Genomic DNA, 99999 nt, shown 5'->3' with positions numbered 1-99999 from the left:
GTATACGACGCCGATCGTTTATCTGGCGTTGGAGAGGATGCGGTTGCGGGTGGCGGGGTGGCGCGGGCGGGGGGTGAGGCGGCTGGGGTGAGGGGGCTGGGGCATTTCCTTCTTCCCTATCAGCATGATGAGAGGCCCATCGAGCACCTCACGGATAAACGGACTATCTTGATCCAGCAGCTCGGCATACTGGGCCCGCGTCAGGTCCAGGATGTCCAAAGCACGGCCGGCGTCTTTCATGGCCACTCTCAGTTCGGCCTTGATGCGCCCTGTGATTCGGTCTCCGACCAGCAACAGGTCGATGTCGCTATCGGGACCGGCGTCGCCCCGCGCCATCGACCCAAATACACACGCAATGTCGATGTCGTCAGCGTAGGCCTCGACGGCCTGCTTCAATGCAGGCACCGCGCCCGCCAACTGTTGAATCAACCGCCGTAGTTCGGGAAAGAAATGCGCGTCGCGATTGGCCCGGTAAAGCACCTGGTTGCCACGGCGCGCCCGCGCCAGGACACCGGCCGCCGTCATATCGATCAGTTCGCGGGCCAATGCCCCACGCGACACATCAAGCAAGCGAGCCAATTCGCCCGCATGAAATTCTTCGTCCGGCCTCAGGAAAATCAGCGTAAGTAGCTTTTTACGGTCAGTCCCAGCGCACCGTATAGATGTAGAACCCCGCGCCCGGCTCGGGCGCGGCCGCGTGCTTGCCATAGGGCCAGCCGACGATAAGACCGTCCGCCTCCAGCAAGCCGCCCTGGGACTATCCCTGATATCGATTCACACCCATAAATTTTATATTGGCAACTCTCTATCACATATGAAACTTCAATAATCCATCGAACCGGCCGCTGGCCGAGTTGGAATAGCCCTATGAATCAGCCACTTGTGCGACGAGACGTGTCAGCGGACGGCGTAGTCCGTCTCTATTTCAACCGCCCGGAGAAGCTCAATGCGCTGTCGACACCCATGGTCGAACAGTTGGAAAGCCACCTGGATGACATTGCAGCGAATGCGGACATTCGCCTTGTGGTGCTGAGCGGAACGGGCGGCAGAGCCTTTATTGCCGGCGCCGACATCGCCGAATACCAGGGCAACCGCCATGCGCAGTTCATTGCCTATCAGTTGCAGTCGCGTCGCGTCTTCGACAAGCTTGAAGCCCTTCCTCAACCCACGATCGCCGCCGTCCAGGGCTATGCGCTGGGCGGCGGCTTCGAGCTGGCCCTGTGCTGCGACATTCTGGTGTGCGCCCGCAGTGCCCGCCTGGGGCTGCCCGAGGCCAAGCTTGGCCTCAGTCCAGGCGGCGGCGGCACCCAGCGATTGCTTCGTGCGGTGGGCCGCCATGCAGCCGCTGACGTCATGCTGGCCGGCCGCTACCTGTATGGCGAACGCGCCTACCAGCTGGGTTTGGCCAGCGTGTTCTGCGAGGACGCAGACTTCGATTCAGCGGTGCAAGGCCACGTGCAGGCGCTGCTGTCGATGGCGCCGTTAGCGCAAACGCAGATCAAGCGGCTCATGCGCCTGGGGCAGGACTGCTCCCTGCCCGGCGCACTCAGTCTTGAGCAGGAAGTCCTGTTTCGCCTGTACGGCACCGAAGACGGCCAGGAAGGCATTGACGCCTTTCTGCAGAAACGCGCGCCGCGCTTTCAAGGACGTTGAACAGATGCCGCAGACAACGCTTGCGGCGGCGCGTTATACCGGCCTGACCTGGGATCATCCGCGCGGCTACGAACCGCTTGCCGCCGCGGCCCGAATCCAGCAGACGCGCGACGGCGCCCCCCTCATCACCTGGCACACACAGCCCCTGTCGGGCTTCGAAGAGCATCCCATCGCGGATCTGGCCGCGCGATATGACCTGCTGGTTCTGGACCATCCGCACATTGGCGAAGCCGTCGACGCCAAATGCCTGACGCCGCTGGAAGACCACTTCCATGCCGCCGACATCGCCGCATGGCGCCAGGGAAGCGTCGGCCATGCCATGGCCAGCTATTGCTGGGCCGGCAAGCATTGGGCCCTGCCCATTGATGTTGCGGCGCAAGTAAGCGCCTATCGCCCGGACCGCCTGGCCGCAGCGCCCCGCGACTGGGACGAGGTTGTCGCTGTCAGCGAGCGAAATCCTGTCGCGCTCTCGCTGGCCGGCCCCCATGCGTTCCTCTCGCTGCTGTCCATCTGTGCCGCCCTGGGAGCCGAACCCGCTCAGGATGACGCCTTGCTGCCCACGTCGGTCGCGCTGGAAGCGCTGGGCATCATGAGCCGGATAGATGCCCGCGCACCATCCGCCACGCGCGTGCTGAACCCGATCGGCCTGTTGCAGGCCATGGCCAGCGGTGCTGATCTGGCCCTGGTCCCTCTGGTGTTCGGCTATGTCAATTACGCCGTGCCGCAAGCCGGGCAATGGCCCGTTGCTTTCGCCCAAGCGCCACTCGCTTATGGCGGCAAGCGCCACGGCAGCGTACTGGGCGGCACGGGCATTGCACTGACCGCACGCGCCGAAGCCAACCCTTCGCTGATCGAGCATTTGCGAGGGCTGATGAGCCAACACGCTCAAGTACGTTTTTTTCCTTCCCATCAGGGGCAGCCATCCGCCCGCGCAGCGTGGATAGACCCCGAGGTCAACGCGCGTTGGAACAATTTCTATGCTGCCACGCTCGATACCGTCGAGACCGCCCTGCTGCGTCCGCGCCATGACGGCTACATCGCGTTTCAAGCCGCCGCCGCGGCGCTGATACGCGCCGGCTTGGCCACCCGAGCGGCGCCGGCCTTGACCCTGGAACACATTCGCCAGGCGTGGCGCACCGGTCGCCAGCAAATGTTGACGACCACGCTGACCTGAATTCCCCGGAGACCACTGACATGAACGCCAAAGCCCTTGAGGATGTGACCGTCCTCGACCTCAGCCACCTGCTGCAAGGCCCCTTCGCAACGCAACTGCTCGCCGACCTGGGCGCCACCGTCATCAAGGTGGAACGTCCGGGCCAGGGCGACCTGTTCCGCTCGCTGACCTTCAACAATCGATGGCTGGGCGGTAGCGAAAGCCCCAATTTCCTGGCATGGAATCGAAACAAGCGCTCGCTGGCGCTGGACCTCAAGTCCGAAAGCGCGCGCGAAGTCATCTACAAGCTGGTCGAGCGCGCCGACATCGTCGTGCAGAACTTCCGCCCCGGCGTACTGACACGCCTGGGCTTCGGGTATGAGGCGCTCAAGGAAATCAATCCGCGCATCATTTACTGCTCCGGTTCCGGCTACGGCGACTCGGGCCCCTACCTCACGCGCCCCGGCCAGGACATGCTGATCCAGGGGTTGACGGGCCTGGCCGCCGCGACCGGGCGCGGCGACGGCCCCCCCGTGCCTGTCGGTGCGGGCTTCTCGGATCAGGTCGGCGCGATGAATATCGTCTATGGCGTGCTGGCCGCGCTGTACTGGCGCGAACGTTCGGGCAAGGGGCAACACATCAAGGTCAATCTACTGGCCGGCATGCTCGCCCACCAAGGCCAGGAAATGCTCATGGCCATGAATTTCAACGCCGACTTTCAGCGTCCGCGCTCGGGCATCGGCCACCCCGGCATGGATGCGCCATTCGGCGTGTATCCGACACAGGACGGCTGGGTCACCGTGGCCATGAGTCCCTTCAGCCGCTTGGTCGGTATCTTGGGCGACGACAGTCTGCTGGCCTATGACGACCCCAAACAACTTTTCGACAGACGCGACGAGGTGTGGGAGAAGCTGGCCGCGCTGACACGCACCTGGACGACTGCCGCCCTGATCGACGCCATGCTGGCCCAGGATATCTGGTGTGGCGAGGTCAAGACGCACCTTCAGGCCGAGCAGGATCCCCAGGTGCAGCATCTGGGCGCCATCTCCCACTACGACCATCCTGTCGCGGGCCGCGTAAAGGTTGTGGCCCCGGCCGTGTCGTTCAGCGAAACCCCCGCCGCCATCACGCGCCCCGCCCCGCTTGTGGGTCAGCACAGCCGGGAAATCCTGCGCGAAGCCGGCTATTCGGATGCGCAGGTTGATGCCCTGATCGCCACCGGCGCCGTCGCGCAGACTGACTAGCCCAATCACGCAAGGCCGCTCAGACGGCCTCGTCACACGCCCCCCCAAGGAGACAGCATGTTAAAGACCGTTCGGTGGCAACTTGTCGCCCTGATATTCATTGCAGGCATCATCAACTATGTAGACCGCGCGGCGCTGTCGATTGCCGCACCGCTCGTCGCCGGAGAACTCGGCCTGGATGCCGCCGACATGGGCATGGTATTTGGCAGCTTCTTCCTGGGCTACGCCCTGTTCTGCTTCATAGGCGGCTACGCTGCGGACCGCTACGGTCCGCGCCGCGTCATGATCGTCGCCATGCTGCTATGGTCGTTGTTCTGCGGCGCCACGGCATTTGCCTTCAGCCTGGCCAGCCTGCTGGTTCTGCGGATCTTGTTCGGTATGGCCGAGGGCCCGTTCAACACCACCATCAACAAGACCATCAGCAATTGGTTCCCCCGCAAGGAACAAGGCCGCGCCAGCGCGCTGGCAAACTCCGGCACCGCGCTGGGAGGCGCCATCGCCGGCCCCATTGTCGGTTTCGTGGCGCTGCATTACGGTTGGCGCGCTTCGTTCGCGGCCGTCATGGCGCTGGGGCTGATCTGGGTGATCTTCTGGATGATCATGGCCAAGGATCATCCGCAGGAACACAAGCGCGTGACCGCCCGCGAGCTGGAAGACATCACCGCCGACCAGAATCTGGAGCAACCCGAGAGTGCGCGTACCGGACTCGGCGTCTATCTGCGCCGGCCGACCATCCTTGCGACGGCGTTCGCTTTCTTCGGCTATTCCTATCTGCTGTATTTCTTCCTGACGTGGTTCCCCAGCTACCTCATCAACATCCAGCACCTCAGCGTTTCCGAGATGTCCATCGTCAGCATGATTCCCTGGAGCGTCGGCTTTGTGGGCATGGCGCTGGGCGGCTTTGTGTCCGACGCGATCTTTCGCAAGACGGGCAACCTGGTGTTCTCGCGCAAGATCATATTGGTCGTGTGCCTGTCCATCGCGGCCGTCGCCGTTGCCGTCGCCGGCGCGGTGAAAACCGCCGTGCCCGCCGTCACCGCCATGACGATCGCGGTGTTTTTCATGTACCTGACCGCCTCTGCCTACTGGACTACCATTCTGAGCGTGGTCGAAAAGCGGCATGTCGGCGGAGTCAGCGGCTTTGTGCACCTGGTGGCCAATCTGGCCGGCATTGCCGCCCCCACCATCACGGGCTTGCTGATCAAGCACACGGGCCTGTATCAAAGCGCCTTCTTTCTGGCTGGCGCCATCGCCGTCACGGGCGCACTGTGCGTGTTGTTCTTTGTCCGCGAGGAACCGGCAGGGTCGGATGCCAACGCGCCTCTGGTCGGGCGTACAGTGGGATAATCTGCCGCTCAACGATCCCGTACCGCGCCATGAAAAAAGCCATTTCTTCCGCCAGCCCCGATCCCGAAGCCGCCGCCCCGGGCGTCACCTACAAAGTCCCGGCCGGCGAGAAGACGCTCGACGTCATCGAATACATGGCGTACACGGCCACCCCGCAAACCAAGAGCGAAATCGCCGCCGGGGTCGGCAAGTCCATCCAGGAGATCTATCGCATCATCCAATTGCTGGTCGGACGTGGCTACCTGATCAGTGGCGACAACGAGGATCGCTATTCGCTGTCAATGAAGCTGTTTTCGCTGGTGCACACCATGCCTGCGGTGCGCAGCCTGTCCGCGGCCTCTGTCGGCCCGATGCGCAGGCTGGTGGCCGCGGCCAGCCAGAGCTGCCACCTGGGCGTTCTGTGGGGCAACGAGTTGATGGTGGTATCGCAACTCAATTCGCCGCTGAACATGTCCTACGCCGTAGCGCTGGGAGCCCGCTTCCCTGCCCATGAGACCAGTTCGGGCCTCGTCTTGCTCGCAGGCTTGCCGCCAGATCACCTGGCACGTGCGCTGTCCCGAATGGAGCAAGCATTGCATCCCGACGAGAGCATCGCCGTCGTGCGTCGGCTTGTCGATGAAGTCCGGCATACTGGCCACGACGTGCGGCCGTCGCTGATGGTCCCCGGTATCGTCAACATTTCCTACCCCGTGCGTGGTCTGCATGGCGAAACCATCGCAGCCTTGACGGTGCCTTACCTGGGCATCAAACGTTCGACGCTTTCGGTCGAAGCCACTGCGGCGGCCACCTCTCAAGCTGCGGACGACATTTCCCTGGCAATGGGCTGCCCTGCGTCGGTACTCGGTCTACCTTGATCATCCCCCGCCCCGCTCCCCCTCCGGCGCCCGCGGCGCCGCATTCAAGCGTTCCGCCAGCAACCCCAGGAACTCCCGCGCCAGCGGCGGCAAGGTGCGCCCTTGCAGCGTCACCACCTGGATGCTGCGCTGGCGCATTTCCGGATTGCTGAACGGCACGGCCACCAGCCCGGCGCTGTCCATCTGCCCCATCAATGTCAGATACCCCGACAAGGCCACGATCTGGCTGCCGGGCAGCATCGGCAGGAAGGCCGCCGAATGGTTGGACACGTAGGCCGGTTCGATGTGCAGGCCGGCGTTGGCACAGGCGGCATCGAACAAATGGCGCACGGTCGTGCCCGGGTCGCCCAGCGACAGCGGCACCTGCGTCAGGTCGCGCATGCCGATGCTGCGGCGGGTGGCCAGCGGGTGGCGCCGGCACATGATGGCGTAGACCGGGGCGCGGCACAGCAGTTCGGTCTTCAGGCGGTCGTCCTGCGCGACGGTGTAGCGCAGGGCCAGTTGCGACAGGCCTTCCAGCACGTGGCGGTTGACCTCTTCGGGGTGCTCGACCCGCAGGTGAAAGCGCGCCTCGGGGCGGCTGCGCTTGAAGTCGGCCATGCACATCGGCAGAAAGCCATGGGCGAAGCCTTCGGTGCAGGCCACGCGGATGGTGACATCGCCCAGCGCGTTGCGCTGACGAATGCCGGCGGCGACGCGTTCAGCTTCCAGTTCGGCGGCGTTGGCGTAGGCGGCCAGTTGCAGGCCGGCTTCGCTGAGCGCCATGCCGCGGGCGCGCCGCTCGAACAACGTCACGCCCAATTCATCTTCCAGTTTTGAAATCTGGCGGCTGACGGCCGAGGCGGCCACGTGCAGCGCGGCAGCCGCGGCGGCGATGGAGCCGCCGCGCGCGACTTCCAGGAAATATCTCAAACCCAGTGAAATCATGGCAACCTCGTCACGGCAGCGCCGTTCGTAATCACGGCAGCGCCGTCTTCGTAAATACCGTCATCGCCAACCCGTCATGGAATACCCGCAGTGCGCCGCCTTGCCGAACCCTGCAACGCCGCCTTGCCCTGCGCCGCCCTCTGGGAACAGGCCCAAGTCCATGCCTAAATGGCAATGCTCATATGCGAAATATCTAATTGTGGCACGCGAGCAAGCGTAATAACTTTGTGCCTTTGCCGCCTACCCCGAGACTGCCGTGACCCGAGAACTCGCCATTCAGCATGCCACCCACGCCTATGACGACGGTTCCCTGCTGGCCGAGCTGGCCGGCCGCGTCGCCTACCCGACCGAAAGCGAGGTGCCCGAGCAGGGCCCGCGCCAGCATGCCTACCTGAACGACAACCTGGTGCCGGCGCTGGTCGAGCTGGGCTTTTCCTGTCAGGTGCATCCCAACCCGGCCGGCATGGACCTGCCCATCCTGGTGGCGCGGCGCATCGAAGACCCACTGCTGCCGACCGTGCTGATGTACGGCCATGGCGACGTGGTGCGCGGCAACGCGGCCAGGTGGGAAGCGGGCCGCGACCCCTGGCGCCTGCAGGTCGAGGGCGACCGCTGGTACGGCCGCGGCACGGCTGACAACAAGGGGCAGCACACCATCAACCTGACCGCGCTGCGCCAGACCCTGCGGGCGCGCGGCGGCAAGCTGGGCTTCAACGCCACCTGGCTGATCGAGACCGGCGAAGAAGTCGGCTCGCCCGGGCTGGCGGCGTTCTGCGAAGCGCAGCGCGAGGCGCTGGCGGCCGACGTGTTCATCGCCAGCGACGGGCCGCGGCTGAACGCCGCCCGCCCCACGTTGTTCATGGGTTCGCGCGGCGCGGTGAATTTCGAACTGTCGCTGCGCGCGCGTGAACGCGGCTATCACTCGGGCAACTGGGGCGGCCTGCTGGCCAACCCCGCCATCGTGCTGTCGCACGCCATCGCCTCGCTGGTGGACGCCAACGGCCGCATCCAGGTGGCGGGCCTGCGCCCGCCGCTCATCCCCGCGGCGGTGGCCGCGGCGCTGGCTGACCTGGAAGTGGGCGGCGGCGCAGACGATCCCGAGATCAACGCGTATTGGGGCGAACCGGGCCTGTCGGCGCCGGAGAAAGTATTCGGCTGGAACAGCCTGGACGTACTGACCTTCGGCGCGGGCGACCCAGCCAAGCCGGTCAACGCCATTCCGCCCGAGGCCGTGGCCTGGTGCCAGCTGCGCTTCGTGGTGGGCACCGACTGGAAGGCGCTGGAATCGCACGTGCGCGCCCACCTGGACCAGGCGGGCTACACCGACGTGAAGATCCGCGTGGGCATGCAGGCCGGCGCCACCCGCCTGTCACCCGACAATGCCTGGGTGCGCTGGGCCGCGGCTTCGCTGGAACGCACCACGGGCGTGCGCCCGGCGCTCTTGCCCAACCTGGGCGGCTCGCTGCCCAACGACATCTTCGCCGATCAGCTGGGCCTGCCCACGCTGTGGGTGCCGCATTCCTATCCCGCCTGCGCGCAGCATGCGCCCAACGAACACCTGCTGGGCAGCGTGGCGCGCGAAGGGCTGGCGATCATGGCGGGCCTGTTCTGGGACCTGGGCGCCCAGGGCGCCGCGCTGCGCCAGGCCGCCAAGCCCGCTGCCTGACCGATTACTCCCATCCCGCTCTCACACCGTCCATGACCCTGCCCTTGCGCCCCCGCCACCTGACCCGCCTGTCCGCCGCCGCCCTGCTGGCGGCCACCCTTTGCGCCGCGACCTGGGCGGACGACGCCCGCGCCGCCTATCCTGAACAGGCCATCAAGCTGGTCGTGCCGTTTACCCCGGGCGGCGCCACCGACGCCGTGGCGCGCCTGCTGGCCAACAAGCTGTCGGGCAAGCTGGGCCAGGCCGTCATCGTGGAAAACCGGCCCGGCGCCTCCACCGTCATCGGCGCCGATGCCGTGGCGCGCGCCCAGCCCGACGGCTACACGCTGCTGCTGTCGGGCAGCACCACCTACACGGTGTTGCCCGCGTTGAAGCCGTCGCTGCCCTACGACCCGCGCGCCAGCTTCGAGCACATCGCCATCGTCGCGCTGGCCCCGGTGGTGCTGCTGGTGCAGAACGGCCTGGCGGCCAACACCGCCCAGGAAGCCGCCGAACTGGCCCGCCGCCACAGCGCCAGCGGCGGCCTGATGTACGGCACCTTCGGCCCGGGGTCCGCACCGCATCTGGTGGGTGAAATGTTTGCCGAGGCCGCCGGCGCCAAGATGACGCCGGTGCCCTACAAGGGCAGCGCCCAGTTCATCACGGCGCTCATCGGCGGCGAGATCGCGCTGGGCGTGGATACCGTGTCGTCGGCCGCGCCGCAGGTCAAGGCTGGCAAGGTGCGCGCGCTGGCCGTCACCGGCGAACACCGCGTGCCGCAACTGCCCGACGTACCCACCTTCATCGAAAGCGGCCTGCCCGGCGTGTCGATGGTGGGCTGGTACGGCCTGGTGGCGCCGGCCCGCACCCCGGCCCCGGTACTGGATACGCTGAACCACGCGGTGTCTAGCATCATGCAGGACCCGCAGGTGCGCCGCGCCATCAATGACCTGGCGCTGGAACCCGTGTACCTGCCCGGCCCGGCCTTCAAGGCCCGCATGGAAGACGAGCTGCGCACCTTTGCCGAAGTGGGCCGGCGCGCCGACATCAAGCTGGATTGAGCCGAACGGCGCCGGCCCCTGTCAGGGCAGCGACTGCAAACGCCATCCCCGCGCCTGCTGCTGGCGCTGCCACATCGCGGCATAGATGCCGCCCTGCGCCAGCAATTCGGCATGCGTGCCGGCTTCGCGCAGGCGGCCGGCATCCAGCACCAGGATCTGATCGGCGTGCTGGATCGCGTTCAGGCGATGGGCAATCACCACGACCGTGCGCCCGCGCGCCAGATCGCCAATGGCGCGCTGGATCTCGGCCTGGGCCGACGGGTCCACGCTGGCGGTGGCCTCGTCCAGCAACAGGATCGGCGCATCCTTGAGCAGCGCCCGGGCAATGGCCAGCCGTTGGCGTTCACCGCCCGACAATGATTCGGCGTTTTCCGACAGCACCGTGTCGTAGCCTTGCGGCAGCGCCATGATGAAGTCGTGCGCATGGGCACGCCGCGCCGCGGCTTCGATCTCGGCATGCGTCGCGCCCGGCCTGCCGATCAGCAGGTTGTCGCGCACCGATCCCGAAAACAGCACCACGTCCTGGAACACGATGGCCACGCGTTCATGCAGGGCCTGTGTGCCCAGCTGCCGCAGGTCGGCCCCGCCCAGCCGGATGGACCCTGCCGTCACATCCCACAACCGCGCCAGCAGGTGCACCAACGTGGTCTTGCCGGCGCCGCTGCGGCCGACGATGGCGGTCAGCCCGTTGGCCGGGATGCGGCACGACACGCCGTCCAGCACCGGTTCGCCGCCTTCGTAGGCGAAGCGCACGTCACGCAGTTCAACGTCCAGGCCTTGCGGCGCCGACGGGCGTTCGGGCTCAGGCAGCATGGGTTCGTGCAGCACCGCTTCGATGCGGCCCATGGCGCGCTGCGCAAAGCGCAGCAGCAAGGTCGACAGGCCCACCTCGAACAATTGCCGGTACAGCGGCAGCGCCACCACCAGGAACAGCAACAGCTGCTCTGGCGAATACGACGCGTCGGCCAGTCGCGCGGCACCCGCCAACGCCAACACGACGAACCCCGCCTCCAGCACGAAGCCAAACAACGCCAGCCAGGGCGCCGGCCTGGATTCCACGGCGGTCACCGCGGCCAACTGCTCGTCCAGGATGCCGCGCAGCCGCTGCCAGGCCTGGCCGTGCCGACCGAAGCCGCGCCACACTGGCACCCCGGCCACGTATTCGGCCAGCGCCGCCTGGGCCGCTTCGTTGGCGGCAAACATCCGCTGGCCGGGGCGCCGCGCCACGCGCTGCGTCCACGCCATCGCCAGCGCCGCCAGCGGCACCACGGCCGCCACGCCCAACGCCATCGGCGCATCCAGCCAGGCCAGGAACAGCAGCAGGAAACACGGCATCGCCAGGCCCGAAATGAACACGCCCAGGAAGTGCGACCAGATCGACTCGACCATCTCCAGGTCGGACGTCAGCCGCGCCGCCAGGTCGCCGGTGCGTTGCCGTTCGAACCAGCCCATCGGCAAGCGCCGCAGGTGGTCTGCCAGCCGCAGCCGCGCCTCGCCCATCATGGCGTAGGCGCCGGCGAAGATCAGCGGCATGGCGCGCTGGCCGGCCGCGATGCGCAGCCAGACCAGCAACGCCAGCCCCGCGCCCGCCCCTACGATGAATGTCGGCGACGCCGTGCCCGCAAACCCCCGCCGCAACAGCAGATACAGCGCGCCGTAGAACGCGGCGCTCAGCGCCCCTTCGGCCACCGCCCAGGCCACGCCCCGCGCCAACCGCGCATCACGCCGCCCCGCCAGGCGAAACCCGGCCTGCGCCAATGCTCGGATCATGCTTGTTCTCCCTTGGCGACCAGGCGCCAATTGCGCGCGGCCTCGTGGTCGCGCCATAAATCCTGATAGGCCGCGCAGCCGGCCAGCAGTTGGTCATGCGTGCCCTGCCCCGCGACCCGCCCCCGGTCCATCACGACGATGCGGTCCGCCTGCATCACCGTATGCAGCCGGTGCGCAATCATCAGCACCGTGCGGCCCCGACACAGCCGCGACAGCGCGTCCTGCACCAGGGCTTCGTTTTCGGCATCGATGCTGGACGTGGCTTCATCCAGCAGCAGGATGGGCGCGTCTTTCAGCAGCGCACGGGCGATCGACAGCCGCTGACGTTCGCCGCCCGACAGCCGCGCGCCGCGTTCGCCGACGACGGTCTGGTAGCCATGCGGCAAGGCCATGATGAAGTCATGGGCGCTGGCCGCGCTCGCGGCGCTTTCCAGCTGCGCGGCGGTGGCATCCGCCCGCGCCAGCCGCAGGTTGTCGGCGATGGTGCCGTGGAACAGGAAGACGTCCTGGAACACCACGCTGACCTGCGCCAGCAACGCGTCCAATGGCCAGTCGCGCACGTCGCGCCCCCCCACGCGCACCTGCCCGGCACTCGCGTCGTACAGGCGCGGCAACAGCCGCGCCAGCGTGCTTTTGCCGGATCCGCTGGCGCCCACCAGCGCGGTCAACCGACAGGCCTCGGCCCGAAACGACACCCCGTCCAGCGACAGTCTGTCGCCATAGCGATGGCTGACGCCGTCGTATTCGATGTGCAGCGGGCCGGATGGCACGACGGCGCCGGCCTGCTCGGCCAGCGCGGGCGCGGCCAGCACGGCGTTGATATTGCCCAGCGCCTGCTTGCGCTGCGACTGTTCGCCCAGGGCGAACGTCAGGCGCAACAAGGGCTGCAATACGGCAGGCGACAGCAGCAGGAACAGGAACAACGTGGCCAGGTCCAGCGTGCCTTGCGCGTGCAGCCACACGCCCAGCGGCGCCACCAGCAGCAGGTTGGACGAGAGCAGCCCCGTATAGACCAGCCAGCCCCGGGCGCTGGTGCGCGCATAGTGGGCCACCCAGTCCGCGGACCCGCGAATGGCGGCGGCCAGGCGGCTGAACGACCGTGCATCCCGCCCGAACGACTTCACCACCTGCACGCCGCGCACGTATTCGCCGACCTGGTCGGCGATCTCGCGCTGCAATGCGTTCCATTGGCCCGCCCCCTTGGCGGCCTGCCGCATCAGGACCGCCTGCGCCACCAGCGCCGCCGGCAGGGGCGCGACCGCGGCCAGCGCCATGCGCCAGTCCACCGCGAACAGCACCGCCAGCGCCGCCAGCGGCACCACGGCAGCCGCCACGGCGTCGGGCAGCATGTGCGCCAGGAAACCTTCCAGGCCGTTCACGTCATCCGTCAGCACCCGCCGCAGGCCGCCGCGGCCGCGCGCCGAGAAAAACGACAGCGGCACCCGGCCAAGCTTGCGCGCCACCGCCAGCCGCAACCGATGCTGGATGCTGAAGGCGCCGTGGTGCGCCAGGATATGGCTGACCGCCATGGCCGCCCAGCGCAGCGCCAGCGCCGCCAGCGTCCAGCCCGCCAGGCGCCAGACAAGCGCCATGTCGGGCGCGGGCGCCAGCCATTGCACCGCCATGCGGTAGATGAGCCAGAATGGCGCCACGCTCAGCGCCGCGGACACAATCGCTACCACGACCGACAAGCCCAGCAGCCCCGGCGAATGCCGCACCAGGCTGGCAAAGCCGTGCCCCCCGGCATCCATCGCCGGATCGGACGCGTCACCCGCCGGCACACCGGCGTCTTGCCGCACCGGCTGCGCGCTCATCGGACGGCTCCATCCAGCCGGCGCAGGCTCCAGACGATGCCCAGCAAGGCCACCCCCGCCACCGCCCAGGCCAGCCCGAACGCACGGCCATAGCCTAGCGCCTGGCCCAGCCCGCCGATGGCCGCCGCCGCGATGGCGTTGGACAGGCTCTCGCAGCACTGCATCACCGTGTAGTCCGTGCCCGGCCGGCGCGGCGAGGCCCAGTTCATGAACAACGTCCATACCGATACGTACATGGCGCCTTCCGCCAGCGACTGCACCGCGAACGCAGCGAAGATCACGCGGGTGTCGCTGACCTGCGCCCATTGCAGGCACCAGGCCGTACCCAGCAGCAGCGTCACCCCCGTCAACGACGCGGCCACGGCGCCCCGGTCACCCAGGCGGCGGATCAGGGGAATGCCGATCAAGACCCCGCCCACCGCATTGGCCACCAGGTTGCTGACCTGCAGCCCGCCCGCCTGCGCCACCGACAGGCCGTGGTCGATCAGCCAGGGTTGCAGCAACACGGCCACGGCCGTGCCCGCGCACTTGAACAGCACGGCGATAAACAAGGCCCAGCCCAGGTCGCGGTGTTCGCGCAGGTCGCGCAACCGCACCCGCCCCACCGGGCCGGCCGGCGTGGCGCCGTCAGCCGCTGCCGGCACCCGCCGCCAGCGCTTGCCCAGCAGCAAGGGCAGGTACAGCAGCAGCATCAACCCGGCCATCAACTGCACGGCCACCGTCCAGCCCCAATGCTGGTGCACCACCAGCAAGCCGCCACCACCGGCCAGCATCCCGCCGATGAACGCCGTCACCTGGATCGCGTTGGCGGCGCCCGCCGTGCGTCCCTGCATGCGGGCCACGGCATAGGCATTGGTCACGATGTCCTGCGTGGCGCACACCAGGTTCAGCGCCACCGCGCCCGCGACGCACAGATAGAGTTCGGTGGACGGCGGAAAGTACGACAGCAGCAGGCACAAGACGATGGCCAGCCACTGCGTGGCCCCGATCACATAGGCGTAGCTGCGCCGCGCGCACCAGTTTTCGATCGGCCCGGCCCACAGGAATTTCAGCGCCCACGGCAGGAACGCCAGGCCGGTCAGGCCCACGTCGGACACGCTGTGGCCGCCGTCGCGGATCAGCACGCCCAGCGCATTGAAGGCCAGGCCGCCCGGCAGGCCCTGCGCGAAATACATCAGGCCCAGGGCGATGAACTGGCTGCGCCGGTCAGGCAAGGGTTGCGTCGTCATGCTAGAAGTCCAGGCCCACGCGCACGCCCACCACGCGGCCGGTGCCGGCCACCACCAGGTCATTGAGCGCCCGGGTGTAATAGACGCGGTCCGTCAGGTTCTTGCCGTACACGCCCACCGTCCAGTGGCGATCGACGCGGTAGGACAGTTGCGCGTCCAGCAAGGTGTAGGCGTCGTTCTTGACCGTGGTGGTGGGATACAGGTTGGACGAGCCCTGGTGGCGCACCGCCAGGCCCGCTTCCCAGCCCGGCGCGAAGCGCCACGCCGCCGTCACGCCATAGCTCTGGCGCGGCGTATTCGGAAACTGCTGGCCCGAATAGTCGACCCCGCCGGTGCTGTAGTCGTCGTACACCGCCTTGACCAGTCCCACAAACGCCGTCAGGTCCACGCTGCGCACGGGGCGCCAGGTGCCGGACAGTTCCATGCCCAGGTTATGCGAGCGGCCCGCGTTGGTGGTCAGGCTTTGGCCGCCGCTGCCGATCGTCACGACCTGCTGGTCGCGCAGCTTGGTATAGAAGCCCACCGCGCTCACGTTCCAGGTCTCGTCCACCCCTTGCAGGCGGTAACCGAGTTCGGCGTAGTTGCCGTATTCGGGCTGATACGCCTGCGCGGCGGACGCGCTGTCGGTGGCGTACTGATTGAAGCCCGACGCCTTGTAGCCGCGTGCCAGCGTCGCCCAGGCGAATTGCTGCGCATCAGGACGGTATTCCAGCGTCAGGCGCGGCAGCAGCACGGTGTCGTGGGTCTTGCTGCGCAGCGTTTCCACGGCGCTGTACGACCCGGCGCTTTGCGTGCTGCGCCAATCCATGCGGCGCTCGTCGCGTTCGACGCGCAAGGCGCCCGCCACGCGCCATTGCGGATTGAAGCGCCAGCCCAGCTCGCCGAAGATCGCCGCGGTCGACCCCTTGATGCGGGCCGACGTCACGCTGCTGAACACATCGGCCATGCCGAAGGTATAGGGCGAATCGCGGCGGATCTTCGACGCATAGATGCCGCCCATCCAGTCCAGGCCGGCATCGCCGTCGGGCGTGTGCGACAGGCGGGCCTCGCCGCTGTATTGCTCGGTGGACGCGTTAAAGCCGCTGACCCCGCCAAAGACGGATTCGGGCAGCCAGTAATCCCAGTCGACCCGGCTGCCGCCCAGGTTGACGGCCAGGCGGTTGCCGTTGGCCAATTGGCGGTCGTACGACCCCGTCACCAGGGTGTACGACAAGTCATTCTGCCCCGCGTCGCCGTTGGCGGAATGGTGATCGTCCGCCAGGCTGCGCGTCGTGAAGAAATCGTTGCCGCCCTTGGTGTTCACGCCGTGCACGCCCAGCCGCCATTCGCCGCCTGCATCGTCCACGTGCAGGAACTTGATGCGGCCGAAGCGGCTGCGCCAGCCGCCCGTATTGTCCCGGTCCAGGGCGTCGTTCTTGACGTAGCCGTCGGCGTTGTCGGCGCCGCCCGCGATGCGGATGGCCGTGCGGTCGGACAACGGAATGTCCAGGCCCGCCGTCTCGCGCCGGCGGTTGCCGGTGGCGTATTCCACCTGCGCGTTGCCGCCGAATTCGAAACCCGGGTCGCGGGTGCGCACCGCCACCAGGCCGCCCATGCTGTTCTGTCCGTACAGCGTGCTTTGCGGGCCGCGCAGCACTTCGATCTGCTGCACGTCGAACAGCTGTCCCAACGTCGTCACCGTCATGGGCACGCCGTCGATCAGCGCGCTGGTGCTGGTGCTGTCGGACTCATCGTCCGAGAACCCCAGCCCGCGGATGGTGATGCTGGGCGTGTTCTGCGTGAAGCTGGTGAAGTACACGTTGGGCGAGCGGTAGGCCACGTCGTACAGGCTATCGAGCCCTTCGCGTTCGACGGCCAACCCGTCGATGACGGTGACGCTGGCCGGCGTGACCTGCTCGGCGGCCGATTGCTTGGTGGCGGTCACCACCACCGGGGCCAGCCTGGCCACGTCGGGGGCTGCCTGGGCATTCGCCTCGGGCGGCGCGGCACGCAGGGACAGGGGCGCGGCCAGCGCCAAGGACAGGCTGAGCGCCAAAGAGGTTCGGGTAGGCATGGACATGGAATCGCACAGGAGAGGGGAAGGAATCCGCCATACAATAGCGATTCTCATTAACAATTACTGCCCGGATCGGCAGTATTCCTACCCGGATCGGGAGCATTTGCGATGGACCTGCCGCTGATCGACCTTGCCCGGCATCTGCCCGACGACCCCAACCCGCCGCCCGAACTGTGGCCCGCCGCGCCCCAGCCCAATGCCGTGCACCAGACCGGCAACGGCCTGACGGCGTTTGCCAGCCATAGCCGCTACGAGCAGCCCGCCGATTGCCTGATCTGCGATTCCGACCAGCGCGTGCTGCTGTCGATCTGGCCCAAGGGCGGCATGGACGTCGCCGTGGACGGCCGCCAGCAGCAACTGCAAAGCCGCCAATTGCTGTGCGGCACGCTGGCCGGCGGACCCTGGCACACGCACATGACCGGCGACATGCCGCATGTAGGGTTGCTGGTTGCCCCCGCCCTGCTGCGCCAGATCGCCGGGGAAGACGGCGATGCCCTGGCCCGCGATCTGGAACGCGGCCTGGGCCTGTGGATCACGCCAAGCGACCTGCGGTTGCTGCAGGCCGCGCAAGAACTGGACGACGCCCTGATGGGCAGCGCCAGCTCGCCGCTGCTGCGCGAGGCCAAGAGCCTGGAGTTCCTGATCCAGGTGCTGCGGGTACGCGGCGCCGCCCGCTCCGACGGTGCGTTCACCCAGACCGCCGTCGTGCGCCGGGGCGACCACGAGCGCCTGATCCACGCGCGCAGCCTGCTGCTGGCCGACCTGGCGCAACCGCCCTCCATTGCCGACCTGGCGCGGCAATGCGGCATGAACACCTTCAAGCTCAAGCAGGTGTTCAAGCAGCATTTCGGCCTGCCCGTGCACGCGTTCTACCAGCGTGAACGCATGCGCGCGGCCTGGGACCTGATCGCGACCGGCGGACACAGCGTGTCGCAGGCCGGCCTGAAACTCGGCTACACCAACATGAGCCACTTCTCCAGCGCGTTCAAGCGCGTCCACGATGTCCTGCCGAATCAGGTCAAGCGCGGCGGCTGAACGCCGGCGCGGCGGGCGCCAGGCAAGGCGCACCGCCCCTTCCGACCCCATTTAGATTAGAATCGCAACCATTCTCAATAAAATGCCCGCGCGCCCAGCCCTGCGGCCGCGTCGACAAGAAAGAGGCTCGCCCTGAAATCCGGTTTCCGCTTATCCATGGCCTGGCTGCACACCTGGGTCGGCCTGTGGTTTTCCTGGTTGCTGTTCGCCGTGTTCCTGACCGGCTCGCTGGCGGTGTTTTCCGAGGCCATCACGCACTGGATGACGCCCGAGCACCACGCCGCCGAAGCCCGGGCCGCGCAGCAGACGTCCGCCCCCGTGAACCGCGAACGCCGGCTTGAACTGGCGGTGCAGTACATGACGCGCCACCACCCCGGCGCCGGCATGTGGGAGATCTGGCCCGTCGACCGCTTCCACGACAACGGCCTGGTGGCCTACTGGTTCGACAAGAACGGCCAATACGCCGACGCCGAACTGAACCCCGACACGGGCGAGGAACTTGCCGAAGATGCCCACGGCGCCGCGCGCGCCACGATCGGCGGCACGCACTTCGTCGACTTCCACTACACCCTGCACACCGATCCTGTCGGCCTGTGGATCGTGGCCTTCGCGGCCATGGCAATGCTGGTGGCGATGGTGTCAGGCGTGGTCACGCACAAGCGCATCTTCAAGGACTTCTTCACTTTCCGCGCCAGGAAAGGCCAGCGTTCGTGGCTGGACGCGCACAACGCGACCGCGGTGCTGACCCTGCCGTTCCAGTTCATGATCGTCTACACCGGCATCGTGATTTCCAGCGTGTCGCTGATGCCCGCGCCCATGGTGGCGGCCTACGGGTCCGGCATGCAAGCCTCGCGCCAGTACCTGACCGAACTGCTGGGCGAAGACAAGCCTGCCCCCACCGGCACGCCCCTGGCCGTGCCGGCGCTGGAACCCCTCGTGGCCCGCGCCGAACAGATGATCGGCCAGAGCGCCCGCGCCATCGTCATCAACAACCCCGAAGACGGCGCCATGCGCATCGGCGTGTATGGCTGGAACGAAGACGCCACGACGTACCGGTCGATCAGCAGCACCACCGGCATGGTGGAGTTTTCCGGCGCCACCGGCGACGTGCTGCGCATGCGCACGCCCGGCGGCGTGCACGGCGGCAGCGCATCGCTGACCCGCCAGGTCATGTCCGACCTGCACATGGTCAAGTTCGGCGGGCTGGCCATGAAATGGCTGTATTTCCTGTGCGGCCTGGCCGGCGCCGCCATGATGGGCACCGGCGCCGTGCTGTTCATGGTCAAGCGCCGTACCAAGATGGGCAACGAATTCGGCGCCGCCACCGCGCGCGTCTACCGCCTGATCGAAGGCCTGAACGTGGCCGCGCTGGCGGGGCTGGCCATCGCCTGCATCGCCTACCTGTGGGCCAACCGCCTCTTGCCCGTGTCGCTGCCGCAGCGCGCCGGCTGGGAAGTGCGCGCGTTCTTCATCGTGTGGGCGCTGACCTTGGCGCATGCCTGGCTGTGCACGCCGCGGCGCGCCTGGATCGGGCAACTGGGGCTGTTGGCGACGCTGTGCCTGCTGCTGCCCGTGCTGTCGCTGGTGACGCTGGGCGATCATCCGCTGGCGCAGATCGGCCGCGGCGACTGGGAAAGCGCGGGCGTCGAGCTCACGGCCATGGCCACGGGCCTGGCCGCCGCCTGGGCTGCGATACGATTGCGCAACAAGCCGCTGTCGGCCCCGCCGCAAGGCAAACCCCGCCCTCCCCGCGCCCCACAGGAAGCCGCCGCATGAATCTGAATGACGCCGCCGGCATTGCCATGGCGCTCTTGCTGACCTATTCCGGCATGGCTTGTCTCAGCCTGGCCATGCCGCGCCATTACGACCAGGTCTGGGGCCGCGACCCGTCGGCCAGCCATACCCGCGTGCTGCGTGGCGCAGGCATCCTGTTGCTGCTGCTGGCGCTGCTGCCCTGCGTGGGCCTGTGGGGCAATACCGTGGGCGTGGTGGCCTGGCTGGGCTGGCTGTCGGCCGGCGCCCTGCTGTGGGTCGGCATGCTGTCGTGGGCGCCGCGCCCGGCGATGCGCACGGCAGCCCTGGCGGTGGTGATTTCCATCGCGGGCGTCAGCTTCGGGTTCTAGGACCGCGCCGCCGGATTGCGCCGGCGCGGGTGCGCCCCGCGCCATTTGACCCGCATCAAACCCGACCGACAAACAGCGAGGCTGGGCCGCATTTAACACCATAGGTGGTGGTAGAGTTTTCTCACCCCACAACATATGGTGTCAGCGATGCAACTCGAACACATCCTCAAGCGCGACGGCCGAGTCGTGGAATTCGACCGCGCCAAGATCGCCGCGGCCATCGCCGCCGCAGGCCACAGCACGGGCGAACTGGATGCCGACGTCGCCCAGGCGCTGACCGCTGCCGTGATCGACGCGCTAACCGCCGACGGCAATGTCTGCCCCGGCGTAGAGACCATCCAGAACCAGGTCGAAGAGACGCTGGTGCGCGCCGGCTACTGGCGCACCGCCCGCGCCTACATCGTGTACCGCGAACAGCACGCCCGCCTGCGCTCGCTGCGCCACACGCTGGTGGACGTGGAAAGCGCCATGGAGGAATACCTGGAACAGCGCGACTGGCGCGTCAACGCCAACGCCAACCAGGGCTACAGCCTGGGCGGACTGATCCTGAACGTGGCCGGCAAGGTCACCGCCAATTACTGGCTGTCCAACGTCTTCACGCCCGAGGCCGGCCGCGCCCACCGCGAAGGCGACATCCACATCCACGACCTGGACATGCTCAGCGGCTATTGCGCCGGCTGGTCGCTGCGCCAGCTGCTGACCGAAGGCTTCAACGGCATTCCCGGCAAGGTCGAGGCCACGCCGCCGCGCCATATGTCGGCGGCCATCGGCCAGATCGTGAACTTCCTGGGCACGCTGCAGAACGAGTGGGCCGGCGCGCAGGCGTTCAGTTCGTTCGACACCTACATGGCGCCCTTCATCCGCCGCGACGCGATGACCTACGGCGAGGTCAAGCAGGCCATGCAGGAACTGATCTACAACCTGAACGTGCCCAGCCGCTGGGGCACGCAGACGCCGTTCACCAACCTGACCTTCGACTGGACCTGCCCGGCCGACCTGAAGGAGCAGATTCCCTACGTGGGCGGCGAGGAAATGCCCTTTGCCTACGGCGATCTGCAAGTCGAAATGGACATGATCAACCGCGCCTACATCGAAGTGATGATGGCCGGCGACGCCAAGGGGCGCGTGTTCACCTTCCCCATTCCCACCTACAACATCACGCCCGATTTCGACTGGGACCACCCCAACACCACGCGCCTGTTCGAGATGACCGCGCGCTACGGGCTGCCCTACTTCCAGAACTTCCTGAATTCCGACCTGGAACCGCACATGGTGCGATCCATGTGCTGCCGCCTGCAACTGGACCTGCGCGAGCTGCTCAAGCGCGGCAACGGCCTGTTCGGGTCGGCCGAGCAGACCGGCTCGGTCGGCGTGGTGACGGTGAACTGCGCCCGCCTGGGCCATACCTGCCAGGGCGACGAAGCCGCGCTGATGGCGCGCCTGGACCATCTGCTGGGCCTGGGCCGCGACGTGCTCGAAACCAAGCGCAAGGTGGTGCAGCGCTACATCGACCAAGGCCTGTATCCCTACACCCGGCGTTACCTGGGCACGCTGCGCAATCACTTCAGCACGTTGGGCGTGAACGGCATCAACGAGATGATCCGCAATTTCAGCGGCGATACCGACGACGTCACCACGCCTGCCGGCCACGCGCTGGCCGTGCGCCTGCTGGACCGGGTGCGCGAGCGCATGACGCAGTTCCAGGAAGAAACCGGCCACCTCTACAACCTGGAAGCCACGCCGGCCGAAGGCACCACCTACCGCTTTGCCCGCGAAGACAAAAAGCGCTGGCCGGGCATTCTGCAAGCCGGCACCGCGGCCCAGCCGTACTACACCAATTCCAGCCAATTGCCGGTGGGCCACACCGACGACCCGTTCGAGGCGCTGTCGCTGCAGGAAGCGCTGCAAGGCAAGTACACCGGCGGCACCGTGCTGCACCTGTACATGAACGAAGCCGTGTCGTCGGCCGACGCGTGCAAGGCGCTGGTGCGGCGCGCGCTGTCGAATTTCCGGCTGCCCTACATCACCGTCACGCCCACGTTCTCGATCTGCCCCCACCACGGCTACCTGGCCGGGCACCACGAGTTCTGCCCGAAGTGCGACGCCGAACTGCAAGCCAGGCAGGCGGCGTGCTGCGCCCCGGCCTGAATTTTTTCACCGGGCATTCCCGCCCGGCCCAACCCCAAGGAACCGCCATGCAAACCTTGATCTCTGTTGAACCCACTGCCCCCCAGGCCCTGCGCCTGCCCGATAGCCAGCGCGTGCGCTGCGAAGTCTGGACCCGCGTCATGGGCTATCACCGCCCCGTGTCTTCCTTCAACACCGGCAAACAAGGCGAATTCAATGAACGCCGCTTCTTCGTCGAACGGCGTGCCTGACGCGCCCGCTGGCCGCAAGGCCGCCCCGGCCGTGCGCCGCCAGGCGCTGCGCGTGGCCCACGCCGCGCCGCCGCGTCCGGTGACGCAGCCGCTGCCGCGCCATTCGGCGGCGGTGGGCGGCCTGACGCCGTTTTCCACCGTGGACTGGCCCGGCACGCTGGCCGCCGTGGTCTTCATCGCCGGCTGCCCCTGGCGCTGCCACTACTGCCACAACCCAGAATTGCAGACCCGCGCCGCGCGCTACGACTGGCGCGACGTGCGCGCCTTCCTGGACAACCGCCAGGGCTTGCTGGACGCCGTGGTGTTCTCGGGCGGCGAACCGCTGAGCGAACCGCGCCTGCCCTCGATGATCCGCGAGGCGCGCCGCATGGGCTTTCGCATCGGCCTGCACACCGCCGGCATCTACCCGCTGCGTCTGGCCGACGTGTTGCGCTACCTGGATTGGGTGGGCCTGGACATCAAGGCCGACGCGCAAGGCTATGACGACATCACCGGTCGGCGCGACTCGCAACGCCCCGCCCAGGCCTGCCTGACGCAATTGCTGACGGCCGGCGTGGATTTCGAATGCCGCATCACCTGGCATCCGGACTGGCTGAGCGAAGCCCGGCTGCTGGCCCTGGCCGGCGAACTGGCGCGCCGCGGCGTGAAGCGCTTTGCCGTGCAAAGCGCGCGGGCCAGTCCCGACGCGATGCCGGCCTGGCACCTGACCGCCCCGGCGCAGGCCGCGTTGCAGGCCCTGTTCGAACAGTTCGCCTACCGCTGACCCGGGCGCCGCCCGGCCGGCCCCAGCTGCGCCGCCAGCGCCGTCTGAAAGCGCGGCGACACCACCGCGCCCACGTTGCAGCGCGACCAGGGCGACACCGCCGTCGGGTCCACGCTGAACACGCGACCCGGCGCCATGATGACTTTCTCGGGCATCAGGTCCTGCGCCAGCGTCAGTGAATTTTCCACGCCCGGAAACGCCGCCCACAGATACAGCGAGCTTGTCGGCCGCACGTGCACCTTGGCCCCCAGCGCATCCAGCACCTGCAAGGCGTTGCCCGTGGCGGCCTGCAAACGCTGGCGCAAGCGCACCAGGTGGCGTTCGTAGTGGCCTTCGCGCAGCATCACATCGACCATGCGTTCGCAGTATTCCGAACTGCTGACGTGCACCAGCGCCTTCAGGTCGGCCAGGTCGCTGGCCAGCGCCGCGCCGCAGGCAATGAAGCCCACCCGCAGCGCCGCCGAGAACGATTTGGAGAAGCTGCCGATGTAGACCGTGCGTTCCAGTTGGTCCAGCGCCGACATGCGCACCGACGAGGTCGGCTTGAAGTCGGCCAGGGGGTCGTTCTCGACCACGATCAGGTTGTAGCGTTCGGCCAGTTGGAGCAGCTTGTAGGCCTTGGCCGGCGAAATATCCGACCCCGTGGGGTTGTGCGCCAGCGATTGCGTGAAGAACAGCCGCGGCTTCTCGCGCTGCAGCAAGGCTTCCAGCACGGCCAGGTCCGGGCCGTCCGGCAGGCGCGGCACGCCTAGCATGCGCACCCCCGCCAGCTTCAACTTGCCGAACAGAGGGTAGTAGCCTGGATCGTCCACCAGCGCCGCCGCGCCCGGCGGCAGGAAGTAGCGGATCACCAGGTCCATGGCCTCGTTGGCGCCGTGCGTCAGCACCAGTTGCGACGGCGCGGCGCTGATGCCCACGTCGCCCAGCTTGCGCACCAGGCTTTCGCGCAGCGGCGCGTAGCCAAAGCGGCTGCCGTAGCGGAATAAGGTGCCCAGGCCGGTGCGCACCACCTTCTGGTGGTAGCGGTCCATGCGCATGTCGGCCAGCCATTCCACCGGCGGAAAGCCGTCGCCCGCGGCGATGGCGTCGGGCTGCGTCTTCAGCTGTTCGCGCATCAGCCAGACGATGTCCATGGCGCGGCTGAGCTGGCCCGGTTCTTCGTCGGCCGCGCGTTGCGCCGGGCCCGTGTCCAGCACATAGAAGCCGGACCCGCGGCGCGGCTCGACCAGCCCGCGCGCCACCAGCATTTCAAACGCCACCACCACCGTGTTCTTGGCGTAGCGGTGCAATTGCGCCAGCTCGCGCAGCGACGGCAGCTTGTCGCCGGGTCGGTAGACGCCGTCGGCGATCTGGCGTCCGATCAGGCGGGCCAGGCTTTCGGCGATGGGTGCGGCGCGCGGGGCGCGGCCCAGGGGATTGTCGTCGTCCACGGGGTGGGATTCCAGTCGGGAGAAGGCCGAAATTGGTGCAGTGCAATGGTACTGTTTGTCCAAACTGTACCTCTGAATGCCGGTACAGTTTACCTAGAATCTCGCCACCTGATTCTTATATGGAGACATGCCATGGTGGCCGATTCACGCCTGCCGAACTTCCGCGCCCTCACCCCCGCCCAACGCCTGTCGGCCATCGCCGATGCCGCCGAACTGACGCCCGAAGAACGCCAGTTGCTGGCCGAACCCGGCGCGCTGGGCCTGGACCGCGCCGACGGCATGATCGAAAACGTCATCGGCGCCTTCGAGCTGCCGCTGGGCGTGGCCGGCAACTTCCAGATCAACGGCCGCGACGTGCTGGTGCCCATGGCGGTGGAAGAGCCGTCGGTGGTGGCGGCCGCCTCGTTCATGGCCAAGCTGGCGCGCAGCGGCGGCGGCTTCGAAACGTCCAGCACCCGGCCGCTGATGCGCGCCCAGGTGCAGGTGCTGGGCCTGACCGACCCGCACGGCGCGCGCCTGGCGCTGCTGCGCGAACGCGAACGCATCGTGACGCTGGCCAACAGCCGCGACAAGGTGCTGATCGGCCTGGGCGGCGGCTGCCAGGACATTGAAGTGCACGTGTTCGCCGATACCCCGCGCGGCCCGATGATCGTGCTGCACCTGATCGTGGACGTGCGCGACGCCATGGGCGCCAACACCGTCAACACCATGGCCGAGGCCGTCGCCCCGCTGGTCGAGGAAATCACCGGCGGCTCGGTGCGCCTGCGCATCCTGTCCAACCTGGCCGACCTGCGCCTGTCGCGGGCCCGCGTGCGCCTGACGCCCGACGTGCTGGACACCAAGGACCGCAGCGGCGCCGAGATCATCGAAGGCGTGCTGGACGCCTACACCTTCGCCGCCATCGACCCCTACCGGGCCGCCACGCACAACAAGGGCATCATGAACGGGATCGACCCGGTCATCGTCGCCACCGGCAACGACTGGCGCGCCGTCGAAGCCGGCGCCCACGCCTACGCCTGCCGCGACGGCCGCTACACATCGCTGACGCATTGGGAAAAAGACGCTGCGGGCGCCCTGGTCGGCACGCTGGAAATGCCGATGCCGGTCGGCCTGGTGGGCGGCGCCACCAAGACCCATCCGCTGGCACGCATCGCGCTCAAGATCCTGGCGGTGCGCTCGGCCCAGGAACTGGGCGAGATTGCCGTGGCCGTCGGCCTGGCGCAGAACCTGGGCGCGCTGCGCGCCCTGGCCACCGAAGGCATCCAGCGCGGCCACATGGCGCTGCACGCGCGCAACATCGCGTTGACGGCAGGCGCCGTCGGCGCCGAAATCGACGCCATCGCCAAGCGCATGGCCGCGGAACACGACGTGCGCACCGACCGCGCCGTGGCACTGCTGGAGGAACTGCGTAAACCGGCCTAGGGGCCCGGCACCGGCCGGCGGCAAACCGCCGGCCGCACAAGAACAGAGGCGGCGCGCCAGACCTGGCCGCCGCCCATCCATCAAGGAGACAGACATGGATAGAGACAGCAAGGCGTCCACCGGACGCCTGGCCGAAGTATGGAACGACACGGTCGACCTGCGCCACCTGGCCTGGGCGATCGCCATCGGCATCGGCGTCAGCGTGGCCGGCTTCTACGCTGCCAGCAGCTGGCTGCGCACCCGCGTGGCCTCGCCCGAGCTGGCCCACGCCTATGCCATGCTGGCGGGCCTGGCCGGCTGCGTGCTGGCCGGCGTGATCTGCGCACGCCTGTTCCCGCCCAAGCGCGAAGTGGTCGAGCACAGCGCCTCGCACGATCCCGCCTGGCGCGCCGAGGTGCTGGCCGAACTGGCCGCGCAACCCGGCGGCCTGGGCACCCTGGCCGACCTGCCGCCCGCAGTGGTCGAAGAACTGAAAGCACTGGACCTGTACGAACTGTTCGCCGCGCCGGCCCCCGCGCCCGCCGCCCGCAACCTGCCGCAAGGCGCCGCCAAAGAGGTGCTGGCATGAGCGATCCCGCACTGCTTGAACAAATCATGGTGGCCGCAGCCATGGGCCTGTTAGGCGCCGTGGTATTCGCCGCCATCGGCCTGGTGTCCGGCACCGACGAGACCACCACGCTGGCCCCGCTGACGCTGCTGGTCGTGCTGCTGGGCGTGCCGCCCGCCGGCGTCTTCACCTTCTTCCTGGCCGGCGCCGTCGCCAAGCACATGACCCATGCCGTGCCGACCGCGCTCTTGGGCATACCCGGCGACACCCTGGCCACGCCATTGCTGCAGGACGCCAACATGCTGCGCAAGCTGGGCGTGCCGCACATCGCGCTGCGCAAGATGGTGTCCGGCGCCATCGTCGCGGCCTTCGTGGCCGTGCCGCTGGCGGTGCTGTTTGCCGTGCTGCTGGCGCCGTTCGGCGGCGCCATCACCAAGTCGGCGCCGTGGATCTTCCTGGCCGCGGCCGTGCTGATCGCCTACTTCTCGGCCGGCCGCTGGGCTGCCGTGGCGCTGCTGGTGCCCTTCGTGGTGGTGATCGTGGCGCTGCAAAGCCTGACGGCCAAGTACGGCGTCAAGCTCAGCATCAGCTACTTCCTGGGCATTGCCATCGGCCCGCTGATCGCCGACCTGTTCACCGTGATCGCGCCGCAGGGCCGCGCCAAGATGATGCGCGACAAGGTGCGCACGTTCTCGCTGGCGCCGGATGTGAAGGGCTGGTCGGGTTACTTCCCCAACCCGCTGAAGGTCATGGACCGCATCCAGACCCGCTGGACGCTGGCCACCGCCACGATTTCCAGCGCCACCTTCGTGTTCAGCCCGGTCGCCATGACCGTGGTGCTGGGCGAACTGGTCGGCTCGCGCATCAAGCACGCCTACCATCGCCTGACCACCGTGCTCAGCGCGCGCAATGGCGTTACCGAGGCGACCTACATCGCCGAGGCCCTGATTCCGCTGATCGCCTTCGGCCTGCCGCTCAGCCCGGTGGCTGCCGGCCCCGCCGCGCCGCTGTTCAACGCCCCGCCCCGCTTCACGGTGGATGCGGCCACCGGCGAAACCCACAACCTGCACAACCTGCTGAACCACTGGGAATTCCTGGGCTACGGCATGCTGGCGGTGTTGCTGGCGGCGGTGGTGTCGTACCCGTTCGCCATGAACTTCGCGCGCCGCGCCGCGCTGTTCGTGTCGCGCAAGGTCAGCCACGAGGCCATCATTGCCACCTTCGTCGGCCTGATCATCGTGATCAGCGTCTGGGAAGGCCAGTTCCTGGGCCTGCTGGTGATCCTGACCATGGGCCTGTTTGGCGGCCTCTTGTCGCGCCTGTTCGGCTTTAACACCGGCGTGCAGTTCATGGGCTACTACACCGCCGTGCTGACGGTGCCGGCGCTGGTCAAGCTGGTGGCGTAACCCGCTGCCGCTCCAGGCGGAGCCCGCGCGCTCCGCCTGTATCCCCCTCCCACTTGATCCCGCGCAAAGCGGCGCGTCATGCCTTGCTCTAGCCTCGGAACCACTGTTCCTATGAAAGGCTTCTTCATGACGTGGTTCCAATCACTCACCCTCGCTGGACGCGAATTGCTGCCCATCGTCCAGGGCGGCATGGGCGTGGGCGTGTCCGCCCATCGCCTGGCTGGCGCCGTCGCCAGCCAGAACGCGGTCGGCACCATTGCCAGTGTGGACTTGCGCCATCACCACCCCGACCTGGTCGAACAGACCGAGCACTGCCGCGACCGCGAGCGCATCGATGACGCCAACCGCGTCGCGCTGGACCGTGAAGTGCGCGCCGCGCTGGACATGGCCGAGGGCCGCGGCCTGGTGGCCGTGAACGTCATGAAAGCCGTGCGCGACCATCCCGCGCTGGTGCGCCAGGCCTGCGAGAGCGGCGCCCAGGCCATCGTCATGGGCGCCGGCCTGCCGCTGGACCTGCCCGACATGACCGCCGATTACCCCAAGGTCGCGCTGATCCCGATCCTGTCCGAAGCGCGCGGCGTGGCCGCCGTGCTGAAGAAATGGATGAAAAAGGGCCGCATGGCCGACGCCGTCGTCATCGAACACCCCGGCTACGCGGGCGGCCACCTGGGCGCCGCGCGCCTGGACGACATCCACGACGAACGCTTCGAATTCAAGCGCGTGCTGGGCGAATGCCATCAGCTGTTCCACGACCTGCAACTGGGCAGCGACGCACCGCGCCTGATCGTGGCCGGCGGCGTGGGCAGCCACGAGCAGGTGCGCCACTGGCTGGCCAACGGCGCCGATGCGGTGCAGGTCGGCACCGCCTTCGCCGTCACCCAGGAGGGCGACGCGCACGAAAACTTCAAACGCGTGCTGATGCAGGCCGACCCGACCAAGCTGGCCGAATTCACCAGCGTGGCCGGCCTGCCCGCCCGCGCCGTCGCCACGCCGTGGCTGACCCGCTACCTGCGACAGGAAAAAACGCTGCAGGCCGGCGCCCGCTGCGACCCGCGTCGTTGCAGCCAGCGCATGGACTGCCTGACGCAATGCGGCATACGCGACGGCATCTCGCGCTTCGGCCAGTTCTGCATCGACCTGAAGCTGGCCGCCGCCATGCGCGGCGAAGTCAGCCGCGGCCTGTTCTTTCGCGGCGCGTCCAAGCTGCCGTTCGGCGACGCCATGCGCAGCGTACGGGAATTGATGGATTACCTGCTGAACGGCAGGATGCCGGCCGCGGCATGACGCTTGGCGGGTGCGGGGGGGCACGGCCCCTGAGGTTTCCGTAAATTATTGAACGACGTATAATATTATTCGTCGTCCAACAATTTACAGCCCCATGCCCACGCCCGCTCTCCCCGCCCCCGGCCTGCGCGAACGCAAGCGCCAGCAAACGCTGGACCATCTGGCCCAGACCGCCTATCGCCTGTTCGAAACGCTGGGCTATGACGCGGTCACCATGGAACAGATCGCGGCCCAGGCCGACGTTTCAAAGGGCACGCTGTACAACCACTTTCCGGTCAAGGAAGCGTTGCTGGCGCATCGCTTCCATACTGAACTGGCTGCGAGCGCGGCCGAGCTGTTGCCGGCCCTGCGCGCCCAGCCCGACTTCGCGAAACGGCTCAAGCGCGTGCTGCATGCGTCGGCGCACTGGTCTGAATCGAACCGTGCGTATCTGGGCCCGTACCTGCGGTACCGCCTGTCGACCCTGCGAGCGGATGACGGCACCGAAAAATCGCCACGCAGCGGCATGCAAGCACTGTTCGAAGGGCTGATCGCGCAAGGCCAGGCCGCCGGCCAATTGCGCACGGACCTGTCCGCCGAACGCCTGGCCCACCAGTTGCAGTTCCTGCACCTGGGCGCCCTGCTGCGATGGCTGGACCTGCCCGGCGCCAGCTTGCGCAAGGAATTCGACGCCCTCTTGTCGCTGTTCGTGCAGGGCGCCGCCGCGCCCGGGAACGCACCATGACATCCCAGACACCCGCTGGCCCGCCCCCTGACTCCACCGCGCAATCCATGCCCGCACGCGCCCCGTCGCCCGCCGCCACCACCGGCGCCGACATCCTGGATTGGGCGGCCGCCCGCCACGCCGGCCCCGCCGTCGCAGGCGGCAAGGGTTGGCAATTGGCGCGCATGGCCGAACTGGGCGTGCCGGTGCCGCCCGGGTTTGTGCTGTCGGCCCAGGCCGGCGCCGCCCATCGACACGGTGCGCCCGTACCGCAAGGCGTGGCCCAGGGGCTGCGCGATGCCCTGCACGCAAGAGGCTGGCTCGACACACCCTTGGCCCTGCGTTCGTCCGCCCCGCAGGAAGACGGCGCTGCGGCTTCATTTGCCGGCATCCACCTGTCGTGCCTGAACGTGCGTGGCGCGCAGGCCGCCCTTGATGCGCTGCAACGCATCTGGGATTCGGCCTGGACACCGCAGGCCGATGCCTATCGTCAGCGGCTGGGCCTGAGCAATGATGACCGGCCCATGGCGGTGGTCGTCATGCCGCTGGTGGCCGCCACCGCGTCGGGCATCGCCTTCACCTGCGATCCGCTGACGGGGCGCCATGACCACATGGTGATCCATGCCAACTGGGGCCTGGGCGAATCGCTGGTCGGCGGCCTGGCCGACGGCGACGAATACCGGCTGCGTGCAGACGCATTGACGCTGACCTGGTCGCTGATGGACGCGCGCATCGGCGCCAAGCGCCGAACCACGCAGTCCATCGAAAGCGGCGGCACGCAACTGGTGGACCAAACCGCCGAACAGGCCGCGCGGGCCGTACTGACGGCCGCGCAGATCGACACCTTGGCGGCGCTCGTGCGCGACGCCGCGCGCGCACTCGATTATTCCGCCGCGCCCTACGATCTGGAATGGGCCTGGGACGGCAGCCGCTTCTGGATCGTGCAAGCCCGCCCCGTCACCGCCCTGGCACGCCACACCTATCCCGGCCTGCAATCACAGCCGTCATACTGGTCCCGCGGCAACACCCGCGAGGTGCTGCCGCAACCCATGTCGGCGCTGGAATGGGACGGCGGCCGCCTCATGGCGCAACGCATGTTGACCTGCGGATTCGAGCTCAGCGGCTATCCCACGCTGCCGGGCGTGCGGATGGTGGCGATGTTCCAGGGCCGCGCCTACCTGGATGCCTCCGTCATCCAGTGGATCGGCCACGATGCGCTGGGCATCGCGCCGCACGCCATGAACGCCATGCTGGGCGGCCCGCAACCCAATATCCAGGTGCCGCGCCCCACCCTGTTGCAACGGCTGAACCATGGCCTGCGCATGCTGCGCTATCTGCGCCGGGCCGCGCCGCTGCGCCGCCGCGCCAAAGACGATCTGCCGCGCCAGTTCGCCCGCGCCCAGGCCTGGCTCTACGAAGCGCTGCCCGCTACGCCTGCCGCACTGGGCGCCAATCTGCACGAACAATTCCTGACCGTGGCCGCGGCCGACGACCTGTTCTTCCTGCAAGGGTCAGGCGGCGGCGCGCTGTCCAAGTTGCTCGACATCGTGGAACGGGCCCGTCCCGGCGCGGGACACGCCTTGACTGCCGCGCTGATGGCCGGCGGCGAGCCCAGCGTGACCGCGGCGCAAAGCTATGCCTTGATGGCGCTGGCGCAATTGGCATCGCGTGAACCGCAGGCGCTGGCCTGGCTGCGTGCGCCCGAACGCGACAGCGCTGCCTGGACCGACCAGTTGCCGCCGGACAGCGCGTTTCGCCGCGCGCTGGCGGATTTCCTGGCGCGCTACGGGCACCGCGCCGTATACGAAACCTATATGCGCAACCCGCGCTGGCGCGAGGCGCCCGGCTATGTCCTGGACAGCGTGCTGAACCTGATCGGCACCGATCCCGACACCCTGCGCACTCGCCAGGAACAGGGTGCGCGAGAGGCCTGGCGCCAGGTGCGCGTGGTCTTGCCGTGGTGGCAGCGGCCGCTGGCCGCCAAGCTGCTGGCGGCCGCCCGAATCGAAGGCGCCCAGCGCGAAGCCGCGCGCAGCGTGCTGGTGGCCTACCTGGCGGCGGCGCGGCGCAGTGCGCTGGAACTGGGCGCACGGCTGATGACCATCCCCGATGACATCTTTCACCTGACCGCCGAGGAAGTCTTCGCGCTGGCCGATGGCCGCCTGGCGCCCGTCCACGCCGAGCGACGCGCGGCGGACCGGCGCGTGCAATTGCAACGGTGGGCCGAGACGCCGGACACCGACGTGATCGTCGAATATGAAAACGCGTCGGCAGCGCAGGCAACCCTGGCCGCCGGTACGGTCACGCGCAACGCCGCTGCGCCCGCGGACGCCGACACGTGGCGTGGCACCCCGGTATCTGCGGGTCGGGCCCAAGGCCCGGCCTTCATCGCCCGCGACCCGGCCCAGGCGCTGGCCATGCCCGTGGGCGCCATCCTGATCGCGCCATCCACCGACCCCGCCTGGACCCCGCTGTTCCTGCGCGCCGGCGCCGTGGTGATGGAAGCCGGCGGCTACCTGTCGCACGGCGCCATCGTTGCGCGCGAGTTCGGTGTACCGGCCCTGGTCAACGTGCAGGGCATCCTGCAGCAGGCGGCAACGGGGGATCTATTGGACGTGGATGCCACGCGAGGCGTGGTGCGGCGGCTGCCCGCCGTCCCTAACGCGCCGCCGGCAGATTGAATTCAAACACCGCGCCCGGTTCGGGCCTTTCCACCAGCCGGATATCGCTGTGGTGCAGCTGCAGGATGCGGTGCACGATCACCAGCCCCAGCCCGCCGCTGTCGCGCGGGCCGTTGGCCAGCACCGACGCGCGGGTGAACAAGCCGGCGCGCAGCGCCTCGGGAATGCCGGCGCCGGTGTCGCTGACCCGCACCTGCACGCCCTCTCGCGCCTGCCCCAGGCTCAGTTCGATATTGCCGCCCGGTGCGCTATGGCGGATGGCGTTGTCCAGCAGGTTGGTCAGCACCCGCTCGATCATGCCCAGGTCGGCCCGCACCGGCGGCAACTCATGCGCGATCGCGGTGGTCAGCCGTTGCTGGCGCGCCTCGGCGGCCAGTTCGAATTTCTGGATCACGTCCTGCGCCAGCTCGGGCAGCGAAAAGGTCTCGGGTTCCAGCCGCACCAGACCGGATTCCAGCCGCGCCAGTTCGAACAGCTCCTGCGCCAGCCGGCCCACCTTGCGGCTTTGCGCCAGCGCGATGTCCAGATAGCGGCGGCGTTCGGACGCATCCAGCGTGTCGTCCTTCATGCGCAGCGTTTCCAGGTAGCCGTGCAACGACGTCAGCGGGGTGCGCAGGTCGTGCGAGATATTGGCCACCAGGTCGCGCCGCTGCTGGTCCTGCCGCGTCAGTTCGCGCCATTGTTCTGAAATGCGGCGGCCCATCTGCACGAAACTGCGGCGCAGCAGCGAAATCTCGTCGCCGCTGGTGTCCGTGGCGTCCGCGGGCTTTTCCAGCGCCGCCAGCGCCCGGCCGTCGTCGCCGTCGAAATCCCGCACGGCCCGCGTCAGACCGCGCAAGGGCCGGGTGATCAGCCCGAACGCCGCCAGGCCCGCCACCAGCCCCAGCAGGGCCACCAGCGCAATCGACCACAAGGTCGTGCGCAGCACCGAGCTGCGCGACACCGCCATGGCCAGCGCATCGTGCGCCTGGCCTTGCAGCACCACGTAAACGTAGCCCTTGTCCTGCCCCGCCACCCGCACCGGCGCGGCCGAAAACACCTTGGCCGTGTCCAGGTGGCGCGGGTCGTCGCCTTCGATGGGCAGCGCCTCGCCCGCCAGGAAACGCCGCACCGGCGCCAGGTCGACCCGTTCGCGCTTGATCTGCCCCGGCGGCGCCGCATCGCCCACGATACGGCCGTCGTTGGCCAGCAGATACACCTCGACCGACGGGTTCACCGCCATCAGCATGCCAAAGAGCGAGCGCACTGCATCGGGCTTCCAGCCATTGGCGTCCATCAATTCGTTGGTGCCGGCAATATGCTGCGCCAGCCCGCTGGACAGCCGCTGCACCACTTCCTGCTCGTAGCGCACATTGGCCGAGATCTGGAACCAGGCCGACGCGCCGCAGCACGCCAGCAGCAGCAAGGCGAACACGCCGGACAGGCGCTGGGTAAGGGTCAGGCGCTTCATGAGGCGGATTCCGGTTGCGGCGTGGGGCCGGCCGCGAATTTGTAGCCGCGGCCCCAGACCGTCAGGATGCGCTGCGGATTGGACGGGTCGGTCTCGATCTTGGTGCGCAGCCGGTTGATGTGCGTGTTCACGGTGTGCTCGTAGCCTTCGTGCTGGTAGCCCCACACCTGGTTCAGCAGGTCCAGCCGCGAAAACACCTTGTCCGGATGGCGGGCAAAGAAATGCAGCAGGTCGAATTCACGCGGGGTCAGTTCCAGCCGGCGCTCGTCCACCGACGCCGTGCGAGCGATCGGGTCGATCGCCACGCCGTGCTGGCGCAGGCTGCCCGCGTCGATGCGGGCGTTGCGCTCCAGCGCGTCGGTGCGGCGCAGCAGCGCCCGCACCCGCGCCACCAGTTCCAGCATCGAGAACGGCTTGGCCAGGTAGTCGTCGGCGCCCAGCTCCAGCCCCAGGATGCGATGCACCTCGCTGGAGCGCGCGCTGGTGATGATGATGGGCGTATAGCGCGCCATGGCCCGGGCGCGCTTGCAGATTTCCAGGCCGTCGATACCCGGCAGCATCAGGTCCAGCACCAGGGCGTCCCAGTCGCCTTCTTCCAGCCGGCGCATGCCTTCGTTGCCATCGGCGGCGTGCTCGACGGCGTAACCCTCGTCGCGCAGGTGCAGGCGCAGCAATTCGGCAATGTGGGCATCGTCTTCGACGATCAGGACGCGGCGGGGCGTATCCATAGGCGGGCTCGGGTCGGTGGCGCGGCGGGAGTGCCGCAAAAACGCCAGCCGCAGGCGCGAAGGCTTGCGGGGGGCACCGCTATTGTCGCCAATCCGTGGCGGCCAGTTATCACATTTATTTTAAGTTTGCGTGAGGACTTGGATATCGGCGCCGGGGAAGAATGGCTCCAACGACAACGAACCGCCTCCCCAAGGAGCCCCCCATGGCCGCCAGAAGTGACCGCCCCCACGCCGCCCTGCCCCCCGGGCTGGCCGCCCAGGCCGCGCCTGCCGTCCCCGGCCCCATCCACCCCGGCTGGCTGCGCGTCACCCACTGGCTGAACGCCCTGGCCGTCGTCATCATGGTCACCAGCGGCTGGCGCGTCTACAACGCCGCACCGTTCTTCGACTTCACCTTTCCCAATGGCATCACCCTTGGCGGGTGGCTGGGCGGCGCCCTGCAATGGCATTTTGCCGGCATGTGGCTGCTGCTGGCCAACGGCCTGTTGTACCTGGGCCTGAACCTGACGACCGGCCGCCTGGCCCGCAAATTCTTCCCCGTCGGCCCGCGCGGCGTGCTGGCCGACCTGGGCGCCGCCCTGCGCGGCAAGCTCTCGCATGCCGACCCGCGCCACTACAACCAGGTGCAGCGGCTGGCCTACCTGTTCGTCATCGCCGACATCACGGTCCTGATCCTGTCCGGACTGGTGCTGTGGAAGTCGGTGCAGTTCGACACCCTGCGCGCGCTGCTTGGCGGCTATGAATTCGCGCGCCGCATCCATTTCTTCGCCATGGCGCTGCTGGTGGCTTTCGTGGCGGTTCACCTGGCCATGGTGGCCCTGGTGCCGCGCAGCCTCATCGCCATGATCCGCGGCAAATAAGGAGCCTCGCGTGAGCGCAAAACGACGCCTGTCACTGCTGGGCCTGGACGGCCCCGCCATCCTCAAAGAAGCCGTGAAGATCCTGGACAAGCGGGTCGAGGCGCCGTCGCGCCGCGCCTTCCTGCGCAGCAGCCTGACCCTGGGCGGCCTGGCCATGCTGTCCGGCTGTTCGCTGTCCGATGACGAGAACGTCGAGAAAGCGCTGACCACCGTGTCGCGCTTCAACGACCGCGTGCAGGGCTGGATCTTCGACCCCAACAAGCTTGCCCCCACCTACCCCGAGTCCATGATCACCCGACCGTTTCCGTTCAATGCCTACTACGGCATCGACGAGGTGCGGCACGTGGAAGAAGACAGCTTCCGGCTGGAAGTCACCGGCATGGTCGCCGACAAGCGCCGCTGGCGCCTGGACGAACTGCGCGCCATGGCCCAGATCGACCAGGTCACGCGCCACATCTGCGTCGAAGGCTGGAGCGCCATCGGCAAATGGGGCGGCGTGCCGTTTTCCACCTTTCTCAAGCGTGTCGGGGCCGACCTGACGGCCAAGTACGTCGGCTTCAAGTGCGCCGACGACTACTACACCAGCATCGACATGCCCACCGCGTTGCACCCGCAGACCATCCTGGCGCTGACGTACGACGGCAAGACCCTGCCGCCGGAGTACGGTTTTCCCATGAAGCTGCGGATGCCCACCAAGCTTGGCTACAAGAACCCCAAGCACATCCAGGCGATCTTCGTCACCAACACCTACCCAGGCGGTTACTGGGAGGACCAGGGCTACAACTGGTTCGGCGGCAGCTAGGTGGCTTTTTGCTCTTTTGTTTTTTCATTCAACGACACACCAAAGGAAATCATCATGAAGCAACTCACCACCGCCGCGTTTGCCGTCTGCCTCGCCTTCGGCGCCGTCGCGGCCCATGCGGCCGACAGCATGAGCAAGGATTCGATGTCCAAGGACGGCGCACCCGCCAGCAGCATGTCCAAGGATGGCATGGCGAAAGACGGCATGGCCAAGGACGGCATGTCCAAGGGCAGCATGAGCAAGGACGGCATGTCGCACGACGGCATGAAGAAGGATTCCATGGGCAAGGACGGGATGTCGAAGGATTCCATGTCCAAAGACTCGATGTCCAAGGACGGCATGTCCAAAGGCGGCATGAGCAAGGATTCCATGGGCAAGGATTCCATGAGCAAGTGAGGACGGGGGCCGGCCCATCCGGGCACCCCGGCCGCCGGCCCGCCCAACACCCCACACACACGGAGCCCATCATGAGACTGACACGCAGGCATTTCCTCAGCGCAGGCGGCGCCGTTGCCGCCGCCGCCGGCCTGGCGCCCTTGCTGGGCGCCAACCGCGCACGCGCGGCGCAAGCCCAGGCCTACCCCTACACGCTGACCGACGCCGAATGGCGCGCCAAGCTGACCGCCGCGCAATACGACGTGCTGCGCCGCGAGGGCACCGAACGCCCCTACACCAGCCCGCTGAACGACGAGCACCGCGCCGGCACCTTTGCCTGCGCCGGCTGCGCCCAGAAGCTGTTTTCGTCCACCACCAAATTCGACAGCGGCACCGGCTGGCCCAGCTTCTGGCAGCCACTGGATCACGCCGTGTCCACACTGGAAGACCGCAGCTTCGGCATGACCCGCACGGCCGTCAACTGCATCAACTGCGGCGGCCACCTGGGCCACGTCTTCGATGACGGCCCCCGCCCCACCGGCCTGCGCTACTGCATGAACGGCGTGGCCATGAGCTTCACCCCGCAGGCCTGACCCCGGCCCGCGTCTTTTCTGTACAGGAATCCGCATCATGCCTATCCGCCCCCTGCCCCGCGCCCTTTCTGCGGCCCTGCTCGCCACCGCCGGCCTGTTCGCCGCCAACGCAGCCGGCGCCGCCGAACGCGCCTTCATCATCCCGCCGCCCGCCGTCGACGAGCCGGCCACCGCCGCCCAGGAAAAAGCCGTCATCGCGGGCGGGTGCTTCTGGGGCGTGCAGGCCGTGTTCCAGCACGTAAAAGGCGTGACGTCCGCGGTGTCCGGCTATGCCGGCGGCCAGGCTTCCACTGCCGACTACGACACGGTCAGCGGCGGGCGCAGCGGTCATGCCGAATCCGTCGAAATCACCTATGACCCCAAGCAGGTCAGCTACGGCCAGCTGCTGCAGATCTATTTCTCGGTGGCGCACGACCCCACCCAGCTGAACCGCCAGGGCCCGGACAGCGGCACGCAGTACCGGTCCACCGTCTTCCCCACCAACGACAGCCAGCGCAAGGTGGCCGAAGCCTACATCGCGCAGCTGGACAAGGCGGGCGTGTATCCCAAGACGCTGGCGACCACGGTGGAACCGCTGAAGGGCTTCTATCCGGCCGAGGGCTATCACCAGGATTACCTGGTGCGCCACCCCTACAGCATGTACATCATGGTCAATGACGTACCCAAGGTGGAAAACCTGGCCAAGACCTTTCCGGGGATGTATCGGGACAAGCCGGTGCTGGTGAATTGAAAGGCGGCCGTACGGACCGCAAATTCCTGCAAATCTTGCCGTTTATCCGGCAAGATTTGCAACATTAAGCTATTGTTTTTAAATAACAAAACCCCATGTAGTACACTGGCAAGCTAGATTTGGAGACAGGCCAGATGCTGCTAGTTGATCGTGTGAAGAGTTCAGTGGCCAAACGTCACGGAACCATTGTCTTGCGGGCAGATTTGGAGCATCTGGGCAGCCCAAGCCAGATCAGCTTGGCGCTCACGCACCTCATTGCAGACGGCGTGCTGATTCGACTAGGCGAAGGCATTTACGCCAAGACTCGCCGTGACGAGCAAGGGAAGATCAAGCCGGCAGGTGCAGCGGAACCACTCGTTCACGAGATTCTTCTCAAATTGGGCATCGATCCAAACAACTCATGCACCGAAGAACAAGGTGGGCAAACTCGGGTGATCGTTGACGAGCCGGCCCGCAGAGTCTCGCGCCATCTTGTCCTGGATACCGGCCCTGTCGAGATCGTTTCTCCGTCTGCCCTGAAAAAGAATCACACTGTGCCGAGTGATCCCAAAGGGCTGCCGCGCCGCAATGTCGGAAAGTACATCGCAGTCATCGCTCGAATGCACCATGTTTCCCCAGAGCGTACAGGCCTGGACCAATGGGCCGAAGCCGTCAGCCGCGCCGCGGGAGACACGGTTCAACTTGACGATGTGGGCCGCCTGCTTGCCAAGCTAAAGCAACAGCAGGTGATTACCGGCAAGCAGATGGCCCATCTGATGAACAATTACGTCACCGAACGCCATGAAGCGAACGCGCATGTTTGATCCATTTGGTGATTTTGAAACTGCCGGCTATCTGCGCAATGAACTTGGATTGAAAGATCCGGAAAATATAAAGATTCAAGAACACCTGTTCTTTACCGCCAATCTTCAAGAAGCTGCCGAATACCTGGCAGGCAGGTCCGAGATTACCTACGAAGATTTCTGCAAGGTTCACAACATCCTATTTTTCGGTTTTTACCCGTGGGCCGGCCAAGATCGCCAAACGCTCGGCGTGGCCAGGCTCGTCAGCAAGGCCGGCCGAGTCGATTTTTCAGAATCAGGTGAATCTGAACGTGCAGTGCAATACGGGCTGCGGCTAGGAAATGACTCAGAATATATCGCCCGGCGCCCAGGTGAAGTGATGGGCCTGTTTGCATGGGGACACCCATTTCTGGATGGCAATGGTCGCACCATGGTTGTCGTTCATACCGAGCTCATGGCGCGCGCTGGCTTGCTGGTCAATTGGGCCGCTTCGACAAAAAACGATTATCTCGAGGCGTTGACACAGGAATTGGAGTCCCCACGCGACGGCGCCCTGGATGCCTATATGCTCCCGCTCGTGCAGCCGCTACGCCGCAGCCATCGCTGGATTGATCAAATCCGAGAACTTCCCGGCCTGGCTGGCACGAACGAAGACATTGGATCGGATGTAACGTATGCCGAGGATGACGTCGAGGCTCAACGGCGGTATCTGGAAAAAGCTAAAAGGCGGCAATACTCGATTCCGGATTGAAGAATATCGTGCGCAACCGCTAAAACCGAGCCAACCTGCCTTATTGCGCATTATGAATAATATTGTGGCCGCCTTGAGCGGCCACACTCCTTTCCGGTCTCGTGGCGCCTCCCCCAATACGATGAAATGTATCAATTCACACCATTTTGATAATGCGGACGGTATCTAAAACCCCGTTTAAAATCAACCGGTTGGTATCCATAACCCGACCCTTAATAATACGGATGGTATCCACACACCCCTACTTTGTATTGCAAAAAAATTAGTATAAATTCCGTCCTTTTTTCGATTCCTCACAGCGCCAGAGCATTTTGTTTCGTTATGCAGCACCTTCGTTACATCGACGAAAAATGCCCGGGCGAGATTATCAATCGAAATACAAAGGACTCCAGTTTTGACCTCTGGCAAAAACAAATGGCTGACCGCGACGCTCGCGCTCAGCACGACCTACTGCGGCGGCGCCCTGGCCGCCGACCTGACGGTGGCGCCCGGCAATACCCAGGTATTCGACGGCTCGGCCAACTTCCCTGGCGGTGTTGACGTCAATGGCGGCACGCTGGTCGTCGGCGGCAATGGCGGCGGCGCTGGCGTGACGCTCAACGGCAACGTCAATGCCGTGTCGAACGCCACCGTGTCCGGCTTTGGCACGGTCAACGGCAACCTGAATGTCTCGGGCAATTCGCGCGTGGCCCCCGGTTATCCCGTCGGCACGCCCACCGGCGTGTCCAACGGCAACCTGGTCGTCAAGGGCGACCTGTCGATGAACAATGCCGTATTCGACTTCGAAACCGGTTATGCCGGCCTGCCCATCACCCAGCCCGGCACCGGCGACAACATCACCGTCGGCGGCAATGTCGCGCTGAACAACACGACGCTGAACGTCTCGGTCAATACCCTGGGGGTCAACGCCGGCTATTACCGCATTCTGTCGTACGGCGGCACCTTGAGCGGCAACGGCCTGACGCTGGGCACCGTCACCGGCGATTCCGTGCCGGCCGCCAACATCCAATCGCTGACCGGCGACAAGCAGATCAACCTGATCCTCGGCCCCAGCACCACCAACCTGTGGAACGGCAATGGCCTGGCATCCGCCACCCGCGCGGGCGGCGGCAACGGCACCTGGAGCGCCACCGGCGGCAACTGGAACAGCCCCACCAATGCCACCGGCGCCCTGCCCGATGGCGGCTATGCCATCTTCACCGGCGCGGCCGGTACGGTCACGGTCGACGGCGGCGCGGGCCCCGTGCGCGTGTCGGGCATCCAATTCGCCACCGACCGCTACACCGTGCAAGGCGCGCCCATCACCCTGGGCGGCAACGGCGGCAACCCGCCCGCCCTCGTCGTGGGCGACGGCACCTATGCGTCGGGCCAGTTCGTCGACACCATCCACAACCCGCTGCAGGGCACGCAGGGCTTCGTCAAGACCGGCCCCGGCTCGCTGATCCTGACCGCCGACAGCAGCGGCCTGTCCGGCCCCATCCTGATCGCCGACGGCGCCCTGGAAATCGATGGCAAGCTGAACGGCCCCATGGACATCGGCCGCGAAGTCGTGCTGGCCGGCGTCGGCCAGGTCGGCACCACCACGCTGTACCCCACCGCCGTCATCTCGCCGGGCAACGATGGCTCGCCCATCGGCACGCTCACCGTCAACGGCAACCTGACCTTCGGCCAAGACACCATCTACCGCGTGCACGCCGACCCCGCCAGCAGCGCCAGCGACCGCATCCACGTCACCGGCATCGCCTACCTGGACGGCACCGTGGCCCACGTGGGCCCCGACGGCAACTACGCGCCGCGCACCACCTACAACATCCTGACCGCGGACGGCGGCATCCAGGGGCGCTTCACCGGCGCCTCCAGCAATTACGCCTTCCTGACCCCCACGCTGAGCTACGACGCGAAAAACGCCTTCATGACGCTCACGCGCAATGACGTGCCGATCGGCGACATCGGCAATTCCGGCAACGAAAACGCCGTGGGCGATGCGCTGGACAAGGAAGACCCGCCCGCCAAGGGCAACGGGAACGGCAACGGCTCGTCGGCCTCCGGCAGTGGCTCGTCGGGCACCGGCAACGGCACGTCGGCGAACGGCAACAACGCCGCCTCGGCCGGCAACGGCTCGCCCGTCATCGGCAGCGGCATCACCTCGCCCAAGAACACCGGCGCCAGCCAGGTCACGACCGCCGTGCTGACCATGACGCCCACCGAAGCGCGATCGGCCCTGAAGCAGCTGGCGGGCGAAGCCTACGCCAGCACCGCCAGCGTCCTGCAAGGCCAGAGCGACACCGTGCGCACCTTGCCGCTGGATCACCTGCGCGGCAACCTGGACGCCCCGGCGTTGGCCGGCCAGCCCACCGCCCAATTGGGTTCGCCTTCGTCCGACGCCCTGCCGCAAAGCGGCGCGCACCCGGTCTGGGCGCAAGTCTTCGGCAACTGGGGCAGCCTGGGCGGCGACGGCAACGCCTCGCGCGTCAGCCAATCGGCCGGCGGCCTGTTCGTGGGCACCGATGCCGCCGTGGGCGGCGGTTGGCGCCTGGGCGGCGCGGTCGGCTACACCGGCAGCCACAGCTCCGTGTCCGACATCTCGGCGCGCACCGACGTCGACAGCTACACGGCCACGGTATTCGGCGGCCGCAATTTCCCCGCCGGCCCCGGCCACATCCGCTTCATGGCCGGCGCCGCCTACACCTGGCACGACATCGACACCAAGCGCAACGTCGTGGCCGGCAGCCTGAACCAGCAGTTGAAGTCCTCGTACAACGCCTCGTCCACGCAGGTGTTCACCGAACTGGGCTACCACCTGCCGCTGGGCGATGCCTACAGCATCGAACCCTACGCCGGCCTGGCCTGGAACCAGTTGCGCACCCGCGACTTCCAGGAATCGGGCGGATCGGCCGCCCTGCGCGGATCGGGCACCACCGACGATGTCACCAGCACCACGCTGGGCCTGCGCGGCGCATGGCAGTTTGAATCGAACCGCGCCCCCGGCCGCATCACCGCGTCGCTGGGCTGGCGCCATGCCATGGGCGACGTCAAGCCCCGCCAGGACCTGGCCTTCGACGGCGGCAGCACGTTCTCGGTCAGCGGCGCACCGATAGCGCAGAACGCGGCCGTGCTGGGCCTGGGCGCCGAAATCGCCATCGCCCGCAACACCACCGCGGGCGTTGCGTATGACGCGCAGTTTGGCGGCGGCAACCGGCAGCAGTCGGGCATGTTCAAGCTGGCGGTGCGTTTCTAAGCTGAGGATGGAAATACTGCAGGCGTCGAATCGGGTCGCCTGCAGTTCTCATCACGCAAGGAAAGATGCTGGAACACACAACCTTGAGGTCGGCTTAGCGCAGTCGAATCTTTCTTTGTACTGGGCGGACAAGGACCTCAGATTGCAATGCCTTGCCTATTGGGAACGGATCGCCACGTGGAAACCTAGCTGATTGGTGTGACGCTCCAAGATGCGTACTGCCCAAAGTTCGCTCTGCAGTATTTGCAGGTCTCGCTGTGCAACGGAATGACTTTGTCGCAACTTGGGCAAAGCCCTTTCGGGCCCTCATTGGAAGCCTTCTCATCCAGAAGCCGTTGAGCTTCGGCCTCCGCCTTCGGATTGGGCCACACTGGCGGACGGAACAAGCGCGCCTTCAAAACGTCCGCTTCCTCCGCAGTGATGGACTGGTTTGCGAGATGAGCCGCAATCACCTGTTCCCGCTCCTGGATCCAACGAGGGTCCAGTCGTCTTAATTCCACAAATACGGGGGCAAGATAAATCCGCAGCGGAGCTGGATCCATCGCACCGTAATGCAGGTGCAACTCTCCAAAATTTGTCGTCAGCGTCACGAAGGTATGAATCTTCTTTTTAGTCGTGAGCACGTTCAAAACGCTGGCAAGAGCCACACCCTCCAGTGCTCCCTCCACGCCAAAACCACCGCCTATGAAGCCGCCGCCTGTGGTGACAGTGCCAGGTCCGTTCACAGTGATGTCGATTAACTCCACCAGTGAAAACCTGGCTATCGATTCTGGACCGCTACAAGTCACAGCCCCGCCGCAGAAGCTGACGGTACTGGAGTTGCCGGGAAAGAACGGAAAACCACTAGCTCCGAGCACTATGCAATCTTTCAGGATCAATACGGGACTCTCACCTGACTCTGTCATTTTTTCCTCTAATTTCCAAAGACAATTAAAGCGTTGACCATTCTTCGAAGTGAAATATCGACTAGATCCGTGCAAATTGGCAATGGCAGAATCAATTTCAGCTTGATGAGCCTATCCTCACCCTGACCTGCCCCCACGAAATTCACTGCTGGCCGTACGCTACCGCACGACACTATCGCAGGCATGCTCACGAACCTTGCCAATCAGTTGTATTCTTTCGCCCGTTGTCATCATTCGCGAGGGAATGCCCGTGCATTGCCAAACTTGCGGGGCTGCGTTCCGCGGCCGCGGTCCTCTTTGCGACGAATGCAAAAAGACCTTGTCCGGCTTGTCCAGCCCCAAGCCGTCCCCGGCGCCGGACGGCGGTTTCAAGGCCGACCAGGATATTCTTGAATCCGGGTATCGCCGACCGCCCTCCAAGGAAGGCGGCTGGAGCCTGCCGCAGCTCGTGCGCACCAACATCATTCCCATCGCGTTTCGCGGCCACTCGCTCAAGCGCCTGTGGCTGACGGCCATCGGCGCGGCCGGGGTCATCGCCAGCTTGGGCGAGATGTTCTATCGCTGGGGCGTCTGGTGGATCTGGCCGATCCTGCCGTTCAGCCTGACGCTGGTGATCGGCTATAACCTGCTGCGCAAACGGTTCTTCACCGTGGTGGGTTGGTTCAACTTCGAATCCGACAGGCACGGCAGCGTCTATATCACCACGCTCGGCGGCGATTGCCCCGTATGCAATGGGGAAATCGGGCTGAAAGATGTTGGCCCCAAGCGTGAAACCAAGATCGTCATCCAATGCAAGGCCGACTCGACCCACCGCTGGGGCTTCAATTCCGCCGACCTGGAGGAATTGGAACCGCGTGCGTCCTGATCGGCCGCCCCCTTCTTTGAACCTCAACCCGTCAAGGACGCGCCCCTCATGCACACCAAGCCTTCATTCTTTGCCCGCTGGGCGCCCCGCTGCGCCGTGATCCTGCCCGCCGTGCTGCTGGCCGCCTGCGCCGCCCCGACCACCTACCGGCAAGACGTGCGCAGCATTCCCGTCAAGGGCACGCCGCTCACCCCCGATCCGCCATACGCGCTGGAAAAGCTGGTGCCGCTGCTGTCCATCACCAGCGGCTGCAAGGAAACGCCCAAATCCGTCACGGTGGCCCTGGTCAGCAAGTCCGACGACATCCGCACCAACGCCGCCAAGACCGCACTCATCTCGGGATCGGCCCGGGAAGCCTGGAATTTCGAAGCCTGCGGCCGCACCATTCCGATGTTCATCACGTATACGTTCATGCCCGATGGGCAGACGGCTTATCAATTTGCGGCCAAGTAGCGGGTGGCCATCGCCAGGCGGCAACGTCAGCCTGGTGCCCCAAGGAGCATCGCAGCAATGGGCATCGAATACCAGATCAAGTTCGCCGTCCCCGCTGGTTATGATCCGTCCGCGCTGATCAAGAAGCTGCCGGATGCGATCGAGCGGCCGTCCATGGCGGACATCTACCGCTATGCGGTGGAGCCGGCGGGTTTCTACTTCGTGGACCATCTTGTGAACCCCGCGATTGCCTCACTGGCCCTTCGCCGGCTCATCGATGAAGCATTGCGCCATGGCGAGCGAGTAGAGATCATCGAGCCATGACGGGCCGAGGGCCAGGACACCGTCGCGTCCTGGATTCCCTCGACCCTTATTCAATTCATATAAAAAGACAAAATGACAGTACGTGCTTTAAGCATCGCCTCGCTGGGCGTTGCATTGCTGGCTCAAGCCGCCCCCGCGTTCGCGCAGAACCTCAACGGCAAGAACCTGTTCACGCAGCGATGTGCCATGTGCCACGGGGCAGACATCAAAGGCACCGGCCCGTTGGCCAAGAAGAGCAACCCGCCTACCCCCGATCTGACCACCGCCGCTTTCAAGAAGCGGCTGCATGATTATCCGGGCGTCATCGTGTCATCGGTGATCCTGCGCCCGAACGGCGATTTGATCCCCAAGACGTTGAAAGAGAACGGCGTGAAGGTGCCGCCGCACGCCTGGACGGTTCAGGATTTTCGCGATCTGAACAAATACATGACGGATGTGATCGCAAAAAGCCGATGAATTCGAGCGGCGTGGCGCCGGAAGTTCGGCGATCACGGCCGCTACTTCGGCCAATTCCCTCCCACTGTGTCAAAACCGCCCTGTTCCTCCTGCCCGTGCCGGGAAATCGGCGCGGCGTTCAGTTAAAGTGCTGGTGATCCCGCGAACCTTCGGGTTCCCCCATCCCCTCCAGGAGCAGTACCGCAGTGAATGACACCCGCACGCCCGAGTCCGATATCGCCGAAGACCGCAAGGAACAAGAAGCCAGGTTGTGGCGCGATGACGGCTGGACCGCTCGGATCATCAAGAACGAAGACGACGACGGCTGGGCCGTGGAGATGACGCTGGACGGCCAGGCCGAGCCGGCGCTGGTAGGCCCCTGGACGATGGGCCGCGACAAGAAGAACCCCAAGCCGATGGACGGCCCCGCCTTCTCCACCCTGGTCAAGACCGCCAACGAAGTGCTGCGCCGCCACGAACAGCAATTGCACGCGACGCTGCACAAGAGCGTGAAGATCGACGCCGACGCCGGCCGCCTGACGATCAAGCTGGACATCGTTCCCGACGAAGACGAACCCTATGCCGTGCTGAGCGCCTACGACGAATTCGGCGAACAGCTGGCCCAGACCCACGTGGCGCCGACCTACAAGCTGAACGTGCAGCGCGCCTCGGAATGGGTCAGCGGCGGTTTCCCCAAGCACGGCTGATACCGCGGGCTGCCCGGCCCACACCGCAGCCCGCCTCCCCTGTCTTTCCAGTTTCCATCGACGACGAGATCAAGCCCATGACCTTTCGACCGATATTCCTGGTACTTGCCACACTGACCCTGTCGCCCGCGTTCGCCGCCCCGCCGCCCGCTCAGGTCACGGCCTGGACCCCGCCGGGGGCCACCACCTGCAGCTTCTCTGGCTGGACGAACGACGAAAAGCCCGTGGTGCAGGTGCGCGCGGCGCCGTCCTCCCAGGCCAAGGTGCTGGGCACCCTGCCGACGACCCGCGGTGAAGGCCCGGACCCCACCATCGACTACTACAGCGTCACGTTCGATGTGGCCGAGGCGCGCGACGGCTGGCTCAGGATCAAGAACGCCAGCGACGCCAAGACCGGCAACGATCAAAGCCGGCCGCGGCCCGTGTACCAGGGCGAAGGCTGGATCGAAGCCGGCGATGCGAATATCGCCATCCAGTCGGCGCGCGGATACGCCCGCCCGGACCCCGCCAGCCAACGGCTGCTGGACCTGCAGGACAACTGGCTGACCGAACGGGCCAAGGTGCAAGGCATCGTCGCCTGCGATGGCCAATGGTTGCTGCTGGACTACGAAATACGCAACAGCGACAAGTTCGAAGCACTGCCCCCCAAGGACCGCACGCGCGGACGGGCGTGGTTTCGGGGCATCTGCGAGATATCGGAAACCACCTGCGATATGCCGTCGGTGGACAAATAGCGGCGTCAGCCGAACCACGCGGCGCCCTTGCCGCCCGGCGATGGCGCCCCAGGAGACCCCATGACCCAGCTTCCTCCCGAAGCCATTGCTGCGCTGGAGCGCGGCAAGCTGATCGAAGCCATCAAGATCACGCGTGACCAGACCGGCATGGACCTGAAGTCGTCCAAGGAAGCGGTCGAACGGTACGCCAATAGCAGCGAGCAAGAGCGCGGCGCAGGCGCCGTCGGCAGCGCAACCCGCAGCACGACCGAAGCCGGGGCCATCCAAGGTAACCGGCCCACGGTGCCGGCCGCCGCGCTTGACGCCCTGGCGCGCGGCCATAAGGTCGAAGCCGTGCGGCTCACGCGCGATGCCACTGGCCTGGGGTTGGCCGACGCCCTCAAGCTGGTCGACGCCCAACTGAACCCTGCCGCCGAAAACGACGTCCCCCTGTCATCGAACAGGCTGGGCGACCCGATGGCCGAACCCGGCCGGGTGCCGCGCGGCGGCTTCAAATGGCTGCCCATCGCCATCGTCTTGCTGCTGTTCGCGCTGGCATGGATCACACTCGGCAAAGGCTTCTGACACATGATCGTTCCTGAGTACTGGGCCGAAGGCCGCATCCAGCAGCAGGTGGCCGCCAAGCAATACACCGTGCGCCGCTACGGCTGGTCCGACGACAGCGCGATGGCCGCGCAGGCGCATGCCGACCAGCGCACGCGCGAGGCCTTCGACCGCATCGTCAATGGCGAACCGCTGCAGCGCCGCGAGCGCAAGCTGGCGTACAACGGCGCCGACGGCATGCCGATCCGCGAGGAAGTCCTGGAACGCCAGGGCGACAGCATCATCACCCGCAACGGCTACGGGGCGCGCTGCCTGAACACGCCCAACGTGATGTTCGTCGACGTCGACTTCGAAGACCGGCGCGGCAGCGCGCGCGGGCTGACGGTAATCGGCGCGGCGTTTCTGATGGCCTTCGCGGTGGGCTACGCCACGCACTCGGCGATGGCGGGCCTGGCCACGCTCATCCTGGTGACGGCGTTCGGTTTCTGGCGCGCACGCGCCGAGGGACTGCGCCTGACCGAGGACAAAAGTGATCAACTGACGGGCCTGCGGGAACGCGTGGATCAGTTCATCCAGCAACGGCCCGACTGGCACCTGCGGCTGTACCGCACGCCGTCGGGCGCACGCATTCTGGCGATGCACGACGTGTTCGCGCCCGCAGATGCCGGCGCGACCGAGGCTTTCGAGGCGCTGGGCGCCGACCCGGTCTATGCGCGCATGTGCCGCAACCAGAACTGTTTTCGGGCGCGCCTGAGCGCCAAGCCGTGGCGGGTGGACATCGACGAACACCTGCCGCGTCCAAGCGTCTGGCCTGTGCCCTTCGAGAAGCAGGCCGCCCGCAACGCCTGGGTGGCGCGCTACGAAAAGGCCGCGCAAGGTTTTGCCGCTTGCCAGTACCTGGGCAGCGTGGGCAACACGCTGAACGTGCATCCGGATGCGCTGGCCGTGCAGGAACTGCACGACGACCGCACCCGCGCCCACAGCGGGCTTGCGCTGGCCTGACCGCTAGATCGGCGTCACCGCCCCGCTGCCGGAAAAATGCCCATCGATGTTCTGGACAAAGGTGGTGAACTGCGCCTGGATGGACTCGGGTGACCAGCCGGCCAGGTGCGGCGTCAGGGTCAGGTTGTCCAGGCCGATGAGTTCGGCAGGCGGCTGGGGTTCGCTTTCGTACACGTCGATGCCCGCGCCAGCGATGGTGCCCGCGGCCAGCGCGACCGCCAGGGCCTGGGTGTCGACAATGCTGCCGCGGCCCACGTTGACCAGATAACCGTCGGCGCCCAGGGCCTGCAGTACGTCGGCGTTGATCATGTGGTGCGTGGACGCGCCGCCCGGCGCGGCGCAGACCAGGACATCGCACCACGCCGCCAGCCCCAGCACGCTGTCGAAGTACTGATGCGGCGAACCCGGCTTGGCGTTGCGGTTGTGGTAGGCCACCGGCATGCTGAAACCCTGGGCGCGCGTGGCGATCTTTTCGCCGATGGCGCCCATGCCCAGAATGCCCAGCCGCTTGCCCGAGACGTTGCGCGGCGGGGTGATGGCGGTGCGCCATACGCCGTCTCGGCACAGTTGGTCGAGCTTGCGAAAATCGCGGATGCAGGCGATGACCAGCCCCATGGCATGATCGGCCACGCATTCGTCGTTGGCGCCGCGGCCATTGGTGACGACGATGCCACGCGCCTTGGCCGCATCGACATCCACGCGCTCGTGGCCCACGCCCATGCAGGAAACCAGCGCCAAGGCGGGCATGGCTGCGATTTCCTCGGCGGTCAGGCCGATGGTGCCGATGGTCAGCACCGCCTGGAAGCGCGCGCCGTGCGTGGCGATGGCCGCTTTGCGCTCATCGGCCGAGGGGGCATACGTGACGTCGTAGCGCTGCTTCAGCGCATCCAGGTTGGCGGACACGACGGGGCAGAGAATCAGAAGTGGGATTTTCATGGGGTGAGCGGCAAGGGGCGTGGCCCGCGTCGCGTTCATAGAAGCCGAGACGGGGTAAAACTATATGCCTTTGCCAACGTCATGCCAACAAGGAACAACAATGAAGGTCTTTCTCGACGACGTGCGCGTTACCCCGGATGGCTGGGTGCGCACATTCTGGCCCGAAGAAGTGATTGCCCTCTTGAAGACGGGCGAGGTCACCGAACTCTCGCTCGACCACGATCTGGGCGATGACGAACACGGCACGGGCTACACAGTGCTGTTGTGGCTGGAAGAACAAGTGGCCGTGCATGGCATGACGCCCCCGGCCATTCGCGTCCATTCCGCCAATTCGGCGGCCCGACTGAAAATGCAAGCCGCCATCGCGGCCATCAACCGGCACGCGGATCAGCGCGGTGTTGCGTGATTATCGGTATGGCACGCCTGGGCTCATAGAGCCCAGGCCTGGCACGCACGCGGCTCAATGCCCCGTGGAGTCGCCCTGACGGCTGGCTTCGAACAGGAACCAGGTGCGCCGTTCGGTCTCGTCGATCCAGTTCTCGATCAGGCTGGAACTGGCGATGTCGCGATGTTCGTCGGTGACGTTGTGCGCTTCGCGCAGGGACGCGGCCAGGGTCTTGTTGTCTTCGCGCAGCTCGGCCAGCATGTCCAGCGGCTGGACGTAATCGGCGTCGTTGTCGGAAATGCGCTGCGACCGCGAAATGTGGCCGATGGACCGCAGCGTGGTGCCGCCGATCTTGCGGATGCGTTCGGCGATGGGGTCGGTCATGGCAAAGAGCTGGTCGCCCTGCTCGTCCAGCAGCAGATGGTAATCGCGAAAGTGCGGCCCGCTGACGTGCCAATGGAAGTTCTTGGTCTTCAGGTACAGCGCGAACACGTCGGCCAGCACCTGGTTCAGCACCGCGGAGATGTCGCGGGTAGCGGCGGCAGCCAGATCGGTGGGGGTCGCCAGCGGGCGCTTGCGCAGCGTTTTCGCCGCCTTGGTGGTCTTCTCATTCAGTTTCTTGGCCATGAATCGCAGCTCCTGGAAATGATTCGGAAAACTCGCGCGCGGCGCCGATCCATGGCACCGCGACACCCCAGGGTAATTCCGTATGCGCGCTTTGCCAAATGGGCGCGCCAGGCTGGCGTCAAGCTGAATGCAAGGCCTGCTTCGCTATGACGGCCGCACTAGTTTTTTCGGACCGTCGCAGATCCGCTCGCGATGAACAACGCCACCGGCAAGCCTAGCCCTTTCTCACCCCGAACACCCCTCCCTGCCCCGAGAACAACGCCACGCCGGCCTCGATACGCGCCTGGACCGACCCCTGCGGCAACGGCGGCGTCAGGCCCAGCGCCATCTGGCGCAGCGGCTCGGCAATGACCATGGCCAGCAGCAGGCCGGCGGTCTCGATCGGTTGCTTGATGCGGATCAAGCCGCGCGCGGCCAGTTTCTCGAACCAGGCGGCAAGCATCGTGGTGCCGCGCTCGATGCCATTGCGCTGATAGACCCCCAGCAACGCTTCGCGCGCCGGAAAGTCGCTGGTGAGCAGGCGGAACATACCGACGGCATCCGACGACAGCGCGCGGTCGGCAATCGCCTGCAGCACGCGGCTCAAGGCGGGCAGCACATCGGCGGCAGAAGCGACTTCCTGCGCCATGACGGGTTCGAAGGTATCGGTCCAGCCGCGCACCACTTGCGCCACCAGGTCTTCGCGATTGGCGGCAAAGCGGTAAACGGTTTTCTTGGCCATGCCGGCGCGCTTGGCCACGGCTTCCAGCGTGGCCGCGGCATAGCCTTCGTTCAGCAGCAGCCAGGTGGCGGCCTGCAAGGCGGCGGCATGCAGCTCGGCGTCGGGCCGGGCGGGACGGCCGCGCGGACGGGGCGCGGGGGGGCAAGCAAGGGTCGCCATGAGCGGTCGCAAATCCTGGTGATCGGCAAAAACGGTTGTCGCAAGGGCGAACGGCGTGGCCGCCTGCCCGATTGATGAACCGCGATCTTACACGGTCCGAATATTTAGGAAACGTTTAACGTTTCTTTATTATAGAATCGGGTTTCCCAACTCTGAAGAGACCAATCATGACCACCGCTCACCCCGACGCGGCGCACATCGCCGCCGACCTGGACACGCTGCTCGACCCTGCCCCGCTGCGCCTGGAAACCGGTATCACCCGGCTGCCGGGCGGCGGACTGATCGTGGCGGCGCGCACCGATCTGCACGGCTGCAAGGGCCGCATGCTGGACTGGTGGTTCAAGTTCTTCCAGACGACGCAGCACATCAAGTGGTGGCATCCGCAGGATCACGTCGAACATCGGGGTTGGGACGAACACTGGCGCCGTGGCGAAAGCTACGTGGGCGCGTCGATTCATGCAGTGGAATCGCTGGCGGACCTGCCGCCGGTGGCGGCCAAGCTGAAGTTCCATGCGCCGCAAGATTGCCTGGATGCGGCCAGGCTGCACGCGGCCACGGCCAATGGCGACGTGTCGGCGGCGGTCTATGCGCGCATCGGCTTTGGCGATGCCATCGAACTCGATGCCGAGGGCGACCCGATGGACGGCCAGATGATCCACCTGGCCCGCGACACGCCGTTTGGCTGCGTGCTGCGCAGCCGCTTTTACCTGGGCCTGTCCAGCGCGCGGCCCGAACAGGACGTGCCCGATGTGCTGGGGCTGAACCTGCTGCGGCACTGCTATACGGAATTCACGTTCCTGTCGCGCTTTCTGCCGTCGATCTATTACGGCGAGCACGCCAACGACGAGGCCGTGCCCCTGCCCTGGTAGGCCTTGCGCCGGAAGGAGTATGCTAGCGCGCTTCATTCCAGCCTCACCCCGACAACGCTATGCGCGGCAACCCCGACGCCCGGCAAGGCGCTATCGCCCTGCATGGGTTCTACTTCCTGTACTACGGCTTGCAGGGCGTCAGCATTCCGTTCTTGCCCTTGTGGTTCGCTAGCCGCGGATTGGACCCGGCGCTGATCGGCCTGATCGTGGCCACGTCGTTCCTGCCCAAGATCCTGTCGACGCCAGTGGTGGCGCACGTGGCCGACCAGAGCGGGCGCGCCCATGGCCTGATCGCCGCGGCGCTGGGCGCGTCGCTGCTGCTGTTCATCTGCTATCCCTTCAGCCAGGCGCCGGCCTGGCTGTTCGCCATCACGCTGCTGCTGAACGCGGTGTTTCCGGCGGTGCTGCCGCTGCTGGACCGCATGGCGATCGCCAGCGGCCGCGGCCAGGGCAATTCGTACACCATCATCCGCGCCTGCGGGTCGCTGGGCTTTGCCATCGTGACCGTGGCGGGCGGCTACCTGATCAAGACGTTCAATGCGGATTGGGTGATGTGGCTGTCGATCCTGCTGATCGTGGCCTGCATCGCCTGCGTGCGGCTGCTGCCGCAGGCCGCCCGGCCCAGCGCGGACGACGCGCCCACCGAACGGGTGCGGCTGCCGATGCGCGAAATTCTGCGTGACCGTCCGCTGCTGCTGTGCATCGGCGCAGCGTCGCTGGTGCAGGCCAGCAACGGCTTCCTGTATTCGTATTCGACGCTGTACTGGACCGACCGGGGCCTGTCGACGGCGCTGATTTCAATGCTGTGGGCCGTGGGCGTGACCAGCGAGGTACTGTTCTTCTTCCTGGCGCCCAAGGTGCTGGCGCGGGTGGGCGCGCAGTGGCTGATCCTGGCGTCGGCGGCGATGACGGCGATTCGCTGGGCCGGGCTGTCGGCCACCACGGACCCGGTGTGGATCGGCGCGCTGCAGCTGCTGCAGTGCTTCACGCTGGCGGGCAACAATGCCGCCATCATGTGGTACATCGCGCGGCGCGTGCCGGCCGCCTGCAAGACCTCGGCGATTGCGCTGTACGCGCTGCTGTCGGGCGGGGTGTTCATGTTCGGCAGCATCCAGCTGGGCGGGGCGCTGTATCGCAGCTTTGCGCCGGGCGGCTTTCTGGTGATGGCGCTGTGCGCGGCCTGCGCGATTCCGCTGGTGCTGCTGTCCGAAAAACGGGCGCGGGCGGCTTGAAGAGAGACGCGCCGGCCTTTGCCAGGCGCGGCGCATGCCAACGCGGCTGAACGCCCGCCCTACCCCCGACTCGCGTCCAGCGCCCGCGCCAGGCTGCCGAACACGTGGTCGTCGTTGGACTGCGCCACGTTAAAGCGCAGGAAACCGCCCGCCTCGGGCGAACGGCTGAAGGAATTGCCCGGCGCCAGCACCACGCCGTCGCGCAGGCAGGCGCGTGCGACCGTGGGCGCGTCGATGCCGGCGGGCAACCGGCTCCAGAGAAACATGCCGGCCTTGGGGTAGCTCCAGGGCTCGATGCCCAGCGCGTGCAGGCGCCGCGCGACCCCTTCCATTTCCTCGGCCAGGCGCTGGCGCACCCACTCCATGTGCTTGCGGTAGCCGCTGTCGGTCAGGGTGCGGTGCACGACGTCCGCGGCCAGGCGGCCGCCGCCGAAGGTGGTGGCGATTTTCAGGTCGGCCAGGCTTTCGATCCAGTCGGGCTTGGTGGCGATGTAGCCGCAGCGCAGCGAGGCGGACACGGTCTTGGAAAAGCTGCCGATCTGGATCACGCGCGACAGGCCGTCGAAGGCGGCCAGGCGCGGCGCGGGGCTGTTCTCGAAGTCGGCAAAGATGTCGTCTTCGACGATGACCAGGCCGGCGCCGTCGGCCACCTTGAGCAGGCGGTGGGCCACCAGCGGCGACAACGAGGCGCCGGTGGGGTTGTGCAGGCCGGAATTGGTGATGTACAGGCGCGGCGCATGCTCGCGCACGGCCGCTTCGAACAGCCCCACGTCGGGCCCGTGCGGGGTGTAGGGCACGCTGACGACACGGGCCCGGTGGGCCTTGAGCAAGGCGTGGAAATTGAAATAGCAGGGGTCGTCGACCAGCACGGTATCGCCCGGTTCCAGCAAGAACCGACAGATCAGGTCGATGGACTGGGTGCCGGACTCGGTCAGCATGACCTGATCCGGCGCGGCCTCGATGCCGGCGGCGGCCATGCGCCGCGACAGCACCTGGCGCAAGCCCGGATGGCCCAGCGGCGTGGCGTACTCGGTCAGCGCCACGCTGTCGGCCTTGGCTAGGGCGCGCAAGGCGCGGCGGATGCCCGATTCATACATCCACGAGCTGGGCAGCCAGCCGCAGCCGGGCTTGAGCGCGGCGGGCGCGGTGTCCAGCGACTGGCGCGAGACCCACAGCGGATCGACCTCGCGGTCGAACTTGGGGCCGATCTCGGCCAACGCCAGGGGCGCCACCGGGCCGGCGACGTAAAAGCCCGATCCCGGCCGCGAGGTGATGGCGCCTTCGGCGGCCAGGCGCTCGTAGGCTTCCACCACGGTCGACACCGACAGCCCCATGGCCGTGGCCTGCGCCCGCACCGACGGCAGCCGGGCGCCGGGCAGCCAGGCCCGCGAGGCGATCTTTGCCTGAACCTGGGCCATCACCGTTTCGATCCGCGTGCCGCCGCGTGCCATAGGGCCTCCGTTTTGTACTGGACTGTATTGCATAACAGTTATTTTGAATTGTACTGGACTGTCTCTGGGGAAAACCCGGCCGCGGTGCTGAAGTAGCGGATTCACCGGAGCGGTTCATGGACAAGGCAACAAGTGGCTGGATCAATGGTTTCATCGGCGTGGCGATCTTCGCCGGATCGCTGCCCGCGACGCGGGTGGCGGTGGCGGAGCTGGACCCGACCTTCCTGACCTGCGCCCGCGCCACCATCGCGGCCGTGCTGGGCTGGGCCCTGCTGCTGTTGCTGCGCCAGCCGCGGCCCAGGCGCGCAGACCTGCCGGCGCTGGCGCTGACGGCGGTGGGCGTGGTGCTGGGCTTTCCGCTGCTGACGGCGCTGGCGTTGCAGCACGTCACGTCGGCGCATTCGATCGTGTTCCTGGGTCTGTTGCCGCTATCCACCGCGGTGTTCGCGGTGCTGCGCGGCGGCGAGCGCCCTCGCCCCGCCTTCTGGATGTTCTCGGTGGCGGGCGCGGCCTTCGTGGTGGGCTACGCGGTGATGGGCGGGCTGGACGTGTCGCTCAAGGGCGACCTGCTGATGCTGGCCGCCATCGTGGTCTGCGGCATGGGCTATGCGGAAGGCGCCAAGCTGTCGCGCACGCTGGGCGGCTGGCAGGTGATCAGCTGGGCGCTGGTGCTGTCGCTGCCGGTGATGCTGCCGCTGGCGCTGTTCACCCTGCCGCCGTCGTTCGCGCACGTCACCGTGGCCGGCTGGATCGGGCTGGCCTATGTGTCGCTGTTCAGCATGTTGATCGGGTTTGTGTTCTGGTACCGCGGCCTGGCGCAGGGCGGCATTGCGGCGGTGGGCCAGTTGCAGCTGTTCCAGCCCTTCATGGGGCTGGGCCTGGCGGCGCTGCTGCTGCACGAAAACGTCAGCTGGGCAATGCTGCTGGTGACGCTGGCGGCGGTGGTGTGCGTGGCTGGGGCAAAGAAGTACGCCCGCTGAGCCACGCCGCGTGCCGCGCAGTCCGCGGCACCGTCAGTGCCGTCAGCAGCACCCGATCCGTTTCTTGCCGCCGTAACGGGCGTCCTGCCGCTCGCGGAAGAACGCTTCGTACGTCATGGGCTCCTGATCCGGATGGGTGCGCCGCATGTGTTCGACGTAGGTCTCGTAGTCGGGCACGCCGACCATCAGCCTGAGCGTCTGGCCCAGGTAGCGGCCGGCGGCGCCGGCCGCCGAGGTCATGTTGGTAAACAGCATGCGGCGGCTCCCGGGGTCAGTCCGCGCCGGCTGCGACGGCCGGCAGGGTTTCGTACGGCGTTTCGCGGGCGGTCGGCTTGTTTTCCTCGCGGGCGCGCAGCACCGAACGCACGCCGAACACCACGATGCTGACCACCACGAAGATGAAGATGCCGCACAGGCCGGCGTTGATGTAGTCATTGAAGACCACGCGCGACATTTCCGACAGCGACTTGGCCGGAGCCAGCACCTTGCCTTCGGCGATGGCGGCGTTGTACTTGGCCGCGTGCGCCAGGAAGCTGACCTTGGGGTCGGCATGGAACAGCTTCTGCCAGCCGGCGGTCAGGGTGCACGCCAGCAGCCACAGCGTGGGCAGCACGGTGACCCAGGCGTAGCGGTCGCGCTTCATCTTGAACAGCACCACGGTGCCCAGCGTCAGCGCAATGGCGGCCAGCATCTGGTTGGCAATGCCGAACAGCGGCCACAGCGTGTTGATGCCGCCCAGCGGATCGACCACGCCCTGGTACAGGAAGTAGCCCCATGCCGCCACGCACAGGCCGGTGGCGATCAGGTTGGCGGGCAAGGACTCGGTGCGCTTGAGCGACGGGGCGAAGGTGCCCAGCAGGTCTTGCAGCATGAAGCGGCCCGCGCGGGTGCCGGCGTCCACGGCGGTCAGGATGAACAGCGCTTCGAACAGAATGGCGAAGTGATACCAGAACGCCATCATGCCCGGGCCGCCGATCACCTGGTGCAGGATGTGGGCCATGCCCACGGCCAGCGTCGGTGCGCCGCCGGCACGCGAGATGATGGTGCTTTCGCCGACGTCCTTGGCGGTCTGGATCAGGTCGGCCGGGGTCACCACGAAGCCCCAGCTGGAGACCACCTGGGCCACCTGGTCGGGCGTGGTGCCAATGACGGCGGCCGGGCTGTTCATGGCGTAGTAGATACCCGGCTCGATCACGCAAGCGGCCACCAGGGCCATGATGGCCACGAACGATTCCATCAGCATGCCGCCGTAACCGATGTAGCGGGCCTGGGTTTCGTTTTCGATCAGCTTGGGCGTGGTGCCCGACGAGATCAGGGCATGGAAGCCCGACACCGCGCCGCAGGCGATGGTGATGAACAGGAACGGGAACAGGTTGCCCGACCACACCGGGCCGGAACCGTCCACGAACTGCGTCAGCGCCGGCATTTTCAGCTCGGGCGCCACCACCACGATGCCAATGGCCAGGCCGACGATGGTGCCGATCTTCAGGAAGGTCGACAGGTAGTCGCGCGGGGCCAGCAGCAGCCACACCGGCAGCACCGACGCGATGAAGCCGTAGATGATCAGGATCCAGGTCAGGCCCTTGCCGTCGAAGTCGAACATCGGGCCGATGACCGGATGCGCCGCCACGTCCTGGCCGAACGTGATGGCCGCCATCAGGCCGACAAAGCCGATGATGGAGACCTCGCCGATCTTGCCCGGACGGATGTAGCGCAGGTACACGCCCATGAAGAGCGCGATGGGGATGGTGGCGGCCACCGTGAAGGTGCCCCACGGCGAATGCGTCAGCGCCTTGACCACGATCAGCGCCAGCACGGCCAGGATGATCACCATGATCATGAAGGCGCCAAACAGCGCGATCACGCCCGGGATCTTGCCCAGCTCGGACTTGACCAGGTCGCCCAGCGAACGGCCGTCGCGGCGGGTGGAGATGAAGAGAATGGTGAAGTCCTGCACGGCGCCGGCAAACACCACGCCGGCCAGGATCCACAGCATGCCGGGCAGGTAGCCCATCTGCGCGGCCAGCACGGGGCCGACCAGGGGGCCGGCGCCGGCGATGGCGGCGAAGTGGTGGCCGAACAGCACGTGCTTGTTGGTGGGCACGTAGTCCAGGCCGTCGTTGTGCTTCCAGGCCGGCGTCATGCGGGTGGGGTCCAGCTTGAAGACCTTGTTCGCGATGAAGCGGCTGTAATAGCGGTATGCGATCAGATACACGCACACGGCGGCGATCACCACCCATAGCGCATTGATGGTCTCACCTCTGGCCAGCGCCACGGTGCCAAGCGCAAACGCGCCCAACACCGCAACCGCCAGCCAGACCAGGTGCTGACCCAGTCCCTTACTGCTGGTATGCATAAGTTCTCCTCGTGCCTGCCGCCATGCTCTTGGCGTGAAACGCTTTTTTCGTCTCGCGGAAGGCAGACTCATTGTTGTGGGGTGGCGGACACGGCGGTCCGCTCGGCGTCGGGTCGACGCGGGCGTTAGTATTTCGATTTGCCCCACCCGCAACAAGCGCGAAACTACGCAAGCGCCCTACGTGGTACTACCGAATGCGGCGCAGCATATTTGCGCCACAATCGTAAAATCGGCGGCTGACCATCCCCTTATTGCCGGGCCCTCTCTCATTGACGCAACGCAACACGTCCGCTCGTCGCTGATACAAATCTCCTCATGAAGCTGCGTCTGAAAATCCTGCTGCTGGCCGCCGTGCCCCTGCTCGTGGCGCTGGCGGCCATCGCCGTGGCCGTCTACGTGCAGGGCCTGCAACTGGCCCAGCGCGAAAAGGAAGTGGTGGAAAGCGCCTGGCTGGGCAGCAAGGAAAGCGAGCTGCGCCACTACGTCAGCCTGGCCTACAGCGCCATCGCCCCCTTGCAGGAAGCCAGCGACAGCGAGGCCGCCCGCGAGCGCGCCCTGGCGCTGCTGGCGCAGATGGAATTCGGCCACGACGGCTATTTCTTCGTCTATGACCTGCACGGCAAGAACCTGATGCACCCGCGCCAGCCCGAACTGGTCGGGCAAGACCTCTGGAACCTGCGTGACACGCGCGGCCAGGCGGTGATCCAGAACCTGCTGACGGCGGCCCGGCGCGGCGGCGCGCAGGGCCAGGCCGTGCATTACCTGTGGGAAAAGCCGTCGACCCACCAGACCGTCGAAAAGCTCGGTTACGTGGTGGTGCTGGAACGCTGGGGCTGGATGCTGGGCACCGGCATCTACCTGGACGACGTGGAACAGACCCTGGCCCACATCGACGCCGCCGCGCAGGCCAATATCCGCAACATGTTCGCCTGGGTGGCGGGCATCGCGGCCGTGTCCATCCTGCTGGTGGCGGCCTGCGGCCTGGCGCTCAATATCAGCGACCACCGCCAGTCCGACGCCAAGCTGCGCCTGATGGCCCAGCAACTGGTGCGCTCGCAGGAAGACGAGCGCGCCCGCCTGTCGCGCGAGCTGCACGACGGCATCAGCCAGGTGCTGGTGAGCATCAAGCTGTCGCTGGAAGCCGCCCGCGAGCGGCTGCGCCAGGCCCTGGGCGCCGAGCCGCGGGCGCTCGCCCATATCGACACGCCGCTGGGCGGCGCGCTGGACCGCCTGAACATGGCGGTGGGCGAGGTGCGGCGCATTTCGCACAACCTGCGCCCCACGCTGCTGGACGACCTGGGCCTGCCGGCCGCGCTGGAACACCTGGGCCGTGAATTCGCCGGCGCCAGCCAGCCGGGCGCCACGCCTCTGGCGGTGCGGCTGGCCACCCAGGGGCGGCCGGTGAAGCTGCCCGACGCCTACGCCACCGCCCTGTTCCGCGTGACCCAGGAAGCGCTGACCAACGTCATCCGCCACGCCGGCGCGTCGCGCGCCGACCTGACGCTGGCCTATTCCGCCCGCGACCTGCGCCTGACGATCAGCGACGACGGCCGCGGCTTCGACTACGCCGATGTGCAGCGCGACCCGCGCCGCGGCATCGGCCTGCGCAATATGCGCGAACGCATGACGGCGCTTTCCGGCAGCCTCAGTTTCCATACCTCGGACCACGGCACCACCTTGCAGGCCTGGCTGCCGCTGCCCGCCCCCTCTTCCGAACCGGCCCCTTCTGCATGACCGACCATCCCGACGCCATCCGACTCCTGCTGATCGACGACCACCCGCTGGTGCGAGACGGCCTGCGCCTGCGCCTGGAAACCGTGCCGCACCTGCGGGTGGTGGGCGAAGCCGGCAACGCCGCCGCCGTGCTGGCCTTCCTGCAGGCCTGCCTGGCCGAAGACCCGCAAGGCGGCACCCTGCCCCAACTGGCCCTGATGGACCTGAACATGCCCGGCGTGGGCGGGCTGGAACTGACCGCGCAGCTGCACGAGCGCTATCCGCAGATTGCGGTGCTGGTGCTGTCCATGCACGACAACGCCGAATACATGGTGCAGGCAGTGCGGGCCGGCGCCCGGGGCTACCTGCTCAAGGACGAGCCGGCGCAGGAAATCATCGCCGCCATCGACACGGTGATGACCGGCCGCAACTATTTCAGCGCGGCCGTCTCGCTGCGGCTGTCGCAGGCCAGCGCCCCGGCCACCTTGCTGACCCAGCGCGAACGCGACGTGCTGCGCCACATCGCCAGCGGCCATGCCAACAAGCAGATCGCCCAGGCGCTGGGCCTGTCGGTGCGCACCGTGGAAACCCATCGGCTGAACATCAAGCGCAAGCTGGGCATCGACGGCCAGGCCGAACTGGTCAAGTACGCCGTGGAGAACCGCGGCGTGTAGTTTCAGGCGTCTTTCAGGCGCACGGCCCCGGCCCGCGCTGGGGTAGACTTGCGTGTTAATCGCCATCAGTGGCGCGCAGCCCCAGGAGTCCTCCCCATGTCATTGGAAACACACTACACCGCCATTCTCGAAGCGCTGGGGGAAGATCCGTCCCGCGAAGGGCTGGCCGACACGCCCGCCCGCGCGGCCAAGGCCATGCGCCACCTGTGCCGCGGCTACGGCCAGAACCTGGACGAAATCGTCAACGGCGCGCTGTTCACGTCCGACACCCGCGAGATCGTACTGGTCAAGAACATCGAGCTGTATTCGCTCTGTGAACACCACATGCTGCCCTTCATCGGCAAGGCCCACGTGGCCTACCTGCCCAACGGCCGCGTGCTGGGCCTGTCCAAGGTGGCGCGCATCGTCGAAATGTACGCCCGCCGCCTGCAGATCCAGGAAAACCTCAGCCGCCAGGTGGCCGAGGCCGTGCAGTCGGTCACCGGCGCCGCCGGCGTGGCCGTGGTGATCGAAGCCCAGCACATGTGCATGATGATGCGCGGCGTCGAAAAACAGAATTCGTCCATGGTCACGTCGGTGATGCTGGGCGAATTCCACGAAAACCCCTCGACCCGGGCGGAATTCCTCAGCCTGATTCGCTAAATCAGACGGATTCCCCCAAACGGGCGGCCGGACCCTCTTGGTCCCGCCGCCCGTTTGGTTTTTCGGCGTCCGCCAGAGGGGGGATTCCCTCTCGTTGGCACCTATCGAACAGAGCATCTGGCCCTAGCGTTCCGATCCCATCCGGGCAAACTGGCGTCACAGGCCGCACCGGCACAAGCCGGTCGCGTCGGGGCGCGGCCCATCCTCAATCGGAGATCATCATGAACGCGATGTACCGCCTCATCCGCCGCTGTCTCCTTGCCGGCCTGGCCGCCGCGCTGCTGGGCGCACCCGCCTATGCCCAGACCCGCCTGACCGTCGGTTACCAACTGATCGTCGGCCCGTTCCTGACCGCCATCGCCGACGGCAGTTTCGACAAGGCCCTGAAAGATGCGGGCTACCAGGTCGACTGGCGCCAGTTCACCTCGGGCGGCGACATTTCCACCGCGCTGGCCTCCGGCAACGTGCCGGTGGGCGTATTGGGGTCCACCGGCATCACGTCCGCCGCCACCCGCGGCGTGGACCTGGAACTGTTCTGGATCCTGGACAACATCGGCAAATCGGAAGCCCTGGTGGCGCGCAACGGCTCGGGCATCAACAGTACCGCCGACCTGAAGGGCAAACGCGTCGCCACGCCGTTCGTGTCGACCTCCCACTTTCACCTGCTGGTGGGCCTGGAGCAGGTCTGGAAGATCAGCCCGCGCGACGTACGCATCCTGAACATGCAGCCGCCGCAGATCGTGGCCGCCTGGCAGCGCGGCGACATCGACGCCGCCTACGTCTGGCCGCCCGCCCTGACCGAAATCGAAAAGACCGGCAAGGTCATCGCCGATTCCGAGGCCATCGGCCGCGCCAGCGTGCCGACCTTCGACGGCCTGGTGGTGGACCGCGCCTGGGCCGCCAAGAACCCGAAGTTCATGGCCGCCTTCACCGGTGTGCTGGCCAAGTCGTACGCCGACTACCGCGCCAACAGCGCCGCCTGGACGGCCGACTCGGCGCCGGTGAAAAGCATCGTCAAGCTCATCGGCGGCAAGCCGGACGACGTGGCCACGGCCTTGAAGCTGCTGACCTTCCCCACCGCCCAGGAACAGGCGTCCAAGGAATGGCTGGGCGGCGGCAAGGACGCCGGCGCGGCGCGGGCCTTCACGGCCAGCGCCAAGTTCCTGAAGGACCAGAAGCAGATCGACCGTGCCCTGGACGACTACAGCAGCCACGTCACGGACCAGTACGCCAAGGCGGCCGTCAAATAGCCGCCAAGGCCCACCGGGCGCGCCGGCAGGCGCGCCCCGGTGCCCGCCTCGCCGCGGGCGCCGCAATAACCGGGGAGCCTGTATGTCCCACGCCACCACCCCCGCCGCGCAAGCCCTGCGCGCGGACCATGTCAGCGTCACCTACCCCGGGCTGCACGACAGCGGCCCGGTGATTGCGTTGCAAGACGTCAACCTGACCATCGAGCCCGGCGAATTCGTCGTGGCGCTGGGCGCGTCCGGTTGCGGCAAGACCACCCTGCTCAGCCTGTTGGCCGGATTCCTGTCGCCCACCGACGGCGAGATCACGCTGGGCGGGCGGCCCATCACCGGCCCCGGCGCCGACCGCGGCGTGGTGTTCCAGAAGCACGCCCTGCTGCCCTGGCTGAACGTGCTGGAAAACACCGAGTTCGGCCTGAAGCTGCAGGGCGTGGACCGCGAGACGCGCCGCGCCCGCGCCCGCCGCAACCTGGAACTGGTGGGCCTGAAGGATTTTCACCGGCACATGATCTACCAGCTTTCCGGCGGTATGCAGCAGCGCGTGGGCATCGCCCGGGCGCTGACCTGCGACCCCGCCATGCTGCTGATGGACGAGCCCATGGCGGCGCTGGACGCGCTGACCCGCGAGACCATCCAGGAGCTGCTGCTCGATATCTGGCGCCAGACCGGCAAGATGTTCTTCTTCATTACCCATAGCGTGGAAGAGGCGCTGTTCCTGGGGTCGCGGCTGATCGTCATGTCGCCCCGCCCGGGACGCATCACCCACACCTTCAAGCCGGACTTCAACCGGCGCTACCTGGAGACGCGCGATGGACGCGGCATCAAATCAAGTCCCGACTTCATCGCCATGCGCGAACAAGTCCTTGGCATCATCTACGGCGACGAACTTGCCGCCTCCGCCCCGCAGGCCGTCCATGCCTAGCCGCTTTTCGGGGCATCAGCCGGCCACGCCGGGCAAGGTCTATGGCGCGCCGGGGGCCGGCTACAGCGGCCACATCAGCCTGTTGACCAGCATCGCGCTGCTGGCGCTGTGGTTCCTGGCCACCAACGCCGGCTGGGTCAAGCCGCTGTTCCTGCCGTCGCCGCAGGCGGTGTACGGCAAGTTCGTGTCCGCCATGACCGACGGCGTGGCCAACTCGACCCTGGCCGAGCACGCGCTGGCCAGCCTGACGCGGGTGTTCTCGGCGTTTTTCCTGGCCTGCGCCACCGCCATACCGGTCGGCATCCTGATGGGCGTGAACCGCTACGCCCGCGGCATCTTCGACCCGCCCATCGAGTTCTACCGCCCGCTGCCGCCCCTGGCCTACCTGCCGCTCATCATCATCTGGTTCGGCATCGGCGAATTCCCCAAGATCCTCTTGATCTACCTGGCCATCTTCGCGCCCATGGCGATTGCGGCACGGGCCGGGGTGCGGTCCGTGTCCATCGAGCAGATCCACGCCGCCTACGCCATGGGCGGCTCGCGGATGCAGATCGTCTGGCACGTGATCCTGAAAGCGGCGATGCCCGAGATCTTCACCGGCATGCGCATCGGCATCGGGGTGGGCTGGACCACGCTGGTGGCCGCCGAAATGGTGGCCGCCGACCGCGGGCTGGGCTTCATGGTGCTGAACGCCGCGCAGTTCCTGGCCAGCGACACCGTCATCATGGGCATCATCGTGATCGGCGTGTTCGCCTTCGCCTTCGACCTGCTGGTGCGCTACCTGGAGAAATTCGCGATTCCCTGGAAGGGACGCATCTGAAGCGGCCCACCCTACCGTTTCAGAACAATCTCGTTCCATTTTCTGGCCGGCGCGTCATCCAGCCGTCATCTGTGACGCGCCGGCAGGGCATTCCCGCATTCCGTCCCCCCATCCGCTCCTCTATTCTGGGACTCAGCTCCCCCGCCCCGCCGCGCGCCTCGCGCCGGCACGGCCGGGGCGCGTCGCCACTACAAGGAGCCGCCATGTCCAGCCAGGCCTCGATGCTCAAGCCTGTGTTGTGGGAACGCCTGTTCGAACGCGAAAGCGCGCCCAATCTCAGCCTGCAGGGCCGGGTCCGGCAGATGCTGGTGTCGGCCATTCTCAGCGGCCATCTGCCGCCGGGCGCGCCGGTGCCGTCCAGCCGCTATCTGGCCGACCAGCTGCGCATCGCCCGCAACACCGTCGTGTTCGCCTACCAGCAGCTGGTCAGCGAGGGCTACCTGGAATCGCGCGAGCGCAGCGGCCACTTCGTCAGCACCGACGTGCTGCAAGGGCGCGCCGCGCAGCACGCGGACCCCTGCGCCTCGAACGTGGCGGCCGACGCCGTCTGCTGGGACGACCGGCTGCGGTTTCGCCCGACCCGCCAGCGCAACATCGTCAAGCCGCAAGACTGGCAGAAGCAGCCCTACCCCTTTGTCTATGGCCAATTCGACCAGGACCTGTTTCCCACCGCCGAATGGCGCGAATGCTGTATCAAGGCCCTGTCGGTGCTGGACATCCGCAGCTGGGCGCCCGACCTGATCACCCACGACGACCCGGCGCTGATCGAACAGATCCGCACCCAGGTGCTGCCGCGCCGCGGCGTGTGGGCCGACGCCGAGGAAATCGTCATCACCGTGGGTGCGCAGCACGCGCTGTATCTGCTGGCCGACCTGTTGGTCAACGAAGACACGGTAGTCGGCATGGAAGACCCGGGCTACCCCGATGCGCGCAACATCTTCGCCAGCCACACCCGCCACCTGCTGCCGCTGCCGGTGGACGGCCAGGGCCTGTGCACGGGCACGCACCTATTGGGCTGCGACTACATTTTCGTGACGCCGGGCCACCAATGCCCCACCACCGTCACGCTGTCGGCCGCGCGCCGCGACACCCTGCTGACGCTGGCCCGCCAGGCCGACAGCCTGATCATCGAAGACGACTTCGAAAGCGAAAGCCGCTGGGGCGAAGGTGCGATCCCGGCGCTGAAAAGCCAGGACCGCGACGGCCGCGTGATCTACGTTGGCAGCCTGGCCAAGTCGTTCGCGCCGGGCCTGCGCATCGGCTACATCGTCGCCCCGCGCGAACTGGCCGCCGAGCTGCGCGCCCTGCGCCGCCTGATGCTGCGCCATCCGTCGGCCTACATCCAGCGCGCGTTCTCGCTGTTCATCTCACTGGGGCATCACCATTCGCTGCTGCGCCGGCAATCGCAGGCCTATCAGCAGCGCGGCGCCGAATTGACGGCGGCGCTGGCGCGCTGGCTGCCCGACTTCACGGCGGTGCCCATCACCGGTTCATCATCGTGCTGGCTGCAGGGGCCTGCCTGGCTGGACGCCACCGAACTGTCGCAGGCGGCGCTGGCCGAGGGCGTCGTGGTCGAGCCAGGCAATGTGTTCTTCATGGACGGCGCCAACGCCCCGCGCAATTTCCTGCGGGTGGGGTTCACGTCGATCCGCGCCGAGCACATCGGGCCCGGGATTGAAAAGCTGGCGCAGGTGGTGCGCCGCTACCGCCTGCGGGCGGCGGCCTGACGGCACCATTGGCGCGGACGCCCGGCGCCGTCCGCGAAGAACGGCGCCATCCCGCCTGGCATCAGAGGATTTCGTCGCGCAGGTAGTACCAGCGGTACAGCAGCGCCTGCCCCAACCGGCGGAACGGCGCGAACAGGTGGCCGGGCAGCGGCGAGTCGTAGATGGGCAAGTCCCAGGCCACGCCGTCCTGCCCCATCATGCGCTGCGCCAGGCGGCGCCCGGCGTGGGCCGAGAACGCCACGCCGTTGCCGCCGTAGCCAAAGGCGTAGTACACCCGCTGCGCCGGATCGGGCTGAGTGATGCGCGGCATCATGTCGTGGCTGACGTCCACCCACCCCCACCAGGAATAGTCCACCTCGACCCCGCGCAGCGTCGGGAACTTGCGCGCCAGGCCGTTGCGCAGCAACGCCAGGTGGCGCGGGTGCTGCGCATCGGCGCCGCGCAGCGCGCTGCGGCTGCCGATCTGCATGCGGCCATCCGGCAGCAGGCGGTAGTAAAAGCGCAGCGTGCGCGTGTCGGTGATGAACACCGTGCTTTTCAGGCCGGCGCGCTCGCGTTCGGCGGGCGTCAGCACCCTTGTGACCATGGAATTGGACAGCACCGGCATGATGCGGTTGTCCAGCAGGCCGTTGACCCCCTGCGCGGTGTAGCCGCCGGTGGCGAAGGCCACCCGCTTGGCGCGCACCGTGCCGCCTGGCGTCTGCAGGCGGTAGCCGCCGGCCTCTTCGGTCCAGCCCAGCACGGGGCTGCCCGGATGGATGCGCACGCCCAGCGCGCGGGCCTGGCGCATGTAGCCGTACGCCAGCTTCAGCGGATGCACGCCCACGCCGTCCGGCTCGTGCATGGCGCCCACGGCCTCGTGGTCGTCGACATAGTGTTCGCGCAATGCGGCCTTGTCCAGCATGCGCGTGTCGTAACCGAACTGCTCGCGCATGACGCGGGCCTCGTTGCGCAGGAACGCCATCTTCTTTTCGCGGTGGGCGGTGTACAGATGGCCGCCGGGCTGGGCGTCGCAATCGACCTGGTCCACCAGGCTTTTCCAGTACTCGAAGCCCTCGCGGATCTCGGCGTCCAGCCGGCGCGCGGTGGGCAGGCCCCAGCGTTCGATCCACTGCGACCGGTACAGCCGCCCCGATGCGTTCTGGCCCTGCCCGCCATTGCGGCTGGTGCAGCCCCAGACGGCGCGGTTGGCCTCCAGCACCACGGCTTTCACACCGTAGTCGCGCGCCAGCGCCAGCGCGGCGGACAGGCCGGTGAAGCCCGACCCGACGATCACCACGTCGGCATCGATGTCGCCCTGCACCGGCCCGTCGTCGGCGGGCGGCGGCCCGGCCGTGGCGACCCAGTAGGTCGGCGCGTAATCCTGCCCGCGGCCCGGCGGCGAGACCAGCGGATCGTAGGTGGGGTTGTAGGCGCTGGCGGCGGGGCTGGCGGCGTCCGGGGGATCGAAAGGCATAGCGGTATCCATGCGGCGGGGTCCGGTAGCGGTGAGCGGGGTCGGGGCGCGATGGCGGCCGTGGGAATCGACAGGTCAGCCGCGCGCCGGCAAGGCCGGGCGCTGCTTGCGGAACGCGTTCTTGACGCGGATCTTGCCGCCCTGGAAGGTGAAGACGTCGACCATGTCGGCCTCGATGCGCGAGCCGTCGGCGGCGGTGCCGGTGAAGGTAGATTCCGATACGCCCCGGTCTCCGGCGACCCAATGGCGGCCGTTGTTCCATTGGGCGTCCGGGAAATTCTTCCAGGCCGCTTCGAACGCCGTGCGCACCGCCTCGCGGCCGGCGTGGCGGGCGCCCCAGCGCTCGGGGCCGCCCACGGTTTCAAAGACGCAGTCGTCGCTCATGAAAGACATCAAGGCATCGATATCGTGGCGATTCCACGCGGCTGCGAACTCGGCCAGCATGTCCACGGTGACGGTCTGGTGCATTGCCTACCCTCCTGAATCCGCGGGCGCGACATGCGCCCGCGTGCCAAGCCCAAGGTACGCGCGGGGTCCGGCAGGGTCTAGAACCAGACGCGGCCAATCGCTTGCACCAGACGGCGGTGATGGCGCGGCGGCACGCGGCCAGCTCGGGCAACTTCGGGTGAAAACGTCACGCCGCAGCCGCCGAAAGATGCGCGGCCACCTCGCCGCCGCCGGCCCCATCGCGCAGCCCGATGAACACCAGCGCCGGCCGCTCGATCTCGGCCGGGCGCTGCGCCTGCGTGTCAAAGCGCACCCGGCGCCCCGCCAGTTGCACCAGCACCCAGCCATGGCGCTCGGTGCGCACCCAGCCCTTGGCGCGCAGCCAATGCCGGGGCAATTGCCGCAGGCTGCTGGCCAGCCGGTCGGCATGCAACAGGTCCGGCGCCGGCCATAGCCAGCTTTGAAAGGGATGCGCGGGGTCGTCATCGTGGTGATGCGACGCGTCGTGGCTGTGCGGGCCACAGTCGGCATGGGCGCAGACGTCATGGCTGCCGTCATGGGTACAACCCATGGCCCCCAGCGCGCTCAGATCGACCCGCCCTTCCCGCGCGGCCACGATCGGCGCGCCGCCCGATTGTTCGCCCAGCCAGGCCCGCAGCGCCGCTGTCTCGCCCGGCGCCACCAGGTCGGTCTTGTTCAGCACCAGCAGGTCTGCCGCGCGCAACTGCCGCAACACGGTGTCGGCCAGCAGCGGATCGGCGGCGGTCTCGCGGATGGCGCCTGCATCCACCAGCACCACCACGCCTTCCAACTGCAAGAGCGGGTCCGCCATCCCCACCTGCGCGATACGGCCCGGGTCGGACACGCCGCTGGCTTCGATGACGATCCACTGCGGCGCCGGCTGCAAGGCCAGCACCCGCGCCAACGCCTCGTCCAGCCCGCCGGCCATCGAACAGCAGACGCAGCCGTTGGCCAGCCGGATCACGTTGTCGGCGCGCTGGGCGACCAGGCCCGCATCGATATCGATCGGCCCGAAGTCGTTGACCAGCACCGCCACCCGGCGCGGGCTGCCGGTCAACACATGGTTCAACAACGTCGTCTTGCCCGCGCCCAGGAAGCCGCCCACCACCGTCAGCGCAATGCGCCCCATGTCAGGCTCCCTGACGCGCCAGGGGCCGGCCGCCGACCATCGTGCCCAGCACGGCAATGTCCTTCAGGCTTTCGGGCGGCACGGCCAGGGGATCGTCCTGCAACGCGCAGAAGTCGGCCTGTTTGCCCACTTCGATGGACCCGACCAGGTGATCCAGGTGCAGCGTGTAGGCGGCGCCCAGCGTAATGGCGTGCAATGCCGCATCGACGCTGATGCGTTCGGATTCGCCCAGCACGCGGCCCGACGCGGTCTGGCGATTGACGGCGCACCAGGCGGTGAACAGCGGCCCGAGCGGCGTGATGGGCGCGTCGGAATGGATGCCGAACGGCACCCCGGCGCGCATCGCCGACGCGCAGGCATCCATGCGATTGGCGCGGTCCGGGCCCATGGTCAGCGCGTGGTGGGCGTCGCCCCAGTAGAAGATGTGATTGGCGAACAGGTTGACGCACAGCCCCAGGCTGGCCATGCGCCGGAACTGCGCGGCATCCGCCATCTGGCAGTGCTGCAAGGTGTGGCGGTGATCCGGCCGCGGGCTGCGGCGCAGCGCGCGGTCGATGGCGTCGATGGCGCGTTCGGTGGCCTCGTCGCCGTTGGTGTGGATGTGCAGCTGCACGCCGGCATCGTGATAGGCCTGCACCAGCGTATCCAGCTCGGCCGGCGCGATCACCCAGATGCCGTTGGCCGCGCCGTTGTAGTAGCCCGGCCAGCGCAGCCGCGCCGTGAAGCCCTGGATGGACCCGTCCACCACCAGCTTGACCATGCCCAGGTGCAGCTTGCCGTGGTTCAGGCGGCGCGCGGTTTCCAGCCGCGCCAGGCAGGCCGCCGGGTCGCCCGCGAAGGCCAGCGCCGATGCCGCCGGCACGATCCGCACCGGATAGTCCGGCTCGGCCGTGACCCGCGCCAGGGTGGCCAGGCCGTCGTCGCCCAGTTCGTTGACCAGGTCGGTGGCGGTGGTCACGCCGGCCCATTGCGCCACCTGGCCGAACAGCCGCAGGCCATCTTCCGACAAGCCCACCGTGCGGAACGGGCTGCCGATCAGGCGCATCACCGGGAACATGGCGGCGAACTCGCACAGTTCGCCGTTGGGGGTGCCGTCGTCGAACCGGCTGATGCCTTCGATATCGGTATCGCGGTCGATGCCGGCCCGTGCCAGCATCGGCGTGTTCACGTTCATCAGGTGCATGCTGGCGTGCATCACCACCACCGGCCGTTCGGCCGACACGGCGTCCAGGTCGCGCACGCTCATGCGCTGGCCGCCGAAGAAGATCGGGTCAAAGCCCCAGCCGATCAGGGTTTCGCCCTTGGCCAGGCCCTGGCCGAATTCGCGCAGGCGGGCCGCCACGGCGTCTAAGCGCTTCAGGCCCGGCCACAGGCGGCCGTCCGGCCCGCGGCGGTCGTAGAAGCCCACATAGGCGAACTTCCACATGCCGCCTTCAGGCAGATGGCAATGCCCTTCCACCAGCCCCGGCATCAGCACCTGGCCGGCGTAGCGCTCGTCCAGGTCGGCCGGCCCCCAGCCTGTCAGGTCATCCAGGCTGCCCACGCCCAGAATGCGGCCCTCGCGCACCGCCACGTGCGTGGCGCGCGGCTGGGCCGGATTCATGGTCAGGATGCTGCGGGCGGAATAGATCGTGGTGCGGGGGGCAACGGACATCGGGACTCCTTCGGTTGGGGCGGCGTCACGCCTGCAGCGGCGAGACGGCGGCGCCGTGACGGGATTCGACGAAATGACAGGCCACGTGGTGGCCGGGCGCGGCCTCGCGCAGCGGCGGCTCCTGGGCGGCGCACAAAGGCTGCGCCACCGGGCAGCGCCCCGCGAAACGGCAGCCGGGCGGCGGGTTCACCGGGCTGGGCGGATCGCCCGTCAGACGCACCCGGCGCGCGGCCGCATCGCGCCCGCCCTTCACCGTGGGCACGGCCGACATCAAGGCCACGCTGTACGGGTGCAGCGGCCGCGAAAAGAACGCCTGCCGCGTGGCCCGCTCGATGATCTTGCCCAGGTACATCACGGCGATGTCGTCGCAGACGTGTTCCACCACCGCCATGTCGTGCGAGATGAACAGGAACGACTGCGACTGCTCGCGCTGGATGCGCCGCAGCAGGTTCAGGATCTGCGCGCGGATGGCGATGTCCAGCGCCGACACCGGTTCGTCGCACACGATCAGGTCCGGCGCGCTGGCCAGCGCCCGCGCGATGTTCAGCCGCTGGCGCTGGCCGCCCGAGAACTGGTGCGGATACAGCTGGCGCTGCTCGGGCCGCAGGCCGACCAGTTCGAACATCAGCGCCACGCGCGCCTCGCGGCCGCCGGGCGGGTCGATGTGCATCAGGTCCAGCGGCGCACGCACGATGTCGCCGGCGCGCTGGCGCGGATTCAACGACGAATACGGGTCCTGGAACACCAGTTGCAAACGCCGCCGCATGCGCCGCAGCGCCGTGCCGCGCAGCGCCGTCAGGTCGGTGCCGTCGAATTCGATGCGTCCACCGGTGGGGTCTGCCAGCCGCAGCACCGACAGCGCCGTGGTGGTCTTGCCCGACCCCGATTCGCCCACGATCGCCAGCGTGCGGCCGCGCGCGAGATCGAACGACACGCCGTCCACCGCGCGCACCACGGCCTGGCCGCCGATGGGAAAGTGCACGGCCAGGTCGCGCACCGACAGCAAGGGGGAAGATTGCGGCTGCGCGGTCATGCGGCCTCCGGATAAAGCCAACAGGCCACCGCATGGCCGTCGCCCACGGCGGTCATGGGCGGAAATTCATTGCGGCAACGCGCCAACGCGCGATTGCAGCGGTCCTGGAAGGGGCAGCCTTCCCCGCGTTCCCACACCGACGGCACCACGCCGGGAATCTCCGGCAGGTCGGGCCGGTGCGCGCTGGGCGTGCGGTCCAGTTCGGGCAGGCAGGCGATCAGCCCCTGCGTATACGGGTGGCGCGGCTGCGCCAGGATCTGGCCCACGTCGCCCTGCTCCACCACCCGCCCGCCATACATCACCGCCACCCGGTCGGCCATCTCGGACACCGCGCCCATGTCGTGCGTGATCATCAGCACCGCGGTGCCCCGGCGCGCCTGCTGTTCGCGCAGCAGGTCGAAGATCTGCGCCTGCACGGTGACGTCCAGCGCGGTGGTGGGCTCGTCGGCAATCAGCACTTCAGGGTCGCACGCCAGGGCAATGGCGATCATCACCCGTTGCCGCATGCCGCCGGACAGCTGGTGCGGGTAGTCGTCCACCCGCCGCTCCGGCAACGGAATGCCCACCGACCGCAGCATGCCGATGGCGCGTTCGCGCGCCTCGGTCTTGCCCAGCCCCTGGTGCTGGCGCAGCGGCTCGGCGATCTGGTCGCCCACCGTGTAGACGGGGTTCAGCGCCGTCATCGGTTCCTGGAAGATCATCGAGATATCGTTGCCCCGCACCCGCCGCATGGCCTCGTCGCCATACGAGGCCAGGTCGGCGCCGCGCAGCCGCACGTGGCCGGCGCCGATGCGCGCCAGTGGCGGAATCAGCCGCATGATAGCCAGCGCCGTCATGCTCTTGCCGCAACCGGATTCGCCCACCAGGCACAGGGTTTCGCCGGGCCGCAGGTCGAAGCTGACGCCACTGAGCGCTTCGGCGGTGCGGCCGCGGGTGCGAAATTCCAGGCTCAGGCCGTCCACTTGCAGCACGGGCAGTTGATCGGCGGCGTTCATGCCCGCCCCCGCGAATTCGGATTGAGCGCGTCGTTCAGGCCGTCGCCGATCAGGCTGACCGCCAGCACCGTCACGAAGATGGCCGCGCCCGGCAGCGTCACCGCCCACCAGGCCGCCAGGATGTACGGCCGGTTGCTGCCGATCATCAGGCCCCAGCTCATGACGTTGGGATCGCCCAGCCCCAGGAACGACAGGCCGGCTTCGAACAGGATCGCGGTGCCGATGGCCAGCGTGGCCGATACGATCAACGGCGCCAGCGCATTGGGCAGAATCACGCGCCAGATGATGCGTGCGTTGCTGGCGCCGATCACCCTTTCGGCCAGCACGTATTCGCGCCGCTTGAGCCGCAGGAATTCGCCGCGCGCCAAGCGCGCGGTGCCGGTCCAGCTGACCACGCCGATGGCCACCGCGATGGTGGCCAGCGACGGGCTGAACAGGGTCACCAGCACCATGGCGAACAGCAGCGCCGGCAGCACCTGGAAGAATTCCGTGATGCGCATCAGCGTTTCATCGACCCAGCCGCCGTAGTAGCCGGCCAGCGCGCCGACGGTCACGCCGATGGCCATGGACAGCACCGCCGCCACCACGCCGACCAGCAAGGTGGCGCGGCCGCCGTAGACCATGCCGGTCAGCACGTCGCGGCCCAGGTAGTCGGACCCCAGCCACAGCTCGCCGCCGGGCGGGTCCATGGGCGCGCTGACGATCTCGAACGGGTCCGCCTGCATCAACGCCGGGCCGAACAGCGTCACCGCCAGAATGACGGCCAACAGCAGCACGCCGAGCATGGCGCCCGGATTGCGCGCGAATACCCGCAGCGCTTCGTACGAAGGCCGCGCCGGCGCCTTGCGCGGCGCGGTGGCCAAGGTGGCGCTGGCGGGGACGGCAACAGGGGCTTGGCTCATGAAGTTTTGATCCTGGGGTCGATCAGCCGGTAGGCCAGGTCGGTCAGCTGGTTCATCACCACCACCAGCAACGAGGCAAAAAGCAGGATGCCGAGCAAGGTCGGATAGTCGCGCCGCAGCACGGAATCGAAGGCCAGGCGGCCCAGTCCGGGCCAGTTGAATACCGTTTCCACGAGAATGGCGCCGGCCAGCACGTTGCCGAATTGCAGCCCCAGCATGGTCACCACGGGCAGCACGCCGTTGCGCAGCGCGTGCTTGTACAGCACCGTGCGCTCGGGCAGCCCCTTGGCGCGGGCCGTGCGGATGTAGTCGGCCGACAGCGCATCCATCACGCTGGCGCGCGCCAGCCGGCTGTATTGCGCCAGGTACACGAAGGCCAGCGTGAAGGCCGGCAGCACCAGGTGGTGCAGCACATCCAGCGCGCCGGCCCAGCCGCCGTCGGGCCCACCCGCCGAGCGCATGTCGGACACCGGAAACCACGGCAGCGCCGACGCGAACAGAATGATGAGGATGATCCCCGTCCAGAACACCGGCGCCGAATAGCCCACGATGGACAGCAGCGTGATGCCCTGCGACAGCGGCCCGTTGGGCTTGCGCGCGGCCAGCGTCCCCAGCAGCGTGCCCGCCACGAACGCGCTGGCCACCGACGTCACCACCAGCAGCAGCGTGGCCGGCACGCGTTCCCAGATCAGCTGGGCCACCGGCAGGTTGAAGAAATAGGAATAGCCCAGGTCGCCCCGCACGACATGCGACAGGTACAGGCCCAGTTGCGCCAGGAAGGGCCGGTCCAGCCCGTACTGGGTGCGCAGCTGGGCGCGCAGTTCTTCGCTGATGCCGCCCATGGACCCGGCGATGGTTTCCACCGGATCGCCCGGCGAGATGTGAATCAACAGGAAGTTCAGCGTCACCACCGCCAGCAACAGCAGCAAGGCATAGGCGAGGCGACGCGAGAGATATCGCAGCATGACGGCGCCCCCCCACTATTGCAGATAGGTGTCGTCCAGCGGCGACAGCACGCCCCAGATACCTTCGGGCAGGCCATGCACTTTCCTGGACGACAGCGTGTGATACGGAATGACGGTGAGGAAGTCGATCGGCAGGTCTTCGGTGACCTGTTGCTGGAACTCGGCGTACAGCGCGCGGCGCCTGGCCTCGTCGGTTTCGGTGCCGGCCTGCGCCAGCACGGCGTCGACCTTGGCATTCCTGTACGACTGCGTGTTGGTCCAGATGATGTCGCGGATATTGCTGGACAGGTAGGTGCGATGCACGCCGATCACCGGGTCGCCCCAGTTGAAGACGATGTCGGTGGTCATGTCGAAGTCATGGCTGGCGATGCGCTTGGCCCAGGTCGGAAAATCCGGCGACGCGCGCACCTGTACGGTCACGCCCACCTTCTTCAACTGGCTGCGCAGGTATTCGGCCACGTTCTTGCCCTGCACATCGCTGCCCGGCATGTAGTCCACCGTCAGCGACAGGCGTTCGCCCTTGCCGTCTTTCTTGAAGCCGGCCTCGTCCAGCAGCTGCTCCGCCTTTTTCAGGTCCAGCGGGTATTTCTTCAGGTCTTGCGTGGCGAACGGGCTGGAGGCCACGATCGGGCCGTCCGCCGGCTTGGCGAAGCCGGCGTTCAGGGCTTTGGTGATGAAGTTCTTGTCGATGGCGTAGGCAATGGCCTGCCGCACCCGCCCGTCATCCAGCGGCTTGCGCGCGGTGTTGAACGCCAGCCAGCTGAGCGCGCCGATGCCTTCGTAGCCGCGGCTGCTCATCGTGATGCCGGGGTTGTCCTTGGCGCGCCGCAAAATGGTGGGTTCGGACATGAACGGCAACGCGCCGACCTCGCCGCGTTCCAGCCCGATCAGCAGGTTGGTGGCGTCAGGGTTGATCTTGACCACCACGCGATCCAGATAGGGCTTGCCCGGCAGGAAGAACTTGTCGAAGCGCTCCAGCACGATCTCCTGCCCGGGCTTGAATTCCTTCAGCTTGAACGGGCCCGACCCGACCACGTCGGCGGAATTGCGCGGATGGTTCTTCAGGTCCTGCCCATCGCCATAGATGTGCTTGGGCAGCACCGGCATCAGGGCCGGCGACAGCGCCAGCAGAATCGCCGGGTGCGGCTGGCTCATGCGCAGCACGGCCGTGTAGGGGTCCGGCGTGTCCACGCTTTCGACGGGCGCGAACATGCTCTGGAACGGATGGTTCTGCTTGACCGCCATGACCGAAAACGCCACGTCCGCGGACGTCACCGGCTGGCCGTCATGAAACACCGCGTCGTGGCGCAGGTGCAGCGTCAGCGACTTGGCATCGGGCGCCAGTTCCCACGACTGCGCCAGGTAGGGCTGCGGCTTCCAGTCGGCGTCGTAGCGCAAGGGGCTGGCGAACAGCTGGGCGCTGGGCAGCGCGGTGGCGATGCCCGATTGCACCGCGCCATTCAGGTGCCGCGGCACCTGCGTCGAGCCGATGACCAACGTGCCGCCCGGCTTGGGCGCATCGGCGGCCTGTGCGCCGGACAGCAACGCCAGTGCCGTCATGACCGTGGCCAAACCCCATCGTGCGCTGCGCATCTTTCACCCCCTGGTTTTGAGCTGGCCGTTGAGAAGCGGCCTTGGCGTTAGCCTAGTCAACCCCAGGGCCTGCCCTTAGTACCAAACCGGTGGACTCGTTGGTGCCAGGCGCAGGCCGGCGCCGCCCTCACCCCCCCAGCGCGCGGGCATGCAGCACGGCCACCGCGCAACTGTTGACGCGGGCCTCGACCGAATCCGAGCGGCTGGTCAGCAGCACCGGCACGCGCGTGCCCAGCACCAGCCCGGCCGTGCCGGCGCCGGCCAGCCAGGTGAGTTCCTTGTAGAGCATGTTGCCGGCCTCGATGTCGGGCACCAGCAGGATGTCGGCATCGCCCGCCACCGGCGACACGATGCCCTTCTGCTCGGCCGCCAGCCGCGATATGGCATTGTCGAACGCCAAGGGGCCGTCGATCTCGCCGCCGCGAATCTGCTGGCGGTCGGCCATCTTGGACAGCGCCGCCGCATCCAGCGTGGCGGGCATGGCGGGGTTGACGGATTCGGTGGCGCACAGCACCGCCACCTTGGGCCGCGCCACGCCCAGGGCGCGCGCCAGGTCGATGGCGTTCTGGGCGATGTCGGCCTTTTCCGCCAGCGTGGGCGCGATGTTGACGGCGGCGTCCGTCAGGATGAAAAGCTTGGCGTACGCCGCCACCGACATGACAAAGGCATGGCTGATGCGCCGGCCGGTGCGCAGGCCGGACTCGCGTGCCACCACCGCCGACATGAAGTGGTCGGTGTGCAGGCTGCCCTTCATCAACATGCCCGCCTTGCCGTCGCGCGCCAGGGCGGCCGCCACTGCGGCAGCCTGGCGTTCGTCATCGGGCGTATCGATGATTTCCAGCGAGCCGGCGCGCAGGCCCATCTCGGCCATCAGCGCGGCCAGCCGGGCCGCCGGCCCGACCAGCAACGGCTCGATATAGCCGGCTTCTTGCGCCTGCACCGCCGCGCCCAGGCTGGCCGCGCACAGCGGATAGGCCACCGCCGTGCGCACCCGCCCGGCCGACAGCGCCGCGGCCCGCAGCGGCTCGAACAAGCGGTCGGCGGCCATGGTCTAGCCGCGCACCGGATCGATCGACAGCGGCACCTCGCCCGGCTGGAATGGCTGGTTGACGTAGCGCTTGTACTTGTCCAGCAAGCGCAGCGGCTGCTTGAGCGCGTCGCGCCGGAACGGGTCGCCCAGTTCCTGGCTGACCATCATTTCCAGCACCGTGGTCTTGCCCTCGGACTGCGCCTTGCAGGCCGCCTGCAAGGCCGCCCCCACCTGGTCCGAGTGTTCGACGCGGATGCCCTCGGCGCCCATGGCGCGGGCCAGTTCGGCGAAGTTGGGGTTCAAGAGGTTGCTGCCGACGAAGCGGCGGCCGTAGAAGTCCACCTGGTTCTTCTTTTCGGCGCCCCACTGGCCGTTGTGGAACACCACCGCGGTGACCGGAATGCGCTCGCGCACGCAGGTCAAGAGTTCCTGGAAGCTCATGCACCAGGCGCCGTCGCCCACGTACGCCACCGCCGGACGGTCGGGCCGGCCCAGCTTGGCGCCGATCAGCGCCGGCAAGGCATAACCGCAATTGCCGAAGCTCATGGCGGCCAGCATGGAATTGGGCTCGTCAAAGCGCAGGTAGCTGTTGGACACCGAGCAGATGTTGCCAATGTCGGTGGACACCATGGCGTGCTTGGGCATGGCGCGTTCCAGCTCGCGCAGCATGCGGCGCGGATGCATGCGGCCGCCGCCATGCTCGATGATGTCCAGGCTCCAGTCGTCGCGTTCGTGCGACCACTCGTCCAGTTCCTTTTCCCAGGCGTTCTTCTGGCTGTTTATCTGGTCGCGACGCGCCTCGCGGGTGGCCTTGCAGGCCACGTCGCGCGCCTGCAGCTTGGCCGTCAGCGCGGCCGCGGCCGGCTTGGCGTCGCCGCAGATGCCCACCGATACCGGCCGCACCAGGCCCAGCATGCGGTGGTCGGCATCGACCTGAATGATACGCGCGCCCTGCGGCCAGTAGTCCAGCCCGTGCTGCGGCAAGGTGCCGAAGGGCCCCAGGCGCGTGCCTAGCGCCAGCACCACGTCGGCCTGCGACAGGAGCTTCATGCCGGCCTTGGACCCCTGGTAGCCCAGCGGACCGCACCACAGCGGATGGCTGGCCGGGAAGGCGTCGTTGTGCAGGTAGCTGGTGACCACCGGTGCGCCCAGCAGTTCGGCCAGCGCCACGCATTCGGCCTGGCCGTCCGAGAACAGCACGCCCCCGCCGGCCACGATGACCGGGAACTTGGCCCCGGCCAACAGGCGCGCCGCGGCTTCCAGGTCTTCTTCCGAGCCGGGGCCGCGGCGGATGCGGCGCGGCTCGGGAATGGCCACGTCGATCTCGCCATAGAAGTAGTCGCGCGGAATGTTCAGCTGCGTGGGGCCGCGTTCGGCCAGCGCGTTGTCAAAGGCCTTGGCGGTGAACTCGGCCATGCGGTCGGGGCGGTTCACGTGGGCCTGGTACTTGGTGATGCGCGAAAAGATCGGCAGCTGCTCGGTTTCCTGGAAGCCGCCCAGGCCCATGCCTGAGGTGCCGGTCTCGGGCGTGATTGCCACCACCGGGCTGTGGGCCCAGTAGGCCGCGGCCACGCCAGTGACGAAATTGGTGATGCCGGGGCCGTTCTGTGCGATGCAGACGCCGTGGCGGCCGGTCACGCGGGAATAGCCGTCGGCCATGTGCGCGGCGCCCTGCTCGTGCACCGTGGGCACGAAGCGGATGCCGGCCGCGGGAAACAGGTCCAGCGCGTCCATGAAGGCCGAGCCGACGATGCCGAAAACGTCCTTGACGCCCTGCGCCACCAGCGTTTCGACGAACGCCTCGCTGGGGGTCATGTGTTGCTTGCTGCTCATGGTCTCTCTCCTGGCGGGCCGGCGCGGCTTGGATTGCATATTGGCCGGTGTGAACCGATACTGCAGCACAAGCATGCGTTTTCCCACCCCGCTGCGTTCCGTTTTCTGCAGAATCTGCACACAACGGGCGCCCTTTCGCCAAATCTTCAAATATTGAAAGATGAAAGACGAATCCTCCGCGGCGCTGCGCGCGCTGACTTTGCTGGAACAGGTGGCCCGCTCGGAAACCCCCGTGTCGCTGGCGGCGCTGACCGAGGCCACCGGGCTGCCCAAGCCGTCGGTGCTGCGCATCCTGTCGCGCCTGGTCGATGCCGGCATGCTGCTGCGCGAACCGGCCGGCAAAAGCTATATCAGCGGTCCGCGCCTGTCGGCGTTGGCGCGCGACACCCTGCTCAATTCACCGCTGCGTGCCGAACGCCACCGCATCCTGGACAGCCTGGTCGACGAGATCGGCGAGACCTGCAACTGCACCATGCTGGACGGCGACGAGGTGATCTACCTGGATCGTGTCGAAACCGCCTGGCCGCTGCGGGTCAACCTGCAACCCGGTTCGCGCGTGCCGCTGCATTGCAGCGCCAGCGGCAAGCTGTTCCTGGCGCACATGCGGCGCGAGGCCCGCGCGCGCCTCCTGGCCGCGGCGCCGCTGCCGCGCTATACGCCCAACACGCAGTGCGAGGCCGCCGCGCTGGAACACGAGCTGCAGGCGATCCGCAAGGAAGGCGCCAGTTTCGACCGCGAGGAATTCCTGTTGGGCATCGTCTGCATGGCGGTGCCCATCATGCAGGGCCGGCGCGCCATTGCGGCGGTGGCGCTGCACGCGCCGGTGGCCCGGCTGTCGATCGACGGCGCCCGCGCCTGGCTGCCGCGCATGCAGGAGGCCGCCCGGGCCCTGGCGGGCACCTATGAGGCCCCCGCGCAGGAAGCCGAGCCAGCGATGGACCCGGCAATGGCCCCTGAGACAGACCCGGCGACGGACTAGGCGCCAGGCACGGCCGCCGGACGGGCCTGGCGGGCGCTTTCCAGGCGGCCAGGGCTTACACTGTCGGCCGAATCCGCTTTTTTCGCAGTTTCTGCGACCCTACTGTGACCCACACGCCTTTTACCTCCCTGCCCCTGCTCCCCGCCCTGCTCGAGAACCTGCAAAGCCTGGGGTTCGAGAACATGACGCCGATCCAGGCGCAAAGCCTGCCGCTCATCCTGGAAGGCCGCGACATCATCGCGCAGGCCAAGACCGGCAGCGGCAAGACCGCGGCGTTCGGCCTGGGCGTGCTGCAAAAGCTGGACACCAACCGGCTGACGCCCCAGGCGCTGCTGGTCTGTCCTACCCGTGAACTGGCCGACCAGGTCGCGCAGGAACTGCGCCGGCTGGCCCGCCAGATCGCCAACGTCAAGATCCTGACCCTGTGCGGCGGCGCCGCGGCGCGCCCGCAGGCCGAATCGCTGGCGCGCGGCGCCCACCTGGTGGTCGGCACGCCCGGCCGCATCCAGGACCACCTGGAACGCGGCAGCCTGGATCTCTCGGGCCTGACGACGCTGGTGCTGGACGAAGCCGACCGCATGGTCGACATGGGCTTCTACGACGATATCGTCGCCATCGCCTCGCATTGCCCCACCAAGCGCCAGACGCTGCTGTTCTCGGCCACCTACCCCGACAACATCAAGAAGCTCAGCGCGCGCTTCCTGCGCAATCCGGCCGAAGTGAAGGTCGAGGCGCAGCACGATGCCAGCCGCATCGAACAGATCTTTTACGAAATCGATCCGGCCGACCGCCTGGACGCCGTGGCCACGCTGCTGGCGCATTTCCGTCCGGTGTCCACCCTGGCCTTCTGCAATACCAAGGTGCGCAGCCACGACCTGGTCGAACGCCTGCAGGCCGAAGGCATCAGCGCCCAGGCCCTGAACGGCGACCTGGAACAGCGCGAACGCGATGAAATCCTGATCCAGTTCGCCAACCAGAGCTGCGCCGTGCTGGTGGCCACCGACGTGGCCGCGCGCGGGCTGGACATCCAGAACCTGGGCGCCGTCATCAACGTCGACGTCACCAAGGACACCGAAGTCCACGTGCACCGCATCGGCCGCAGCGGCCGCGGCGAACAGAAGGGCCTGGCGCTGAGCCTGTGTTCGCCCGACGAAATGCGCTGGGCCAACCTGATCGAGCAATACCAGGGTTCGCCCCTGACCTGGGGCGACATCAAGTCGCTGCGCGCCAAGGCCGACCGCCCCCTGCGCGCGCCCATGGTCACGCTATGCATCCAGGGCGGCAAGAAAGACAAGCTGCGCCCCGGCGACCTGCTGGGCGCCCTGACCGGCGACGGCGGCCTGACGTTCGAACAGGTCGGCAAGATCAACATCACCGAATTCAATTCCTACGTGGCGCTGGACCGCAAGATCGCCAAGCAGGTGTTTTCGCGTATCTCCAACAGCAACATCAAGGGCCGGCGCTTTCGCATGCGCTACCTCGAGGAATTCTGAGCGCCCCGTCAGCCAGTCCCCGTTATCGGGGTCAAAAGCTTGATGGTTTTGCTCGGGATTTGCCATAATGGCCCCGCCCGGCGCTCCAAGCGGCGCCGGACGCGGAACCAAAGGCTCGCCGTGCGCTCCAATCCGCGCATTGCCCCCCTTAACCATCACAAGAGAAACTCACCATGATCAAATCCGACGACACCGGCAAGCTGATCCTGCGCCTGACCCTCGGCATTCTGATTCTGCTCCATGGCTTGTTCAAGATCACCGGCGGCGGCGTCAGCGGCATCGCCGGCATGCTGTCCTCGCACGGGCTGCCGGGCTTTCTGGCCTATGGCGCCTACATCGGCGAAATCCTCGCGCCGGTGCTGATCATCGTCGGCATCTACACCCGCCTGGGCGGCCTGATCATCGCCATCAACATGGTCGTGGCCATTCTGCTGGCGCACACCGGCCAACTGTCCAGCCTGACCAACAACGGCGGCTGGGCGCTGGAACTGCAAGGCATGTTCCTGTTCACGGCCCTGGCCATCGCCTTCATGGGCGCGGGCCGTTTCAGCCTGGCCGGCAACGGCGGCCGCTGGAACTGACCCGGCAGCACCACTTGCGCCAACCTGAAAGGCCGCTGTCACAAGCGGCCTTTTTTCATGCGCCAACGGCACAAATGCTACGAACGACATCAACGGTCACGCCCGCGCAAACATCCGTCACCTGAAAGCTGTTTCGGATCCATTACAGAGCCGAACTCGCCGCGCCAGGCGTGGCCTAATCCCTACGAGCCCATTGAAGGCGTGGTGCACGCCCGGCGCTCGGCAGGAGATTCCAAATGAAGAAGACCGTGTTGTTGATGCTGGCCATGGCCAGTGCGTTGTCGGGCTGCGTGGTGGTGCCGGCGCGTCCGGCTTATTACCGTCCCGCACCCGCTTATTACTACTACCCCGCCCCGCATTACTACTATCACGGCTATTGATCCACGCGCCCGCCGCGTAAAGGAAACGCCATGAACGCCCACGCCAGGATTCTTCCGCTACGCCCGCTGGCCGCCGCCGTCCTGCTGGCGGTCAGTGCCGGCGCTATGGCCCAGACCTATGCGCCGCCGCCCCCGCCGGCCGCGCCCGCCTACGACAACGGCGATCCCGCCAACGCCAACCTGGCGCCCGTGGACCGCAGCCCGCAGCCCCCGCCGCCCCTGCCTGTCTATGAGCAACCGCCCGCCCCCGGCGACGGCTACATGTGGGTGCCCGGCTACTGGAGCCTGAACCGTGTGGGCTATTTCTGGGTGCCCGGCGCCTGGGTGCTGGCGCCCTACACCGGCGCGTTGTGGACGCCCGGCTACTGGGGTTTTGTCGACGGCATCTATCTCTGGCATGGCGGCTACTGGGGCCCGCACATCGGCTTCTATGGCGGCGTGAACTACGGTTTCGGTTACATCGGCATCGGCTACGTGGGCGGCTATTGGGACCACGACCGCTTCTTCTACAACCGCGCCGTGACCAACGTGAACGTCACGCGCGTCACCAACGTCTACAACCACACGGTGGTGGTCAACAACATCGACAACCGCCGCATCAGCTACAACGGCGGGCCAGCGGGCATCCGGCGGCAAGCGGACCCGCGCGAGATTGCCGCACGCAATGAACAGCATCGCCCGCCCACCGACGTGCAGCGCGGCTTCGCCCGCCAGGCCGCGGGCAACCGGGCGCAGTTCTTCGACCATAACCAGGGCCGTCCCGCACAGGCGTTCGTCGAGCATGCGCCGGAACGCGGCGGGCCGGGGCAAGGGCCGCGGCCGGGCGGTGCGCCGGGCAATGGGCCGGGCGCGGGTTCGGCCAACGGACCGAACGCCGGCGGGCCTGGCGCTCGCCCAGAGATGAATCGCGGCGGGCCTGGCGATCGCCCCGAGATGAACCGCGGCGGCCCTGGCGGCATGTCGCCGGGCCAGGCGCGCCCCGGGCCGCAGGGGCAGCCACCGCAGCAACCGGCCGCACAGCGCCCACCGCAAGCGCAACCTCAGGCCCAGCCGCCGCAAGCGCGACCGCCGCAGGCACAGCGCCCCACCCCCGCGCCCGACAACCTGGCGCAGGCGGCCGCGCGTGAACGCCATGCCGCGCCCCAGAATCGGCCGCAAAGCCCGCCGCAGGCGCGGCCCGAAGGCAATCCGCAGCACGGCGGCGGCAACCGGCCGCAGGGCGGCCATGAGCCGCAGCGGGGCGGCGAACGGCCGGCCCCTCACGAACGCGGCCGCGACTGAATTTTCGCTGACTGAAGCCGGACTGGATTCCCTTCGCCGGCGGGGCTACAGTGCAAGAACCGACGCAGCCCCGCCGCGCACCGATTTCCGGAGACTCCCATGAAGCGCCTTGCCCCCCTGTTCCTCGCCTGCGGCCTGTTGGCCGGCACCGCCGCCCAGGCGGCTCTCAATGTCGGCGCGCCCGCGCCCGACTTCAGCACCCAGGCCTCGCTCGGCGGCAATGTGTTCACCTTCAAGCTTGCCGAAGCCCTCAAGCAAGGCCCCGTGGTGCTGTATTTCTACCCCGCCGCGTTCAGCAAGGGCTGCACCATCGAGGCGCACGATTTCGCCGAAGCCACCGACGAATACAAGTCGCTGGGCGCCACCGTCATCGGCGTCTCGGCCGACGATATCGATACCCTGAACAAGTTTTCGGTCAGCGAATGCCGCAGCAAGTTCGCGGTGGCCGCCGACGGCGACGGCAAGATCATGAAGGCCTACGACGCCGTGCTGGACGCCCGCCCCGAGCGCGCCCAGCGCACGTCCTACGTGATCTCGCCCGACGGCAAGATCCTGTACGAATACACCAACATGAACCCCGAGGCGCACGTGGCGAACACGATGCGCGCATTGCGGGAATGGAAAGCGGCCAAGAAATAATCCGAACCGAAGCCGGACCATGACGAAGGGGGCTCACGCCCCCTTGTTCATTCATCCGCCGTCTTGCGCGTTCCGGTCAGTTGAACGGCCACACCGTGGGATGCGTGCCCGGCGGGCTGGACGGCCGGGTCCAGCGTGCAGGCGTTTCGGAGAACTGCGCCGCGTGGCGCACCGCCACCAGCTCACCAAAGCCGGACGGCGTCGTTTCCAGCAAGCCATTGAAGCCGGGCATCGGACAGTCCAGGCCGCCCTCGACGCGGCCCAGCGTGCGCAGCCAGTGCGCGGTCTGGGCCAGCGATACCTTCACGTGCCAGCTACCGCCTTCGGTGGCCTGGCGCGCCAGCGCCACCTGCGCGCCAAACGCCATCAGATAGCCCGACGCGTGGTCCAGGATCTGCATGGGCAGCGGCTTGGGCGCATCCTGGCCGGCGGCCTGCGCTTCGGCGTGGTTGAACCCCGCGGCCGTCTGCACCAGCGAATCGAAGCCGCGGCGGTTGGCCCACGGGCCCACCGGGCCGTAGGCCGACAGCGACACGTAGACGATGCCGGGGCGGATGCGGGCAACATCCTGCGGGCCGAAGCCCAGCGCGGCCATGCCGCCCGGACGATAGCCCTGCACGAAGATATGGGCGCTGCGCAGCAGGTTGCCCAGCGCGATGCGGCCGTCGGCCGTGTCCAGGTCGGCCAGCACCGACAGCTTGCCGCGGCTGGTGTCGATGAGGTTATCGATATTGGGCAGGTTGGGTGAATTCACCAGCATCACGTCGGCGCCGTAGGCTGCCAGCGCGCGACCGCAGACCGGGCCGGCGATGATGCGGGTCAGGTCCAGCACGCGGATGTCCTGCAGCGGGCGCGCGTCCTGACCGTACTTGGGCAATGGCCGAGGGTCGGCATCGCCAATGCGCTCGATCGTCAAGAGGGGCTGTGCGGCGATGGCCTGGCCCTGCGGATGGCGGTCCCATTCGTCGAAGCTACGCATGGCGGTGACCACCAGGCCGGCGTCGGCGGCGACCTGTTCGAAATCCTGCGCACGCCAGCGGCCCAGCGCCTGCTCGACGGCGGCGCGCGTGGCGCCGTCGCCGGTGGGACAGCCCAGCAGCGCCAGGGCGCCGTCGCGATGGTGCACGAAATTGGCATGGATGCGGACCCAGCCGCCGTCGCCGCAGCGGTAGACGCCGGTGATGGGATCGCGCGGGTCGACGGTGGCGCCATCCACCGTGAAATGGCTGCGGCATTCCTGCGCCGCGTGCAGCATGTCCACCGCGACCTGCTGGCGGGCGCCCCCGCGCAATTGCCAGATTTCCGCCGCAGCCAATGCCGCCGCGGCAATGCTGGCCTGCGCCGCGGTGCCCACCGCGAAGGATGACGGCAACACCGGTTCCGCGCCGCTCAGCACCACATGCTCGAGCGACTCGTCAGGCAGATCGAACGAGCGCCAGAGGCGTTGCAGGACATCGCGAGGTGTCTTGCTGGCGGGGGTGCGTCCTTTGAGAAAGGACGGGCGGAAATCCATCAGGTGTCCCATATTTATTCATCTTGCTTTTGGCGTTAAGTGAATTACATGGCGGCCCCACCAGCCGCGTCAATACAGGGAAAGCGCCAGCGTGTTTCGGGGTTTGACGACGGTGATCGGGCGCCCGCCTGCGACAGCCCAGTGCCGACTTGTCCGCCAGGCGATCGTGCAATGCACACATTGGTCACATCTACTCGTAGTTTTTACACAGTGTGAAAGAGCCATCCGACACGACGGCGGAACCGCCCTGGCCTACCCGCCCAAGATAGAATGCCTGCCTTGCTGCTCGCCTCCCGGCGCGCGCGTTTTCCAGACCGACCGCCCCGTCATGAATACGCTGATCTGGCTGCGCACCGACCTGCGCCTGCACGACAACCCCGCTCTGGCCGCCGCCGCGGCCAACGGCACGGCCACCGCCCTGTTCATCGCGGCCCCTGGCCAGTGGCGCCTGCACGGCGAAGCGCCGGCCAAGGTCGATTTCTGGCTGCGCAACCTGCGCGAACTGTCGCAGGACCTGGCCCGCCTGGGCATCCCGCTGAAGCTGCTGACCGTGGACACCTGGGACCAGGTGCCCGATGCACTGCTGGCCTTCTGCGCCGACCATGCGATCGAGCAGGTCCACGCCAACACCGAATGGGCGGTCAACGAACGCCGCCGCGACGACACCGTATCCTGGCGCCTGGCCGAAGCCGGGGTGGACTGGACGCTGCACCACGGGGCAACGCTGCTCAAGCCGGGCACGGTGCTGACCGGCAAGGGCGACACCTACCGCGTCTACACCCCCTATGCCCGCGCTTGCCGCGAGCGCCTGCGCACCGCCCCCTTGCGCGTCATTGCCGCGCCCAAGGCGCAGACGGCGCCGGCCTGGGGCCCGGACGCCTTGCCCGATGCTTTTGACGGCTACGGCCCCGCCAGTGAGGCCATCCGCGCGCTGTGGCCCGCCGGGGAAAGCGCGGCCGGCGACCGGCTGGACGCGTTTGCCGACGGCGTCATCGACGCTTACCGCGACGAACGGGATTTTCCCAGCCTGCCCGCCACCAGCTGCCTGTCGCCCTACCTGGCGGCCGGCGTGCTGTCGCCGGGCCAGGCGCTGCGGGCCGCGCAGGCCGCCAACCACGGCGAACTGGAAAGCGGCAATGTCGGCGCCGCCACCTGGATCAACGAGCTGCTCTGGCGCGAGTTCTACCAGCACCTGTTGGCCGCCTGCCCCGCGCTGTCCATGCACCAGCCCATGAAGCCCGAGACCGCCGCCGTGCCGTGGCGCGACGCGCCCGATGACCTGACGGCCTGGCAGCAAGGCCGCACCGGCCTGCCTATCGTCGATGCCGCCATGCGCCAGCTGCTGGCGCTGGGCTGGATGCACAACCGCCTGCGCATGGTCACGGCGATGTTCCTGTCCAAGAACCTGCTGATCGACTGGCGCCTGGGCGAAGCCTGGTTCATGGCGCACCTGGTGGACGGCGACCTGGCCGCCAACAACGGCGGCTGGCAATGGAGCGCGTCCACCGGGGCCGATTCGGTGCCCTACTTCCGCGTCTTCAATCCGCTGTCGCAGTCGCGCAAGTTCGACCCGCGCGGCGTGTTCCTGCGCGAATGGCTGCCCGAGCTGGCGCACCTGGACGACTCGGCGATCCACGACCCCAGCCCCATGGAACGTACGGCGGCGGGCTATCCGCTGCCCATCGTCGACCTGGCGCAAAGCCGCCTGCGCGCGCTGGAAGCCTTCGGCAACCTGCCCAAGGCATAGCCGCGCACATCACCGCACGCACCACCGCGCGAAGCCAAGCCGTCCATCACAGCACGGCTTGGGTTTGCCATCCACACTTACCTTTGGCATAACTTCCAAATATCTTGATGTAGATCAACCCGGCCATACCGTCCGTCCCGGATCATCCGGCAGCACCTCGCCACGCCCATCACAGGACGACAGACGCATGCGCAACAACCAGCCGGTCTACGACAAGGAATACACGCTGCACGACGAGCAGTACCTGATTTCGCGCACCGACTCGCGCGGACGCATCATCTACGCCAATCCGGCGTTCGTCGAAGTCAGCGGCTTTTCACGCGATGAACTGGTGGGCGCGGCCCACAACATCGTGCGCCATCCGGACATGCCCGAAGAAGCGTTCGAAGACCTGTGGCGCACCATCGAACGCGGCGAGTCCTGGACCGGCGTGGTCAAGAACCGCCGCAAGGACGGCGGCTTCTATTGGGTGCTGGCCAACGTCACGCCCATCATCGAACGCGGCGAAACGGTCTGTTATGCCTCGGTGCGCGTCAAGCCGACGCGCGCCCAGATCGATGCCGCCGACGCGGCCTACACGCGCCTGCGCAACGGCACGGCGCGCGGCTTCACGCTCAGCCGCGGCCAGGTCAAGCCCACCGGCATCCGCGGCGTGCTGGCGCGCCTGAAGCTGTGGCGCCTGACCGGCGTGCGCTCGCGCATGCTGGCCTGGGCCGTGCTGGCGTCCAGCCTGTTCCTGGGCGCGGCTGGCGTGGCGCTGTACGGCATGCTGGACCGCATGAGCACCGAAGAAATCGCGTTGGCCGGGGCCATGCTGGCCGGCGGCGTCGTGCTGATCTTCGCGTCGGGCTGGGGCTTTGCGCGGTCGATCACCGGGCTGCTGGTCACCGCCACCGACTTCACGCGCCAGATCGCCGCGGGCAATCTCAGCACGCCGTTGCCGCCGGCCAGCATCCGCGACGAGATCGGCGCCTTGAAATTCTCGCTGGAAGTCATGCGCAAAAGTCTGGTCAGCATCACGCGCGACGTGCACCACGGCATTGAAAGCGCACTGTCGTCCGCCGCCGAGATCGCCGACGGCAACGCCGACCTGTCGGCCCACACGCAACGCCAGGCGGCATCGCTGGAAGAAGCGGCGGCCAGCATGGAGCAGCTGGCGTCGACCGTGAAACAGACGGCCACCAATGCGCACGGCGCGGACCAGATGGCCAACCAGGCGTCGGACGTCGCCAAGCGCGGCGGCCAGGTAGTCAACGACGCGGTGGCGGCCATGCAGGGCATCGTGCAAAGCACGTCGCGCATCGCCGAAATCGTCGGCATCATCGACGGCATCGCGTTCCAGACCAACATCCTGGCGCTCAACGCCGCGGTGGAAGCGGCGCGCGCGGGCGAAGCCGGCAAGGGCTTCGCGGTGGTGGCTTCCGAGGTGCGCAGCCTGGCGCAGAAAAGCGCCACCGCCGCGCGCGAGATCAAGGAGCTGATCGAGGCCTCGAATCACAAGGTCGAAGACGGCGTGCGGCATGTGGAACGGGCCGGCGAGGCGATGCTGGACATCGTCGATTCAGTGCAGCAGGTGACCCAGATCGTCAACGAGATCGCGGCCACGTCCACGGAACAGCACACCGGCATCGACAACGTCAGCCGTACCATTTCGGAAACCGACAACGCCGCGCAGCGCAACGCGGCGCGGGTCGAACAAGCCAGCCTGGCGGTGGACAACCTGCGTACGCGCGGCGCGCAGCTGCGTCACGCGATCGAGGTGTTCCGCATTGCCGGCGCGCAGACGGTGCTGCCCAAGCGTGCCGCTGCGCCGGTGCCCGCGGGGCTGATCGCATCGCCGCCGCGCGTGGCACAGCCGTTGCTCGAGCAGCGGGTTTCTTGAGTCAGCGCGCCGGGCGGCTACGCGGCCACGCCCGGTCTGCACGCGATCGCTCAGGCGGCTTGCGCGGCCGCCAGAATCGCCTGCAACTGCCCCGCCAAGCCTTCCCGGGCGGCGGGAAACTTGCCGTCCAGCGCCGCGGTGCCGACCGTGAAGCCAGCCGCGCCCGCGCGGCAGGCTAGTTGAATGCGTTCGGCCGAATCCAGCGACCCCGCCACGATCACCGGCACATCCACGCGGCACACGTCCGCGATCAGGGCCGGCACGTCGACATCGGCGCGGTAGGCCAGCAGATCCAGCCCATGCACGCCGGGCAGGTCCGCCAGCTGGCGCGCGCTGCGGGTGATCGCCTCGCGCGAACCGCCCAGGATGCTGGGATGGCCATGCACCTGGCCAGGAAACGGGTAATAGCGGATACGCGACCCCGCCAGCAGCGGCAATGCATCCGCCACATGCGTGCCGCCCAGCAGGAAGTCCACGTCCAGTTCCAGCGCGGCGCGTACGGACGCCAGTTCGCTGTCGCGATCCTGCGACACCACTTCCAGATAGCTGTGGCCGCCGGCCTCGCGGATACCGCGGTTCAAACGCTGCAAGGTCGCCAGCGGCTGGCCGATGTCCTTGAAGCCGATGTGCCGCACGCCGCTGTCCAGCGCGATGTCCAGGTAGGCCGCGGCGTTGTCGACCGTGCGGTCGTTGCGCGTCAGCATGAAGATGAAGTCGGATCGCATGATGATTGGGGTGTCCTGGTCAGGCATTGTCGATAGGGAATGCGGCCTTGGGCAAGTCTTGCGCGTGCCCGGCCAGTTGAAAGGCGCGGTCGATGGCGGTGCGCAGGCTGGCCGGATCGGCGATGCCCTGCCCCGCGATGTCGAAGGCGGTGCCGTGATCGGGGCTGGTGCGCACGAACGGCAGCCCCAGCGTGATGTTCACGCCCTGCTCCAGGCCCAGGTACTTGACTGGAATCAGCCCCTGGTCGTGGTACTGCGCCACCACCACGTCGAAGCGCCCTTGCCGCGCCTGCATGAAGACCGTGTCGCCGGGCCAGGGGCCGCTGGCGTCGATGCCGTCGCGCCGGGCGGCCTCGATGGCGGGCCGGATGATGCGCGCCTCTTCGTCGCCGAACAGCCCGCCCTCGCCCGCATGCGGATTCAGGCCGGCCACGGCCACCCGCGGCGCCGCCACGCCCAAGGCGAGGCCGCCCTGGTGCGCCAGCCGGATGGCGGACAGCTGCGCATCGAAATCGGCGCGCTCGATGGCCAGGCGCAGCGAACAGTGGATGGTCACCAGCACCGTGGCGATGACGTCGTTGGCCAGCATCATTGCCACGCGCGACGCTCCGCCGCGCTCGGCCAGGATTTCGGTATGACCGGGATACGGCACGCCGGCCGCGGCCAGCGCCTCTTTATGGATGGGCGCGGTGACCATGCCGGCCACCTGCCCCTGGCGCGCCAGGTCGATGGCCAGGCAGATCGCCTGATACGCCGCCCGGCCGCAAGCCGGATCCACGCGGCCCGGCGGCGGCAGCGGCGCCAGCGAGGACGACGGCAGCACACAGATCCGGTCCGCCCGCAAGGGCGCGGCGGCCACGTCCTGCACCACGTGCAGACGATCGGCGGCGCCCAGCAGTGTCAGCGCCCGCAGCATGGCGCCGGGGTCGCCCACCACCATGCAGCGTTCGGCGTATTGCGGCAGCAGCAAGGTCTTGGCGACGATCTCCGGCCCGATGCCGGCGGGATCGCCCATCGTGATGGCCAGGGGTAGCAAGGGCATGGGGGTCTCCAGGGTCGGGGAAGTCATCGGCACAGCAACTTCATGGCGGCCGCCAGCAGCGCGTCCGGGCGGCCGAAACCGCCGGCCTTCATGGCGAGCGCCAGACGATGGCCGCGGTCGGCCACGGCCGCCACGCCCGCCGGAAAGCCCGGCGCCAATTCGCAGGTCAAGGTGAAGCTGCGGATCATCAGGGCATCCAGCAACGCGGCCAGCGTGTCGCCGCCGGTGGCGATCAGGCCGTCAAAGCGGTGGCGCGCCAGCGCCTGCATGGCCTGGCGCGTCAAGGCCGCCAGCACCGCAGCGGAATCGGCCTGCGCCGTGTCCGGCGCTTGCAGGCAGACCACCTGGGCGTCGGGCTGGATCTCGTCCGCGTGCTGCGTCACCTGGGCGCCGGCGGCCCGCAGCGCGTCGCATTGCGCATGGCTGACCGGGTTGGCGCTGCCCACCACGATCAGCACGCGCAGCGCCCGGACCGGTTCGGGCGCCGCGGCCGCCACGCCGCCGCATTGCGCGGCCAGCGCGCGCGCCATGCCCGGCGAGCCCGCCCACAGCACCGATCCGCCCTGCGCCATCACCTGTGCCACCCGGTCGTCCAGCGCCTGCTGCGTGCTCGCGTCCAGCACCAGCACCCGCGACGCGCCGGCGGCGGCGCGCACATGCGCGGCGCTGGCGTCCTCGGTAATGACGCGGGCCGGGCCGATGGCCGGATCGACCAGGTCCAGGATGCGGGAGGTGCGCGCAGGATGCACGGGATCGGCGCCGTACACGCTGGCGGCCACCAACTGGCCATGCACGTACTGGTTGCCGCCCAGCGTCACGCGGCCCGCGCCGGCAAACGCGGGGGCCACCACCAGCAAGTGACGGCCGCTGGCGCGGAAGGCCGCCGCCAGTTCGGCGCGGATATGCCCGCGCAGCGTGGAATCCATGGTCTTGTAGAGCACGTCGCGGCCGGCCAGTGCCGCCGCTGCGGCGGACGCGGCTTGCGCGGCATCCCTTTCCGCCAGCGCCCGGCTGCCGGTGTCCAGCGACAGGATGCGCGGCACCTCGTCGGCGGCGACGCCGCGGCATACCTGCGCCGGACCGGCCCAGGGCAGGAAGGGGCCGGCGCCGTCGGCGGCGCTGGTCAGGTCGTCGGCGATGATGCCGATGCTGCGGGAAAAGGCTGCGGGTGTGTTCATATTGGTGATTAAAATGCATATCACCAGTCACGAATATCCATGATTTCTGACGTTTATCAGTGATGAAAACTCACCAATGACCCGACGCCCATCCCTGAACGACCTGCGCGCCTTCGAAGCCGTCGCCCGCCTGGGCTCGATGCGCGCCGCCGCCGATGAACTGTCGCTGACCCACGGCGCCGTCAGCCGGCGCGTGGCCAAGCTGGCCGACGACCTGGGCCTGGTGCTGGTCGAGCCCGCCGGCCGCGGCCTGCGCATCACCGCCGCCGGCCAGTTGCTGGCCTCGTCCATGCACCGCGCCCTGGCGCTGGTCAACGGCACGATCGACACCCTGCAAGACCGCGGCGCCAAGCGGCCCGTGGTGCTGTCATGCGAACGTTCGGTAGCCATGCGCTGGCTGATTCCGCGCCTGTCGGCCTTCCAGGACCGGCATCCCGACATCGACCTGCATCTGTCGGTGGGCGGCGGCGCGCTGGATTTTGCGCGCGACTCGGTCACGCTGGCGCTGCGGCGGCTGGATTTCCCGGTGCGCCCTGAATGGACGGTCACCCGGCTGATGCCCGAAAGCATGGGGCCGGTGATGGCCCCTGCCCTGGCGGCGGAGTTTCTATCGGGTCATTACGTGGCGCTGGCCTCGCGCACCCGGCCGCAGGCCTGGGACGACTGGCTGGCGCAAGCGCCCGCGCACCCGGCGCCGCGCAGCACGCGGCACCTGGATCATCATTTCCTGATGGTAGAAGCCGCGGCCGCGGGCCTGGGCGTGGCGCTCAGCCCGCGCATCCTGGCGCTGGACGATCTGCGCACGGGGCGGCTGGTCGCGCCCCTGGGCTTTGCACCCGATGGGTCCGACTATGGCCTGATCGAACCTCGGGCCACGCCGGCCGGCGCCGAAACGGCGCTGGCGGCCTTGAAACAATGGCTGGTCGACACCGCGCGCAGCGATAGCGACGCCGCCTGACACGCGGCCGCCATCATGGCTGTTGTGCGGCCGCCGCTTCCTTGTCCAGCCGCTTCATGAATACCAGCAGTTCCTTTTCGACCTGCTTGTCGCCGCGTGCCTGCGCGGCTTGCAGGCCGGATTCCCAGGCGGCGCGCGCACCGGCCTTGTCGCCCAGGCCCAGGCACGCCTTGCCCAGCCATTTCCAGGCCACCGAATAGGCCGGATCGAATGCCAGCGAAGCGCGCAAATGCGTTTCGGCTTCGCGAAAGCAATCCTGTTCGGCATAGGCCTTGCCCAACGAGAATCGCAACAACATGTTGTCCGTACCCTTGGCCAACATTCCTTCCAGACGGTCGATCATTTCCCGCATCACCGGCCTCCTTTGCGCCGCATGCGCTGACTGCGATGGCACATGATAGGACGGCCGGCCCGCGCGGGCGGCAATGGCCCCGCGCCGCGCAGGGATAGCGCGCCGCAGGGGCAAAACGATCGGTTTCCGTGCGTTTCAAGCGGCGTGCACAAGGGAATGCCGGTGCGAATATCCTGTCATACGCTCAGGGCCTGCACGTTGTGCGCCGGACCTGAATACCTGCTGACGACAGGCCTGATCGATCACCGGAGAGGGGCCCGCTTGATGCCATCCTTGCGCTCACCGTCTTGGCATACGCTGCATTCGCGACTGCCGCGTTCGTTCCTGCGCCCGCTGTTGCGCCATCTCGCGCCCCTGGCGCTGCTGCTGCCGCTGGCCATCCAGGCCGCGCCACCCGCCGCCCGGGCCGCTGCGGACCCCGCGCCTGCCGCCGCCAGCCCCCGCGACGCCGAGGCCCGCGCGCAAGACGCCGCCCTGCTCAACCGCATCACCTGGGGCGCCACGCCCGCCGACCTGGCGCGGCTGCGCGAACTGGGCACGGCGCGCTACCTGCAAGCGCAATTGCACCCCGACCCGCGCGCCCGCCTGCCGCCCGCCGTGCAGCAGCGCATCGACGCGCTGTCGATCTCGCGCCAGAGCGCCGACGACGCGCTGGCCGAACAGCGCGCGATACGCCAGGACGCCAAGGACGCCGCCCCCGGCCCCAAGCAGGACGCCCAGCGCGACGCGCGCTCCATCTCGCGCCAACGCGCCGATGACACCGCCACCCGCGCCTTCTACCGCGCCCTGTATTCGCCCAACCAGCTGCAGGAACAGATGGCCTGGTTCTGGATGAATCACTTCAATGTCTATGCCGACAAGAACGACATCGGCACCTACATCGACCAGTACGAAGAACGCGCCATCCGCCCGCATGCGCTGGGCAAGTTCCGCGACCTGCTGGCGGCCACGCTGCGTTCGCCGGCCATGCTGGTGTATCTGGACAACACCCAAAACGCCGCCGGCCACCTCAATGAAAACTACGCCCGCGAGCTGATGGAACTGCACACGCTGGGCGTCAAGGGCGGCTACACCCAGACCGACGTGCAGGAACTCGCCCGCATCCTGACGGGCCTGGGCATCCGCAACGCGAAAGGCGCGCCCAAGCTGCGGCCCGAACTGCGAGGCCAGCTGGTGGAAGACGGCCTGTTCATCTTCAACCCCGCGCGTCACGATTACGGAGACAAGACCTTCCTGGGCCACACTATCCGCGGCGCCGGCATGGCCGAAGTGGACCAGGCCGTCGACCTGCTGGCGCGCCACCCGGCCACCGCGCGCTTTGTCAGCACCAAGCTCGCCGTCTATTTCATGGGCGACGCCCCGCCGGCGTCGGTCATCGACAAGATGGCCAAGACCTTCCAGGCGCAGGATGGCGACATCGCCGCCACGTTGCAGACGCTGTTCGCCTCGCCCGAATTCGCGCATTCGCTCAAGGCCGGCGTGTTCAAGGACCCGGTGCATTACGTCTATTCCGCGTTGCGCCTGGCCTATGCCGACCTGCCGCCCATCGTCAACACGCGCCCCGGCATGGCCATGCTGCGCCAACTGGGCCAGCCCCTGAACCAGCGCCTGACGCCCGATGGTTATCCGCAAGCGCAGTCGGACTGGGCCGGCTCGGGCCAGATGACCGCGCGCTTCGAAGTGGCGCGCGCCATCGCCGCCGGGCCGCAGGCCTTCTATCGCGAGGGCGACGACAAGGGGCCGGTGGATCTGCCGCGCATGCCCGACCTGCTGCGCCAGGACGGCGCCGACGGCCTGTTCGCGCACCTGTCGCCCGCGACCCGCCAGGCCATCGCCCAGGCCAAAAATCCCAAGGACGCCAACACCTATCTGTTGGCCTCGCCCGAATTCATGCGCCGCTGACACGCGGCGCAACAGGAGTCCCGTCATGCATCGCCGCCGCATCCTGCAACTGATGGCCTCGGCGCCGCTGGCTTTCGGCGCCAGCCGCCTCTACGCCGCGCCCGCCGCCGCCGGCAACAAACTGCTGGTCGTCTTCATGCGCGGCGCCTACGACGCCGCCAGCCTGCTGGTGCCTGCCAGCAGCGACTTCTATTACGAATCGCGCCCGTCCATCGCCATCGCCCGACCCGGCGGCGGCGCGGATGCCGCCCTGCCCCTGGCCGACGGCTGGGCCCTGCATCCCGCGCTGGCCGACAGCCTGATGCCGTTCTACCAGAAGCGGCAACTGGCCTTCGTGCCGTTCGCTGGCACCGACGACATCAGCCGCAGCCACTTCGAAACGCAGAACAGCATCGAACTGGGCCAGGGCGCGGCCCGCGCCAAGGGCGGCGATTTCCGCTCGGGCTTCCTGAACCGGCTGGCGGCCACGCTGGCAGGCGGCGGCACCCAATCGGCCGCCTTCACGTCCGAGGTACCGCAGATCTTTCGCGGCGACGAACGCGTGCCCAACATCGATCTGGGCGGCGCCAGCCGCAAGTCGCGCCTGAGCGACGAAGACAACCGCGCCATCGCGTCCATGTACCGCCACACCGACCTGGATGCCTCGGTGGCCGAAGGCCAGCGCATCATGGGCGCGGCGCGCGAAGAACTGGAAGCCGAGATGCAGGCCGCCAACGGCAACGCCGTCTCGGCCGGCAAGCTCGAACAGGAAGCGCGCCGCATCGGCCGCTTCATGAGCGACCGCTACAACCTGGGCTTTGTCGACGTGGGCGGCTGGGACACCCACGTGGGCCAGGGCGCAGCCACCGGCATGCTGGCCAATCGGCTCGGCCAGCTGGGCCGCGCGCTGGCCGCCTACGCCGATGCCATGGGCCCGGCCTGGAAACAGGCCACGGTGGTAGTCATCAGCGAATTCGGCCGCACCTTCCGCGAAAACGGCAACAAAGGCACCGACCACGGCCACGGCACGGTCTACTGGGTGCTGGGCGGCAACGTGCAAGGCGGCCGCATCGCCGGCCGCCAGGTCAAGGTCGCGCAGAACACGCTGTTCCAGGATCGCGACTACCCGGTCCTGAACGAATACCGCGCCCTGTTCGCCGGCCTGTTCTCACGCTTGTACGGCCTGGACAAGGCCCGCCTGGCGCAGATCTTCCCCGGCATCGCGCCGCTGGATCTGAAGCTGGTGTGACCCACGCGCGGGGTGGCTCCCGCGCGTGCGCCGACACCTTCCTGTAAGGCCTTGCCCCTATCATTGGCAGGTCATTGCCCGGGCCCGCGTGCCCGGCTGCCCTAAAATCACGGACTTGTTCCCCTTGCCGCCCGCGCCGCCCGCCGCGCCCCGGCCATCCCCTTTCCGGTTTTCCATGCCCCTGCATCTCATCGCGCTGGCCGCCGCCGCTTTCGGCATCGGCACCAGCGAATTCGTCATCATGGGCCTGTTGCCCAACGTCGCCGCCGACCTCGATGTGACCATCGACATCGCCGGCCTGCTCATCACCGGCTACGCCATGGGCGTGGTGATCGGCGCGCCCATCATGGCCATCCTCACCGCCAAGCTGCCGCGCAAGGCCACGCTGATCGGCCTGGCCAGCACCTTCGTGCTGGGCAATCTGCTCTGTGCGCTGGCGCCCAACTACGGGCTGCTGATGGCGGCGCGGGTGTTCACGGCCTTCTGCCACGGCGCCTTCTTCGGCATCGGCGCGGTGGTGGCAGCGGACCTGGTGCCGCGCAACCAGCGGTCCAGCGCGATCGCGCTGATGTTCACCGGCCTGACGCTGGCCAATGTGCTGGGCGTGCCGCTGGGCACCGCGCTGGGCCAGGTGGCCGGCTGGCGCTCGACCTTCTGGGTGGTCAGCGGCATCGGCCTGGCCGCGGTGGCGGCGCTGGCAGCGTGGCTGCCGGGCCGCATCCCGATGCAGCCGGGCAACATCCTGCGTGAATTCAAGGTGCTGCGCGACATCCGCGTGCTGTGGCCGCTGGCGGCCAGCGTGCTCGCGTCGGCCTCGCTGTTCTGCGTGCTGACCTACATTGCGCCCATCCTGCGCGACATCACCGGCGTGTCCGAACGCGGCGTGACCGGCGTGCTGCTGCTGTTCGGCGTGGCGCTCACGGTGGGCAGCACCCTGGGCGGCAAGCTGGGCGACCGCAACCTGGAAGTCTCGCTGCGCCGCATTTTCCTGGGCCTGGTGCTGGTGTTCCTGGCGCTCAGCCAGGCCATCCACGCGCTGGCGCCGATGCTGGTGATGACCTTCATCTGGGGCACGCTGGGCTTTGCCGTGGTGCCGCTGTTGCAGACCCTGATCGTGGACCAGGCCGCCGATGCGCCCAACCTGGCGTCGACCCTGAACCAGGGCGCCTTCAACCTGGGCAACGCGGGCGGCGCGTGGCTGGGCAGCCTGGCGCTGGGCCACGGCCTGCCGCTGACCGACCTGCCCTGGATGTCGGCGGCCATCGCCGCCAGCGTGCTGCTGCTGACCTTGTGGGGCACGCGCTACTATGGACGCCATGCCGGGACGGCGCAGCCGCCGCAAGCCAGCGAACTGGCCTCGTCCCGTTCCGACGCCTGACCCAGCCGCGTCGACATCCCCAGGAGCCCACCATGAGCACGATCTACGATTTCTCGGCCCGCGACATCCATGGCGCCGACCAACCGCTGGATGCCTACCGCGGCCGCGTGCTGCTGGTGGTGAACGTGGCCTCCAAGTGCGGCTTCACGCCGCAGTACTCGGGGCTGGAAGAGCTGTACCGCAGCCTGCGCGATGACGGCCTGACCGTGCTGGGTTTTCCGTGCGACCAGTTCGGCCACCAGGAACCCGGCAACGAAGCCGAGATCCAGAATTTCTGCTCCACCCAGTACGACATCACCTTCCCGCTGTTCGCCAAGATCGATGTCAACGGCGCCGACGCCCACCCGCTGTACCGCTGGCTGAAAGGCGAAAAGCCCGGCGTGTTCGGCACCGAGGGCATCAAGTGGAACTTCACCAAGTTCCTGGTGGGCCGCGACGGCCAGGTCATCAAGCGCTACGCCCCCACCGACACGCCCGCGGGCTTGAAGGACGATATCGTGCGTGCGCTGGCCGCGCCGGCCGTGTAAGGCCTGAGTGGACGGAAGCCCTGCCGCGGCATGGCAGGGCTGAAACGCCAGCCCGCGTAGGCTGGCCCCGGCCCCGGCCAACGGCCCGCCTCAACGCAGCGGCGGCAAGCGGCGGCGCACCGTGTGCGACTTGACGATGGCGGTGTTGGTTTCGGCGAATTCGGTCACGCGTTCCAGGATGCCGTCCAGGTGCGTGATCGACCGCAGCACCAGCCGCGCAATGAAGCAGTCATCGCCCGTGACCTTGTCGCATTCCACGAAATCCGGAATCTCCTGGATCAGGCCCTCGACCCGGCGCAGTTGCCCCGGCAGCGGCCGGATGCGCACGATCGCTTCCAGCGTGTAGCCCAGCGCCACCGGATCGACATCCAGCGTGTAGGCGCGGATCACCCCCGATTCCTCCAGGCGCCGCAGGCGGTCGGCCACGCTGGGCGCGGACATGCCGACCTGGCGCGCCAGGTCGGCGGTGGTGGTGCGCGCATTGGCCGTCAGGGTCTCGACCAGGCGGCGGTCGATACCATCCAGAACCGGGTTTTCATTCTTTAGGTCGTTTTGCATAAATTCCACCTAAATGAAGGTTCAAAAACAAAACTGCCGTATCAACATCATATAGCTCGCAGGATCGGCCTGGGATAATTTCTCCATCGAATCCCTGGGCCGCAAGGCCGCCTGGAGCCTCCCATGTCCCCCCATTCCGATCGCCTTGGCCTGGCGCAAATGGCCGCCGCCATGACCCTGTCGGGCACGCTTGGCGTGTTCGTCCTGGAATCCGGCCAAAGCGCCTGGAACGTCGTGTTCTTTCGCTGCGTCTTCGGCGCCCTGTCGCTGTTCCTGTATTGCTGGGCCCGCGGCCTGCTCAAGCCCGGCCTGTTCACCGCCCGCACGCTGGGCCTGGCGCTGGCCGCGGGCGCGGC

92 protein-coding genes and 1 pseudogene are annotated in these 99999 nt (G+C 67.6%); 60 read left to right on the top strand and 33 right to left on the bottom strand.

Translation table 11 applies throughout. The features are described 5' to 3' along the window. Positions 1 to 18 precede the first annotated feature (18 nt). Positions 19 to 546: a nucleotidyltransferase domain-containing protein gene (locus U858_RS34240; protein WP_157838798.1), complete on the bottom strand. Its 528-nt coding sequence runs from the start codon at positions 544 to 546 to the stop codon at positions 19 to 21. Between the two features lie 348 nt (positions 547 to 894). Between U858_RS34240 and U858_RS0113740 the strand changes: the two genes are divergently transcribed. From U858_RS0113740 to U858_RS0113720, 5 genes are read left to right on the top strand one after another with little or no spacing between them, the layout of a single operon-like run. After that, complete coding sequence (locus tag U858_RS0113740; protein WP_198529723.1) at positions 895 to 1653, top strand: enoyl-CoA hydratase/isomerase family protein; 759 nt, start codon at positions 895 to 897, stop codon at positions 1651 to 1653. Beyond that, complete coding sequence (locus tag U858_RS0113735) at positions 1553 to 2827, top strand: extracellular solute-binding protein (RefSeq protein ID WP_198529722.1); 1275 nt, start codon at positions 1553 to 1555, stop codon at positions 2825 to 2827. The genes U858_RS0113740 and U858_RS0113735 overlap by 101 nt, the downstream gene beginning before the upstream one ends. Positions 2828 to 2847: 20 nt before the next feature. Beyond that, positions 2848 to 4050, top strand: a complete 1203-nt coding sequence (locus U858_RS0113730; protein ID WP_025137729.1) for a CaiB/BaiF CoA-transferase family protein — start codon at positions 2848 to 2850, stop codon at positions 4048 to 4050. Between the two features lie 57 nt (positions 4051 to 4107). After that, positions 4108 to 5397, top strand: a complete 1290-nt coding sequence (locus U858_RS0113725; protein ID WP_025137728.1) for an MFS transporter — start codon at positions 4108 to 4110, stop codon at positions 5395 to 5397. Positions 5398 to 5426: 29 nt separating this feature from the next. Further along, positions 5427 to 6251, top strand: a complete 825-nt coding sequence (locus tag U858_RS0113720) for an IclR family transcriptional regulator (protein ID WP_025137727.1) — start codon at positions 5427 to 5429, stop codon at positions 6249 to 6251. Here the strand turns inward: U858_RS0113720 and U858_RS0113715 are convergent, their stop codons facing one another. Beyond that, entirely contained in the window at positions 6252 to 7178 is a 927-nt protein-coding gene (locus U858_RS0113715) for a LysR substrate-binding domain-containing protein (RefSeq protein ID WP_025137726.1), read from the bottom strand. A 256-nt stretch (positions 7179 to 7434) separates the two neighbouring features. On the opposite strand from U858_RS0113715, the gene U858_RS0113710 reads away from it, so the two are divergent. Then, complete coding sequence (locus tag U858_RS0113710) at positions 7435 to 8844, top strand: M20 family metallopeptidase (RefSeq protein ID WP_025137725.1); 1410 nt, start codon at positions 7435 to 7437, stop codon at positions 8842 to 8844. A 32-nt stretch (positions 8845 to 8876) separates the two neighbouring features. Then, positions 8877 to 9884: a tripartite tricarboxylate transporter substrate binding protein gene (locus tag U858_RS0113705; RefSeq protein ID WP_029953825.1), complete on the top strand. Its 1008-nt coding sequence runs from the start codon at positions 8877 to 8879 to the stop codon at positions 9882 to 9884. A gap of 21 nt (positions 9885 to 9905) precedes the next feature. Here the strand turns inward: U858_RS0113705 and U858_RS0113700 are convergent, their stop codons facing one another. Genes U858_RS0113700 through U858_RS0113685 form a run of 4 tightly spaced genes read right to left on the bottom strand, consistent with a single transcriptional unit; the run spans position 9906 to position 16750 of the window. Next, positions 9906 to 11654 carry an ABC transporter ATP-binding protein gene (locus U858_RS0113700; RefSeq protein WP_025137723.1) on the bottom strand — a complete coding sequence of 583 codons (1749 nt, stop codon included), beginning with the start codon at positions 11652 to 11654 and terminating at the stop codon, positions 9906 to 9908. Continuing rightward, the gene (locus U858_RS0113695) at positions 11651 to 13468 is read right to left on the bottom strand and encodes an ABC transporter ATP-binding protein (RefSeq protein ID WP_232786534.1); all 1818 of its coding nucleotides are present in this window, start codon (positions 13466 to 13468) and stop codon (positions 11651 to 11653) included. Before U858_RS0113695 ends, U858_RS0113700 begins: the two co-directional genes overlap by 4 nt. Beyond that, complete coding sequence (locus U858_RS0113690) at positions 13465 to 14697, bottom strand: MFS transporter (RefSeq protein WP_025137721.1); 1233 nt, start codon at positions 14695 to 14697, stop codon at positions 13465 to 13467. The genes U858_RS0113695 and U858_RS0113690 overlap by 4 nt, the downstream gene beginning before the upstream one ends. Before the next feature lies 1 nt (position 14698). After that, entirely contained in the window at positions 14699 to 16750 is a 2052-nt protein-coding gene (locus U858_RS0113685; protein ID WP_198529721.1) for a TonB-dependent receptor, read from the bottom strand. Between the two features lie 111 nt (positions 16751 to 16861). Here U858_RS0113685 and U858_RS34235 point away from each other — a divergent pair, with 111 nt between their 5' ends. From U858_RS34235 to U858_RS0113650, 6 genes are all read left to right on the top strand, one after another. Continuing rightward, positions 16862 to 17788: an AraC family transcriptional regulator gene (locus tag U858_RS34235; RefSeq protein ID WP_025137719.1), complete on the top strand. Its 927-nt coding sequence runs from the start codon at positions 16862 to 16864 to the stop codon at positions 17786 to 17788. Positions 17789 to 17944: 156 nt separating this feature from the next. Continuing rightward, a complete protein-coding gene (locus U858_RS0113670; protein ID WP_025137718.1) occupies positions 17945 to 19564 on the top strand; it encodes a PepSY domain-containing protein in 1620 nt (539 codons plus the stop codon). Beyond that, positions 19561 to 19911, top strand: coding sequence for a DUF3325 domain-containing protein (locus U858_RS0113665; RefSeq protein ID WP_025137717.1), 351 nt, complete (start codon positions 19561 to 19563; stop codon positions 19909 to 19911). The genes U858_RS0113670 and U858_RS0113665 overlap by 4 nt, the downstream gene beginning before the upstream one ends. A gap of 147 nt (positions 19912 to 20058) precedes the next feature. Next, entirely contained in the window at positions 20059 to 22059 is a 2001-nt protein-coding gene (locus U858_RS0113660; protein ID WP_025137716.1) for a ribonucleoside triphosphate reductase, read from the top strand. Positions 22060 to 22106: 47 nt separating this feature from the next. After that, the gene (nrdD, locus tag U858_RS0113655) at positions 22107 to 22289 is read left to right on the top strand and encodes an anaerobic ribonucleoside-triphosphate reductase (RefSeq protein ID WP_025137715.1); all 183 of its coding nucleotides are present in this window, start codon (positions 22107 to 22109) and stop codon (positions 22287 to 22289) included. Next, a complete protein-coding gene (locus U858_RS0113650; protein ID WP_025137714.1) occupies positions 22255 to 23052 on the top strand; it encodes an anaerobic ribonucleoside-triphosphate reductase activating protein in 798 nt (265 codons plus the stop codon). Before nrdD ends, U858_RS0113650 begins: the two co-directional genes overlap by 35 nt. On the opposite strand, the gene U858_RS0113645 is transcribed toward U858_RS0113650, so the two are convergent. Then, complete coding sequence (locus U858_RS0113645) at positions 23043 to 24482, bottom strand: PLP-dependent aminotransferase family protein (RefSeq protein ID WP_025137713.1); 1440 nt, start codon at positions 24480 to 24482, stop codon at positions 23043 to 23045. The genes U858_RS0113650 and U858_RS0113645 overlap by 10 nt on opposite strands. Positions 24483 to 24614: 132 nt before the next feature. Between U858_RS0113645 and U858_RS0113640 the strand changes: the two genes are divergently transcribed. The 6 genes from U858_RS0113640 to U858_RS0113615 all read left to right on the top strand — a co-directional run bounded on the left by U858_RS0113640 (position 24615) and on the right by U858_RS0113615 (position 32525). Continuing rightward, entirely contained in the window at positions 24615 to 25904 is a 1290-nt protein-coding gene (locus U858_RS0113640; RefSeq protein WP_025137712.1) for a hydroxymethylglutaryl-CoA reductase, degradative, read from the top strand. A 94-nt stretch (positions 25905 to 25998) separates the two neighbouring features. Beyond that, on the top strand, positions 25999 to 26472 hold the full coding sequence (locus tag U858_RS0113635; protein WP_025137711.1) for a hypothetical protein: 474 nt from the start codon (positions 25999 to 26001) through the stop codon (positions 26470 to 26472). Beyond that, on the top strand, positions 26469 to 27857 hold the full coding sequence (locus tag U858_RS0113630; RefSeq protein WP_025137710.1) for a tripartite tricarboxylate transporter permease: 1389 nt from the start codon (positions 26469 to 26471) through the stop codon (positions 27855 to 27857). Before U858_RS0113635 ends, U858_RS0113630 begins: the two co-directional genes overlap by 4 nt. Positions 27858 to 27983: 126 nt before the next feature. After that, positions 27984 to 29141, top strand: coding sequence for a nitronate monooxygenase family protein (locus U858_RS0113625; protein ID WP_025137709.1), 1158 nt, complete (start codon positions 27984 to 27986; stop codon positions 29139 to 29141). A gap of 94 nt (positions 29142 to 29235) precedes the next feature. Next, positions 29236 to 29865, top strand: a complete 630-nt coding sequence (locus U858_RS0113620; RefSeq protein ID WP_025137708.1) for a TetR/AcrR family transcriptional regulator — start codon at positions 29236 to 29238, stop codon at positions 29863 to 29865. Continuing rightward, entirely contained in the window at positions 29862 to 32525 is a 2664-nt protein-coding gene (locus U858_RS0113615) for a PEP/pyruvate-binding domain-containing protein (RefSeq protein ID WP_232786533.1), read from the top strand. The genes U858_RS0113620 and U858_RS0113615 overlap by 4 nt, the downstream gene beginning before the upstream one ends. On the opposite strand, the gene U858_RS0113610 is transcribed toward U858_RS0113615, so the two are convergent. Together U858_RS0113610 and U858_RS0113605 are read right to left on the bottom strand one after the other, a co-directional pair. Then, a complete protein-coding gene (locus U858_RS0113610; protein WP_025137706.1) occupies positions 32503 to 33975 on the bottom strand; it encodes a HAMP domain-containing sensor histidine kinase in 1473 nt (490 codons plus the stop codon). The two genes, U858_RS0113615 and U858_RS0113610, sit on opposite strands and share 23 nt — an antisense overlap. Then, positions 33972 to 34703 carry a response regulator transcription factor gene (locus tag U858_RS0113605; RefSeq protein ID WP_025137705.1) on the bottom strand — a complete coding sequence of 244 codons (732 nt, stop codon included), beginning with the start codon at positions 34701 to 34703 and terminating at the stop codon, positions 33972 to 33974. Before U858_RS0113605 ends, U858_RS0113610 begins: the two co-directional genes overlap by 4 nt. A gap of 203 nt (positions 34704 to 34906) precedes the next feature. On the opposite strand from U858_RS0113605, the gene U858_RS0113600 reads away from it, so the two are divergent. The 8 genes from U858_RS0113600 (at position 34907) to U858_RS0113565 (ending at position 42834) form a co-directional block, all read left to right on the top strand. Next, positions 34907 to 35563: a cytochrome b/b6 domain-containing protein gene (locus U858_RS0113600; protein WP_025137704.1), complete on the top strand. Its 657-nt coding sequence runs from the start codon at positions 34907 to 34909 to the stop codon at positions 35561 to 35563. Positions 35564 to 35573: 10 nt separating this feature from the next. Further along, positions 35574 to 36365: a molybdopterin-binding protein gene (locus U858_RS0113595; RefSeq protein WP_025137703.1), complete on the top strand. Its 792-nt coding sequence runs from the start codon at positions 35574 to 35576 to the stop codon at positions 36363 to 36365. 54 nt (positions 36366 to 36419) lie between these two features. After that, positions 36420 to 36761, top strand: coding sequence for a pentapeptide MXKDX repeat protein (locus U858_RS0113590; RefSeq protein WP_025137702.1), 342 nt, complete (start codon positions 36420 to 36422; stop codon positions 36759 to 36761). A gap of 71 nt (positions 36762 to 36832) precedes the next feature. After that, complete coding sequence (msrB, locus tag U858_RS0113585) at positions 36833 to 37333, top strand: peptide-methionine (R)-S-oxide reductase MsrB (protein ID WP_025137701.1); 501 nt, start codon at positions 36833 to 36835, stop codon at positions 37331 to 37333. 37 nt (positions 37334 to 37370) lie between these two features. Next, positions 37371 to 38063, top strand: coding sequence for a peptide-methionine (S)-S-oxide reductase MsrA (gene msrA, locus U858_RS0113580; RefSeq protein ID WP_025137700.1), 693 nt, complete (start codon positions 37371 to 37373; stop codon positions 38061 to 38063). 134 nt (positions 38064 to 38197) lie between these two features. Then, complete coding sequence (locus U858_RS0113575; RefSeq protein ID WP_025137699.1) at positions 38198 to 38866, top strand: type IV toxin-antitoxin system AbiEi family antitoxin domain-containing protein; 669 nt, start codon at positions 38198 to 38200, stop codon at positions 38864 to 38866. Beyond that, the gene (locus U858_RS0113570) at positions 38859 to 39596 is read left to right on the top strand and encodes a Fic family protein (RefSeq protein WP_025137698.1); all 738 of its coding nucleotides are present in this window, start codon (positions 38859 to 38861) and stop codon (positions 39594 to 39596) included. Before U858_RS0113575 ends, U858_RS0113570 begins: the two co-directional genes overlap by 8 nt. Positions 39597 to 39990: 394 nt before the next feature. Continuing rightward, positions 39991 to 42834: an autotransporter domain-containing protein gene (locus U858_RS0113565; protein WP_025137697.1), complete on the top strand. Its 2844-nt coding sequence runs from the start codon at positions 39991 to 39993 to the stop codon at positions 42832 to 42834. A 185-nt stretch (positions 42835 to 43019) separates the two neighbouring features. Here U858_RS0113565 and U858_RS0113560 read toward each other — a convergent pair whose 3' ends face one another. Next, positions 43020 to 43712 (bottom strand): hypothetical protein, encoded by a 693-nt coding sequence (locus tag U858_RS0113560; RefSeq protein ID WP_025137696.1) that lies wholly within the window; start codon positions 43710 to 43712, stop codon positions 43020 to 43022. Between the two features lie 346 nt (positions 43713 to 44058). Between U858_RS0113560 and U858_RS0113555 the strand changes: the two genes are divergently transcribed. The 8 genes from U858_RS0113555 (at position 44059) to U858_RS0113520 (ending at position 48781) form a co-directional block, all read left to right on the top strand. Next, positions 44059 to 44604 (top strand): hypothetical protein, encoded by a 546-nt coding sequence (locus U858_RS0113555; RefSeq protein ID WP_025137695.1) that lies wholly within the window; start codon positions 44059 to 44061, stop codon positions 44602 to 44604. 48 nt (positions 44605 to 44652) lie between these two features. Next, entirely contained in the window at positions 44653 to 45057 is a 405-nt protein-coding gene (locus tag U858_RS0113550) for a hypothetical protein (RefSeq protein WP_025137694.1), read from the top strand. A gap of 57 nt (positions 45058 to 45114) precedes the next feature. Further along, positions 45115 to 45360: a hypothetical protein gene (locus U858_RS0113545; RefSeq protein ID WP_025137693.1), complete on the top strand. Its 246-nt coding sequence runs from the start codon at positions 45115 to 45117 to the stop codon at positions 45358 to 45360. 72 nt (positions 45361 to 45432) lie between these two features. Continuing rightward, a complete protein-coding gene (locus tag U858_RS0113540; RefSeq protein ID WP_025137692.1) occupies positions 45433 to 45816 on the top strand; it encodes a cytochrome c in 384 nt (127 codons plus the stop codon). Between the two features lie 185 nt (positions 45817 to 46001). After that, a complete protein-coding gene (locus tag U858_RS0113535; RefSeq protein ID WP_025137691.1) occupies positions 46002 to 46502 on the top strand; it encodes a hypothetical protein in 501 nt (166 codons plus the stop codon). Positions 46503 to 46579: 77 nt separating this feature from the next. Beyond that, entirely contained in the window at positions 46580 to 47236 is a 657-nt protein-coding gene (locus tag U858_RS0113530) for an SH3 domain-containing protein (RefSeq protein ID WP_025137690.1), read from the top strand. A 60-nt stretch (positions 47237 to 47296) separates the two neighbouring features. After that, positions 47297 to 47800, top strand: coding sequence for a hypothetical protein (locus U858_RS0113525; RefSeq protein ID WP_025137689.1), 504 nt, complete (start codon positions 47297 to 47299; stop codon positions 47798 to 47800). A gap of 3 nt (positions 47801 to 47803) precedes the next feature. After that, a complete protein-coding gene (locus U858_RS0113520; RefSeq protein WP_025137688.1) occupies positions 47804 to 48781 on the top strand; it encodes a hypothetical protein in 978 nt (325 codons plus the stop codon). 3 nt (positions 48782 to 48784) lie between these two features. On the opposite strand, the gene U858_RS0113515 is transcribed toward U858_RS0113520, so the two are convergent. Further along, on the bottom strand, positions 48785 to 49717 hold the full coding sequence (locus tag U858_RS0113515; protein WP_025137687.1) for a 2-hydroxyacid dehydrogenase: 933 nt from the start codon (positions 49715 to 49717) through the stop codon (positions 48785 to 48787). 100 nt (positions 49718 to 49817) lie between these two features. Here U858_RS0113515 and U858_RS0113510 point away from each other — a divergent pair, with 100 nt between their 5' ends. After that, positions 49818 to 50123, top strand: coding sequence for a cyclic-phosphate processing receiver domain-containing protein (locus U858_RS0113510; RefSeq protein ID WP_025137686.1), 306 nt, complete (start codon positions 49818 to 49820; stop codon positions 50121 to 50123). Positions 50124 to 50177: 54 nt separating this feature from the next. Here the strand turns inward: U858_RS0113510 and U858_RS0113505 are convergent, their stop codons facing one another. After that, positions 50178 to 50729 (bottom strand): Dps family protein, encoded by a 552-nt coding sequence (locus U858_RS0113505; protein ID WP_025137685.1) that lies wholly within the window; start codon positions 50727 to 50729, stop codon positions 50178 to 50180. 214 nt (positions 50730 to 50943) lie between these two features. Continuing rightward, entirely contained in the window at positions 50944 to 51609 is a 666-nt protein-coding gene (locus U858_RS0113500; protein WP_025137684.1) for a TetR/AcrR family transcriptional regulator, read from the bottom strand. Between the two features lie 167 nt (positions 51610 to 51776). Between U858_RS0113500 and U858_RS0113495 the strand changes: the two genes are divergently transcribed. Both U858_RS0113495 and U858_RS0113490 read left to right on the top strand, forming a co-directional pair. Continuing rightward, on the top strand, positions 51777 to 52478 hold the full coding sequence (locus tag U858_RS0113495) for a DAPG hydrolase family protein (RefSeq protein WP_025137683.1): 702 nt from the start codon (positions 51777 to 51779) through the stop codon (positions 52476 to 52478). Positions 52479 to 52537: 59 nt separating this feature from the next. Beyond that, positions 52538 to 53710: an MFS transporter gene (locus tag U858_RS0113490; RefSeq protein WP_025137682.1), complete on the top strand. Its 1173-nt coding sequence runs from the start codon at positions 52538 to 52540 to the stop codon at positions 53708 to 53710. A 59-nt stretch (positions 53711 to 53769) separates the two neighbouring features. On the opposite strand, the gene U858_RS0113485 is transcribed toward U858_RS0113490, so the two are convergent. Then, on the bottom strand, positions 53770 to 55161 hold the full coding sequence (locus U858_RS0113485) for a PLP-dependent aminotransferase family protein (protein WP_025137681.1): 1392 nt from the start codon (positions 55159 to 55161) through the stop codon (positions 53770 to 53772). Positions 55162 to 55277: 116 nt separating this feature from the next. On the opposite strand from U858_RS0113485, the gene U858_RS0113480 reads away from it, so the two are divergent. After that, the gene (locus U858_RS0113480) at positions 55278 to 56141 is read left to right on the top strand and encodes a DMT family transporter (protein WP_025137680.1); all 864 of its coding nucleotides are present in this window, start codon (positions 55278 to 55280) and stop codon (positions 56139 to 56141) included. Between the two features lie 42 nt (positions 56142 to 56183). On the opposite strand, the gene U858_RS0113475 is transcribed toward U858_RS0113480, so the two are convergent. Further along, positions 56184 to 56396, bottom strand: a complete 213-nt coding sequence (locus U858_RS0113475; protein WP_115596962.1) for a YbdD/YjiX family protein — start codon at positions 56394 to 56396, stop codon at positions 56184 to 56186. Positions 56397 to 56412: 16 nt separating this feature from the next. Then, positions 56413 to 58497 (bottom strand): carbon starvation CstA family protein, encoded by a 2085-nt coding sequence (locus tag U858_RS0113470; protein WP_025137678.1) that lies wholly within the window; start codon positions 58495 to 58497, stop codon positions 56413 to 56415. 315 nt (positions 58498 to 58812) lie between these two features. Between U858_RS0113470 and U858_RS0113465 the strand changes: the two genes are divergently transcribed. The 7 genes from U858_RS0113465 (at position 58813) to U858_RS0113435 (ending at position 66242) form a co-directional block, all read left to right on the top strand. Next, complete coding sequence (locus tag U858_RS0113465) at positions 58813 to 60231, top strand: cache domain-containing protein (RefSeq protein WP_025137677.1); 1419 nt, start codon at positions 58813 to 58815, stop codon at positions 60229 to 60231. Beyond that, positions 60228 to 60884, top strand: a complete 657-nt coding sequence (locus U858_RS0113460; RefSeq protein ID WP_025137676.1) for a response regulator transcription factor — start codon at positions 60228 to 60230, stop codon at positions 60882 to 60884. Before U858_RS0113465 ends, U858_RS0113460 begins: the two co-directional genes overlap by 4 nt. A 96-nt stretch (positions 60885 to 60980) precedes the next feature. Then, positions 60981 to 61526: a GTP cyclohydrolase I FolE gene (gene folE, locus U858_RS0113455; RefSeq protein WP_025137675.1), complete on the top strand. Its 546-nt coding sequence runs from the start codon at positions 60981 to 60983 to the stop codon at positions 61524 to 61526. Between the two features lie 221 nt (positions 61527 to 61747). Next, positions 61748 to 62776, top strand: a complete 1029-nt coding sequence (gene tauA / locus U858_RS0113450; protein WP_025137674.1) for a taurine ABC transporter substrate-binding protein — start codon at positions 61748 to 61750, stop codon at positions 62774 to 62776. A gap of 82 nt (positions 62777 to 62858) precedes the next feature. Further along, positions 62859 to 63695 (top strand): taurine ABC transporter ATP-binding protein, encoded by an 837-nt coding sequence (locus tag U858_RS0113445; protein WP_025137673.1) that lies wholly within the window; start codon positions 62859 to 62861, stop codon positions 63693 to 63695. Continuing rightward, on the top strand, positions 63688 to 64515 hold the full coding sequence (locus U858_RS0113440; protein ID WP_025137672.1) for an ABC transporter permease subunit: 828 nt from the start codon (positions 63688 to 63690) through the stop codon (positions 64513 to 64515). The genes U858_RS0113445 and U858_RS0113440 overlap by 8 nt, the downstream gene beginning before the upstream one ends. 203 nt (positions 64516 to 64718) lie before the next feature. Beyond that, on the top strand, positions 64719 to 66242 hold the full coding sequence (locus tag U858_RS0113435) for a PLP-dependent aminotransferase family protein (RefSeq protein ID WP_025137671.1): 1524 nt from the start codon (positions 64719 to 64721) through the stop codon (positions 66240 to 66242). A gap of 61 nt (positions 66243 to 66303) precedes the next feature. Here the strand turns inward: U858_RS0113435 and U858_RS0113430 are convergent, their stop codons facing one another. The 11 genes from U858_RS0113430 to xsc form a co-directional block, all read right to left on the bottom strand. Next, positions 66304 to 67710 (bottom strand): FAD-binding oxidoreductase, encoded by a 1407-nt coding sequence (locus U858_RS0113430; RefSeq protein WP_025137670.1) that lies wholly within the window; start codon positions 67708 to 67710, stop codon positions 66304 to 66306. A gap of 63 nt (positions 67711 to 67773) precedes the next feature. Next, on the bottom strand, positions 67774 to 68166 hold the full coding sequence (locus U858_RS0113425; RefSeq protein WP_025137669.1) for a nuclear transport factor 2 family protein: 393 nt from the start codon (positions 68164 to 68166) through the stop codon (positions 67774 to 67776). A gap of 166 nt (positions 68167 to 68332) precedes the next feature. Continuing rightward, positions 68333 to 69295 carry a GTP-binding protein gene (locus U858_RS0113420; RefSeq protein ID WP_025137668.1) on the bottom strand — a complete coding sequence of 321 codons (963 nt, stop codon included), beginning with the start codon at positions 69293 to 69295 and terminating at the stop codon, positions 68333 to 68335. Position 69296: 1 nt separating this feature from the next. After that, on the bottom strand, positions 69297 to 70949 hold the full coding sequence (locus tag U858_RS0113415; protein ID WP_025137667.1) for an amidohydrolase: 1653 nt from the start codon (positions 70947 to 70949) through the stop codon (positions 69297 to 69299). A 25-nt stretch (positions 70950 to 70974) separates the two neighbouring features. Continuing rightward, positions 70975 to 71982, bottom strand: coding sequence for an ABC transporter ATP-binding protein (locus U858_RS0113410; protein ID WP_025137666.1), 1008 nt, complete (start codon positions 71980 to 71982; stop codon positions 70975 to 70977). Beyond that, on the bottom strand, positions 71979 to 72977 hold the full coding sequence (locus tag U858_RS0113405) for an ABC transporter ATP-binding protein (RefSeq protein ID WP_025137665.1): 999 nt from the start codon (positions 72975 to 72977) through the stop codon (positions 71979 to 71981). Before U858_RS0113405 ends, U858_RS0113410 begins: the two co-directional genes overlap by 4 nt. After that, on the bottom strand, positions 72974 to 73879 hold the full coding sequence (locus U858_RS0113400) for an ABC transporter permease (protein ID WP_025137664.1): 906 nt from the start codon (positions 73877 to 73879) through the stop codon (positions 72974 to 72976). The genes U858_RS0113405 and U858_RS0113400 overlap by 4 nt, the downstream gene beginning before the upstream one ends. After that, complete coding sequence (locus U858_RS0113395; RefSeq protein ID WP_025137663.1) at positions 73876 to 74844, bottom strand: ABC transporter permease; 969 nt, start codon at positions 74842 to 74844, stop codon at positions 73876 to 73878. The genes U858_RS0113400 and U858_RS0113395 overlap by 4 nt, the downstream gene beginning before the upstream one ends. A gap of 15 nt (positions 74845 to 74859) precedes the next feature. Then, positions 74860 to 76437 (bottom strand): ABC transporter substrate-binding protein, encoded by a 1578-nt coding sequence (locus tag U858_RS0113390; protein ID WP_025137662.1) that lies wholly within the window; start codon positions 76435 to 76437, stop codon positions 74860 to 74862. 127 nt (positions 76438 to 76564) lie between these two features. Continuing rightward, positions 76565 to 77485 carry a bifunctional enoyl-CoA hydratase/phosphate acetyltransferase gene (locus U858_RS0113385; protein WP_025137661.1) on the bottom strand — a complete coding sequence of 307 codons (921 nt, stop codon included), beginning with the start codon at positions 77483 to 77485 and terminating at the stop codon, positions 76565 to 76567. Between the two features lie 3 nt (positions 77486 to 77488). Beyond that, positions 77489 to 79300 carry a sulfoacetaldehyde acetyltransferase gene (gene xsc, locus U858_RS0113380; RefSeq protein WP_025137660.1) on the bottom strand — a complete coding sequence of 604 codons (1812 nt, stop codon included), beginning with the start codon at positions 79298 to 79300 and terminating at the stop codon, positions 77489 to 77491. Positions 79301 to 79460: 160 nt separating this feature from the next. On the opposite strand from xsc, the gene U858_RS0113375 reads away from it, so the two are divergent. From U858_RS0113375 to U858_RS0113350, 6 genes are all read left to right on the top strand, one after another. Continuing rightward, on the top strand, positions 79461 to 80279 hold the full coding sequence (locus tag U858_RS0113375; protein WP_025137659.1) for an IclR family transcriptional regulator: 819 nt from the start codon (positions 79461 to 79463) through the stop codon (positions 80277 to 80279). 104 nt (positions 80280 to 80383) lie between these two features. Then, positions 80384 to 81772, top strand: coding sequence for an ATP-dependent RNA helicase DbpA (gene dbpA, locus U858_RS0113370; RefSeq protein WP_025137658.1), 1389 nt, complete (start codon positions 80384 to 80386; stop codon positions 81770 to 81772). A gap of 173 nt (positions 81773 to 81945) precedes the next feature. Next, complete coding sequence (locus U858_RS0113365) at positions 81946 to 82353, top strand: DoxX family protein (RefSeq protein ID WP_025137657.1); 408 nt, start codon at positions 81946 to 81948, stop codon at positions 82351 to 82353. Between the two features lie 236 nt (positions 82354 to 82589). Continuing rightward, positions 82590 to 82733, top strand: a complete 144-nt coding sequence (locus U858_RS35915) for a hypothetical protein (protein ID WP_175194236.1) — start codon at positions 82590 to 82592, stop codon at positions 82731 to 82733. A gap of 30 nt (positions 82734 to 82763) precedes the next feature. Then, positions 82764 to 84014 (top strand): YXWGXW repeat-containing protein, encoded by a 1251-nt coding sequence (locus tag U858_RS36135; RefSeq protein WP_025137656.1) that lies wholly within the window; start codon positions 82764 to 82766, stop codon positions 84012 to 84014. 99 nt (positions 84015 to 84113) lie between these two features. Continuing rightward, positions 84114 to 84653 (top strand): peroxiredoxin, encoded by a 540-nt coding sequence (locus U858_RS0113350; RefSeq protein ID WP_025137655.1) that lies wholly within the window; start codon positions 84114 to 84116, stop codon positions 84651 to 84653. A 76-nt stretch (positions 84654 to 84729) separates the two neighbouring features. Here U858_RS0113350 and U858_RS0113345 read toward each other — a convergent pair whose 3' ends face one another. Further along, positions 84730 to 86178: a CoA transferase gene (locus tag U858_RS0113345; protein ID WP_025137654.1), complete on the bottom strand. Its 1449-nt coding sequence runs from the start codon at positions 86176 to 86178 to the stop codon at positions 84730 to 84732. 316 nt (positions 86179 to 86494) lie between these two features. On the opposite strand from U858_RS0113345, the gene phrB reads away from it, so the two are divergent. After that, positions 86495 to 87913 carry a deoxyribodipyrimidine photo-lyase gene (gene phrB / locus U858_RS0113340; protein WP_025137653.1) on the top strand — a complete coding sequence of 473 codons (1419 nt, stop codon included), beginning with the start codon at positions 86495 to 86497 and terminating at the stop codon, positions 87911 to 87913. A gap of 187 nt (positions 87914 to 88100) precedes the next feature. Next, positions 88101 to 89795, top strand: coding sequence for a PAS domain-containing methyl-accepting chemotaxis protein (locus tag U858_RS0113335; protein WP_025137652.1), 1695 nt, complete (start codon positions 88101 to 88103; stop codon positions 89793 to 89795). Positions 89796 to 89845: 50 nt separating this feature from the next. Here the strand turns inward: U858_RS0113335 and U858_RS0113330 are convergent, their stop codons facing one another. The 3 genes from U858_RS0113330 to U858_RS0113320 are packed head-to-tail and all read right to left on the bottom strand — an operon-like array spanning position 89846 to position 92740. Beyond that, a complete protein-coding gene (locus tag U858_RS0113330; protein WP_029953811.1) occupies positions 89846 to 90520 on the bottom strand; it encodes a hypothetical protein in 675 nt (224 codons plus the stop codon). Between the two features lie 19 nt (positions 90521 to 90539). After that, positions 90540 to 91562, bottom strand: a complete 1023-nt coding sequence (gene pdxA / locus U858_RS0113325) for a 4-hydroxythreonine-4-phosphate dehydrogenase PdxA (protein ID WP_025137650.1) — start codon at positions 91560 to 91562, stop codon at positions 90540 to 90542. A 23-nt stretch (positions 91563 to 91585) separates the two neighbouring features. Then, complete coding sequence (locus tag U858_RS0113320) at positions 91586 to 92740, bottom strand: four-carbon acid sugar kinase family protein (RefSeq protein WP_025137649.1); 1155 nt, start codon at positions 92738 to 92740, stop codon at positions 91586 to 91588. Positions 92741 to 92816: 76 nt separating this feature from the next. Here U858_RS0113320 and U858_RS0113315 point away from each other — a divergent pair, with 76 nt between their 5' ends. Then, positions 92817 to 93698 carry a LysR substrate-binding domain-containing protein gene (locus U858_RS0113315; RefSeq protein WP_025137648.1) on the top strand — a complete coding sequence of 294 codons (882 nt, stop codon included), beginning with the start codon at positions 92817 to 92819 and terminating at the stop codon, positions 93696 to 93698. A gap of 13 nt (positions 93699 to 93711) precedes the next feature. Here U858_RS0113315 and U858_RS0113310 read toward each other — a convergent pair whose 3' ends face one another. Continuing rightward, a complete protein-coding gene (locus U858_RS0113310; protein ID WP_081821602.1) occupies positions 93712 to 94050 on the bottom strand; it encodes a hypothetical protein in 339 nt (112 codons plus the stop codon). Between the two features lie 264 nt (positions 94051 to 94314). Between U858_RS0113310 and U858_RS0113305 the strand changes: the two genes are divergently transcribed. From U858_RS0113305 to U858_RS0113290, 4 genes are all read left to right on the top strand, one after another. Beyond that, complete coding sequence (locus U858_RS0113305) at positions 94315 to 95952, top strand: DUF1800 domain-containing protein (protein WP_051593564.1); 1638 nt, start codon at positions 94315 to 94317, stop codon at positions 95950 to 95952. Positions 95953 to 95977: 25 nt separating this feature from the next. Then, entirely contained in the window at positions 95978 to 97180 is a 1203-nt protein-coding gene (locus tag U858_RS0113300; protein WP_025137645.1) for a DUF1501 domain-containing protein, read from the top strand. A 175-nt stretch (positions 97181 to 97355) separates the two neighbouring features. Next, on the top strand, positions 97356 to 98558 hold the full coding sequence (locus U858_RS0113295) for an MFS transporter (RefSeq protein WP_025137644.1): 1203 nt from the start codon (positions 97356 to 97358) through the stop codon (positions 98556 to 98558). Between the two features lie 32 nt (positions 98559 to 98590). Beyond that, the gene (locus tag U858_RS0113290) at positions 98591 to 99085 is read left to right on the top strand and encodes a glutathione peroxidase (protein ID WP_025137643.1); all 495 of its coding nucleotides are present in this window, start codon (positions 98591 to 98593) and stop codon (positions 99083 to 99085) included. Between the two features lie 90 nt (positions 99086 to 99175). On the opposite strand, the gene U858_RS0113285 is transcribed toward U858_RS0113290, so the two are convergent. After that, on the bottom strand, positions 99176 to 99643 hold the full coding sequence (locus U858_RS0113285; RefSeq protein WP_025137642.1) for an Lrp/AsnC family transcriptional regulator: 468 nt from the start codon (positions 99641 to 99643) through the stop codon (positions 99176 to 99178). A 123-nt stretch (positions 99644 to 99766) separates the two neighbouring features. Between U858_RS0113285 and U858_RS0113280 the strand changes: the two are divergent. Then, positions 99767 to 99999 (top strand): annotated as a pseudogene (locus tag U858_RS0113280) (EamA family transporter); the annotation flags it as partial.

This window comes from Achromobacter sp. DH1f, assembly GCF_000633435.1.
Taxonomy (GTDB): Bacteria; Pseudomonadota; Gammaproteobacteria; order Burkholderiales; family Burkholderiaceae_B; genus Achromobacter; species Achromobacter deleyi.
The sequence above is the reverse complement of the archived record's forward strand: the minus strand, read 5'-3'. Positions and strand labels throughout refer to the sequence as shown.

Excerpts from the sequence above, each read along its gene's own strand:
- U858_RS0113485 (WP_025137681.1), bottom strand. The coding sequence starts at position 55,161 with ATGGCACGCGGCGGCACGCGGATCGAAACGGTGATGGCCCAGGTTCAG.
- U858_RS0113715 (WP_025137726.1), bottom strand. The coding sequence starts at position 7,178 with ATGATTTCACTGGGTTTGAGATATTTCCTGGAAGTCGCGCGCGGCGGC.
- U858_RS0113575 (WP_025137699.1), top strand. The coding sequence starts at position 38,198 with ATGCTGCTAGTTGATCGTGTGAAGAGTTCAGTGGCCAAACGTCACGGA.
- U858_RS0113425 (WP_025137669.1), bottom strand. The coding sequence starts at position 68,166 with ATGCACCAGACCGTCACCGTGGACATGCTGGCCGAGTTCGCAGCCGCG.
- U858_RS0113335 (WP_025137652.1), top strand. The coding sequence starts at position 88,101 with ATGCGCAACAACCAGCCGGTCTACGACAAGGAATACACGCTGCACGAC.
- U858_RS0113545 (WP_025137693.1), top strand. The coding sequence starts at position 45,115 with ATGGGCATCGAATACCAGATCAAGTTCGCCGTCCCCGCTGGTTATGAT.
- U858_RS0113320 (WP_025137649.1), bottom strand. The coding sequence starts at position 92,740 with ATGAACACACCCGCAGCCTTTTCCCGCAGCATCGGCATCATCGCCGAC.
- U858_RS0113300 (WP_025137645.1), top strand. The coding sequence starts at position 95,978 with ATGCATCGCCGCCGCATCCTGCAACTGATGGCCTCGGCGCCGCTGGCT.
- U858_RS0113700 (WP_025137723.1), bottom strand. The coding sequence starts at position 11,654 with ATGATCCGAGCATTGGCGCAGGCCGGGTTTCGCCTGGCGGGGCGGCGT.
- U858_RS0113600 (WP_025137704.1), top strand. The coding sequence starts at position 34,907 with ATGGCCGCCAGAAGTGACCGCCCCCACGCCGCCCTGCCCCCCGGGCTG.
- U858_RS0113440 (WP_025137672.1), top strand. The coding sequence starts at position 63,688 with ATGCCTAGCCGCTTTTCGGGGCATCAGCCGGCCACGCCGGGCAAGGTC.
- U858_RS0113290 (WP_025137643.1), top strand. The coding sequence starts at position 98,591 with ATGAGCACGATCTACGATTTCTCGGCCCGCGACATCCATGGCGCCGAC.
- U858_RS0113720 (WP_025137727.1), top strand. The coding sequence starts at position 5,427 with ATGAAAAAAGCCATTTCTTCCGCCAGCCCCGATCCCGAAGCCGCCGCC.
- U858_RS0113350 (WP_025137655.1), top strand. The coding sequence starts at position 84,114 with ATGAAGCGCCTTGCCCCCCTGTTCCTCGCCTGCGGCCTGTTGGCCGGC.
- phrB (WP_025137653.1), top strand. The coding sequence starts at position 86,495 with ATGAATACGCTGATCTGGCTGCGCACCGACCTGCGCCTGCACGACAAC.
- tauA (WP_025137674.1), top strand. The coding sequence starts at position 61,748 with ATGAACGCGATGTACCGCCTCATCCGCCGCTGTCTCCTTGCCGGCCTG.
- U858_RS0113540 (WP_025137692.1), top strand. The coding sequence starts at position 45,433 with ATGACAGTACGTGCTTTAAGCATCGCCTCGCTGGGCGTTGCATTGCTG.
- U858_RS0113505 (WP_025137685.1), bottom strand. The coding sequence starts at position 50,729 with ATGGCCAAGAAACTGAATGAGAAGACCACCAAGGCGGCGAAAACGCTG.
- U858_RS0113305 (WP_051593564.1), top strand. The coding sequence starts at position 94,315 with ATGCCATCCTTGCGCTCACCGTCTTGGCATACGCTGCATTCGCGACTG.
- U858_RS34235 (WP_025137719.1), top strand. The coding sequence starts at position 16,862 with ATGGACCTGCCGCTGATCGACCTTGCCCGGCATCTGCCCGACGACCCC.
- U858_RS0113590 (WP_025137702.1), top strand. The coding sequence starts at position 36,420 with ATGAAGCAACTCACCACCGCCGCGTTTGCCGTCTGCCTCGCCTTCGGC.
- U858_RS0113650 (WP_025137714.1), top strand. The coding sequence starts at position 22,255 with ATGAACGCCGCTTCTTCGTCGAACGGCGTGCCTGACGCGCCCGCTGGC.
- U858_RS0113620 (WP_025137708.1), top strand. The coding sequence starts at position 29,236 with ATGCCCACGCCCGCTCTCCCCGCCCCCGGCCTGCGCGAACGCAAGCGC.
- U858_RS0113475 (WP_115596962.1), bottom strand. The coding sequence starts at position 56,396 with ATGCTGTTTACCAACATGACCTCGGCGGCCGGCGCCGCCGGCCGCTAC.
- U858_RS0113465 (WP_025137677.1), top strand. The coding sequence starts at position 58,813 with ATGAAGCTGCGTCTGAAAATCCTGCTGCTGGCCGCCGTGCCCCTGCTC.
- U858_RS0113685 (WP_198529721.1), bottom strand. The coding sequence starts at position 16,750 with ATGCCTACCCGAACCTCTTTGGCGCTCAGCCTGTCCTTGGCGCTGGCC.
- U858_RS36135 (WP_025137656.1), top strand. The coding sequence starts at position 82,764 with ATGAACGCCCACGCCAGGATTCTTCCGCTACGCCCGCTGGCCGCCGCC.
- U858_RS0113405 (WP_025137665.1), bottom strand. The coding sequence starts at position 72,977 with ATGAACGCCGCCGATCAACTGCCCGTGCTGCAAGTGGACGGCCTGAGC.
- U858_RS0113460 (WP_025137676.1), top strand. The coding sequence starts at position 60,228 with ATGACCGACCATCCCGACGCCATCCGACTCCTGCTGATCGACGACCAC.
- U858_RS0113570 (WP_025137698.1), top strand. The coding sequence starts at position 38,859 with ATGTTTGATCCATTTGGTGATTTTGAAACTGCCGGCTATCTGCGCAAT.
- U858_RS0113725 (WP_025137728.1), top strand. The coding sequence starts at position 4,108 with ATGTTAAAGACCGTTCGGTGGCAACTTGTCGCCCTGATATTCATTGCA.
- U858_RS0113515 (WP_025137687.1), bottom strand. The coding sequence starts at position 49,717 with ATGAAAATCCCACTTCTGATTCTCTGCCCCGTCGTGTCCGCCAACCTG.
- U858_RS0113435 (WP_025137671.1), top strand. The coding sequence starts at position 64,719 with ATGTCCAGCCAGGCCTCGATGCTCAAGCCTGTGTTGTGGGAACGCCTG.
- U858_RS0113610 (WP_025137706.1), bottom strand. The coding sequence starts at position 33,975 with ATGAAGCGCCTGACCCTTACCCAGCGCCTGTCCGGCGTGTTCGCCTTG.
- U858_RS0113630 (WP_025137710.1), top strand. The coding sequence starts at position 26,469 with ATGAGCGATCCCGCACTGCTTGAACAAATCATGGTGGCCGCAGCCATG.
- U858_RS0113705 (WP_029953825.1), top strand. The coding sequence starts at position 8,877 with ATGACCCTGCCCTTGCGCCCCCGCCACCTGACCCGCCTGTCCGCCGCC.
- U858_RS0113730 (WP_025137729.1), top strand. The coding sequence starts at position 2,848 with ATGAACGCCAAAGCCCTTGAGGATGTGACCGTCCTCGACCTCAGCCAC.
- U858_RS0113520 (WP_025137688.1), top strand. The coding sequence starts at position 47,804 with ATGATCGTTCCTGAGTACTGGGCCGAAGGCCGCATCCAGCAGCAGGTG.
- U858_RS0113415 (WP_025137667.1), bottom strand. The coding sequence starts at position 70,949 with ATGTCCGTTGCCCCCCGCACCACGATCTATTCCGCCCGCAGCATCCTG.
- U858_RS0113510 (WP_025137686.1), top strand. The coding sequence starts at position 49,818 with ATGAAGGTCTTTCTCGACGACGTGCGCGTTACCCCGGATGGCTGGGTG.
- msrA (WP_025137700.1), top strand. The coding sequence starts at position 37,371 with ATGCCTATCCGCCCCCTGCCCCGCGCCCTTTCTGCGGCCCTGCTCGCC.
- U858_RS0113445 (WP_025137673.1), top strand. The coding sequence starts at position 62,859 with ATGTCCCACGCCACCACCCCCGCCGCGCAAGCCCTGCGCGCGGACCAT.
- U858_RS0113395 (WP_025137663.1), bottom strand. The coding sequence starts at position 74,844 with ATGCTGCGATATCTCTCGCGTCGCCTCGCCTATGCCTTGCTGCTGTTG.
- U858_RS0113390 (WP_025137662.1), bottom strand. The coding sequence starts at position 76,437 with ATGCGCAGCGCACGATGGGGTTTGGCCACGGTCATGACGGCACTGGCG.
- U858_RS0113345 (WP_025137654.1), bottom strand. The coding sequence starts at position 86,178 with ATGGGACACCTGATGGATTTCCGCCCGTCCTTTCTCAAAGGACGCACC.
- folE (WP_025137675.1), top strand. The coding sequence starts at position 60,981 with ATGTCATTGGAAACACACTACACCGCCATTCTCGAAGCGCTGGGGGAA.
- U858_RS0113490 (WP_025137682.1), top strand. The coding sequence starts at position 52,538 with ATGCGCGGCAACCCCGACGCCCGGCAAGGCGCTATCGCCCTGCATGGG.
- U858_RS0113660 (WP_025137716.1), top strand. The coding sequence starts at position 20,059 with ATGCAACTCGAACACATCCTCAAGCGCGACGGCCGAGTCGTGGAATTC.
- U858_RS0113635 (WP_025137711.1), top strand. The coding sequence starts at position 25,999 with ATGGATAGAGACAGCAAGGCGTCCACCGGACGCCTGGCCGAAGTATGG.
- U858_RS0113430 (WP_025137670.1), bottom strand. The coding sequence starts at position 67,710 with ATGGATACCGCTATGCCTTTCGATCCCCCGGACGCCGCCAGCCCCGCC.
- U858_RS0113375 (WP_025137659.1), top strand. The coding sequence starts at position 79,461 with ATGAAAGACGAATCCTCCGCGGCGCTGCGCGCGCTGACTTTGCTGGAA.
- U858_RS0113690 (WP_025137721.1), bottom strand. The coding sequence starts at position 14,697 with ATGACGACGCAACCCTTGCCTGACCGGCGCAGCCAGTTCATCGCCCTG.
- U858_RS0113670 (WP_025137718.1), top strand. The coding sequence starts at position 17,945 with ATGGCCTGGCTGCACACCTGGGTCGGCCTGTGGTTTTCCTGGTTGCTG.
- msrB (WP_025137701.1), top strand. The coding sequence starts at position 36,833 with ATGAGACTGACACGCAGGCATTTCCTCAGCGCAGGCGGCGCCGTTGCC.
- pdxA (WP_025137650.1), bottom strand. The coding sequence starts at position 91,562 with ATGCCCTTGCTACCCCTGGCCATCACGATGGGCGATCCCGCCGGCATC.
- U858_RS0113625 (WP_025137709.1), top strand. The coding sequence starts at position 27,984 with ATGACGTGGTTCCAATCACTCACCCTCGCTGGACGCGAATTGCTGCCC.
- U858_RS0113615 (WP_232786533.1), top strand. The coding sequence starts at position 29,862 with ATGACATCCCAGACACCCGCTGGCCCGCCCCCTGACTCCACCGCGCAA.
- U858_RS0113385 (WP_025137661.1), bottom strand. The coding sequence starts at position 77,485 with ATGGCCGCCGACCGCTTGTTCGAGCCGCTGCGGGCCGCGGCGCTGTCG.
- U858_RS0113420 (WP_025137668.1), bottom strand. The coding sequence starts at position 69,295 with ATGGGGCGCATTGCGCTGACGGTGGTGGGCGGCTTCCTGGGCGCGGGC.
- U858_RS0113410 (WP_025137666.1), bottom strand. The coding sequence starts at position 71,982 with ATGACCGCGCAGCCGCAATCTTCCCCCTTGCTGTCGGTGCGCGACCTG.
- nrdD (WP_025137715.1), top strand. The coding sequence starts at position 22,107 with ATGCAAACCTTGATCTCTGTTGAACCCACTGCCCCCCAGGCCCTGCGC.
- U858_RS0113605 (WP_025137705.1), bottom strand. The coding sequence starts at position 34,703 with ATGGATACGCCCCGCCGCGTCCTGATCGTCGAAGACGATGCCCACATT.
- U858_RS0113665 (WP_025137717.1), top strand. The coding sequence starts at position 19,561 with ATGAATCTGAATGACGCCGCCGGCATTGCCATGGCGCTCTTGCTGACC.
- xsc (WP_025137660.1), bottom strand. The coding sequence starts at position 79,300 with ATGAGCAGCAAGCAACACATGACCCCCAGCGAGGCGTTCGTCGAAACG.
- U858_RS0113310 (WP_081821602.1), bottom strand. The coding sequence starts at position 94,050 with ATGCGGGAAATGATCGACCGTCTGGAAGGAATGTTGGCCAAGGGTACG.
- U858_RS0113550 (WP_025137694.1), top strand. The coding sequence starts at position 44,653 with ATGCACACCAAGCCTTCATTCTTTGCCCGCTGGGCGCCCCGCTGCGCC.
- U858_RS0113640 (WP_025137712.1), top strand. The coding sequence starts at position 24,615 with ATGGTGGCCGATTCACGCCTGCCGAACTTCCGCGCCCTCACCCCCGCC.
- U858_RS0113330 (WP_029953811.1), bottom strand. The coding sequence starts at position 90,520 with ATGCGATCCGACTTCATCTTCATGCTGACGCGCAACGACCGCACGGTC.
- U858_RS0113525 (WP_025137689.1), top strand. The coding sequence starts at position 47,297 with ATGACCCAGCTTCCTCCCGAAGCCATTGCTGCGCTGGAGCGCGGCAAG.
- U858_RS35915 (WP_175194236.1), top strand. The coding sequence starts at position 82,590 with ATGAAGAAGACCGTGTTGTTGATGCTGGCCATGGCCAGTGCGTTGTCG.
- U858_RS0113400 (WP_025137664.1), bottom strand. The coding sequence starts at position 73,879 with ATGAGCCAAGCCCCTGTTGCCGTCCCCGCCAGCGCCACCTTGGCCACC.
- U858_RS0113500 (WP_025137684.1), bottom strand. The coding sequence starts at position 51,609 with ATGGCGACCCTTGCTTGCCCCCCCGCGCCCCGTCCGCGCGGCCGTCCC.
- U858_RS0113495 (WP_025137683.1), top strand. The coding sequence starts at position 51,777 with ATGACCACCGCTCACCCCGACGCGGCGCACATCGCCGCCGACCTGGAC.
- U858_RS0113530 (WP_025137690.1), top strand. The coding sequence starts at position 46,580 with ATGACCTTTCGACCGATATTCCTGGTACTTGCCACACTGACCCTGTCG.
- U858_RS0113695 (WP_232786534.1), bottom strand. The coding sequence starts at position 13,468 with ATGAGCGCGCAGCCGGTGCGGCAAGACGCCGGTGTGCCGGCGGGTGAC.
- U858_RS0113365 (WP_025137657.1), top strand. The coding sequence starts at position 81,946 with ATGATCAAATCCGACGACACCGGCAAGCTGATCCTGCGCCTGACCCTC.
- U858_RS0113315 (WP_025137648.1), top strand. The coding sequence starts at position 92,817 with ATGACCCGACGCCCATCCCTGAACGACCTGCGCGCCTTCGAAGCCGTC.
- U858_RS0113480 (WP_025137680.1), top strand. The coding sequence starts at position 55,278 with ATGGACAAGGCAACAAGTGGCTGGATCAATGGTTTCATCGGCGTGGCG.
- U858_RS0113295 (WP_025137644.1), top strand. The coding sequence starts at position 97,356 with ATGCCCCTGCATCTCATCGCGCTGGCCGCCGCCGCTTTCGGCATCGGC.
- U858_RS0113285 (WP_025137642.1), bottom strand. The coding sequence starts at position 99,643 with ATGCAAAACGACCTAAAGAATGAAAACCCGGTTCTGGATGGTATCGAC.
- U858_RS0113470 (WP_025137678.1), bottom strand. The coding sequence starts at position 58,497 with ATGCATACCAGCAGTAAGGGACTGGGTCAGCACCTGGTCTGGCTGGCG.